This window comes from Acholeplasma oculi (assembly GCF_900166985.1).
Classification (GTDB): Bacteria; Bacillota_I; Bacilli_A; order Acholeplasmatales; family Acholeplasmataceae; genus Acholeplasma; species Acholeplasma oculi.
In genome coordinates this window covers 532,631-647,973 of sequence record NZ_FUZK01000001.1, presented here as the reverse complement: position 1 = coordinate 647,973, position 115,343 = coordinate 532,631, and the positions used below count along the sequence as shown (strand labels likewise).

102 protein-coding genes, 2 tRNA genes and 1 riboswitch (2 of these 105 running past the window's edge) are annotated in these 115,343 nt (G+C 31.5%); of the genes, 93 read left to right on the top strand and 11 right to left on the bottom strand.

The annotated features are described in order from the left end of the window. From B5X49_RS03080 to B5X49_RS02970, 23 genes are all read left to right on the top strand, one after another. Positions 1-2,693 carry the 3' portion of an extracellular solute-binding protein gene (locus B5X49_RS03080; protein ID WP_052670118.1) on the top strand. It extends 223 nt beyond the left edge of the window, so the window shows 2,693 of its 2,916 coding nt (coding positions 224-2,916); its start codon lies off the left edge, out of view; its stop codon occupies positions 2,691-2,693. 13 nt (positions 2,694-2,706) lie between these two features. Next, positions 2,707-3,636, top strand: coding sequence for a carbohydrate ABC transporter permease (locus B5X49_RS03075; RefSeq protein WP_045749699.1), 930 nt, complete (start codon positions 2,707-2,709; stop codon positions 3,634-3,636). Between the two features lies 1 nt (position 3,637). After that, entirely contained in the window at positions 3,638-4,522 is an 885-nt protein-coding gene (locus tag B5X49_RS03070; protein WP_045749698.1) for a carbohydrate ABC transporter permease, read from the top strand. 9 nt (positions 4,523-4,531) lie between these two features. Then, a complete protein-coding gene (locus tag B5X49_RS03065; RefSeq protein WP_045749697.1) occupies positions 4,532-6,007 on the top strand; it encodes an NHL repeat-containing protein in 1,476 nt (491 codons plus the stop codon). Continuing rightward, positions 6,004-6,645 carry a YIP1 family protein gene (locus B5X49_RS03060; protein ID WP_045749696.1) on the top strand — a complete coding sequence of 214 codons (642 nt, stop codon included), beginning with the start codon at positions 6,004-6,006 and terminating at the stop codon, positions 6,643-6,645. Before B5X49_RS03065 ends, B5X49_RS03060 begins: the two co-directional genes overlap by 4 nt. Beyond that, entirely contained in the window at positions 6,642-9,227 is a 2,586-nt protein-coding gene (locus B5X49_RS03055) for a DUF5696 domain-containing protein (RefSeq protein ID WP_045749695.1), read from the top strand. Before B5X49_RS03060 ends, B5X49_RS03055 begins: the two co-directional genes overlap by 4 nt. After that, entirely contained in the window at positions 9,227-10,174 is a 948-nt protein-coding gene (locus B5X49_RS03050) for a carbohydrate ABC transporter permease (protein ID WP_045749694.1), read from the top strand. The genes B5X49_RS03055 and B5X49_RS03050 overlap by 1 nt, the downstream gene beginning before the upstream one ends. Next, on the top strand, positions 10,164-11,162 hold the full coding sequence (locus tag B5X49_RS03045) for a carbohydrate ABC transporter permease (RefSeq protein WP_052670117.1): 999 nt from the start codon (positions 10,164-10,166) through the stop codon (positions 11,160-11,162). The genes B5X49_RS03050 and B5X49_RS03045 overlap by 11 nt, the downstream gene beginning before the upstream one ends. Then, the gene (locus B5X49_RS03040) at positions 11,162-11,809 is read left to right on the top strand and encodes a DUF624 domain-containing protein (RefSeq protein WP_045749693.1); all 648 of its coding nucleotides are present in this window, start codon (positions 11,162-11,164) and stop codon (positions 11,807-11,809) included. The genes B5X49_RS03045 and B5X49_RS03040 overlap by 1 nt, the downstream gene beginning before the upstream one ends. Next, a complete protein-coding gene (locus B5X49_RS03035; protein WP_045749692.1) occupies positions 11,802-12,935 on the top strand; it encodes an exo-beta-N-acetylmuramidase NamZ family protein in 1,134 nt (377 codons plus the stop codon). Before B5X49_RS03040 ends, B5X49_RS03035 begins: the two co-directional genes overlap by 8 nt. Next, a complete protein-coding gene (gene nagZ, locus B5X49_RS03030; RefSeq protein ID WP_045749691.1) occupies positions 12,928-14,502 on the top strand; it encodes a beta-N-acetylhexosaminidase in 1,575 nt (524 codons plus the stop codon). Before B5X49_RS03035 ends, nagZ begins: the two co-directional genes overlap by 8 nt. After that, positions 14,495-15,382, top strand: coding sequence for a BadF/BadG/BcrA/BcrD ATPase family protein (locus B5X49_RS03025; RefSeq protein WP_045749690.1), 888 nt, complete (start codon positions 14,495-14,497; stop codon positions 15,380-15,382). Before nagZ ends, B5X49_RS03025 begins: the two co-directional genes overlap by 8 nt. A gap of 2 nt (positions 15,383-15,384) precedes the next feature. Beyond that, positions 15,385-16,290, top strand: coding sequence for an N-acetylmuramic acid 6-phosphate etherase (gene murQ, locus B5X49_RS03020; protein WP_045749689.1), 906 nt, complete (start codon positions 15,385-15,387; stop codon positions 16,288-16,290). A 19-nt stretch (positions 16,291-16,309) separates the two neighbouring features. After that, complete coding sequence (locus B5X49_RS03015) at positions 16,310-16,774, top strand: GNAT family N-acetyltransferase (protein WP_045749688.1); 465 nt, start codon at positions 16,310-16,312, stop codon at positions 16,772-16,774. A gap of 8 nt (positions 16,775-16,782) precedes the next feature. Then, positions 16,783-17,505, top strand: a complete 723-nt coding sequence (gene nagB, locus B5X49_RS03010; RefSeq protein ID WP_052670115.1) for a glucosamine-6-phosphate deaminase — start codon at positions 16,783-16,785, stop codon at positions 17,503-17,505. 17 nt (positions 17,506-17,522) lie between these two features. Continuing rightward, positions 17,523-18,881, top strand: a complete 1,359-nt coding sequence (locus tag B5X49_RS03005; RefSeq protein WP_052670113.1) for an ROK family protein — start codon at positions 17,523-17,525, stop codon at positions 18,879-18,881. A 13-nt stretch (positions 18,882-18,894) separates the two neighbouring features. Next, entirely contained in the window at positions 18,895-19,743 is an 849-nt protein-coding gene (locus B5X49_RS03000) for a PIG-L deacetylase family protein (protein WP_045749687.1), read from the top strand. Positions 19,744-19,901: 158 nt separating this feature from the next. Next, a complete protein-coding gene (locus B5X49_RS02995) occupies positions 19,902-20,459 on the top strand; it encodes a helix-turn-helix domain-containing protein (protein WP_045749686.1) in 558 nt (185 codons plus the stop codon). A gap of 77 nt (positions 20,460-20,536) precedes the next feature. Then, positions 20,537-21,646 (top strand): ABC transporter ATP-binding protein, encoded by a 1,110-nt coding sequence (locus B5X49_RS02990; RefSeq protein WP_045749685.1) that lies wholly within the window; start codon positions 20,537-20,539, stop codon positions 21,644-21,646. Between the two features lie 36 nt (positions 21,647-21,682). Beyond that, on the top strand, positions 21,683-22,783 hold the full coding sequence (locus tag B5X49_RS02985) for a mandelate racemase/muconate lactonizing enzyme family protein (protein ID WP_079560641.1): 1,101 nt from the start codon (positions 21,683-21,685) through the stop codon (positions 22,781-22,783). A 24-nt stretch (positions 22,784-22,807) separates the two neighbouring features. Beyond that, on the top strand, positions 22,808-23,767 hold the full coding sequence (locus tag B5X49_RS02980; protein WP_045749683.1) for an aldose epimerase family protein: 960 nt from the start codon (positions 22,808-22,810) through the stop codon (positions 23,765-23,767). Positions 23,768-23,912: 145 nt separating this feature from the next. Beyond that, positions 23,913-27,740 carry an InlB B-repeat-containing protein gene (locus B5X49_RS07770; RefSeq protein WP_045749682.1) on the top strand — a complete coding sequence of 1,276 codons (3,828 nt, stop codon included), beginning with the start codon at positions 23,913-23,915 and terminating at the stop codon, positions 27,738-27,740. Between the two features lie 91 nt (positions 27,741-27,831). Next, positions 27,832-31,725 carry an InlB B-repeat-containing protein gene (locus tag B5X49_RS02970; RefSeq protein WP_052670110.1) on the top strand — a complete coding sequence of 1,298 codons (3,894 nt, stop codon included), beginning with the start codon at positions 27,832-27,834 and terminating at the stop codon, positions 31,723-31,725. Between the two features lie 169 nt (positions 31,726-31,894). Here the strand turns inward: B5X49_RS02970 and B5X49_RS02965 are convergent, their stop codons facing one another. Continuing rightward, entirely contained in the window at positions 31,895-33,040 is a 1,146-nt protein-coding gene (locus B5X49_RS02965) for a glycoside hydrolase family 88/105 protein (RefSeq protein WP_045750075.1), read from the bottom strand. A gap of 192 nt (positions 33,041-33,232) precedes the next feature. Here B5X49_RS02965 and B5X49_RS02960 point away from each other — a divergent pair, with 192 nt between their 5' ends. Together B5X49_RS02960 and B5X49_RS02955 are read left to right on the top strand one after the other, a co-directional pair. Then, the gene (locus B5X49_RS02960) at positions 33,233-36,625 is read left to right on the top strand and encodes an immunoglobulin-like domain-containing protein (RefSeq protein WP_045749681.1); all 3,393 of its coding nucleotides are present in this window, start codon (positions 33,233-33,235) and stop codon (positions 36,623-36,625) included. A 51-nt stretch (positions 36,626-36,676) separates the two neighbouring features. After that, positions 36,677-38,074, top strand: coding sequence for an MATE family efflux transporter (locus B5X49_RS02955; protein WP_079560640.1), 1,398 nt, complete (start codon positions 36,677-36,679; stop codon positions 38,072-38,074). A gap of 111 nt (positions 38,075-38,185) precedes the next feature. Here B5X49_RS02955 and B5X49_RS02950 read toward each other — a convergent pair whose 3' ends face one another. After that, positions 38,186-39,070: a pectinesterase family protein gene (locus B5X49_RS02950; protein ID WP_052670108.1), complete on the bottom strand. Its 885-nt coding sequence runs from the start codon at positions 39,068-39,070 to the stop codon at positions 38,186-38,188. Between the two features lie 48 nt (positions 39,071-39,118). On the opposite strand from B5X49_RS02950, the gene B5X49_RS02945 reads away from it, so the two are divergent. The 19 genes from B5X49_RS02945 to B5X49_RS02855 all read left to right on the top strand — a co-directional run bounded on the left by B5X49_RS02945 (position 39,119) and on the right by B5X49_RS02855 (position 57,596). Further along, complete coding sequence (locus tag B5X49_RS02945) at positions 39,119-39,706, top strand: hypothetical protein (protein WP_045749679.1); 588 nt, start codon at positions 39,119-39,121, stop codon at positions 39,704-39,706. Then, on the top strand, positions 39,703-40,791 hold the full coding sequence (locus tag B5X49_RS02940) for an ABC transporter permease (protein ID WP_052670106.1): 1,089 nt from the start codon (positions 39,703-39,705) through the stop codon (positions 40,789-40,791). Before B5X49_RS02945 ends, B5X49_RS02940 begins: the two co-directional genes overlap by 4 nt. A 9-nt stretch (positions 40,792-40,800) precedes the next feature. Continuing rightward, the gene (locus B5X49_RS02935) at positions 40,801-41,670 is read left to right on the top strand and encodes a carbohydrate ABC transporter permease (RefSeq protein WP_045749678.1); all 870 of its coding nucleotides are present in this window, start codon (positions 40,801-40,803) and stop codon (positions 41,668-41,670) included. Positions 41,671-41,699: 29 nt separating this feature from the next. Next, a complete protein-coding gene (locus B5X49_RS02930) occupies positions 41,700-43,832 on the top strand; it encodes a type 2 periplasmic-binding domain-containing protein (protein ID WP_045749677.1) in 2,133 nt (710 codons plus the stop codon). Positions 43,833-43,910: 78 nt separating this feature from the next. After that, the gene (locus B5X49_RS02925) at positions 43,911-45,470 is read left to right on the top strand and encodes a hypothetical protein (protein ID WP_045749676.1); all 1,560 of its coding nucleotides are present in this window, start codon (positions 43,911-43,913) and stop codon (positions 45,468-45,470) included. A gap of 2 nt (positions 45,471-45,472) precedes the next feature. Next, complete coding sequence (locus B5X49_RS02920) at positions 45,473-46,576, top strand: ABC transporter ATP-binding protein (protein ID WP_045749675.1); 1,104 nt, start codon at positions 45,473-45,475, stop codon at positions 46,574-46,576. Positions 46,577-46,579: 3 nt separating this feature from the next. After that, the gene (locus tag B5X49_RS02915; RefSeq protein WP_045749674.1) at positions 46,580-47,389 is read left to right on the top strand and encodes a hypothetical protein; all 810 of its coding nucleotides are present in this window, start codon (positions 46,580-46,582) and stop codon (positions 47,387-47,389) included. Then, a complete protein-coding gene (locus B5X49_RS02910; protein WP_045749673.1) occupies positions 47,379-47,906 on the top strand; it encodes a hypothetical protein in 528 nt (175 codons plus the stop codon). Before B5X49_RS02915 ends, B5X49_RS02910 begins: the two co-directional genes overlap by 11 nt. Positions 47,907-47,912: 6 nt before the next feature. Then, positions 47,913-49,448, top strand: a complete 1,536-nt coding sequence (locus B5X49_RS02905; RefSeq protein WP_045749672.1) for a glycoside hydrolase family 28 protein — start codon at positions 47,913-47,915, stop codon at positions 49,446-49,448. A gap of 88 nt (positions 49,449-49,536) precedes the next feature. Next, positions 49,537-50,178, top strand: coding sequence for a bifunctional 2-keto-4-hydroxyglutarate aldolase/2-keto-3-deoxy-6-phosphogluconate aldolase (locus tag B5X49_RS02900; RefSeq protein WP_045749671.1), 642 nt, complete (start codon positions 49,537-49,539; stop codon positions 50,176-50,178). Beyond that, entirely contained in the window at positions 50,179-51,189 is a 1,011-nt protein-coding gene (locus tag B5X49_RS02895; protein WP_045749670.1) for a sugar kinase, read from the top strand. It begins immediately after the preceding gene. Positions 51,190-51,206: 17 nt separating this feature from the next. After that, positions 51,207-52,229 carry a sugar kinase gene (locus tag B5X49_RS02890; RefSeq protein ID WP_045749669.1) on the top strand — a complete coding sequence of 341 codons (1,023 nt, stop codon included), beginning with the start codon at positions 51,207-51,209 and terminating at the stop codon, positions 52,227-52,229. Beyond that, the gene (locus B5X49_RS02885) at positions 52,226-52,921 is read left to right on the top strand and encodes a helix-turn-helix domain-containing protein (RefSeq protein ID WP_045749668.1); all 696 of its coding nucleotides are present in this window, start codon (positions 52,226-52,228) and stop codon (positions 52,919-52,921) included. The genes B5X49_RS02890 and B5X49_RS02885 overlap by 4 nt, the downstream gene beginning before the upstream one ends. Then, positions 52,914-53,738, top strand: coding sequence for a sugar phosphate isomerase/epimerase family protein (locus B5X49_RS02880; protein ID WP_045749667.1), 825 nt, complete (start codon positions 52,914-52,916; stop codon positions 53,736-53,738). The genes B5X49_RS02885 and B5X49_RS02880 overlap by 8 nt, the downstream gene beginning before the upstream one ends. Before the next feature lies 1 nt (position 53,739). Then, the gene (gene kduI, locus B5X49_RS02875) at positions 53,740-54,576 is read left to right on the top strand and encodes a 5-dehydro-4-deoxy-D-glucuronate isomerase (RefSeq protein ID WP_045749666.1); all 837 of its coding nucleotides are present in this window, start codon (positions 53,740-53,742) and stop codon (positions 54,574-54,576) included. A gap of 19 nt (positions 54,577-54,595) precedes the next feature. Further along, positions 54,596-55,369, top strand: a complete 774-nt coding sequence (gene kduD, locus B5X49_RS02870) for a 2-dehydro-3-deoxy-D-gluconate 5-dehydrogenase KduD (protein WP_045749665.1) — start codon at positions 54,596-54,598, stop codon at positions 55,367-55,369. A 66-nt stretch (positions 55,370-55,435) separates the two neighbouring features. Then, positions 55,436-56,002 carry a DUF402 domain-containing protein gene (locus B5X49_RS02865; protein WP_045749664.1) on the top strand — a complete coding sequence of 189 codons (567 nt, stop codon included), beginning with the start codon at positions 55,436-55,438 and terminating at the stop codon, positions 56,000-56,002. Positions 56,003-56,013: 11 nt separating this feature from the next. Further along, positions 56,014-56,544, top strand: coding sequence for a phosphatidylglycerophosphatase A family protein (locus B5X49_RS02860; protein WP_045749663.1), 531 nt, complete (start codon positions 56,014-56,016; stop codon positions 56,542-56,544). Between the two features lie 323 nt (positions 56,545-56,867). Further along, positions 56,868-57,596: a hypothetical protein gene (locus B5X49_RS02855; RefSeq protein ID WP_045749662.1), complete on the top strand. Its 729-nt coding sequence runs from the start codon at positions 56,868-56,870 to the stop codon at positions 57,594-57,596. 397 nt (positions 57,597-57,993) lie between these two features. On the opposite strand, the gene B5X49_RS02850 is transcribed toward B5X49_RS02855, so the two are convergent. Further along, positions 57,994-58,068 (bottom strand) — tRNA-Gly (locus tag B5X49_RS02850). Between the two features lie 108 nt (positions 58,069-58,176). Here B5X49_RS02850 and B5X49_RS02845 point away from each other — a divergent pair. After that, entirely contained in the window at positions 58,177-59,304 is a 1,128-nt protein-coding gene (locus B5X49_RS02845) for a M50 family metallopeptidase (RefSeq protein WP_045749661.1), read from the top strand. 35 nt (positions 59,305-59,339) lie between these two features. Here B5X49_RS02845 and B5X49_RS02840 read toward each other — a convergent pair. Continuing rightward, positions 59,340-59,413: transfer RNA gene (locus B5X49_RS02840), tRNA-Thr, on the bottom strand. Positions 59,414-59,671: 258 nt separating this feature from the next. Here B5X49_RS02840 and B5X49_RS02835 point away from each other — a divergent pair. From B5X49_RS02835 to B5X49_RS02810, 6 genes are all read left to right on the top strand, one after another. Continuing rightward, a complete protein-coding gene (locus B5X49_RS02835) occupies positions 59,672-59,869 on the top strand; it encodes a cold shock domain-containing protein (protein ID WP_045749660.1) in 198 nt (65 codons plus the stop codon). Positions 59,870-59,957: 88 nt separating this feature from the next. After that, a complete protein-coding gene (locus tag B5X49_RS02830; RefSeq protein WP_045749659.1) occupies positions 59,958-60,689 on the top strand; it encodes a Fic family protein in 732 nt (243 codons plus the stop codon). 53 nt (positions 60,690-60,742) lie between these two features. Then, entirely contained in the window at positions 60,743-61,594 is an 852-nt protein-coding gene (locus B5X49_RS02825; RefSeq protein ID WP_045749658.1) for a S1-like domain-containing RNA-binding protein, read from the top strand. Next, entirely contained in the window at positions 61,587-63,008 is a 1,422-nt protein-coding gene (gene proS / locus B5X49_RS02820) for a proline--tRNA ligase (protein WP_045749657.1), read from the top strand. The genes B5X49_RS02825 and proS overlap by 8 nt, the downstream gene beginning before the upstream one ends. A gap of 620 nt (positions 63,009-63,628) precedes the next feature. Beyond that, the gene (locus B5X49_RS02815; RefSeq protein ID WP_045749656.1) at positions 63,629-64,291 is read left to right on the top strand and encodes a DUF6088 family protein; all 663 of its coding nucleotides are present in this window, start codon (positions 63,629-63,631) and stop codon (positions 64,289-64,291) included. Beyond that, complete coding sequence (locus B5X49_RS02810) at positions 64,272-65,057, top strand: nucleotidyl transferase AbiEii/AbiGii toxin family protein (RefSeq protein ID WP_045749655.1); 786 nt, start codon at positions 64,272-64,274, stop codon at positions 65,055-65,057. Before B5X49_RS02815 ends, B5X49_RS02810 begins: the two co-directional genes overlap by 20 nt. Before the next feature lie 506 nt (positions 65,058-65,563). Here B5X49_RS02810 and B5X49_RS02805 read toward each other — a convergent pair. Next, positions 65,564-66,340, bottom strand: a complete 777-nt coding sequence (locus tag B5X49_RS02805) for an alpha/beta hydrolase (RefSeq protein ID WP_052670104.1) — start codon at positions 66,338-66,340, stop codon at positions 65,564-65,566. Beyond that, positions 66,324-66,566, bottom strand: a complete 243-nt coding sequence (gene yidD / locus B5X49_RS02800; RefSeq protein WP_045749654.1) for a membrane protein insertion efficiency factor YidD — start codon at positions 66,564-66,566, stop codon at positions 66,324-66,326. Before yidD ends, B5X49_RS02805 begins: the two co-directional genes overlap by 17 nt. A gap of 173 nt (positions 66,567-66,739) precedes the next feature. Here yidD and fusA point away from each other — a divergent pair, with 173 nt between their 5' ends. The 5 genes from fusA (at position 66,740) to B5X49_RS02775 (ending at position 71,557) form a co-directional block, all read left to right on the top strand. Further along, positions 66,740-68,797 carry an elongation factor G gene (gene fusA / locus B5X49_RS02795; RefSeq protein ID WP_045749653.1) on the top strand — a complete coding sequence of 686 codons (2,058 nt, stop codon included), beginning with the start codon at positions 66,740-66,742 and terminating at the stop codon, positions 68,795-68,797. A 147-nt stretch (positions 68,798-68,944) separates the two neighbouring features. Further along, the gene (locus B5X49_RS02790) at positions 68,945-69,214 is read left to right on the top strand and encodes a hypothetical protein (protein ID WP_079560635.1); all 270 of its coding nucleotides are present in this window, start codon (positions 68,945-68,947) and stop codon (positions 69,212-69,214) included. Then, positions 69,204-69,764, top strand: a complete 561-nt coding sequence (hpf, locus tag B5X49_RS02785) for a ribosome hibernation-promoting factor, HPF/YfiA family (RefSeq protein ID WP_045749651.1) — start codon at positions 69,204-69,206, stop codon at positions 69,762-69,764. The genes B5X49_RS02790 and hpf overlap by 11 nt, the downstream gene beginning before the upstream one ends. A gap of 152 nt (positions 69,765-69,916) precedes the next feature. Next, entirely contained in the window at positions 69,917-70,189 is a 273-nt protein-coding gene (locus B5X49_RS02780; RefSeq protein ID WP_045749650.1) for a hypothetical protein, read from the top strand. Positions 70,190-70,258: 69 nt separating this feature from the next. Beyond that, positions 70,259-71,557, top strand: coding sequence for an ArsB/NhaD family transporter (locus B5X49_RS02775; RefSeq protein WP_045749649.1), 1,299 nt, complete (start codon positions 70,259-70,261; stop codon positions 71,555-71,557). A 37-nt stretch (positions 71,558-71,594) separates the two neighbouring features. Here B5X49_RS02775 and B5X49_RS02770 read toward each other — a convergent pair whose 3' ends face one another. Next, entirely contained in the window at positions 71,595-72,206 is a 612-nt protein-coding gene (locus B5X49_RS02770; protein ID WP_045749648.1) for a superoxide dismutase, read from the bottom strand. Positions 72,207-72,273: 67 nt separating this feature from the next. Continuing rightward, complete coding sequence (locus tag B5X49_RS02765) at positions 72,274-73,821, bottom strand: Rqc2 family fibronectin-binding protein (protein ID WP_045749647.1); 1,548 nt, start codon at positions 73,819-73,821, stop codon at positions 72,274-72,276. A 103-nt stretch (positions 73,822-73,924) separates the two neighbouring features. Here B5X49_RS02765 and gmk point away from each other — a divergent pair, with 103 nt between their 5' ends. From gmk to B5X49_RS02745, 4 genes are all read left to right on the top strand, one after another. Next, on the top strand, positions 73,925-74,542 hold the full coding sequence (gene gmk, locus B5X49_RS02760) for a guanylate kinase (RefSeq protein ID WP_045749646.1): 618 nt from the start codon (positions 73,925-73,927) through the stop codon (positions 74,540-74,542). A gap of 4 nt (positions 74,543-74,546) precedes the next feature. Beyond that, positions 74,547-74,762: a DNA-directed RNA polymerase subunit omega gene (gene rpoZ, locus B5X49_RS02755; RefSeq protein ID WP_045749645.1), complete on the top strand. Its 216-nt coding sequence runs from the start codon at positions 74,547-74,549 to the stop codon at positions 74,760-74,762. 66 nt (positions 74,763-74,828) lie between these two features. Next, positions 74,829-76,562: an excinuclease ABC subunit UvrC gene (uvrC, locus tag B5X49_RS02750; RefSeq protein WP_045749644.1), complete on the top strand. Its 1,734-nt coding sequence runs from the start codon at positions 74,829-74,831 to the stop codon at positions 76,560-76,562. Then, positions 76,559-77,404, top strand: coding sequence for a 3'-5' exonuclease family protein (locus B5X49_RS02745; RefSeq protein ID WP_045749643.1), 846 nt, complete (start codon positions 76,559-76,561; stop codon positions 77,402-77,404). Before uvrC ends, B5X49_RS02745 begins: the two co-directional genes overlap by 4 nt. Before the next feature lie 85 nt (positions 77,405-77,489). On the opposite strand, the gene B5X49_RS02740 is transcribed toward B5X49_RS02745, so the two are convergent. After that, entirely contained in the window at positions 77,490-79,175 is a 1,686-nt protein-coding gene (locus tag B5X49_RS02740) for a ribonuclease J (RefSeq protein ID WP_045749642.1), read from the bottom strand. Positions 79,176-79,278: 103 nt separating this feature from the next. Between B5X49_RS02740 and B5X49_RS02735 the strand changes: the two genes are divergently transcribed. Then, positions 79,279-80,079: an HAD-IIB family hydrolase gene (locus B5X49_RS02735; RefSeq protein WP_045749641.1), complete on the top strand. Its 801-nt coding sequence runs from the start codon at positions 79,279-79,281 to the stop codon at positions 80,077-80,079. Further along, positions 80,076-80,981, top strand: a complete 906-nt coding sequence (locus B5X49_RS02730) for an aldose epimerase family protein (protein ID WP_045749640.1) — start codon at positions 80,076-80,078, stop codon at positions 80,979-80,981. The genes B5X49_RS02735 and B5X49_RS02730 overlap by 4 nt, the downstream gene beginning before the upstream one ends. Positions 80,982-81,022: 41 nt before the next feature. Here the strand turns inward: B5X49_RS02730 and coaD are convergent, their stop codons facing one another. Beyond that, positions 81,023-81,502 (bottom strand): pantetheine-phosphate adenylyltransferase, encoded by a 480-nt coding sequence (gene coaD, locus B5X49_RS02725; RefSeq protein WP_045749639.1) that lies wholly within the window; start codon positions 81,500-81,502, stop codon positions 81,023-81,025. Positions 81,503-81,639: 137 nt separating this feature from the next. Here coaD and B5X49_RS02720 point away from each other — a divergent pair, with 137 nt between their 5' ends. The 17 genes from B5X49_RS02720 (at position 81,640) to B5X49_RS02640 (ending at position 98,671) form a co-directional block, all read left to right on the top strand. Continuing rightward, a complete protein-coding gene (locus B5X49_RS02720; protein WP_045749638.1) occupies positions 81,640-82,074 on the top strand; it encodes a ribosome assembly cofactor RimP in 435 nt (144 codons plus the stop codon). A gap of 14 nt (positions 82,075-82,088) precedes the next feature. Continuing rightward, positions 82,089-83,165 carry a transcription termination factor NusA gene (gene nusA, locus B5X49_RS02715; RefSeq protein WP_045749637.1) on the top strand — a complete coding sequence of 359 codons (1,077 nt, stop codon included), beginning with the start codon at positions 82,089-82,091 and terminating at the stop codon, positions 83,163-83,165. Between the two features lie 12 nt (positions 83,166-83,177). Beyond that, positions 83,178-83,438 carry an RNase P modulator RnpM gene (gene rnpM / locus B5X49_RS02710; RefSeq protein ID WP_045749636.1) on the top strand — a complete coding sequence of 87 codons (261 nt, stop codon included), beginning with the start codon at positions 83,178-83,180 and terminating at the stop codon, positions 83,436-83,438. Further along, a complete protein-coding gene (locus B5X49_RS02705) occupies positions 83,435-83,713 on the top strand; it encodes a L7Ae/L30e/S12e/Gadd45 family ribosomal protein (RefSeq protein WP_045749635.1) in 279 nt (92 codons plus the stop codon). The genes rnpM and B5X49_RS02705 overlap by 4 nt, the downstream gene beginning before the upstream one ends. A gap of 16 nt (positions 83,714-83,729) precedes the next feature. Further along, a complete protein-coding gene (gene infB, locus B5X49_RS02700; protein WP_045749634.1) occupies positions 83,730-85,565 on the top strand; it encodes a translation initiation factor IF-2 in 1,836 nt (611 codons plus the stop codon). Between the two features lie 4 nt (positions 85,566-85,569). Next, entirely contained in the window at positions 85,570-85,917 is a 348-nt protein-coding gene (gene rbfA, locus B5X49_RS02695; protein WP_045749633.1) for a 30S ribosome-binding factor RbfA, read from the top strand. A 138-nt stretch (positions 85,918-86,055) separates the two neighbouring features. Beyond that, entirely contained in the window at positions 86,056-88,320 is a 2,265-nt protein-coding gene (gene priA, locus B5X49_RS02690) for a replication restart helicase PriA (protein ID WP_045749632.1), read from the top strand. Between the two features lie 12 nt (positions 88,321-88,332). Next, positions 88,333-89,247: a methionyl-tRNA formyltransferase gene (fmt, locus tag B5X49_RS02685; RefSeq protein ID WP_045749631.1), complete on the top strand. Its 915-nt coding sequence runs from the start codon at positions 88,333-88,335 to the stop codon at positions 89,245-89,247. After that, positions 89,240-89,824: a phosphatidylglycerophosphatase A gene (locus tag B5X49_RS02680; RefSeq protein WP_052670102.1), complete on the top strand. Its 585-nt coding sequence runs from the start codon at positions 89,240-89,242 to the stop codon at positions 89,822-89,824. The genes fmt and B5X49_RS02680 overlap by 8 nt, the downstream gene beginning before the upstream one ends. A 1-nt stretch (position 89,825) precedes the next feature. After that, complete coding sequence (locus tag B5X49_RS02675; RefSeq protein WP_045749630.1) at positions 89,826-91,145, top strand: HD-GYP domain-containing protein; 1,320 nt, start codon at positions 89,826-89,828, stop codon at positions 91,143-91,145. 65 nt (positions 91,146-91,210) lie between these two features. Beyond that, positions 91,211-91,307, top strand: a riboswitch (SAM riboswitch). A gap of 58 nt (positions 91,308-91,365) precedes the next feature. Continuing rightward, complete coding sequence (gene metK, locus B5X49_RS02670) at positions 91,366-92,526, top strand: methionine adenosyltransferase (protein ID WP_045749629.1); 1,161 nt, start codon at positions 91,366-91,368, stop codon at positions 92,524-92,526. 39 nt (positions 92,527-92,565) lie between these two features. After that, entirely contained in the window at positions 92,566-93,120 is a 555-nt protein-coding gene (locus B5X49_RS02665) for a LemA family protein (RefSeq protein ID WP_045749628.1), read from the top strand. A gap of 86 nt (positions 93,121-93,206) precedes the next feature. Further along, complete coding sequence (locus B5X49_RS02660; RefSeq protein WP_045749627.1) at positions 93,207-93,674, top strand: NUDIX hydrolase; 468 nt, start codon at positions 93,207-93,209, stop codon at positions 93,672-93,674. 3 nt (positions 93,675-93,677) lie between these two features. Next, positions 93,678-96,146, top strand: coding sequence for a preprotein translocase subunit SecA (secA, locus tag B5X49_RS02655; protein ID WP_045749626.1), 2,469 nt, complete (start codon positions 93,678-93,680; stop codon positions 96,144-96,146). A 2-nt stretch (positions 96,147-96,148) separates the two neighbouring features. Further along, positions 96,149-97,246: a peptide chain release factor 2 gene (gene prfB, locus B5X49_RS02650; protein WP_045749625.1), complete on the top strand. Its 1,098-nt coding sequence runs from the start codon at positions 96,149-96,151 to the stop codon at positions 97,244-97,246. Further along, a complete protein-coding gene (locus B5X49_RS02645; protein ID WP_045749624.1) occupies positions 97,239-98,108 on the top strand; it encodes a YitT family protein in 870 nt (289 codons plus the stop codon). Before prfB ends, B5X49_RS02645 begins: the two co-directional genes overlap by 8 nt. Then, the gene (locus B5X49_RS02640; protein WP_045749623.1) at positions 98,105-98,671 is read left to right on the top strand and encodes a regulatory protein RecX; all 567 of its coding nucleotides are present in this window, start codon (positions 98,105-98,107) and stop codon (positions 98,669-98,671) included. Before B5X49_RS02645 ends, B5X49_RS02640 begins: the two co-directional genes overlap by 4 nt. Before the next feature lie 63 nt (positions 98,672-98,734). Here the strand turns inward: B5X49_RS02640 and B5X49_RS02635 are convergent, their stop codons facing one another. Further along, entirely contained in the window at positions 98,735-99,550 is an 816-nt protein-coding gene (locus B5X49_RS02635; protein WP_045749622.1) for an HAD family hydrolase, read from the bottom strand. Positions 99,551-99,671: 121 nt separating this feature from the next. Between B5X49_RS02635 and B5X49_RS02630 the strand changes: the two genes are divergently transcribed. The 14 genes from B5X49_RS02630 to polA form a co-directional block, all read left to right on the top strand. Then, positions 99,672-100,454, top strand: a complete 783-nt coding sequence (locus tag B5X49_RS02630) for a hypothetical protein (RefSeq protein WP_045749621.1) — start codon at positions 99,672-99,674, stop codon at positions 100,452-100,454. Further along, on the top strand, positions 100,441-102,507 hold the full coding sequence (locus tag B5X49_RS02625; RefSeq protein WP_052670100.1) for a DNA translocase FtsK: 2,067 nt from the start codon (positions 100,441-100,443) through the stop codon (positions 102,505-102,507). The genes B5X49_RS02630 and B5X49_RS02625 overlap by 14 nt, the downstream gene beginning before the upstream one ends. After that, on the top strand, positions 102,504-103,364 hold the full coding sequence (ylqF, locus tag B5X49_RS02620) for a ribosome biogenesis GTPase YlqF (protein ID WP_045749620.1): 861 nt from the start codon (positions 102,504-102,506) through the stop codon (positions 103,362-103,364). The genes B5X49_RS02625 and ylqF overlap by 4 nt, the downstream gene beginning before the upstream one ends. Next, complete coding sequence (locus tag B5X49_RS02615) at positions 103,345-103,956, top strand: ribonuclease HII (RefSeq protein WP_045749619.1); 612 nt, start codon at positions 103,345-103,347, stop codon at positions 103,954-103,956. The genes ylqF and B5X49_RS02615 overlap by 20 nt, the downstream gene beginning before the upstream one ends. 148 nt (positions 103,957-104,104) lie before the next feature. Beyond that, a complete protein-coding gene (gene topA / locus B5X49_RS02610) occupies positions 104,105-105,892 on the top strand; it encodes a type I DNA topoisomerase (protein WP_045749618.1) in 1,788 nt (595 codons plus the stop codon). A gap of 309 nt (positions 105,893-106,201) precedes the next feature. Then, on the top strand, positions 106,202-106,912 hold the full coding sequence (locus B5X49_RS02605; RefSeq protein ID WP_052670098.1) for an ATP-binding cassette domain-containing protein: 711 nt from the start codon (positions 106,202-106,204) through the stop codon (positions 106,910-106,912). Beyond that, positions 106,893-107,663, top strand: coding sequence for a hypothetical protein (locus tag B5X49_RS02600; protein ID WP_045749616.1), 771 nt, complete (start codon positions 106,893-106,895; stop codon positions 107,661-107,663). The genes B5X49_RS02605 and B5X49_RS02600 overlap by 20 nt, the downstream gene beginning before the upstream one ends. Positions 107,664-107,816: 153 nt before the next feature. Next, positions 107,817-108,698: a U32 family peptidase gene (locus tag B5X49_RS02595; protein ID WP_045749615.1), complete on the top strand. Its 882-nt coding sequence runs from the start codon at positions 107,817-107,819 to the stop codon at positions 108,696-108,698. Beyond that, positions 108,691-109,872: a peptidase U32 family protein gene (locus tag B5X49_RS02590; RefSeq protein ID WP_045749614.1), complete on the top strand. Its 1,182-nt coding sequence runs from the start codon at positions 108,691-108,693 to the stop codon at positions 109,870-109,872. Before B5X49_RS02595 ends, B5X49_RS02590 begins: the two co-directional genes overlap by 8 nt. A gap of 49 nt (positions 109,873-109,921) precedes the next feature. Continuing rightward, on the top strand, positions 109,922-110,422 hold the full coding sequence (tpx, locus tag B5X49_RS02585) for a thiol peroxidase (protein ID WP_045749613.1): 501 nt from the start codon (positions 109,922-109,924) through the stop codon (positions 110,420-110,422). Between the two features lie 96 nt (positions 110,423-110,518). Then, on the top strand, positions 110,519-111,475 hold the full coding sequence (gene ftsY / locus B5X49_RS02580) for a signal recognition particle-docking protein FtsY (protein ID WP_045749612.1): 957 nt from the start codon (positions 110,519-110,521) through the stop codon (positions 111,473-111,475). Then, the gene (gene ylxM / locus B5X49_RS02575; protein ID WP_045749611.1) at positions 111,475-111,789 is read left to right on the top strand and encodes a YlxM family DNA-binding protein; all 315 of its coding nucleotides are present in this window, start codon (positions 111,475-111,477) and stop codon (positions 111,787-111,789) included. Before ftsY ends, ylxM begins: the two co-directional genes overlap by 1 nt. After that, a complete protein-coding gene (ffh, locus tag B5X49_RS02570) occupies positions 111,786-113,192 on the top strand; it encodes a signal recognition particle protein (RefSeq protein ID WP_373422623.1) in 1,407 nt (468 codons plus the stop codon). The genes ylxM and ffh overlap by 4 nt, the downstream gene beginning before the upstream one ends. Before the next feature lie 124 nt (positions 113,193-113,316). Next, positions 113,317-115,343 carry the 5' portion of a DNA polymerase I gene (gene polA, locus B5X49_RS02565; protein ID WP_045749609.1) on the top strand. The gene runs 619 nt beyond the window's last position, so only the first 2,027 of its 2,646 coding nucleotides appear in the window; its start codon is at positions 113,317-113,319; the stop codon falls past the right edge of the window.

The following is a 115,343-nucleotide window of genomic DNA, read 5'->3' as shown; positions in this document are numbered from 1 at the left end:
TTTATGCTACAGATTTTTCTCATATTGAAGGAGATTATGAAATCTTAAACGATTATCAAAATGTAGATCAATCACTTCTAACCTTTGAAACAGGTAAAGTGGTTTTACCTGTTGATATTGAATCTGAAGGATTTTATAGAGTTAAATTAAATTATTATGCTTATCCAGGTAAGAGTTCAGCAATTGAAAGACGTATATATATTAATGGAGAGGTACCTTTTGATGCTGCTGAGCGTGTAGTTTTACATAGATATTATGGAAGTGAAGAAGTCATTTATCAAGATTATTTAGGTAATGACATTCGTCCAAGCCAAATAGAAAAACCTATTTGGACAAATACCTATTTAAAAGATGCACTAGGATATATCAACGAGCCTTTTAATTTTTATTTAGAAGCGGGAGAAAATGAGATTACAATTGAATCATTAAGGGAACCTCTCTTAATTGAATCTATTGTTGTTGAATCTATTTCAACATTAAAGACTTACGAAGAAATGAAGTCTTTTTATCAATCTGAAAATTATCAATTAGCTAACCAACCGATTCAATTTATACAAGCTGAAGATGCTGTTCGTACAACTTCACCAACACTTTATCCATTAAACGATAGAACATCTGCTAAAACAATGCCATCAGACCCAACACTTATTAAACTTAATAGTATTGGTGGTACAAACTGGGGTATTGCAGGGGATAAAATTACTTGGGAGTTTGAAGTTCCAACATCCGGTTTATATGAAATTAGTATGCGCGTTAAACAAAGATTAGCAAATGGTATGGTTGTTTATCGTGATATTTATATTGATGGAGAAATGCCATTTAAAGAAATGCAAAACTACGCATTCACTTATGTTAATGACTGGAGAATGCAAACCTTAGGTACTAACGATGAGGCGTTCTTATTCTATTTAGAAGCAGGAACTCATGAATTATCTATGGAAGTATCCTTAGGTGTATATGGTCAATTAATTTCAGATTTACAAGATGTTATTAATAATTTAAATAAGATCTACCGTGAAATTTTAATTTATACAGGACCAAGCCCTGACCCATTTAGAGATTATGAATTGGTCAACAGAATTCCAAATCTTTTAGGTAGATTTACAGAAGAATTAGGATTATTAGAAGCAATTAGACAATCCTTAATTGATGTATCAGGAAGTAGAAGTGAAAAAACAGGTATCTTAGATACGGTTATTTTCCAATTAAATGACTTCTTAAGAACACCTAGAGAAATTCAAAATAATTTATCAACGTATGTTTCAAATATTTCATCACTTGGAACACTTGTGATTCTATTATCAAGTCAACCACTTGAAATTGACTACTTTATCTTACATAACCCAGATGCAACACTTCCTGAATATAAAGCACATTTCTTCGAAGGCTTATGGTATGGATTTAGAGCATTCTTAGCAACTTTCTACACAGACTATTCATCTGTGGGTCGTAGAGATACGGGTGAAGTGAATGAAACCATTGAAGTATGGTTATCTGTTGGTCAAGACCAAGTTAATATTCTAAGAAAATTAATCGATGAATCATTTGCTCCTCAAAGTAAGATTCAAGTAGACTTAAAACTTGTTTCTGCGGCATCCTTACTACCTGCAACACTATCAGGTAAAGGACCAGATGTTGCGCTTGGACAAGCCGATTCAACACCTGTTAATTATGCAATGAGAAATGCAACATATCCATTATCTTCATTTGATGATTTTGATGAAATTAAATCAAGATTTATGGACAGTGCTTTTGTACCTTATCAATATCAAGGTGAATATTATGGATTACCTGAACAACAAGTATTCTTAATGATGTTCTACCGAACAGATATTTTTGAAGAATTTGAATTAACTCCTCCAAATACTTGGAGAGAAGTGATTGAAATGATTCCATCACTACAAAAATATAATTTAGAGTTTTATTTACCGGTACCATTAACTCAAGGTGCAGCTGTTACATTACCTGCAAACCCGGTATTCTCAACAATGTTCTATCAAAATGATGGACAATTCTATATCAATGATGATAAAGAATCTGGATTTAATTCAGGATTAGGACCACAAGTCTTTGAACAGTGGAGTAGTTTCTATACAAATTACTCATTCCCAGTAGAAGCAAACTTCAACAACAGATTTAGAAGTGGACAAATGCCAATTGGTATTACCTATTACAATACGTATAATACATTAAGTGTATTCGCTCCTGAAATTAGGGGTAAATGGAATTTTATCGCTGTACCTGGAACAGAATATGAAGATGAATTTGGTGTTACACAAATTAGAAGAGAAACAGTATCCTCTGGTACTGGAGCGATTATTTTAAATCAATCCGATAAAAAAGAGGAATCATGGGAATTCTTAAAATGGTGGACATCCACTGAAACACAAGTACGTTTTGGTAGAGAAATGGAAGGTATTTTAGGTGCTGCTGCACGTTATCCAACCGCTAATATTGAAGCAATGGAACAATTACCTTGGACAATTGATGAATTATCTAAATTAAAAGAACAATGGGAATGGGTACGTGGTATTCCAGAAGTACCTGGTGGATATATGACGGGACGTCATTTAGACAATGCATTTAGACTTGTTTTAAATGAGGCTGCAAATCCAAGAGAAACTATCTATGACTATGTTCAAATGATCAATGAAGAAATTGCGAAGAAACGTCGCGAATTCGGATTAGACTGAGAAAGGGATCTATATGCAAGAAACCATTAAACTAGATTTTAAAACTAGATCCAAATTAATATGGAAAGAAATGAAAGAACATAAGCACCATTATATCTTAATGGCGCCATACCTCATTTTATTCCTGCTTTTCACAGTCATTCCTGTTGTGATGTCTTTGGGTATTAGTTTTACACAGTTTAATATGTTAGAAACTCCAAGATTTGTTGGATTAGACAACTATATTAAACTTTTACTGGATGATGAAGTTTTCATCATCGCTATAAGAAATACATTGATTTTAGCCGTTGTAACAGGACCAGTTTCTTATTTACTAGCCTTTGTGTTTGCATGGTTAATTAATGAATTGAAACCAAAATTACGTGCGTTTATGACGTTGATATTTTATGCACCATCCATTAGTGGTAATGCATTCTTAATTTGGTTATTAATATTTTCTGGTGATGCTCAAGGTTATGCCAATGGATTCTTAATGCAATTTGGATTTATCAATAATCCAATCCTTTGGTTAAGAGACCCAGATTATATGTTATTTGTTGTTATACTTGTTCAATTATGGTTAAGTTTAGGTGTATCTTTCCTTGCTTTTATCGCCGGTTTACAAGGTGTGGATAAAACACTTTATGAGGCTGGAAGTATTGATGGTATTAAAAACAGATGGCAAGAATTATGGTTTATTACCATACCAAGTATGAAACCACAATTATTATTCGGTGCTGTTATGCAGATTACAACCTCACTTGCGATTGCTGAAGTTTCGATGCAATTAGTCGGGTTCCCATCGGTTCAGTACGAAGGACATACTATTGTTACACATTTAATTGACTACGGTTCCATCCGATTTGATTTAGGTTATGCATCTGCAATTGCAACTGTATTATTTATTATCATGATCACTGCGAACTTAGTTGTTCAAAAATTCTTAAGAAGGATGGGTGAATAACATGCAAATGATCGAAAAATTCCTTTTTAATAGAAAAGTAAAGAAAAGAAAAAGATTAAATCGTTCTTTAGGTGGAGATATTGCACTATTTATACTGCTAGCATTATTTGGTATATTCTCAGCATATCCACTCATTATGACAGCATCCAATGCGTTTAAACCACTGGATGAACTCTTTGTTTTCCCACCAACTTTATTACCTAGAAATATCACATTTGATAACTTTAGAGATTTATCTGAATTAATTGGTAACTCATGGATTCCATTTTCTAGATATTTCTTTAATACGATTTTTGTAACTGTAGCAGGAACTGCAGGACACGTCTTAATTGCAAGTATGTGTGCTTACCCACTTGCCAAGTATAAATTCCCAGGTAGTAAAATCATTTTCATGCTTGTTGTGTACTCCTTAATGTTTGCACCTCAAGTAACTGCAACACCAAACTATATTATCGTTTCATGGATTGGATTAATTGATACACCATTTGCAATTATTTTACCAGCAATCGCGTCTTCACTTGGTCTTTATTTAATGAAGCAATTCATGGAACAAATTCCATTTGAGCTGATTGAATCAGCTAAAATAGATGGCGCATCCGAATACCGTATTTTCTTCCAAATTGTAATGCCATTAGTTAAACCAGCATGGTTAACTTTAATTATCTTATTATTCCAAAGACTTTGGACAACAGATGGTGGAGCATTTATATTTAGTGAAGAATTAAAACCTTTAAGCTTTGCTTTAAGACAAATTGCTCAAGGTTCTATTGAAAGAGCTGGTACGGTAGCGGCAGTTTCATTTATTATGATGATTGTACCAGTGACATTCTTTATATTCTCACAATCTAGAATTGTGGAAACATTTAGTCACTCTGGTCTGAAGTAGGAGGTCAATATGAAGATATTTACATTACTTACATTATTATTGACATTACCTATTAACTTTTCAATCGTTCGTTATAATTACTCATATTATGGTGATGTCATTCATTCTGCACCAGGTTTAAGTTTTGCTCAATATTTTAATGAGCAATCTTTAGGTGTGCCAATGAATTCACCAGAAGATATGGTTATTTATGATAATGAAATCTATATCATTGCAAGTGGTTCAAATGCCTTGATCATTACAAATGATCGATTCGAATTACAAGCTTCATTAACAGAATTTGCAGTAAGTGCAAGCTATCATGAAAAGCTTATGAATTCAGGTGTTGCTTTACCTGAAGGACAATTAGAATATGCACCACTTACATTAAATAAACCAATGGGTTTAGATGTTAAACCTACAGGTATTTATATTGCTGACTCAGGTAATAAACGTATCATTAAATTAAATCATCAAAAAGAAGTTGTAGATGTATTTAGTGAAATTGATGATATTACATTTAATGAATTAGATTTTGAACCTGTAAAGATTACGACGGATTCAACAGGTCGTATGTATGTGGTTGCCAAAGATATTATCGAAGGTATTATTGAACTTGATACAGATGGTTCATTTAATCGATACACAGGTGTAAACCCAATACAATTAACACCACTGGATATCTTTAACCGTTCTTTAATGACAGAAGAACAAATCGCTAAACTACCAAGATTCTTACCAACAAGTTTTACCAATGTTACGATGAATGATGAAAACTTCATTTATGCAACTGCATTACCATCCAGTAACAACTCAGAAAATATGATTCAATTGATTAACCCTAAAGGGGTAGACGTTTTAATTCGTAATGGATATCATACACCTAAAGGTGATATTCAATTTGTTGAAGGTATGAATAAATATGTTATTGATGGACCATCAACTCTTACAGATATTGCAATCTACAAAGATGGTATTTATACTGTTTTAGATCAAAAGAGATCTAGATTATTCACATATGATTCTGAAGGTAATTTACTTTATATTAATGGTGAGGCTGGACAACAATCTGATAAATTTTCAGAAGGTGTTGCACTTGGATATTTAAACGATAACTTATTAGTATTAGATAGAAGATTAAGAACAGTTATCGTCTATTCACACACAGAGTTTGGTGCGAAGGTTAATCAAGCTATTTATCATCATGAACGTGGTGAATTTGACTTAGCGGCAGAAAAATGGGCAGAAGTTTTAGTACTGAATACAAACTATGAAGTAGCTTATAACGGTATTGGTAAATTCTATTTAAGAAATGGACAATTTGAAGAAGCTATGGAATACTTTAACTTTGGTCATGACAAATACTACTATTCTAAAGCTTTTAAATCCTATAGAAACCAAATTATTAAAGATAATTTTGCATATATTTTCTTAGGTGTCATCTTAATTCCAATTGGGTTTATTGTTCTTAAAGAAGTTAGAAAGAAAAGAGGTAAGTTAAAATGAAAGATAAATTAAAACTTTTTGTTGAAAACTACCTAAGTTTCCCTAAATATCTTTTGTCACACCCATTTGATGGATTTGATGAATTTAAAGTTGAGAAGAAAGGCAAGATGCATGTTGCATTAGTTTTTATTGCACTCTTTGCACTGCTTAGAATATTAACATTTCAATTTGAAGGGGTTTTAATTAATAATAGAAACCCATTAGATTTAAATAACTTACAAGAAATTTTTGTTGTAGCGCTTCTGATCATGCTTTTTGTCACAGCCAACTGGTCTGTAACAACATTGATGGAAGGTAAGGGGAAGTTTAAAGAAATCTTAATGGTTACAGGATATGCATTGTTTCCAATCATTATCATTGGTTTTCCAGCATTACTGATTTCAAACTTTCTTACATTAGAAGAAATGCCTTTTTACACACTTGCAATTAGCATTTCATATGTTATGGCTGCATGGATGTTATTTATGGGTATTTTAAATATTCATCAATACGGATTATTTAAAACATTAGCAGCTTTCTTACTAACGATTGTATCAATGTTAGTGATGATGTTTTTAGGACTCTTATTCTTTGATTTAATACAACAATTTATTTCGTTTGTATCCGCTATTCTTGAAGAATTGGGGTTAAGACGATGATTAATTTTATGAAAAAACAATATAAAAAAGTGTTGATTGGTGTATTTGTTGTAGCAATATTAGCATTTGTTGCAATTGGTATACCGATGTCAAAAGTAAGCTATGCTTATTTAGAAACAAGAACTTTTTCTGAAGAAGGGTTTACAGAATCTACTGGTCCTCTAGACTCAGATAAATTAGTTACACAAAATGCATCTTTTGCACTCTATTTTGATGAAAATACATCTTATTTCAAATTATTGGATAAATCCAATGGATATGTATGGTTATCAAACCCAGATGTGGAAGATAATCGATTAGGAACTACTAATGCTGCTAAAAATCGTCAAAAATCAACACTTGAGTTAAATTACTTTAACCAAGCAGGATCTGTTACATCGATTAATAACTATTTATTATCTATTTCACATCCTGCAGGAGTATTAAATCCAGCAGGTGAACGTACGTTTAAATTTAAATATGTCGAAAATGGATTCCAAGTATTATATGATATTGTCAATTTAGAAATCGACCATTTGTATTTTCCTAAATATATCCCAGCTGAAGTGATGGAATCATTTGATGAAGCTACTAGAAATACACTTGAAACATTTGCTTATTCTGGTTTTAGTGAAGAATATAATGCATACATGATTGTGGATGCACAGTACACTTCAAACATGACAATTGGTGTAAAAAGAAGACTTTATCAAGTTTTCTATGAACAATTAGGTTATACATTAGAACGTACTCGAGAAGAAAATGCAAGCTATGGTATCTTTGATGAACCAAGTAAGATTCAATTCCAAATTGGTGTTGAAGTTACTTTAAATGATGAAGGTATTCAAGCAACAATTATCAAAGATTCAATTAAAGAATCTGGTGGTAAGATTTCTGAAATTTCATTATATCCACTATTTGGTACAGCACATATGGTTGTAGATAATAACCCATCTGAAGGATATTTATTTATTCCAGATGGAAGTGGTGCAATTATCGAGTTTAACAATGGAAAATTTGCACAAAACGCATATAGAAAACGTCTATATGGTATGGATTTAGCATTAATGCCAATGCAGATTGCTGAACAACAACAAAAAATCAATATACCAGTGTTTGGTATGTCTAAAGAAGATAATGGATTTGCTGCAATCATCACTGAAGGTGATGCAATGGCATATATTAATGCTGATATTTCTAACCGTATTGACTCCTATAATAAGATATATGCAAGTTTCCAATTAAGAGAAAATGAACAAGTGATTATGGGTTCAGGATTTAACACCTATGGTGTAAGTCTATGGACAAAGGATATTGTTGAAACAGACTTTACTGTACGTTATGAATTCTTAAGAGGTGCTAATAATAATTATGTAGGTATGGCTCAAACATATCAAAATTATTTAGTTGAGAATTTCAACTTAGAAGCAAAAGATACGACGGATAAGGTTAAAGTATTTACAGAATTTCTAGGTGCATTTGATAAGAAAGATTTCTTTGTAGGAATTCCTTATACAACACTCGATAGCTTAACAACATTTGATCAAGCATTAAGTATAGTAAATGAGTTAAAAGACTTAGGTATAAGTGACATTTCAGTTTCCTATTTAGGAGCTGCAAACGGCGGATTATCGAATCAATTATTTGATCGAAACGACTTCGTTACCGTTTTAGGTGGCAAAGAAGGATTTAGCCGTTTAAGTCAAGAACTCACTGCTCAAGACATTGACTTATATCAAAATATGAACTTTGTTACAACAAGTTCATATCGAGGTATTTTAGATGATTCATTCTATAGTACATTAAGAGTTCGTGGTTCTCGCTCACTCTACTATGGATATCACTATCCATCCAGATTACCTTATACAGAATTTGGTGAGGAAAAGGATTTAAATCAATTCTTACTCAATCCATTATTCTATGAAACACTTTATGGTAGAGTCCAAGGCCAAATCATATCTGAAGGTTTATCCTTAAGTTATATTGGTTCATCCTTAGTTTCAAACTTTGATTACCATGGAACATTATATAAACAAGATGCATTAAGAATTCAACAAAGTTTATTAGAAAAAGTTGAACAAAAAGTATTATTATCTAATCCACTTGGATTTGCATTTGCATATGCAAGTTTGATAGATAATTTACCAACAGAAACAACGCTTTACGGATTAATTGATTATCAAATTCCATTCATACAACTCGTATTAAGTGGATTTGTAGATTATTCAGCAGATTCTATGAACTTATCCAGTAACAGAAGCCCTGAATTCCAATTCTTAAAAGTCATCGAAACAGGTTCAAATTTAAAATATACATTATCCTTTGATAGTTCACAAAAATTACTGAATACCAACCATAACCAATATATGTCAACACATTATATTAACTGGTTAGATCAAATCAGTGATCAAGTGACAGAATTAAATGCATTAAAAATTGCAGAAGGTCGTTTGATCAATCATCAAAGAATTGCTAATAACGTCTATAGAGTTCAATACTCTAATGGATTAGATGTGGTACTGAACTATAATCTATTTAGCGTTCCTTATGAAACAAACACAGTTGAAGGTATGAGTTATTACATCATCCAAGGGGGTTCATGATGCAACATACACTAAATAATCAAGTGAATAACCCTAAAGGTAAAAAGAAGTATGAATTTACATACCAACGTCAAAAATTTATTTGGGCAATCATTTTCTTACTTCCATGGTTTATAGGATTACTCTTATTATTCTTATTACCATTTATGGAATCCTTAAGATATAGTTTTTATAAACTAACGCCTGCTGTTGGTGAGATTATTGCTGAATTTGTTGGATTTGATAACTATTTCTTTGCAATTAATGAACATGTCAGTGTTGCAACATCCACAAGTTTTAGAGTCGAACTGATTAATACAATGACCGATGTCATCTTTAACTTACCAGTATTATTAATCTTTAGTTTATTTATGGCTGTATTATTAAATATGAAGTTTAAAGGACGTGCATTAGTACGTGCGATATTCTTTGTTCCAGTTATTTTAAACTCAGTTGCAGTTACAACTGCTTTAGGCGGTGGTCAAGCGATTAATGACATCTTAGCACAACAAGGCGTGGGTCAAATCTTTGACTTACATTTCTTCTTACTCCAAACAGGATTCCCAGAATTCTTAGTTGCTTTTGTTGTCGGTTTAATTGATAGAATTTATGATATTTTAGCACTAAGCGGTGTACCGATTCTACTATTCTTAGCAAGTATTCAATCAATTCCAAATCATTTATATGAAGCGGCTAAGATTGAAGGAGCTACAAGTTATGAAATGTTTTGGTTAATTACATTACCAAATGTAAGCCCACATATTTTAACAGTTACTGTTTATGCTTTAGTGGATACATTCTTAACATCACCTGTTGCAACAATTATTTCAGATGAACTGAATAAACAAGCTTGGGGACTAAGTTCTGCTATGGCATGGATTTATGTTCTATGTATTATTGGTGTGTTATTAGTTGTCTTTGTGCTTGCAAAAATCTTTAAGATTGGAGGATCACATTATGAACATTAATATAGAAGCGGATTTAGCATTAGGAAAATTATCCTTTAATGAAGAAGCGAAACAACGTGGTAAAAGTATACGTCGTATTCGTAAATTTCAAAGTTTATCCTTATCCGTATTAAGAACACTTTTACTGGGTGGACTATGTTTTGTTATTCTATATCCTGTGATTCAACAACTCTTATTGGCATTTAGAGCACCGATGGATGCAAACGACCCATCTGTTGTATGGATTCCTAAAAACTGGAGTGTACAAAACTTTACAATTGCTGCACTCGTTCTAGATTACTGGAATGCATTACTCAATACATTAAAGTTAAGTGCAATCTCAATGATCTTGCAAATTGCATCCACAGCACTTGCTGGATATGCATTCTCAAGATTGAAATTTAAAGGTAGTGAAGTATTATTTATCTTCGTTATTATTACAATCGTTATACCACCACAAGCATTATCACTTGCTCAATATCTATATTTTAGAGATTTAAGTTTAATTGGTAAGGAATTATCCATTTATGTAATGAGTGGACTTGGTCAAGGTATACGTAGTGGTATCTTTATCTATATTTTTAGAAGTTTCTTTAAAGGATTACCAAAAGAATTAGAAGAGGCTGCACAAATAGATGGTGCATCCGTATTTAGAATCTTTTGGAACGTTATGTTACCGAATGCAAGAGGTGCGATTGTAACTGTAGGATTATTCGCATTCGTATGGCAATGGAATGATGTTTATTTTGCTAAAATATTTGAAATTTCAACTGCTACATTCCCAATTCTAACCATGCGTTTAGTCAATGCTGCAGAAAATATATATGCTGCATTATTCTATACAGGTGGATTAAGCTTAATTGGTCAAGACGTATGGTCAAACCCAATGTTCTTAGCAACAATCTCCAACGTATCTGCATTACTCATGATGTTACCACTCCTTATTATGTATCTATTCGTTCAAAAACAATTCGTTGAATCGATAGAAAGAACAGGTATAGTCGGCTAATGAAAAAACAATTTGAAAGTGGTTTTTACCAAAAATTAAATACATTTGCTGATTGGGTACTTCGTATTACAGTCATCAACATTATGATTATCCTAACAAGTTTACCGGTAGTTACGATATATCCAGCATTACTTGCTGGATATAAACTCTACCATAAATACTTAAATAAAGAAGAAGTTCCAATGATTAAGTCATATTTCAAGTTCTTCACAGAAAACTTTGGTAAGAAAATGCAAATCGGTTTAGTCTTAGCATTTGCACTTATTTTAGGATTTGTTAATGTAACAATTTATCAAGATTTTTTACAAACAAACCCAAATCCATTTAATGTGATTGGACAATATGTCATGATTATTATGGTATTAAGTGTGGTCTTTGTATCGATGTTTACATTACCACTCATGATCACTTATCCGAATACGGATACATGGTTATTGATAAAGTTTGCATTTTTCTTAAGTGGAAAATATGTGATTAAAACTGTCTTAGCAGTACTCATTATGCTCATTCCATTCTTAATGCTCTTGCATCCTATTACAATATTTATTTTCTTATTTGCAGGATTATCAACACCTGTTTGCTTATACGCATTATTATTTAAAAAAGTTGTAACATTTGTGGAAGGTCTGGATAAAGAAAATGTTTAAATTAGGCATCGAACGTATTGACTCATATATGCATCTTTTTGAAGGAAAACGTGTTGGTTTAATAACAAATCCAACAGGTGTTTCTAAAGATTTGAGATTAAGTGCAGATATATTAAATGAAAAAGTAAATCTAACAACACTTTTTGGTCCTGAGCATGGTATTCGCGGAAATGCTGAGGCTGGTGTGTATGTAGATAGCTATTTTGATGAAAAATTAAATAAAATAGTACACTCACTTTACGGTAAAAACCGTCGACCTAATGATGAAATGCTTAAAGATGTGGATGTATTATGTTATGATATGCAAGATGTAGGTGCTAGATTTTATACCTATATCTATACAATGAGTCATGCGATGACTGCTGCTAAAGAACGTGGACTTAAATTTGTTGTCTTTGATCGTCCAAACGTATTAGGACATGATATTGAAGGTAATATTCTAGACTTAACATATCGTTCATTTGTTGGGTATTATCCAATTACACAACGTTATGGATTAACTATTGGTGAGTTAGCAATGTATTTTAATGATGTTTTTGAAATTAATTGTGATTTAGAAGTTATTAAAATGGAAGGTTATCGTTATGACTTAGATTTTAGTGCATATGATATACCTTGGTTATCACCAAGTCCTAACCTACCAACCAGAGATAGTGCATTTGTTTATTTAGCAACATGTATTTTTGAAGGTACGAATGTGTCAGAAGGTAGAGGAACAACTAGACCTTTTACAATGATTGGTGCACCTTATATCGATGCAGATCAATTATGTGATGCAGTTTCTAAACTTCAAATTGAAGGTATTAAGGTACGCCCAATTCACTTTACACCAAACATGAGTAAACATGTTGGTGAGGCGTGTCATGGTATTGAGATTTTTGTAAGAGACCATCAAGCATTTAAACCTGTACGTGCAGGTTATAGAATTCTTAATGTCATTCGAAATCTATATCCAGATTTTAAATTCCTACCACCATGGAAGGAAGGTCAAAATCAAATGATTGATTTATTGACAGGTAGTCAAGATTTAAAATTAAACAAAGATGAAGCTTTAATATTTGAAGGCTTTAAAAAAGATGAAGAAGCATTCAAAGCTTCTGTGAAGGGGTACCGATTATATGAATAAATTTGACATTAAAAACTTAAGTACGCAAGAAAAAATTGGCCAATTGATTATGGCTGGATTTCACGGTACAACAGTTACAGAAGATATTAGAAATTTAATTAAAGACTATAAAGTCGGAAATATCTTATTATTCTCAAGAAATATTGAATCCGCACAACAACTTTACGAACTGAATAAAGGTTTACAGGAAGTTGCTATGAAAGAAATTGGATTACCTTTATATATTTCTATCGACCAAGAAGGTGGAATGGTAACAAGAATTTTTGATGATGCTACATTCTTCCCTGGTGCAATGACAATTGCTGCTACAAATAAAGTAGAAAATGCATATCAAATTGGTGATATGATGGGTAGAGAATTAATTAAGTTAGGTGTGAATATGGATTTAGCACCTGTACTTGATGTTAATAATAACCCTAAAAACCCAGTTATTGGTGTAAGAAGTTTCTCAGATGATCCAGAAAAAGTTGCATTATTTGCTAATGCTAATATTAAGGGTTTACAAAACCACGTGGTTGCAACAGCAAAACACTTCCCTGGTCACGGAGATACACATGTTGATTCTCATTTAGCATTACCAAAGGTTGAAAAATCTTATGAAGAACTAGAAAGGTTTGAATTTAAACCATTCGTAAAAGCGATTCATGAAGGAATTCATGCAATCATGAGTTCACATATTAACTTTACAAATTTAACTGAAAATGGATTACCTGTTACTTTATCTAAACGTGCATTAACAGATTTATTAAGAGGAGAAATGGGTTTTGAAGGTTTAATTGTTACAGATGGTATTGAAATGAAAGCAATTCATAACCATTATGGTGCAATTGAAGCAACTTTAATGACAGTGAATGCAGGTGCAAACCTTGTATGTATTTGTCATGATTTACCATATCAAATCGGTGCATCTGATCGTTTAAATCAAGCACTTTTAAATGGTGAATTAAGTATGGATACATTAAATGAACGTGTTGAAAGAATTCTTAAATATAAAGAAAAACTTGAACCGATCAATTTTAGTGAAACATATGAAGATGTTAAAACAATTGTTGAAAATGATGAAACAAAAGCATTTTCTAAACAAGTTGTATTTGATGCAGTAACTTTAATCAAAGGTCAACCAATCAAACTTGCTAAGAAAGCTTTAGTTATTGCAACACTTCCAACTGCAACATCGATTGCAGATGAAGATTCACATAACTCAAAATTAGGATTAAGACTTAAACAAGAATTTAGTCAACTTGATGTGGTTGAGACAAAAGTTCAACCAACAGAATCTGACATTGAAAAACTTGTTTTAAAAGCTAAAGATTATGATCAAATCATTTATACATCTTATAACGGAAATGTATATCAAACTCAAATTCATTTGATTGATGCACTTGCGAAATTAGATAAAGATTTACATGTTTTAGCACTTAGAAATCCATATGATTTATACTATACAAAACAAATTAAGAATTATGTAGCATTCTATGAATACACACCAAATTCTATAGAAGCAGTGATTCAATATCTTAAGGGTGAATTAACACCTAAAGGAGTTGCCCCAATACGTTATGAGTAATATTTTAAGTATCGACGGTGGTGGAACAAAAACACTAGGCGTCTTATATCATGAATCCGGAGTAGAAATCAATAGAGCATTAGCTGGTTCTAGTAATTTTGCTGTTGACTATGTTGAAGGTAAAAAAACAATTATAGAAGTAATTGATCGTTTGGTAACAAAGGATACTGCTTTAATTGTCATAGGTATTGCAGGTTATAGTATGGTGCCTAATATCGCTTTATTAACACTTGATATCAAGGAAAAATATCAGATACCTGTTGAAATTCATCCCGATGCTTACTTAGGACTTTATTCAGCATATGATAAGCTTCATCCACTTGTATACGTCGTAGGTGGTACAGGAAGTATTATTTACAGTTTAAATGATGGTTTAATCAAGAGATTTGGTGGATATGGTCATTTATTTGGAGATGAAGGCTCAGCATATGGATTTGTCATGAATTTTATGAAAGACATTTTGAATAGACTGGATGAGGATAAAAAATTAAATCGTGTACAACAGTCTATTCTCAATGCATTAAAACTCGAAACGAAAGAATCCATTATTGGATTTGTTCACAAAGAGAAGAAACAAGATATTGCAAGTATTGCAGCTTTGATTACAGCAAAAAATGATTCCTATGTTAAAAAATTATTAATCAAAGAAGCAAGTGTTATTGCAAAATCGATTGAAAAAGTTTCAAAAATCAACCAATTTAAACAGCCATTTAAATTAGCACTACGTGGTGGTTTTATCCAAAATGCTCCGATCGTTATTGAAGAGATAAAAACCCAACTACAGAAAAAAGAAATTCAATTTTTAATGGAAAAAGATATTAGGGAAGCCGTTTATGGTGGGTACAATCTATACTTAATATCCAAAGGAAAGGAAATCTAATCATGGTAGATATCAAATCAATAAGTACTGAACAAAGAAATAAATTAACAAAAAACCTAGACGTAAGTTCAACGGTAGAAATTTTAAAGATGTTTAATAACGAGGATAAAAATGTTCCTTTAGTTATCGAAAAAGTCATCGATAAAATAGCATTGGCTGTAGATTCTGTTACAAACTGTCTTGCAAATGGTGGAAGACTATTTTACATTGGTGCAGGTACATCAGGTCGTTTAGGTGTATTAGATGCATCTGAATGTGTTCCAACATTTGGAGTAAGTTCAGATATGGTTATTGGTATTATTGCAGGAGGAGATGTCGCTTTAAGACATCCTGTTGAAGGTGCTGAAGATGATGAATTAGCTGCTAAAAACGATCTGATGAAATATCAATTATCAGCAAATGATTTTGTTATTGGTATTGCTGCAAGTGGTCGTACACCTTATGTAGTTGCTGGTTTAAAATATGCAAAATCAATCGGTGCTAAAACTGCAAGTATTACAACTTCACACAATGCTCCAGTATCTAAAGTTGTAGATTTTCCAATTGAAGCTGTTACAGGTCCTGAACCATTAACAGGTTCAACACGTATGAAATCAGGTACTGCTCAAAAATTAATCTTAAATATGATTTCAACAACTGCTATGGTAAAACTTGGTAAAGTTTATGAAAATCTTATGATTGATATTCAAATGAGTAATAAAAAATTAGAAAGTCGTGCAGTTAGTATTGTTGTTGAGGTTACAGGCGTTGATGACAATGTTGCACAAGCTCATTTAGATAAATATAAATCCGTAAAACATGCAATATTTGCAATTATCTCAAAGATTGATGATGCAAAAGAAATTAAGCGTATATTAGATTTATATAACGGAAATATTAGAGAAGCATTACGTCATAATATATTATAAAAACAGGAGAAATAATCATATGAAAGACATGTTGGTTCATTTATATAATTTAGATTTTAGCGATAAAATGCCTTCAAAAGAAGTGCAAATTATCAGAGTTTTATCACCAAATAGTGATAAAGTGATTCAATTTGTAGAAACGCATTTTTCTAAAGGTTGGGCATCTGAGGTAAAAGCTGCTTTATATAAAGCACAACCCACTTGTTTTGTTGCATTAAAAGATAAGAAAATTGTCGGTTTTTCTGCTTATGATGCAACAGCTAAAGGTTATTTTGGACCGATTGGTGTGGATGAAACATTAAGAGGTCACAATATCGGTAAAGCATTGATTTTACATACACTTGAGGCAATGTATCATGATGGTTATGGGTATGCAATTATTGGTGGTGCTGGTGATTCTGTATTAAAATTCTACGAAAAAACCGTAGGAGCAAAAACAATAGAAGAAAGCGGTAATGTATACGACCGTTTAATTAGAGGTTGATAGCGAAAGTGAATATTCAAGTTTTTCAATCTAAGGAAGCATTATATGATGCCGTTGCTAAAGTATATATCGATCGATTGAATCAAAATCCAAACCTTACATTAGGTCTAGCAACAGGAACTACTCCAATTCCTTTATATAAAAAATTAATCAAAGCATATCAAGAAAAATTAATTTCATTTAAGGGTGTTAAAACATTTAATTTAGATGAATATATTGGATTAGATGAGTCACATCCAGAAACGTACTTTAATTTTATGAGACGTGAATTATTTAATCATGTAGATATTGATTTAAATCAAACACATATTCCCAATGGACGAATAGATTTTAATGAGGCAATGAAAGATTATCAATTATTACTTCAAGAAAATCCAATAGATATTCAACTATTAGGAATCGGATCGAATGGTCATATTGGATTTAATGAACCCAATACACCATTTGATTCTAAAACACATATCATTGAACTTGCATTAAAAACAAGAATAGATAACTCAAGATTATTTAATAGTTTAGATGAAGTTCCAACACATGCAATTACCATGGGGATATCTGAAATTTTAGAAGCTAAAGAAATTATCGTTATTGCTACAGGTAAAAATAAGAGTGATGCAGTTTATGAAATGATTAAAGGACCTGTTACTGAGTCTTTACCTGCATCTATTCTTCAACGTCACAAAAATGTTATGGTGTTTTTGGATACAGATGCAGCGCATAAATTAACATAAGAAAGAGGTATTTTGTTATGGAATTAAAGTATAAATTAAAATTAGATCCTAATTTTTCACCAGCAATTTTATATGTGAATCAGTTTAAAAAAGAAGTATTAGCTTCCAATAATTATGAACCACTCAGTATCGTTGTTGAAAGAAATGATGGATTTAGTGAAGTATATCATACACAAGTATTTAAAGATCATCAACGTATGAATGATAATCTATTCTTTGTAGAAAGATTAGTTAAATCCTTACTTTGGATATATGGTGGATATAAAGTTACCATCGTAGGCAATAAAAAGATTTACGAAGTAATCAAAGACATCTATGAAAATGGTTCTAGAGTATTTGATAAAGATTTTATGAGTCGTATTTATGGTCAAAAATTTGTTGTACTTCACAGTGATACACTACCTAAAATATATTCTGAAGACCAACCAATGGGCAAACACTTAGATGGTTATCGTATCGGTTTTGATGCGGGTGGATCGGATATGAAAGTATCTGCAGTGGTGGATGGTGTACCTATTTTTAGTGAAGAAATCGTATGGTTTCCAAAATTAAATAGTGATCCATTGTATCATAAAGAATATATACGTAAAGCGATTTATAAAGCTGTTGAAAAAATGCCTAGAGTGGATGCATTAGGCGTAAGTTCTGCTGGTGTATATGTACATAATGAAGCAAGAGTTGCTAGTTTATTTATACAAGTTCCAGACGATTTATTTGAACAACATGTTAAAAACATTTATATTGATGTGGCAAAAGAACTGAATGTGCCATTAGCCGTTGCTAATGACGGTGATGTTACTGCACTTGCAGGTTCCATGAGTTTAGGTAAGAATAAACTCTTAGGTATTGCTATGGGAACAAGTGAGGCAGCAGGATATATCAATGATTCAGGAAATATATCTGGTTGGTTAAACGAACTTGCTTTTGTTCCAGTTGATTTTCAAGAGAATGGTCCTGAAGATGAGTGGAGTGGTGATTTCGGTTGTGGATTGAAGTATTTCAGTCAAGATGCCGTGATTCGCTTAGCAGAAACATCAGGTATCAAGTTTGAAGAAGATATGCCACTTGCAGAACGTTTAAAGGTTGTTCAAGCACTTGATAACAATAGCGAAATTTACCAAGATATTTATCAAACGATTGGTACATATTTAGGATTTGGCTTAGCTTATTATAGTGAATTCTATGATATCGAACAAGTTTTATTACTTGGCCGTGTAACATCAGGACTTGGTGGTAAAATTATTGTAGATACTGCTAAAGAAGTTCTTCAAAAAGAGTTCCCAGTTCTAGGAAATAAGATTCAAATTGATTTACCAGATGAAAAATCAAGACGTGTAGGACAATCTGTTGCCGCTGCAAGTTTAGTAAAAATTTAAAGAGGTTAAAATAATGGAAAAATATTTAAGTCGTACAGAGTTTTATGTTCCCGATCAAGTTGATTTGGAAAAAGCAATAAAGCGTACCACACACATGGCAGTCTTAGCGCATCATGATGATATTGAAATTGGTGCAATAGATGGTGTATTACAAGCATTCCAAAAAGAAGATAAATGGTTTTTTGGTGTGGTTGTTACGGATGGTTCTGGTTCTTCACGTGGTGGAAATTATAAAAATTACACCAATGAAGATATGATGCGTGTACGTAATTTAGAACAAAAGAAGGCAGCATTTTTAGGAGAATATGGATTACAAGCATTTATTAATGCACCTTCAAGTGAAACAAAAGATGCTAAAAATGAAACTGTTGTTGAAGAAATCAGAAAAATGATTTTAGATGCAAAACCAGAGATTATTTATACACATAATTTAGCAGATAAACACGATACACATATCGGTGTTGTTACTAAAACGATTAAAGCGATTCGTTTAATTGATAAATCCCTTCGTCCAAAAAAACTATATGCAGTTGAGGTTTGGAGAGATTTAGACTGGTTAATGGATGATGAAAAAGTGGTCTTTAGTGTGGGACATCGTCCAAACCTAACAAGTGCTTTAGTTGAAATATTTGACTCTCAAATTGATGGTGCTAAACGATACGATTTAGCAACCATTGGAAGAAGACTTGCCAATGCAACCTTCTCAAATGCACATCAAGTAGACCAATCCGATCAAGTGGTTAATGGTATGGATTTAACACCGTTAATTGAAGATGATTCAATTGATATGGTTGAATTTATTCTAGCTGCAATTGATCGCTTCAAAAAAGATGTTGAAAACAAAATTAGAAAAATGATATAAGACAAAGACTTTCCTTAAAATAGGAAAGTTTTTTTTATGTTTGAAGTAATAAGTTTGAGAAAATTCTAAATTTTTACCATAGATTCTAAACTAGGAAAAATGACTTTTATTTTTAGTTTGAATGTTGTATAATGAATATAAGGAGTCTATATATACGTATGCCGTTTATAATCATAGAAACTAAAACAGAAATTAAACCTTACCGTTTTGTAATATTGGATATATTATCTAAGAACCTTAACATATTAAAGGTAGAGGATTATGAAACAAAAATGGTTTTATATATTGAAGAGATTTCAAAAGCATCAGAAGATCTCTTTTTAGGCTTAGCCTCCGAACTTTATGCAGATTTAAGAGTCTATCTAAGTGATCAAGAACCTAAATTCCCTATTGATAAAGTAGAAGTATGGTTTAAACTCATACCGTTTATGAATACCGTTGTTTATGATGATCAACTTATTTTGATGAAAAGACTCGATTTTCCAGTAAACAATGAACTTAAGAAAATTGTATTAAAAACGATTTATGAGGATACTGAATTACTTCACACGATTAAAGTCTATTTAGAATCTAATCAAAATACCTCTAAAGCAAGTATTAAATTGTATCTACATAGAAACACTTTAATTCAAAGATTGGATAAGTTTTATGCAAGAACTGGCTTTGATTGTAGAAACTTTAAAGATGCCTATATCATTTATTCATTAATAAAGTAATAAATGTGCATTTTGCATATATATTTGTCTGTAAAATAGGCATATAATTTACTTATAAGTTAGTTAGGAGATAACACATGGCAGTATTAGAACTTAGTAAAATCAACAAAATATATCCTAACGGTGTACAAGCCGTTCACGATTTTAATTTAAAAATTAATGATCGTGAATTTATTGTTTTAGTTGGACCGTCAGGTTGTGGAAAATCTACAACATTACGTATGATTGCAGGATTAGAAGAAATTACAGCAGGAGATTTCTTAATCGATGGTGTTAGAGTCAATGATAAGGCACCTAAAGAAAGAGATGTTGCAATGGTATTCCAATCGTATGCACTTTATCCACATATGACAGTTTACGATAATCTAGGTTATGGTTTAAAACTTAGAGGTATGGAACCTGAAGAGATTGAAGAGAAGGTTAAAGAAGTTGCAGATATTTTAGAACTTACACCTTATCTACATAGAAAACCTAAATCATTATCTGGTGGTCAAAGACAACGTGTTGCTTTAGGTCGTGCAATTGTACGTGAGGCAAAAGTGTTTTTACTGGATGAACCACTTTCAAACCTAGATGCTAAATTACGTGTACAAATGCGTACAGAGTTAATTAAGATTCATGAAAAGATTGCTGAAAAGTTTAATACATCAACAATTTATGTAACACATGATCAAATTGAGGCTATGACAATGGGCGATAAGATTGTTGTCATGCGTGATGGATATATACAACAAGTAGCTTCCCCAAAAGAAATATATAATGAACCGGTCAATATGTTCGTTGCAGGATTTATGGGAACACCGCCTATGAACTTTGCAAAAGGTATTGTTAAATCCGATGGATATTTCTATGCAGGTGATACAAAACTTGAAGTTCCTCTTGCTAAAGTCAATGTATTAAAAGAAAAAGGATACATCGATCAAGAAGTCGTATTTGGAATCAGGCCAGAAGATATTCATAATGATCCAGTAGTCTGTGAAACATATCCAAGTACATCCATGGAAATTCGAGTGGATTTAGTTGAATTGTTGGGTTCAGAAACAAATATATATTTTGCAATTAATAATCAAAATGCAGTTGCAAGTATACCAACAAAAGCAGTGAAAAGAGGAGATTTCTTAAAGGTTGCATTCGATATGAACCAATGTCATTTCTTCGATCCAAAAACAGAACTTGTAATAAAGTAAAAAGTAAAAGAGAAAATCATTAAGGAGAATTTTATCATGTCAAAAATCAAAGATGTTATTGTTGAGTATTACCGCATTCCACTTCCTGAATTGGTAAGTGATGCAAAACATGGAGTGCATACTCACTTTGAAGTGCCAATCGTTCGTGTTTTAACAGATGATGGTAGAGAAGGTGTTGGATACACTTATACAGGTGGATTTGGTGGAAGAAGTATTTCAAAACTTATCCAAGTGGAATTAAGAAACGTTTTATTAGGTAAAGATCCTTCATGTGTTGAAGACCTATGGGAACAAATGCAAACAGGTATTCACTATGTTGGTCATGGTGGATTAGCATCATTTGCAATTTCTGCAGTTGATATTGCATTATGGGACTTAAGAGCTAAGAAAGCTCAAGAACCATTATGGAAATTACTTGGTGGACATAATAAAGAAGTTAAAGCTTATGGTGGAGCAATCGATTTAGCATTCCCATTAGAAAAATTATTAAAGCATCACCAAAATTATTTAGACATGGGTTTAACTGCAATTAAGATTAAATTAGGACAACCTAAATTATCTGAAGACATTAAACGTGTTAAAGCATTAAGAGAAATGATTGGACCAGATGTTGAATTCATGGTAGATGCAAACATGGGTTGGACAATTGAACAATCTGTACGTGCTGCTAGAGAATTATTAAAATATAATATTATATTCTTAGAAGAACCAATTGACCCAAATAACTATGAAGGTCATAAGATTATTGCTGAACGTTCAGGTATGGCAATTGCAGCAGGTGAAAACCTAAGAACTCCAAAAGAATTCTTCCAAATGATGACTCAAGGTAAAATTGATTTCCCACAACCAGATGCATCAAACATCGGTGGTATTACAGGATTTATGAAAGTTGCTCATGTTGCGCAAATGTTAGACTTAAAAGTATCTACACACGGTATGCAAGAATTACATGTTTCATTACTTGCTGCACTTCCAAATGCAGGTTACTTAGAAGTTCACTCATTCCCAATTGACCAATATACAAAGAGACCTCTTGTCATCAATAAAGAAACACACCGTGCAGTCGCACCAGATACAATTGGTACAGGCGTAGAATTTGATTTTGCTAAATTAGCACCATATAAAACTGATTTTTAATCTATAAAAAAAGGGGTCGTAAGTATGCATGTATATGAAATTAAAAATGAATTTCAAATCTTGCGCTTATTAGATCACGGAGCTACTATTTATGAGTGGCTCTGTTTTTCCGATAAGACATCAATTATGTTGAACAATCAAGATTTAGAAATTTATAAGGATTCATCCAGGGGTTATTTTGGTTCAACTGTAGGAAGAGTTGCAAATCGTATTGCCAATGCAAGTTTTAAAATCAATGGTGAAACTTACAATATTCCAAAAAATAATTTAGATAAACATAATCTACATAGTGGTCCTAATGCGATCAATACAGTATATTTTGATGTTGTATCACATGAACCTACTAAGATTGTATTTAAAACCGTTTCACCGGATATGCATAATGGTTTTCCAGGTGAAGTGACTTTATATGTAACGTATGAATTAATTGGGAAACAAATGAAAATCTCATATGATGCAACCTCTACACGTGACACAATTTTGAATATCACAAATCATGGACATTTTAATTTAGGGGATCATACGATTTTAGAACATGAACTAGTTACTACAGCAAATAGAATTTTGGATGTGGACCATGAATTGATTCCAACAGGAAAACTCATTGAATTAACCAATCATCCATTAGATTTTAGAACGAAAAAACCACTTAAAGATGGCATATTACCATTAAAAGATACTTTTACAAAAGGAATTGATCATGCATTCTTATTTGAAGAAGGTAAAAAAAGAATCATTGAATTATCCTTTAAGCATAAGAAACTTACAATTGAGACATCTTATCCTGGATTTCAAGTCTATACAATGAATCGATTATTTTCACAAAAGACTAAAGATGGATTAGATATTCCAGTCTATGGTGGTGTTGCATTTGAATGTCAAATTGAACCAGATGCAATTAATCATCCAAATTTTAATTCATCCATATTAAGAAAAGGTGAAACGTATCAACATTTCATCTTATATACAGTCGAAGAGGTTTAATCAAATGATTAAAGCCAATAGCATTTAGCTGTTGGCTTTTTTACACATAAAAATATAGTTATTTTGCACATAGAGACTTATTCCACAATTTTATATAATAAGATTGTATAAAACGCTTACATGCGTAAAAATAACGGAGGGGAACATGAAAATTCGCACAAAACATATTTTAGTGTTTATTTTAGGTTTTTTAATGACCTTAATGATTGCTGCTTGTACTGTACCTACATCAACGATGTATACAGTGACTTTTAATAGCCATGGTGGGCCAAGTGTAGCAAGTAGAGAAGTTGAGGCAGGTTCTTTATTAACAGAACCAAGTATTACAAGAAGTGGATTTACACTCGATGGTTGGTATAAAGAATCTAGTTATACGACTAAATGGGTATTTGCATCGGATAAAGTAGAAGCAAATATCACACTTCATGCAAAATGGACAGAGGATGCTCCAACAGAGTATACTGTCACATTTAACTCAAATGGTGGAAGTACAGTAGCTAATATAACTAAAACAAGTGGACAAACACTTGGTACTTTACCAGTACCTACTAAGGCTGGTTCAACATTTATTGGTTGGTTTAGCGACAGTAATTTAACTCAAGCAGTAACAGCTTCTACAGCGGTTACATCCAATATGACACTTTATGCAAAATGGGAAGTGAATGCAGTTGAATTTACAGTCACATTTAATGCATTGCCTGGTGATGTATTCCCTGCAACAAGAACTGTTGCAGATGGCGCTTTGGTATTAGAACCAAGTGCTGAATATGAAGGCTATGAACTTGTTGGTTGGTATAAAGAAGCAAGTTTCATCACACTTTGGGACTTTGCAGTAGATACTGTGGAATCCAATATGACACTTTATGCACGTTGGGAATTAATTCCTGAGGGAACAGCAATTACATCTGAGGATCAATTCTATGAATTAATAAATGGAACAACTGTTTATGAAACAGGTGCGATATTCTATTTAAGAAACAATTTAGATTTTACTGATTTTGATTGGGATGGTAGTTTATTAACCGAAACACTTGTACAACCACATTCATTTGTACTTAATGGTAATGGGAAAACTATATCTAATTTAAGTTTTGAAACACCAAACCAAGCTGGTTTAGTACCAAGAATGTCTGGTGGTTCAATTTATGATTTAACACTTGAAAATGTACATGTTAAAGGTACATCACAAGGTGGTATCTTAGTTGGACGTATTATGAATGGTTCAACAGTATCGATTCATGATATTACAATCATTGATTCATCTGTTGAAACAACAGGCGTAGGATCTGGTGGTTTAATTGGTCATATCCAAGGAGCTGCTACACCTTCAACTGTTACAGTGGATGGTATCGTCTTAAAAGGTGTTAAAGTACTATCAAACTCCAATGCAGCTGGTGGATTGGTTGGGGATGTTGAATCATCCGTTATAACAATTACCAATGTATTATTAGATGTTGAAGTAACAACAACAGGAGAACGTGTGGGTGGTATCTTAGGTGAAGTTAGAAGAAACTCAAACGGTTTAAGACCAGAATTTAGTGTAGATAATGCAGTTGTTTATGCAAATCTACATGGTATGAGATATTTAGGTGGAGTTGTTGGTCGTGCAGATAATAATTTAACTCAAGACAATGAGTTTAAAGGTACAATTGGTACAATTACAGATGTGATCTTGGTTCTAAACTTTGATACAACTCATGAAACAGATAATAATAGTGGACATATTGCACGTAGTAATATTACATCATTTAGCCGTGTTTACGTCGTGGCATTTAACTATGATCGTCAACAACTTAATGGTGTGAATACAACTAATGAATTGGTATTTGCAAACATTTCATTATTACCTGAAACAAGTTTAGCAGAGTTTGCTGATGGTTGGGTATATGTAGAAGATGCACTTCCTACATTCAATGGATTATCTATTGATTTAGGATTTGAAGTTACACTTTCAGTCAATGATGTTAATTCATATCAATATGTTAGAGGAAATTCTAAATTAAGTCCAGTATTTGTTAATCCTGAGCTTGGTGCTTTCTTAGGATTCTATTTAAATGATGTATTATTTGAATCAGAAGTTACTGAAGATATTACATTAGTTGCTAAATTCGTAGAAGAATTTGCAGTTACATTTGATGTTGACGGTGGTTCATCTGTTACAGCACAAACAGTTTTAGATGGTGCTAAAGCATTATTACCAACAGCACCAACTAAAGATGGATATACATTTGATGGATGGTATACATCAGCTGAATTTACTACATTATTTGATTTTGATGCAGTCATTACAACAGATGTTATAGTATATGCAAAATGGGTAGATGATATTGCTCCAGTTGTTACAGTATTACCTGAAAGCGGATCTATATCACTTGGAGCAGAAGATACATTTGTATTAACTGTTCAAGTATCTGATGTTAATGCATATAGTTTAGAAGTTGATCATTCATTAGAAGCAAACTTACCAGAATTTACAGTTTATGCAGTTGAAGTATCTGAAACAAATCCTTATGGACCATATGGTTCATTAGAAGCTAAAAATCAATTTGATGCTTTAGGTGTTACAGTTACTTATACAGCTTTAACACAAACATTTACAATTGATTTTGGTGCAACAGTTACAGATATGTTCGTAGATAGTGGTATTACATTCTATCTTGTTGCAACAGATTCATTTGATAACGTATTTGGTTCAATGGACCCAACAACAGCACAAAACACATTCGCATATGACCTATCTGTAGTTACAGTATCTCATGTGGTTTCATTTGATGTGGATGGTGCAACAGCAATTGAAGATATTGAAGTTTTAGATGGAGAGGCTTTAGTATTACCTCCTGCTCCATTCAAACCAGGCTTTGAATTTAAGGGTTGGTTTACAGATTCAGAAAAGACAGTAGCATTTGTCTTAGAAACTCCAATTACAGCAGACTTAACTTTATATGCTAAGTTTGAGGAAATGAGTTATGTTCCAGAAGGAACTGCAATCTCAACTGTTGAAGAGTTTTATAATATGGTTAATGGTGTTGCTCCATTTAGTCTAAGCGAATCTTATTATTTAGCAAATGACCTAGATTTCACAGGTTACTCTTGGGTATGGCAAACAGGAAAAGTATTTACAGGTGTCTTAGATGGTAACTTTAAAACTATTTCTAACTTAACAATTCAAGGTACACAAGATAGAGTAGGTATTTGGTTTGGACTTAGAGGAACAGTTAAGAATATCGAATTTATCAATGCAGCTATCTCAAGTACAGTAGCAGCAAGAGCTGGTTTAATTGCAGGTGAAATTACAAACGTTGAAGCTGTCTTACAAAATATTCATGTAGACGGATTAACTGTAACAGGTGCAAGTTCTAATGGTGTAGGTGGTTTAATTGGTTATGTGAACCGTGGAACGACTGTTGAAGATATTTCCATTAAGAATGCAGTCATTACAGGAACTCAAGCAACTGGTGGATTATTCGGCCGTGTAGGTGATGGTTCAGCAGCTTGGAATATGAGTGTTACAAATATTTACTTAGAAAATGTATCAGTTTCTGGAACGAACAGAGTCGGTGGATTATTTGGTGAAAATAATGGTGCATCTGGATACATCGTCATTACATTATCTAAAGTAGTTATGGTTGATGTTGATGTCAATGCATCAGGTACAGGTGCTGGAGCTGTAAGTGGACGTCATAATCCAAATCCAACTGGTACAGGTACACTTCTTGATGTATATTTCAATGGTACAGTATCTGCAGCAGTAGATGCAGCACATATTACAACTACTAAAACATATGAAACCATTACAAACTTCTGGTTCTATGGTACATTAACAGGTCCAGTCAATGGAACAACAACAACAAATATCTTAGAGGTAGCTCCAACTCAAAGTTGGTGGGATCTAAACTTTGAAAATGCATTCGATGAACTTAAATGGGAATATGATGCAACACTCAATGTTTATCAACTAAGAGACTTAAACTAATATAATGGGTGGAGCCTATGCGGATACATAGGCTCCATTTATTAAACTAAAGTTGTAGAATGATAAATTTTTAAGGAGCTTTTATAGAAAGATGAAGAAAATTTTAGGCATATTTATATTTATATTATTTTCAATGATTTTAATAGGTTGTGAGCAAATCAATACAGAAAAATCAGAACTACTTAAAGCTTATGCCGATTCATACACATTTAACACCTCGATTGAAGGGGATATTTTTACTCTAGATTCATCGGTTGAGGTGAGTGAACTAGGAACAGTAAATATTTCATTTAGATCATCTAATTTAGAGGTTTTATCTTTAGATGGTGTTATTAACCGCTCTAGTACCGATATCGATATTACGATAACAATAATTTTTGAATTTGAATCACTCCAAGAAGAAAGAAGTTATTTGGTAACCATTAAAAAAGCTGTAGTCGATTCTAGTTATCAAGTCATATTTGATCCAAATAATGGGAGTCAAACATTCACTATCCTCGTATTAGAGGGAAATCAAGTATTAGAACCAAGTGAACCTACAAAATCAGGTTTTAGATTTATAGGATGGTATTTGGGTGATACGTTATTTGATTTTGATCAAACCATCGAAGGAAATATCACATTAATCGCTCGTTACGATGAAATCATTGCTGAGGATTTCATTACGATTTCATTTGATTCAGATGGTGGATCAGAAATAGATGATGTCATCATTGAAAAAAATACGACACTTGAAAATATTTTAGTACCTACAAAAGAAGGGTATATGTTTAAGGGTTGGTATAAGGATGATGTTTTAGTTGATTTATCCTACGTATTTCAAACAAACACAACACTTTTAGCACATTGGGAATTAATTATCCAAACTTATCGAATCACACTTGAAACAAATGGTGGAAATCATTTAGATGATATTATTTTAGAAAGTGGTCAAAAACTAGAGATTAGTGTACCTGTTAAGGAAGGTCACATCTTTATCGGATGGTTCTTAAATGATGTTAAGTTTGATATGAATCAAGTCATAACATCAGATATAACATTACATGCAAAATGGATCATATCTGATGGTGAAGTAGATAGTTTTGAGTCTGGTGCATATTTAGAAGCAATCTATGCAATCTTTGAAGATACTTCAAGTCAAAATGCAACCGTTCGATATAAAAAATCGAGTATGGTAGACTGGATTTATGTAGATCAAGAACTCATACGTCAACAATCTTTAACACATGCAAGAGTAGATATTGTTGGTCTTGAAAGTGATTATTATGATATTGAAATTGTTACATCAAATTTAGAAGTTTTAAGAAAACAATCGATTTTTACGGAATCACACGATCGATCTGGTTATGCACATTTCAATTATACAGAAGGAATTGGTGCATATTTAGATAATGGAACATTAAAACCTGATGCGAAAGTTGTCTATGTAACAGAAGAAAATAAAAATGATGTTGAAATAGAAGGCATTATGCAAAAAGGACTGGGATGGATATTAAACAATAACCAATACCAAAGTTCAAGTTCAAATACTTATAGTACAGAACAATCCTTAAATTCTCTTTCAACATATAATACACCGATTGTCTTTAGAATCATTGGTAAAGTCACTGCACCTGAAGGCTTAACAGTTTATAACTCAACTCAACAAGGAGGGTCTGTTGGCGATAATGGTAACATGGCACGTATACGTAATGGTAAAAATATAACTATTGAAGGTATTGGTGAAGATGCTGAGATTTATGGTTGGGGTATTCATTTGATTGCCTCCACAGCAGGTAGAGGAACAAGCTTTGAGGTTAGAAATTTAACATTCAGACATTATCCTGAGGATGCTATTGGTTTAGAAGGTATTCAAACAGGTTCACAACTTACAGCTCCTGTCAGTCGTGGTTGGATGCATCATTTAACATTCTTTGAAGGATATCATCCAAATCCGGCTGAATCTGACAAGAGTCATGGTGATGGTTCATTAGACATTAAACGTGGTGAATATTTTACGATAAGTTATAATCAATTCTTAGGTGCACATAAAACAAATCTCGTGGGTTCTAGTGATACATCACTTCAGTATCATATAACATATCACCATAACCACTGGAAAAATAATGCATCAAGAATTCCACTAGCTAGAAATTCTAATATCCATATGTATAATAACGTTTTTGAAACAACGGATGATAATCAAAATGAAAGCTCTTATGCTCAAAATACAAGAGTCAATGCCTATATACTAAGTGAGGCAAATTACTTTTATGCAACAAAGAATCCTTCAAGAGTGGATTCAGGGGCAATTAAATCTTATAAAGATGTGAAATATTCAACCTATGATACAGATCAAGCAACCGTTGTAGAAAACCGTGAGGACTTGGTAAATTCTGGTAATAAGTTTGAACATTTTGATACGAATAAAGATGTGTTTTATTATGACCCTATACTTAAACGATCTGATGTCAAACATTTAACGGATGCTGTAACTGCTAGAGCAGAAGTTGAAGCATATGCAGGTGTGTTTAAACCATATCAAGAAGCAACATTAATACCTATAACAAATGTATCACCAACTGTGATACATGAGAATGTAACTCAAGCACCAGTCAAAATTAATAAAGGTGTTCCTCTATTGGTTTTTGAAATTTATGTGAGAGCAGAAATTACATTAACTCAAGGGTCTACATCCGTTCCACCGGTATTAGTTACTATTTATGGTGAGAAAATATTAGTAGGTTCAGGAACCGCGCAATTAGAGCCTGGTCAATATGTGATTGAATCCAATCAAGCACATGGTGCTTCCAAAGGTACATCACAAGCTAAAGAATCAAATGCTGGATATCAAATTACGCTAGATACTGAGGCTGCGAGTCAAGCAAGAATCGATGCGTATAATTTAGCTATAGATAACCTATCTGGGAATACAGTTTATACAGCAGATTATTTAGAAAAAATTACTTATGCTAGAACATTATTCGATAGTTTATTACCAAACGAAAAAGAAAGCGTTAGTGATGCGTTATTATTAACTAAAGAAACGGAATATATGAGTTTAGGTAAAGCATTTGTTGAATCCAAGATTATGGATATTGGTGAGGTTACTAAAGATTCATTGATTAAGATCAAAGATGCTAGAAATGCTTATCAAGAAGCAACTTTAGAAATCAAGCAAAGTATTACTAATTATCAAACACTTATAAATGCTGAAATTTTATTTGAGTCCTTTAAAATAAGTGCATTAAATGATGCGATCTTAGACCTTTTAGATGTTTCAGAGATTAATATTACAAGTGAATCTGAAGTTAATGACTTATACACTATGTATCAAGCAATTTATGAAGAATACATTTTATTAGATGAAGCAGAAAAGTCAAATATTATAGATGCTACAAAACTTACTGAAGGTGTAAAATATTTAGAGGATATATTAGCAGTTTATGAGTTAATCGAATATATAGATTCCTTAGTTATAGAGGAAATCAATCGATATAATTCAACAGAATTGCTTAATTATTATGAGTTATTTGGAACACTTGATATAAGCCTTATAGATTTAATACCTTCAGAAATCCAAGATAAATTGGAAGCTGCATATGAAAAGTATTTAAGCATTGAAGGTATTAGATATCAATATATTCCAGAGTTTTCTACAAATACATCCAATTATTTCACGTATCAAGGGGATAATCCAGTAACAGATGCAGGTACATTTAATATATTGGGTAATGATTTAAATAAAGCACTCAAACTCAATTCGAGTGCAACCCTTACCTTTACAACACAAAGTAGTGGTGCAACACTATATCTTGCAGTAAAAACACGCAGTATCCAAACAGGTGGAAGATTAGATATTAATGGTCAAATATTTGATTTGGATACACTCTATAATGCATTAGGGATTGCTATTATAGAAATCACACTGGATGAATCAGGTACATATATTATTAAAAGAGACAACCGAGAACTTGCATTATTTTATGTAGAAGTTATTGAATAACAACGAAAGAGTGTATAAAAAAACACTCTTTTTTATGAGTGGAAGTTAATACTTGAATCATGAGATTAATCTAACAACTAAAATATAAAACCCCAATCCAGTATCAAACTGCTGAATTGGGGTTTTGAATTTAAAAATCTATAAAGTATGGATGACTTCAAAGTAGTTTTTATTTGGAATGTTTCTCTTTTGTAATGATTTCTGTATATGCCATAATCAGTGGTCCTACACCTTTAGCATCATTATCAACAATCGGTTCAGATAGATAGTATTCAATACTACCATCTCTTCTAGGATTGGATTCAGGTCCTAATCCGGAGACTAATACAATACCTTTTAAGGTTACTTGATCGTTTTCTACAACTAATCGGTTAGAAACGATAGAATCAAATATTTCTTTTCCTTTTTCATAGTAAGAGATATCCAAAAGATTTTGATTATAAGCCTTCATCATGGCATAAGCAACCAAGAGTGAGCCAGAAGTTTCTGTGTAATTACCTTCTAAATCTTTAAGTTTAACAAGATTATAGAATAATTTGGATTCTTTGTCTTGGTAGGTCAATAAACCATCGATACATTCTTTTAAATAAGATGCAAGTTCTAACTTATAATTTTCATCTTCCATTAATGCAGCACAATCTGCAAAAGCAGCAGTTAACCAACCAATAGCTCTTAACCAGTAGTGTTTAGAAAGACCAGTTTTTTTATCTGCCCAAAATAATGTTTTTGAATGGTCATAACAATGATAATATAATTTATCTTGTTCATTGAACATTATTTTTCTAACATTTCTAAATTGATTGATAATATCTGTATAGTTTTTCTTGAAATTAAACTCATTTTCAAAATTCAAATAAAACACCTGCATCATATATAATCCATCTAACCAAACCTGATCATGATAGATAGCTTTATGCCAGAAGTTACCGATATCAATTCTTGGATGTCCTTCAATTTGAGTATATGTATGATGAATTGCATATAAATACTTTTCTTTTTGGGTGTACTTGTAGAGATTAAAAAGAATTCTGGATTGACTTAAATCATCTGTTGAATAATGCAGTGGGTCATAACCCTTAATTGTTCCATCATCCTGTACATAATAATCTGCAAAACTATCCACAAAATCTAAATATTTTTTATCTTGTGTTGCCTCATATAAAGATAATAAAGACGATGTAAAACAACCATCTATATAATTCCAACGATTATCCTTACCTTGTTTTTGGAGTTCTATATTCCATAAAGGTTGGTTTGGGTTGGAACCCTTAATTAAATAGTCAATATATTTTTCAATTACTTTATACAAATCCATATTCCATATCCATTGATGTTTGGATATACCTTTCATAATCTATAACTTATTTTTATTATACTAAATATATAAACACATGTTTATATGCAATCTATACATATCACATAATTATATGTGCAATTGTAACATTTACATAAAAATTATTATCTTATAAAATATAACTACTAAATTGCTCATATGGGAGGATTTTTCATGTTCAAGAAATTCATAATAATATTATCCGTCGTACTGATGTCTGTAATCATGGTTGCATGTCAAGAAACATTAGAACCTGTAAATTACGATAGCATCTTCGAAGAGATATTTGAGGAGATTCAATTACCAACTGAAACAAGTCAAAATATAGATTTAAAGTATGAGTCTTTATTATACCCTGAAGCTAAAATCTCTTGGCGTAGTAACAAAGCATCCATTATTACAAATCAAGGAGAAGTCAGAAGACCTGACGTTGAAACTGAAGTGGATATGGTTGCTGCAATTACATATCAAGGCATTGTAAAAACGAATCGCTTCAAGATCAATGTTTTACCTGTTGAAACAAGAGTGTTTGATTTAAACGCATATCGTTCAGATTATGGATTTGCATCCTTAGTGATTACCAACCGTATGAATCAAAGAGAAAGTGTCGTTGAAGTTGCAACACCGGTAGAATTTTTAGATGCATTAAAAAATAAGAATAACAAAATTATTAAAATTACAGCAGATTTAAATATGGGGTTTTACCATGTCGAAAGAGAATTAAAGGCATTAGGTAAAACTGATGAAGAAATTAATGCATATACAGATGGTTCATTTTATAGAATGAATGCCAATGTACCTGTATTACATCCAACACTTTTAGAAGAAGGTGTGGGTCAAATGATCATCCAAGATAGAAATGAAGGATTAATGATTTATTCAGAATATGGGGCTAAAATTTCTCATTTGACAACGATCATTAAAACAAGTAAAGATATCGTGATTAGAAATTTACATTTGACAGGCATTTGGGAATGGGATGATGATTTAGCTGCAAACTATGATGAGTTAGATTGGGACTATTTCACAATTGAAACCACACAAGGTGTATGGTTAGATCATTTAAAATTTGATCAATCATATGATGGGTTAGTGGATGTCAAAGGTGGAACCTCAAACATGACGTTTTCTTATCTAGATTTAAATTTCCAAGCAAATGATTTCATTATAGATCAAATCAATCATTTAGAAGCAACACTCATGACAGATCCGACTAAAAATCCTGCTAATTCAAGATATGTAAGAATTAGAGAATTTTTATCTGTTGAGCAAATTATTGAATATACTTCCATGCAGAAAAAAGGATTTAATTTAGGAAATACAACAATGGGATTGGGCTTTGATACAATCACAGTAACCATACATCATTCTAGATTTATTAATTTAGCTGATAGATTACCAAGACTTCGTCAAGGGGATGCGCATGTGTATAATGTATTACTAGATAATACAGGTTTACAACGTGTAAGAGATATGATTGGTGGAACTGGACAAAGCTTACCATCACAAGCAATGGTTCCAACAGAAGAAGGTGCTGTATTATTTGAAAACAGTAAAGTAGTTAATACTGCAGAACCTATTAAAACACATCAAGATAGCATTTTAGATCCAGAATACACTGGACGTTATCAAGTTTTAAACTCTGTATTAGTTACTGGTGTTGACTTCTATTATGGAAGTTCATATGAAGGACAAGAAGGTGGAGATTTCTTTACTAAATGGAAACAAGCCAATACCAATGTAGGTCGCTTACCATTCTTTATGAGAAACTATCAAGAAATACCTTATCAATATAAGACAAATCCAGATTTAAATTACTTAGTAGATGCCCAAAGTATTGGAAGAGTATTAGAAGATAACTATGTAGGACCTGGAATTATTCCTGATTTTGATTGGTTAGAAATAAGAAGAGTCTTATCAAACCCAATTTCACCAACTGCAGTTAGAGGTCATATGATTGATCCAGATTCTATTCAAATTGAGGATGATTTAGTGGAACTAAATGCAACATTTGAACCTGCTAATCCATCTGTTCGTAATTTCTACTTAGGGGGGCCAAGTTATAGAAGAGATGTAGATTATCGTTTAGATGTAGATACATCGAACTTAAATACTGCATCTGTTGGTACATATGAAGTGTATTATACATTTACAAATTTAAATAATGATTGGGATACATACACATATACACAAAATGTTTTAGTATATAACCCTAATTTAGCAAATGAAATTTATAGATACAGTGCAACAGGTGAATTTAATGGAACAATTTCTGTCGATTATAGTGTCTATAGAAATTCAGGTACGCTATATTATTTATTAAGTGAACAAGATGATTTAACGTTAGAAGATATAAAAAATTCAAATGATCTATTGAGTATTGAAATATCTCGAGTGAATGGTCGTATCTTGGATATTGAGACAAACCGTTTACCATACCTTTACATGTATACACTGAGAGAAGCATTATATTCAGAAGTTGTAAGACTCGATATACTACAAGAACAAATTGTTGAAATTAGAACCATTCAAGATTTAAATAGTATGATAACCTCCTTTAGTTCTACAGGTAAGTATTATGTACTTATGAATGATATTGATATGTCTACAGGTAGAATTGATCAATTATCAACAAGTAATGTATTTAGAGGTGTCTTTGATGGTAATGGTTATACATTAAGAAATTATGGAGCAAATATGTTAAGAGGTGGATTATTTATGACCATCAATGGTGGTATGATTAAAAACCTCACACTCGATAATTTTAACTTTAATGTAGATTCTATATTTGCACCATCCTCAGATGATCCAAATGTATTGGTTGAAACTAGACCAAGTGATGATGCAGGTATACTCGCAACTTATGTATACGGAAGTGCAGTGTTTACCAATATTACAATTCAAAACTCTAGTTTAAAAACTGTTAGAAATTATGGTGCTGCACTGATTGGACGTTTAAGAACAGGTGAGGCAACATTTAATCAAATTAGAATTATTAATGTCAAAGTGGATGCTATGGTCACAGCTGCAAAATATACAGGTGGATTAATTGGTGGTATTGAGACCAATACGAAACTTTATATGAATGACATATTTGTTGATGGGTTAACCATCACACATCAGCAATCCGATATGATTGGAGCTGTGATTGGACGTGTTCGTTCACATGCAGAATTAAATCGTATTGTCTTACTCAATGTAAAGATTAATGGAAGACATAATTTAGGTATTCTTGCAGGTAAAGAAGATAATACAACAACATTTGTTCATGCAAATCATGTTTTTGCAGATGTGGACTTCACATTCCAACCTGATGTGAGTGGTGTATATTCTGAGTATCATGGATATGTTGTTGGTAATCCAGATGCAGGAAAGATTACAGTGGAAAATTATTATGTTGTAAGTGATCCTGACTTTATGTCCAATTCAAAGGGTCAAAATACACAAACAGGATTCATTGATTTAGAAACAGTTGATGAAACTTGGTGGCAAACAAACTTGAATGCATTTACTCAAAGTGAACTTTGGGAATATGATGCAACAGGTGTCATGAAATTAAAAGATTAATGAAAGAGAAAGAAAGTTGCGGTTATTAGCTGCAACTTTCAATATGATAAAGTGATAACCCTCAACCAGAAAGACGAACGTAAACGTCATCAAATCATACATGGTAGTTTATGGAAAACTATCCTTATTTTATCGCTACCTTTAGCAATATATGAAACATTTAATTATCTATACTCATTTATCGACTTATGGTTGGTAACAGGTATGGATACAAGTTTTGTAACATCCGTCATCTTTGTCGATGAGATTAGGTTAGCTGTTGCAGCATTTGGAGGATCCATTGCAGCAGCAGGTTCTGTTGTTGTTGCAAGATTTTATGGGTCCAACGAATTAGAAAATGCTAAAAAAAGTGCATTTCAAGCACTTATTTTAGCTATTATTGTGTCATTTACGATTGTTATACTTATGGTAACATTTGGTGAAATCATTTTAAGGTTTTTTGGAGCGACTGAAACCATTATTGATCAAAGTCTAAGTTATTATAATGTACAAATGATTACAACTGCACTTGTGGCATTTAACTCTGTATTTATTGGTCTTGAAAAAGCAAAAGGAAATACAAAAGTTATTTTGATAGTTAATATAGCTGTCATGTTAGTTAAACTTGGTGTATCCGTTGTCTGGGTAAGATACTTTAATGGTGGTTTATTAGAACTATCCTTATCAAGTTTACTTGCTCAACTCATTCTTAGTTTTGTTGGAATTTATGTGCTGATGTTTTATAAACATAATTCACTACGTTTAAGTATTCGTGATATTAAAATTGATAAAGTACTTATTAAAGAAATATTTTTACTAGCGATTCCGGTCTTCTTAGGTAAATTCTTATTTAATATGGGTAAAGTCATTATCAATGGTATTGCATTACTTTACCATGAGTTTGTGGTTGCAGCATTAGGTATTTGTGGTAAGATATTTGGATTCTTTGCAAACGTTGCAAATGTGTTCCATGAAGCTGAAATGTCGATAGTTTCACAAAATTTAGGTAATAAAAAACTGGACCGTGCGATTCAAACATTTTATATATCTTTAATTTATGCAGCGTCCATTTCAATCATAGGTTTAATTGTAAGTCATTTTATTAAAGAATACATGATTCATATATTAGGCAACTTTAGTTCTGAGGAGTTCTTTGTAATCTTAGAAATCTATAAATATGAACAATTTTCACTTGTCTTTTCTGCACTGATTTCAGTCGTTTCAGGCTTCTTTATTGGCTTTAAAAGAACTAAAATCGTATTTTGGATCAATATAACAAGAGTCGTCATATTAAGGCTTCCTGTACTCTACATAATGTATCAGTTAACAGGTGGGAAAAATTTTAGAGATGTAGGCTTTGTTATGTTTTTCTCCAACAGTTTAACAACACTCTTATGTTTTTTCTTAGTATTTAAATTCATACAAGAATTGAAAACATTTGGATATGATCAAATACCTTATAAAATCTAAATAAAAATAGAAAAATATCTGTCAACAATTTTATATGAAAGCGTTGACATTTATTTTTCTCTGTGATAAAATACTCTTGTATTATGAACGCCGTTTATAATGATAGACGATTCAGGATAAACCAACCTCATTCAGCCAAGATAAAACTTGATTCTTATCTTCTAAAGATAAAGGTTTACTCAAATGAGAAGACACATAAGGTTCTTCAATAAAATCAAATGATGGTTTGTCCCAATCTTCAAAACGATTTGTCAAAGCAATACCTTCAAATTGATTGTTATAAAAAATTGTGCGACCATGGGTTCTCCAAGGTCTTGCAAGAACAATCTTTAAATGAGGTTCTCTGGATTGAATAGAAGATTTATAGAATACAATACCCAGTTCGCCTAGGTATGTGGATGGTGCACTTAAGTACCCATCTGCATTGAACATACAGGTTGTTTGATAGATTAAAGCATTTCCACTTCCGAATATGAAATCAATGTTGCCTTCAATATATGAATTTACAATGACCGTATGCGTCATACGAGGAAGTAAGAAGTCAGGTCTTAGAATGTGCTGGTAACGTTCAATTAAATCTGTAGGTAATGGACCTAAGAATAATGTGTCTTGATTTCCAATCAATCGACAATCATCAATCCAAAGATGATCACCATAAACGGATAAGGCAATCGCTTGACCAATGGTTTGATGGTGACCTGCATCATTCTTGATGGTTAAAGACTTGAGTTTACAGTTGTTGGAAGTAATGGTAACTGTTGATGTTCTAAAGGTATTATAAAGTAAACCGTCCTCATGTAATTTATAGCTATAATCACGGTACATTAGAATGGTTTGATGAGAAGATTCACTCAGTAGTGTGATATTGGGACGATCTATGATAAGTTTTTCATAATAGACGCCGTTTGATAAATGAATGGTATGATCCATGCCATCTGTCAACTGATTAATTAAGTTTTGAATCGAATCCTTAGGGGTTAAGTAGTGATGTTTCATATGTAGCTCCTTAAAAGTATATATTCATTATAAGTGGAGAAATGAAAATTGACAATCAAGAAATTTATGTGGCTAGACATTTTAATACTTATGGTACTTGCAATCATTATGGATTCAGTTGCATACATCATTACCGATTGGATACGAAGTAGTTCACTAGAATTACCGATTGTTGAATCTGTATTTATTGCACCTTCATTTACTATCATCTATTTGATTTATCATCGATGGAAAAAGTTTGGACTTATTCCTAATGTGATCATTATCATACTACATTTCATACTGTATGGTAAACAGATATTTATAAGTTATGAATATCCACTGATGATTATTGCTTCTTATATGATATTTAGTTTAACGCTTCTATCCTATAAGTGGTTAAAAGTAACAAAGATTCCTGATTGGTTATTTCATCTCATGAACTTCATGGTCATATATATACTGATGTTCTTAGTGGAATATGCAATAGGTGTTATATTAGGTATTCAATTAAGTTTATTAGGTATTACCCTAAGACATACAATGAATGTCATACTAAGTAGTATCATCATCATTGTAATGTCTGTACAAAAAAAGTTATTGATTGACATGGAAACACATTTAATAAAACAAAGCAAAGAAGAGGATTACGCATGAATATGAACAATCAACCAGAAATCATTTCTTATAGAGATTTAGAATTACTGAGAGAAGAAGCAATCTATAAAGAAATGGAAGAATCAAAACTTCATAGATATTGGTTAACCATTAAACGACAATGGCCAATCTTTGTTATGTTAATTCCAGTCTTAGTATTCTTCCTATTATTTAGATATAGACCCATCCTAGAACTTATCGTAGGATTTAAGTCTTATGATGCGAATGTTACAAATAATGCATTTGAATCGCCTTGGATTGGATTTTATGCACTTAAGGAATTAATGTTTGGTACAAGAGAATATACCGTATTATTCTGGAGAGCATTTAGAAATACATTTACAATTTCAATGTATGGGTTACTCTTTGGTTTCCCAATTCCAATCATTCTAGCACTTTTATTCAGTGAGATTAAGAGTGATGGATTTAGATCTATTACACAAATTCTAACGTATTTACCTAAGTTTATATCAACTGTTGTCATCACGTCATTATTATTCTTAATGTTAAGACCAGGACAAGCGGATGCAAACATTCAACCAGGTATCATTAATGGTATGTTGGTATGGTTAGGTGTCGTACAGCCAGAGGTTAATATGTTAGGAAATCCAGCATACTTTAGAACCATCTTCATCCTATCGGATATTTGGGAGGGTGCTGGTTATGGCTCTATTGTATATTTTGCAGCAATTATGGCGATTTCACCAACTTCTTATGAAGCAGCGAAAATTGATGGTGCAAATAAATTAGATCAAATTCGTTATGTTACATTCCCTGGAATGGCACCAACACTTACAATTATGTTGATTCTAAGAATTGGTAACATTCTATCCGTAGGTTATGAAAAGATCATTTTAATGACTGAAAATGAAGTACACTGGGTATTAGACACAGCCGATGTACTCTCAACATTTATTCTTCGTTTAGGTAATGTGTATGGTTCGAATGCTGGTTTATCTGTTCCGCCTGACTTAATCCGTGCATTCTCAACTTCCGCAGACTTATTTAATTCATTTATTGCAATGTTCTTGGTACTTGGTGCGAATTTCATCTCTCGCCGTGTCTCAGATACATCACTATTTTAGGAGTACAACATGAAAAGACTAGATACCAGTGAAATTATATTTAAAATACTTGCATATGTACTTGTAACATTATTTGCAATAGCAACCTTATATCCATTCTTGTATACCATATTTGCAGCAATTTCATCCAAAGCTGCTATGGATTCAGGTTCTGTTGTGTTTTGGCCGGTGGACCCAGATTTTCTAGCGGTTAAAGCATTCTTCGAAGATCCTACACAAGGTGTTCGATTATGGAGAAGTTATACCAATACATTATTCTATACATTCTATGGAACATTATTCTCAATGGGTGTTTCCATATTTGCAGGTTATGCACTTTCCAAAAGTAATTTATTATTTAAGAGACAAATTGCATTCTTCATTATCTTCACGATGTGGTTCTCTGCAGGATTAATGCCAACTTATTATAACTACCAATCATTATTAGTTTCTAATCGATGGGGTATTATATATGGATTTGGTGTACAAGCATTTAACATTATCTTATTAAGAAATTATTTCCAAGGAATTTCTAAGGAAATTGAAGAAGCAGCGATTGTAGATGGTGCCAATGAGTTACAACTCTTAACATCCATCTATATACCGATGAGTAAGTCAGCAATTGCTACCGTCACATTATTCTATGCATTATCCAGATGGAATGGTTACTTCTGGAATAGAATCTTAGTTTCTAACGTGAACGAACATCCACTACAAGTAATTCTTCGTTCAATCGTACAAGAAGCAGGTGACTCAGAAACAGGGTTTGACTATCCGTACTCATTAAGATCACTTGCTTATGCAGCTATTGTATTGTCTGTAATTCCGATCATCATTATCTATCCTTACTTGCAAAAATACTTTGCAAGAGGTGTTAATGTTGGTGGGGTAAAAGAGTAAGAAAAAGGAAAAGGAAAAGGAGATTAAAAATGAAAAAAATATTTTCATTGATCGCTTTAGCGTTAGCATCAGTAGCTTTAGTTGCTTGTCAGCCACCAGCTGAATACAAGCCAGACTTTAGCCAAGAAGTTGACCTAAACGTAGCTATAAACTATACAACTTCAGGACAGTTGTTTAGTATTTCATACCAAAGAGAGAATTCATATTCTCCACTCATGAAACCTGGTAAGACATATGTCAAAGGGGATTTATTACCGGTATGGGAAAAAATTGGTGAATTAACCAATACAAATTTCCATGATAGAGCAGTTGTATCCGATGAAAATACAAATGCACAATTTACACGTTTACTAGACGATGGTTTTGAAGACATTGATTTGGTAAATGGTACTGGAGCATTAATCGGTGATGCAGGTGTCAGCGGATCATTTGTTGATTTAAATGATCATTTAGATAAAATGCCAAATATTTCAGCATTCTTTGAAGCAAATCCATCTGTTAAACAATCTTTAACATCTGGTGATGGTGGTGTGTACTTTACACCTTACTTCGACGGTATTAATGAGTTAGAACATATGTTTTTGGCTCGTTTAGACTGGGTTAAAGATATTTTAGATGCTGCAAATACAGATGCATTTGATTCCAATGTATATGCACTTGGAACAAATTACCAAAAAGAAACACCTGCTGGTAGTTTAAGTTATTCAGTTAAAGTTGCAAATGCAGATGGAACAACAAGAACAGTTCAAAAATCTAGAACATCTAACGTTATTGATGTTTTACGTGGAGTATCTGTAAAGAGTGGTAAAAACTTAGCAGATGCATTCCGTGGATATATTACACAAACTTATGGTTCTAACCATGGTTATGCTAAATTATCTGATATCTTTGTTGGAGCAGATGCTTCTTACGATGTGGATGAATTAGTAGCATTAATGTATGTAATTGATGCAAACCCTCAATACATCTTACGCCAAGTACCTCAAGGTACAATCGGTTCTATCGAAATGTATTTCCCTCGTGAAAAATCAGGTTCTCGTGTTCGTCAAATGTTTAGAGGTTTAGAAATGTTTGGTTTACGTGGTGCATCATCTAGAAACGAATGGTTATACATCGATGAAGATGGTGAAATCAATGATTCACGTGCTGGGGATTCAGTTGATAAATTTATTAGCTCAGTAAATAACTTATCTAATTTAGTTAAAGATGGTTTAATTCCAAACGTTAGTGGATTCACAACAACAAACCTACGTCAAGAATTATTATCTGGTGCTGCTCCTAAAGCTGATGAAAATAATCCAAACCCAACAGGTCGTTTCGGATTCTTAACTTATGATTATAATGCATCATCAACTACAACTGGTTTAATTGAAAACGGTGGTAAATTATTAGACTCTGATATGGAATTCCAAGCAATCTTACCTCCAGTGGTTGATTGGATGGGTAATGGTGAATACTTCCACTTCTCTGAATCTAACCGTTCTGTTAAAAACGAAGCTTGGGGAATTCCTTCTTCAATCTTAGAAAAAGGACCAGAAGTATTAGACCGTGCACTTGCAATTGTTGATGGACTTTACGATTACTCTACAGCAGATTCATTAGGTAATATTCACCTTTATGGACCTTCTGAGTGGAGAAGTGGTGATGTTCTTGACTATAATGGTGAAGCAGTATATGAATTACACAAAACACAAGTATTAGGACCTAATGGTGAAATTAATACTTTAGCAAACGGTAACCATATTAACTATTTACGTTGGTACATTGGTGCTACAATGCCAATCGGTCACGTACGTTCACTTGGTTTAGAGTATCAAACATTAACTAAAGACGGTATTGATGGTATTGAAAGAATTAATACAGCAGTTCAAGCTGGTGTATTAAAGATTGCAGGACATCAAAACGCAGCAGATTTAGGTAACTTCGGTAAATTAGTACCAACATTCTTACCTTATAATGCATTAGAAATCGATGCACGTGCGAACTCAACATTCAGAAATCATACAGCTGATGGAGTGTTACTTGCATTAATGAATAATGGATTCTCAGGAACAAATGATGTTATCTCTGCAACAGCTTACAAACAACTATTAGTAACAGAACAATATCAAACTTCATACCTTGCAGCAGTACAAGCAGCATACGCTCGTTCTCAAGGTTAATCAATCAATATGTTGTTGGTGGTGGGATTTTCCCACCACCTCCACAACATAAAAACATTTACATTAAGGAAGAATAATATGACAGCTACGAATCTTTCATTTAAAAATAAATTAGTGGATCATCTAACGAAAAATTGGAAAGCCTATGTTTTCTATTTAGTCGTATTGTTTTCTACTGTGTTATTTATATACGCACTAGGGTTTTCAACTGCTTGGGCAAGAACTGAGGTTTTAGGTAAAACCTATAAAGAAACTCAACCTATTTTTGATTTGACCAAACAAATCAATGATGCCATTGCATCACTTGCAGCAATTGGATTAATCTCTGCAGTACTGAATATAATGGTCGGTACTCATAGTAGAAAAAAATATTTTTGGACAAATTATGTATTACTTGGCATATTGATTGTATCTACACTTGCAACAGGTATTTACATATTTGTAGGATCTGAGATTTTAAAAAGTGAATTTACAAACTCATTTGATGTGTTTGAATCACGCTGGGCATATTTAATTCAATTATCATTCCAAGGAAGAGATATTAGACCTGGAATTATTGAATCCTTAAGCAATTCATTGCCTTATATGTTAGTAGGACTTATTGCATCTGGTTTATCCGTTTGGTTACTGATAGACGAAAGACTAAAAAGACCGATGCATTTAGCACGTGAAGCAGAAGTTCAATCTATTTTAGAAAAAGTTGAAAAAGGTGAAATTAAAGTTTCAGAAAAAGTGATGAATCAAGTGCCATCTGTTGATGATGAAATTATTGATTTCACAGAAAAAGAAGTACTTGAATATGAAACGCTTGAATTTGGAGTATTCCATAAGAAACATCAAACCTCTATCATGATTGCTCATGTTTGGGCAGTTATAGTAACAAGTTTAATCTTTATATCCTTTATTGGGTCTATTGTGATTGATTTCTTAAACAGATATCAAATCATCGACTTCAATACGGAATCTATCGTTTCATTACACCCAAGTCTAATTAGTTTCTTATCAATTTTATTACTACTTGCAGGATTCTTTAATTTATCAGCAATTAAAGCTATAGAGAAAATTAAAACGGATTCTATTCCGAGAAATACATTGCTTGGTTATGCAATTTACTTAATTCCAACAACGCTTATTTCAGGTATCTTACTATTACCTGTTGCATTAAAACTTCCAAGAAGTAAAGTTGAATTAGCAAAAATGCGTTATCAAAACAATCAGTTCGGTTTCACTATGACATTTGGTTCCATGTTATTCTTCATTTGGAGTTTATTTACATCTATTAACTATTCCTTATTTACAGGTTTAGCAGAAGAAGTACGTGTGAAACCAGATCATAATATAGCACTTGATATAACGATTTCTATTGTCTTGATTCTTGTTATGTTCTTAAGTGCTGAGAAAGTTAAAGCATATTCTAAACAATGGTCTTATGGTTTATTTGTCATATCCGTTGTAAACTTATTAAGATTATTCTATGTACCACTTATTAGTTTAAATACCAATCAAATACCAATGGATATATTTATCCAAATTGCAATTTGTCATATCATTTCTGCAGCACTCACAACAATTGCAGGTATTGTTTCACTTAAAAAAGCAACCAAAATACAACAAGCACTTAAACAAGGAGGAAAATAAACATGGCAACAATGAAATTACAAAACATCAATAAAGTTTATCCTTCTGGTGTTCAAGCTGTGTTTGATTTTAATATCGATATTAAAGACGGAGAGTTCATTGTTTTAGTTGGTCCTTCTGGATGTGGTAAATCAACAACACTACGTATGATTGCTGGCCTTGAAGAAATTTCTTCTGGTGATCTTATATTAGATGATAAACGTGTCAATGATTTAGCACCTAAAGATAGAGATATTTCAATGGTTTTCCAAAACTATGCATTATATGCACATATGACGGTTTATCATAACATGGCATTCTCACTTGTCTTAAGAAAAGAACATTCAGATGTTATTCATGAACGTGTCATGTGGGCTGCTGATATTTTAGGATTAACACCATATTTAAACAGAAAACCTGCAAATTTATCAGGTGGACAACGTCAAAGAGTTGCTGTTGGACGTTCAATTGTAAGAAATCCTAAAGTATTCTTATTTGATGAACCATTATCAAATTTAGATGCAAAACTTCGTGGTGTGATGCGTAAAGAATTAAAATTACTTCATACACGTTTAGGTTCAACAATGATTTATGTTACCCATGACCAAATAGAAGCATTGACACTTGCAGACCGTATTGTTGTCATGTCTCAAGGTTATGTTCAACAAATCGGAACACCTACAGAAATTTATACGAATCCTGCGAACTTATTTGTTGCAAATTTCATAGGAACACCTCCTATGAACATTTTTGAAACAAAATTAAGTGAAGCGTTTGAATTAACCATCGGTGATACACTTGTTGAAATCAAAGACAAAAATATCCAAAGTAAACTCAAATCATACTTAGGTAAAGAAATTGTAATCGGAATTCGTCCAGAACATGTACTCATTGATAATGATGATCAAAAACGCATAGGCGTTCGATCTATCGTTACAAATTATGAGTTATTGGGTGCATCTGCACTTGTTCACTTCATGATAGCAAAACAACGTGTTATTGCAAAAGTGGATGAACGTGTCCTATTTGAAAAAAATGATCCAATTGTCTTTAACTTAAATTTAGAGCATACATATTTCTTTGATAAAGAAACTGGAAAACGAATCTATATCGAAGGGGAGGTATAAGACATGGAATCTAAACAACAAAAAGAAAAACTTCCTTTAGCAACATATTCTGCAATCGGATCAACAATTTTATGGACGCTCATTGCATTCTTTTCACCAAATATTGCTGCAATCGGAACATTTGTAGGGATATTTGCAATCATCTTGATGTTATCATCAGGTATGGGTGTGATTGAATTATTTTCAGAGCATAAAAATGGGTACAAAAAAGAAGTATTAAAAAATTGGGGTATATTTTACTTGTTTGCAGGTTTTGTTGCAACAGGCGTTCTATTATTGATTCAGTCTAATAAAATGCCTCATACAGATACATCTTTTAAAAAACCATTTTCATGGAAAAGATGGTATAAATTTAACAAACAACGTATTCCATTATATTTAAGTATTATTGCCGTATTACTGATTACAGGATTGGTAGACTTTAAAGTTCAAGAAGTACGTTTTGAACTTAAATCGCACTTTGATGCGATTAATAATTTATACTCAAACGATCTTAAATCCATGGCAACCTTTATGGTATTTGCACTAAACTTATTATCAATTATTCAAATCTTTAATACTGTCTCATACAGTAAGACAAAAGCACCAGTGAATACATTTATCGCAACATTCTTAACGACTTTAGAAGTTGCTGCTTATGGAACTTATATGTATGTATTTATTATTGAACCAACAGTTTCTTCTAACTATACATATACAGGTTCAGTATACTTCTCATTAACTGTATTTGGTTTAGGTATTTTATTCACCGTATTATCCACTGTATTTGCATGGAAATATATAGATTGGAAGTATGTTAAAATTGAAGAATAATCAAGAAAATAGAGTAGGTAAACCCTACTTTATCGATAAATTTTCAACAATTAAACCAAGCACTAAAATAGGATTTTTAAAATTTTGGGTCGCTGGAGCAAGTTATTTTCTGGCATTTATGACCATTGAGAGTGCGCTTCGTTCAGATATATTAGACCAACTATTTATATTATTTCTATTAATGGGTTTATTAACAGAGTATGTAACGAATAAAATTATTTATCACATGAATCGAAGTGATCAAGATACGTTAATATACTTACCATTTAAAGCAAACAAAGATAGAAGTAAATTAGCTTCATTAGGTCTATCTTTTGCTTACGCCTTTATCATGATAGGTGAGGCATTAATACTTCATACGATTGTGGTTGAACTCTTTAACTTTTTAAATCTACCAACCATTGGTGGATTGTTACTAGGCACACAAAATAGTATGGATCCAATTAGTTTTGGACTCTACATCTTTATACTGGATATGATTTGGTATAAAGGAAGAAAAATAATGAAAAAGGAGTAATCTAACATGCAAGTCGTATTTTTATCAGCAACCTCTGTTTCCATTGAACTTACAAATAATGATGTTTATTTTACAAAAGAAGCATATGATGTATTTTTAAATGATGAATTAGTCATTAAAAATCATAAAACAAATGTCTTTTCAATATATAAATTGGAACCTAATAAACCTTATGTGATTAAGGTTGAGGATCAAACTGTATCTTTTGTTACACCGGGGTATTCAGAATATCTAGATGTTTCAAAACTAGGTGTTATTGCAGATGGTGTTACCGACAATACAAAAATAATTCAAAAGATTATCCAACAAGCTAAAAAAGATGCATACATTTATTTTGGCCCAGGAGAATATTGGACAGGTCCAATATTCTTAAAAAGTAATATAACAATTGAACTGGATAAAGGCGCAACACTCTTTGGAGAAACAGATCGCTATAAATATCCAATTCTTAAAGCTCAAATAACTAAACCAGATGGTACCATCTTCGAACAATCAAGTTGGGAAGGTGTTCCAGCAGACACATATGCATCTTTAATCACTGGGATTGAAGTTGAGAATGTAAAGATTATTGGTGAAGGCATCATTGATGAAAATGCTCAAAAATCTGATTGGTGGGTGAACCACAAAATCATGCGTGGTGCATGGCGACCAAAAGGAATGTTCTTAAGTCATTGTAAATTCATTGGACTTCAAGGTATAACTATCAAAAATACACCATCATGGAATTTACACCCATACTTTAGTAGTTATTTAGATTTTATTGATATTAAATTAGAATCACCTCACGACTCACCTAATACAGATGGTTGTGATCCTGAAAGTTGTAGCAACCTAAATTTAATCGGTGTCAGATTCTCGGTTGGTGATGACTGTATTGCAATCAAGTCCGGAAAATTTGAAATGGGTATGAAATATCGTAAACCAACCGAAAAAATGGTTGTTAGAAATTGTTATATGGAACATGGACATGGAGCTGTTGTATTAGGAAGTGAATGTTCAGGTGGTATTAAAGATTTAACTGTTGAGAAGTGTTACTTCTACAAAACAGACCGCGGTTTACGTATTAAAACACGTAGAGGTCGTGGTGAATCGATGGTTATTGATGGAATCACTTTCAATCATATTGTTATGGATGAAGTAAGAGCGCCACTTGTTATGAATATGTTTTATTTTTGTGATGATGATGGTAAAACACCATATGTTTGGGAAAAAGAAGCATTGCCTGTGGATGAAAGAACGCCATACTTAGGACAATTTACTTTTAAAAACATTGTTGCAACCAATACACATTCATCTGCTGGATTCTTCTATGGCTTAAAAGAAATGCCAATTGAATCCATCACACTTGAAAATATTAAGTTTACATATAGTAATGAAGCTGTTCCATTTATTCCAGCAATGATGAGTTTCTTAGAGCCTCAAGTTAAAACTGGACTTCAATTCAGAAATGTCAATCAAGTGAATATTTCAAATGTATCATTAGATGGCGTTTTAGGTGAAGAAGTTATATTAGAAAACGTTAAAGATTATAAAAGAGATTAACATAACTAGAGATTATATCAATCACTTGGTATAATCTTAGTGTATATCCAAAATAATAAACGCCGTATGAAAAAGGAGATAATCGTATATGAACAAACAAGAAATTCTTAAAAGAATTACAGATGTTGGTGTAGTTGCAGTGATCCGTGCAACATCAGCAGATGAAGCTTATCAAGTATCTAAGGCTTGTATGGAAGGTGGAATTCCAGCAATTGAATTAACCTTTACTGTACCGAATGCGCTTGATGTATTAAAAGAACTATCAAAAAACTTCACAAAAGATGAATTAATTTTAGGTGCGGGTACGGTTTTAGATGCTGCAACAGCAAGACTTGCTATATTAAATGGTGCAACATACATAGTATCTCCAGGATTTGATTTAGAAACAGCACAAATTTGTAATCTTTATCAAGTACCTTATATGCCAGGTTGTTTAACAATTACTGAAATGTTAACTGCACTAAAAGCTGGATGTGACATTATTAAATTATTCCCAGGTTCTGCTTTTGGACCGTCTTATGTCAAAGCAGTTAAAGGTCCATTACCTGATATTAATATTATGCCTACCGGTGGTGTGTCACTATCAAACATCGCTGAATGGGTTGGTAATGGCGTTGTTGCTGTAGGTGTAGGTGGAGAATTAACAGCACCTGCTAAGAAAAAAGATTATGACGGCGTAAGACAAAATGCCAAAATGTTTGTTGAAGCTGTTAAAAATGCTAGAAAATAAATGAAATCCATCGCGACTTTTGGTGAGATCATGCTTAGACTCACTCCGCCAAACTATGGAATCATTGAAGATACTTATGATTATTTAGCAACATTTGGTGGAACAGAAGCTAACGTTGCAATCTCTCTTGCTCAATTTGGGCATTCGACAAAATTTATCTCTAAGTTACCTGATAATCAATTAGGTGAAGCAGCAATTAAATATTTAAATGCAAACAAAGTGAATACTGAAGAAGTCATTATGAATGGTGAAAATATAGGAATTTATTTTCTAGAAACAGGGTTTGGAATTCGACCTTCTAAGGTTTTATATAATAGAAAAAATTCTTCTATGACGACGATTCAAATTAGTCAACTACAATTAGATAAAGCATTTAAAGATGTATCATGGTTTCATTTCAGTGGCATTACACTGGCATTATCAGAAAGCGTTCGAAATACGGTTTATGATATATTAAAATACTGTAAGGCACATCAAATTTATGTTTCATTTGATTGTAATTACAGAAAAACTTTATGGACGATTGAAGAGGCAAGATATGCATATAAGTGTATCGAACCTTATGTTGATTTATTTTTTGCAACAGCATTTGATGCAATGCATTTCTTTGACGTACAACCCGATAACTCCTTATCCGGTATCGAAAAAGATTTTGACGTATTAAAAAGATTTATATGTACGAACAACTCCTCCTTTGTATTTGGTTATCAAAGGAATGTATTTGCAGCAAATGAAAATAGCATACAAGCCTACGCATTTACTAAAGATGAGCTTAAAGAAACCAAACCAATGCGTTTTCAAATATATGATCGAATTGGTTCAGGGGATGCATTTGCAGCAGGCGTCATCCATGGTTTAATGAAAACCAATCTCAAAGATATTGGTTTTGCATTAGAGTTTGGATTAAAAGCATCGATTCTTAAACATACACTTTGGGGAGATGCATTCAAATTGAGTGAAAAAGATGTATTAAAATTTATGGAAAATGAAAGTTTTGAAGTATCAAGATAATAAAGGAGAATATATAGATGGCAAAAGTAGTTACTTTAGGAGAAATCATGTTACGCTTATCCACACCAGGCGTAAAAAGATTCGTCCAATCAGAAAGTTTTGATGTAGTATATGGTGGTGGAGAAGCAAACGTTGCAGTATCACTTGCAAATTATGGTCACGAAGCTTATTTTGTGACAAAGCTACCTAAACATGAAATCGGTCAAAGTGCTGTAAATGCTTTAAGCAGATATGGTGTAAAAACTGATTTTATTGCAAGAGGTGGAGACAGAGTTGGTATCTATTATTTAGAAACCGGTGCATCTATGCGTCCTTCTAAAGTGATATATGACAGAGCAAACTCAAGCATCGCATTAGCAAAAGCTAACGAATTTGACTGGGCACAAATTTTTAAAGATGCAAAATGGTTCCACTTCAGTGGAATTACTCCAGCATTATCCGCTGATGCAGCAGAACTAACAAAAATGGCTTTAATTAAAGCTAAAGAATTTGGTGTAACAGTTTCTGTTGACTTAAATTACCGTAAAAAATTATGGACTCCAGCAAAAGCTCAAGAGATTATGAGACCTTTAATGCAATATGTCGATGTATGTATTGGTAATGAAGAAGATGCAGAACTTGTTTTAGGATTTAAACCTAAAGGTGTAGATGTGCATTCTGGTAAATTAGATATCAAAGCATACCATCAAATTTTTGAAGAAATGAAAGAAGCATTTGGATTTAAAATGGTTGCTACTTCATTAAGAGAATCTTATTCAGCTAATCATAATGGATGGAAAATTCTTTTATACAACGGAAAAGAATTCTTTGAATCTAGACGTTATGACATCAATCCTATTGTTGACCGTGTAGGTGGAGGAGATTCATTCTCAGGTGGACTCATCCATGGTTTACTCACACGAAATGAACAAGAGGCTTGTGAATTTGCAGCAGCAGCAAGTGCTTTAAAACATACCATACCTGGAGATTTTAACTTAGTAAGTGAAGAAGAAGTGTTAGTGCTTGTTAAAGGAGATCAATCAGGTAGGGTACAACGATGAAAGAAAACAGAAGTGTCAATAGAATATTATCGATTCTAGAATTGGTTGCAGCACATCCTGAAGGATTAACACTCGGTCAAATTTATAGAGAACTCGATATGCCTAAAGCAACTGCATATGACTTTCTTCAAACACTCTATAAGGCTGATGCCATTTATTATAAAGACCCACGCTTAAAAAATTACGTGATTGGTTCAAAAATGTTTGCAATTGGTTCTGTTTATACGAAGAATTCGAGCTTAATTGAAGCATCTGTGTATGACTTAAGAAATTTTGCTAATGAACATGGTAAAACTATTTTAATTACAAAACAGACAGATGATCACTATGTACACATATTTAAATATCAACCACCAAACTCATTAATATTTATTAACGAAGAAATCGGATATATTTCATATGATTTTGATATATCACCGATTGGTAGAGCATTTAGAATATTTACCTCAAAACGTACGAGTTTAACACCTGAAGAACAAGTAGAATTTGATCATAGATACGTATTAAGTAATTCACAACAAGGACACATTTCTCAAGTGTGTGTTCCAGTTAAAAACTTTGAAAAAAGAATTGTTGGTATGATTACAGTATGTGACTTATGGCAAGATAAACCTGAAAAACCAGAAGTTATTGAAGAATTAATAAAAATTAGTAAAGCAATTTCAAAAAGGTTAGGATATTTAGGTGAGTAACATCAGAATAGGTGTTCGTGCACATGATATGGGACAAATGGATATAGAATCCCTAAAGAATGCAATGGACGCATATGGTTTTGATGGTATCCAGTTAGTCTTAAAAAAAGCTTTAGATGAAACATTAGAAACAGTCGATAGAGAACGCTTAAAATCTGCATTTGATGGAAAGGTGATGTTGTTAGGTGCATACTTCAACATGATTCATCCAGACACAAATGAAGTATTAAAAGGTGTGGAAAATTTTAAAAAACATTTAGAACTTGCAAGAGAACTAAATATTTCATACGTTGGAACTGAAACAGGCTCTCTTATGGGTAGTCCTTGGGGATATGACCCACTCAATCATTCCGATGAGTCCTTTGAAAAAGTTGTTTTAGTTACAGAAGAATTAATTCAAAAAGCAAAAGATGAAAATGTTTTTGTTGCAATAGAAGGTGCTTGGAATCATACGATATATAGTCCAAAAAGACTTAAAGAACTTACGGATCGTATTCAATCACCCAATTTAAAGGTTATTGTTGATTTATATAACTTCTTAAATATCGATAATCACCAAAATCATTTAGAAATCTTAAGAAGTTCCATTGACTTATTGAAAAATAAAATTGTTATCTTTCATTTAAAGGATTATATTGTAGAATCTCAAAAGCTTAAACAAGTAGGTTTAGGAAAAGGTTTAATGCAGTATAAAAAAATTATACCGATGATATTAAAAGAATTTACGCATGTAGATTTAATATTTGAAGGTGTTGAACAACAAGATTTAAAAAGTAGTTTAGAGTTTATAAAATCAATCATAGAAGGAGAAAAGTAAAATGAAATTAGATATCCGATATAATAATCATCCGGAAGATTCAAAAAAATATGACACGAAAACCCTTAGAGAACGTTATTTAATCGAAGAGGTTTTTACAAAAGACACATTAAACTTTACCTATTCACACCATGACAGAATTATTGCTGGTGGTATTATGCCAGTTGAGAAGACAGTAGCACTTGGTTCTACAAAAGAACTAGGTACGGAATACTTCTTAGAACGTCGTGAAATGGGAATTATCAATGTGGGTGGTGAAGGTTTAATTATCATCGATGGTGTATCCTATAGTATGGTACATAAAGATGGAATATACATTCCAAAAGGAACCAAAGAGGTCTTATTTAAATCAGTAGATGCTAACAATCCGGCTAAATTTTATATGAACTCATCTCCAGCACATAAAGTACTTCCTATTGTACATATTCCATTTAGTAAAGCAAATCCTAGAAAAATAGGAGATCCAAAGAATTTAAATAAGCGTACGATTTATCAGTATTTAAATCCAGCTGTTTTAGAAACTTGTGCACTTCAAATGGGATTAACTGAACTTGAAGAGGGTAATGCATGGAATACAATGCCTGCTCATACACATGATCGTCGCATGGAAGTATATTTCTACTTCAACTTATCGAAAGATGATGTTGTCTTCCACTTAATGGGTGAACCAACAGAGACAAGACATATCATTTTAAAAAATGAACAAGCAGTGATTTCTCCTTCATGGAGTATTCACGCAGGGTTTGCAACATCTGCATATACATTTATTTGGGGTATGACAGGTGAAAATCAAACATATGATGACATGGATTTTGTAAAATCCACAGATTTAAAATAATAGAAGGAGCGTAATTAAAATGGCATACATCGATAAATTTTCATTAAAAGGTAAAGTAGCACTTGTTACTGGAACATCCACTGGTCTTGGACAAGGTATTACACTGGCTTATGTTCAAGCAGGTGCTAAGGTTGTAGGTGTGGATTACATGGCTACACAAGAAGATACTCAAACAAAAGTAAAAGCATTAGGTGGAGAATTTTATCCACTTCAAGCAGACTTAATTAAAGCAACACCAAGTGACTTAGTTAAACTTGTTGAAAAAGTTGTTGAAGTCTATGGTAAACTTGATATTTTAGTCAATAACGCAGGTATTATCAAACGTCAAGATTTATTAGAGTTTTCAAAAGATAATTGGGATTCTGTCATGGCGATTAACTTAGATACAGTATTTTTCTTAAGTCAAGCAGCAGCAAACCAATTTGTTAAACAAGGACAAGGTGGTAAAATCATTTCTATTGCCTCTATGTTATCTTATCAAGGTGGAATTAGAGTACCTTCATACACTGCTTCTAAATCAGCAGTTAAGGGTATTACAATGGCATTTGCTAACGAATTAGCAAAATACAATATCAACGTAAATGCAATTGCACCTGGTTATATGGCAACAAACAATACACAAGCATTAAGAGATGATGAATCACGTGCAGGTCAAATCTTAGAAAGAATTCCTGCAGGTCGTTGGGGAACACCTGATGATGTTGCTGGTCCAGCAGTCTTTTTAGCAAGTGAAGCAGCATCCTACATCAATGGATTTACATTAGCTGTTGATGGTGGTTGGTTATCACGTTAATAAATTAAATCTAATGAAAATACACTCTCTTTCATGTATAATGACATGTAAAGAGGGTGTTTTTTGATGATAAAGTTAAAGACGGGAAAGAAAGTACAAATACATGGTTATAAACATGATGGTAGTTTACATCGTGTTTGGACAAACTCCATAGTCATAGAAGATTGTAAAGATTATTTAGTAACAGGTAATTTAAAGACGAAAGTGATTGAATCTGATGGAAGAAGTTGGTATACTAAAGAACCAGCACTTTGTTACTTCTTTGAACGAGAATGGTTCAACATTATTGCAATGTTCAAAAAAGATGGCATTCATTACTACTGCAATATTTCAAGTCCATATACTTATGATGGGGAAGCTATTAAGTATATTGATTATGATTTAGATTTAAAAGTATTTCCAAATGGCCGTATGATTGTACTTGATCAAAAAGAGTTTGAACAAACATCACAATTGATGTCTTATTCAGATGAGATTAAAAAAATCGCTTTAAATGGCGTATTAGAGCTTAAAAGATGGATAAAGGACAAACATCATCCTTTCGATAATGTGTGCCTAAATAAGCATTTTGACAGTTTTAAGAAGATGTTAGGGGAATTAGAAAGTGTTGAGTACACAAAAAATAAAAAATAAGGGGTATAGTTATGAGTTTAGAACGTTTTGAAGAAATGAAATATGACTTAATTGTCAAAAGATTAAAGGACCGTGGTGTGGAATTAATGGATATTGCACTGATCACACTTGAGTTACAAAAACCTTATGTTCCAGGAATTACGATAGAAATTTGTATGGATCATGTTAAAAGAGTATTGGTTAAAAGAGAAATTCAAAATGCAGTACTTACAGGTATTGAACTAGATGTATTAGCAGAACAAAAGAAATTATCAGAACCACTTTCAACTTTATTATTAACTGATTTTGGATTATATGGAATCGATGAAATACTAGCACTTTCAATTGTTAATGTGTATGGTTCTATTGGATTGACTAATTTTGGTTATGTGGATAAAGTTAAACTAGGAATTATAAAAAAATTAGATACTAAAGTAGAAGGTGAAACGCGTTGTAATACATTCTTAGATGATTTAGTTGGTGCGATTGCTGCAGCAGCTGCAAGTAGTGTTGCTCATAAGTATGTTGATTTAAGTAAAGTGATAGATGCTTATAGAGAATAATCTATAAATTCAAAGATTTAAATTTGAACTAAAGAACCATTTAAAATAAAAAATAAGGACCCATACATACTGTATGGGTCCATTTTTAAATTCATATGGAGCCGGTGAGGCGGATTGTATGAAATCCATCTGTTTTTCAATGCCTTTGTGAACATGAAAGTGCAAAAATTCAGAAAAATTTCATATATTACAATATTTATGAACTTAAAAAAATAGCATTGCATTGTATCATTTTGAATTTCAGGGCACAATTTTTCTAAAACGAATATGTTATAATAAAAATGAATCGATTGAGTTAAAGAATTTTTGGGGGTAAAAAGTATATGAATGAGATTCAAATTAAAAAAAGTAACGTTATTTTTCTTTATGTCAAAATCCTAATGATTATTGGTTTAGCCTCTGGTTTCTTCCCGGGTATTATTTATTTAATCGCGTATTTTAATTTCAAGAAGAATAAAGAAATGAATGAAATACCAGTAAAAACAGTTGTCGTATTGATTATTTATAATTCTATTATTACAATGGTATTTGTTGCAATTATTCTTATTAATTCAGTACAAGCACCATTCGAATTTATTCCATATACTGTAGTTTTTGGTGTGATTTCACTGTTTGTATTTGGGTTACCACTTATACCTTTGCTTCAACTATATCAATCTACGCAATCTGTGTATGAAAAACTAATCTACAGCATCATTTTATTAATAGGGAGTATATTATTATTTGGAACAAGCACTGCTAATTTTACATATATTTATATGCGTTCAAATTATGGGCATGATTCACTTATTGATGATTTATTTGGATTGCTACAATTTACTGCTATTGTTGGTATTATTTATTCAGTAACCATTATTGTAATGGAAAGTATAAAAAACCATAGATATAAAGTATTTGATAATAGAGAAGAAGCGGATAAATACTTTAAAGAATTAAAGGAACAAAAAAAAATATCTAAACAGTTAATGAAAGAACAAAAAGTTCAAGCGAAAAAGAATAGATACATAGCAAAATTGAAAAAGTTGAAACAACAAAATAACAATATAGAATAAATTAATATATATTGAAATTCAAATTTTGAAACAGATTCAACTTAGAAATTTTGGGTTTAATAGGATGTCACAATAAAATCAATTGAACAAGATTTCTTGAATTTAGGGTGAAAAAATGCTGTTTAATAATGATTTCATGCTGAACAATAGATTCAAATAACAGAAATACAAATCTTTACCACCTAGAAAAACTATTCTTTGATATAGGAACACTTATTTACTTTATTGATACATAAGTTGAATAGATTTATCTGAGTAAACAGAAGGTTATTACATAAAAATCTAGATAATATGAGATAATAAAATGATTTTGTATAAATAAAAAAGTTTCCATTATCTTAATCTAAGGCGATATAAACCGCTTTTTTAAGTATTTGGAAACTATTTCAAAATTTCATGGAGCCGGTGAAGGGAATCGGACCCTCGTTTCATCCTTGGCAAGGACGTGTAATAACCATTATACTACACCGACATCGTGCTTTATTATGATATCAAACTTCATACATACTGTCAAGACAGATTTTAACAAAAAAATAAAAATGTGTTTTTTTTGATGATATAATAGAGAAAGAAGGAATGGATGATTATGAAGAAGCGATTTATAGGTATTTTTATTTATGTACTTTGTGTCATAATAATTGGATTTTTAGTAACGATGGGAATCTATGAAGGGTTTTTTGAATTTGTATTTCAAGGGATATCTTATTTTCCATGGTATATACATTTTTTATTCATTCTTGTTGCATTAAGTTTAGTGATTACTGTTCATGAACTTGGACATTTTTTCACATTTTATAAATATGGAATTCATGTAAAAGCAATCTACATTCTATTTATCGCATTTGTAAAAGAGAACCGATGGAAAATAAAGTTTATTCCAAAATTCTTATTATTATTTGGAGGAATTGTTATTCCTGATCATGTAGTTATTGACTCAGATGAGAGAAAAGAACAGGTTATCCAAATATTTAAAAAGGTTTTAATTGCAGGACCGAATACATCACTTGTTTATGGTGTATCCTTAGTGATGATATGGTTTATAAGCTTATGGTTTAATGTAAATCATTTAAGTGGTATCTTATTTACATTTATGATGACTACAGCTTTGATGACTGTATTGGTGGTCCTATCGTCTAGAATATCTAGAGGTTCATTGTATGGAGATTATGCAGCAAAAAATGCACTAAGTCAAAATGAATCCTTTACATTATCTTATTTACTTCAAATTGCCTCATTTATCAAATATGATGAAGCAAGTTCAAAATATTTATTTAAACTATGTGCTACCTACTTAGAAAACACGCCATATAGACAAGATCAAACCTATCAAGCTATATTATCATTCTACTTAGAACAAATGACTTTCTATAGAGAAATTGGTTCAACAGCAATCGATCAAAAAATTCAACAAATGATTTCAAGACTGCCAAGAAATGAAGATGGACTTAATTTATATACTCAAATCATATTTTATAAAAAGTATTTAAAAGATAATGAAAAGGTGAATCAGTTATTAAATATCCAATTTAACAAACGATTTAAAGTCAAAGAAGATGTTATGGAATTTTATTTAAAAATGATTAACCATGTATTGAAATTTAACGATGAGGCACTTTACTTTTCAAAAGTTTCTGCACATGAGCTTAAAGATTTATCCTTTATCTATGAACCACTGCATTTAGATTTTAAGATTATGGAAATAAAATAACCACCAATTCTGGTGGTTTTAAATTATTCTTATAATGGTGCCCAATGCAAGAATCGGACTTGCGATTCATCCTTACCATGGATGCGTGATACCACTTCACCAATTGGGCATAATTTAACATGCAAAAAGATTATAACAAACTAAAAACATAAAATAAAGACCTAAAGCAGAAGAAAATGACAATTTCTTTGAAATATCCCACTTTTTTGACAAATTAAGTTATTCCATGTCATCGTAAATAAATTAAACGATGGCTTTACATGGCTCTTGATACGATTTATATTATTTTAGTTGTTATTTTTAAAAATAAAGTGTATAATGATTTCAGACGTAAAAGTCTAGATCTAAAGAAGGAGTATTGCATTTAATGAAAGGTACTGTTAAATGGTTCGATGCAGGTAAAGGCTATGGCTTTATCACTGCAGACAACGGAAAAGATGTATTTGTTCACTATTCAGCTATTCAAACTGATGGTTACAAATCACTAGCTGAAGGCGACCAAGTAGAATTCGAAATTAAGACAGGCGATCGTGGCGACCAAGCTGCGAACGTTTCAAAAGTTTAATTCGCTTAGGTAAAATACAAGAGGTTTAGTAATAAACCTCTTTTTTTTGTGCAAAATTTGGTATAATTTAATAAAAGGGGCGATAGACATGAATCAAGATTTATTAGAAGTTGATAAATTACATTTCAATGAATTAAGAGAACAGGTTAGTGTCGAAAAATTTCAGTTATTGTTGAAAGAGTTTATCAACAAATTTACATATGAGTCCATCACGATAGAAGGTAAGAATGCATTATCGTTTGAAGATGTATGTCATTTACTTGAAAAAGAGATCATAACTACCAAACTACCTGAACGTGAACAAAAGGAAGCACTTAATTATTTTAAAACATTTCATTACGTATTTAAACTCGTTACTTCGAGAAGAAAAATTAATGAAGAGATTTTAAAAGATCTTCATGAGATGTTAGTCGATGGGATTTTTGTAGGTGGTCAGTATAGAAAAGTGAACATTCAAATTAAAGAAAGTATGCACCAACCACCTGACTATGTTAAAGTATATGACAGAATGGCAAAGTTTTTCTATGATCTAGATAACTTTAAAGGTAGTGCAGTTTCAAAAGCAGCATTTGCGCATGCACAAATATTTAAAATCTATCCATTCCTAGAAGGTAATGGTAGATTGGCTCGAATGGTACTTAATTACATCCTTATGTATGATGGATATATGCCAATATCCATACCTATTGATGAAAAGGAAGTCTATCTTCAACATATCGATACATTCAAGGTTGAAAAGGATTTATCACCTTTTGAAGAATACATTCGAAAAATACTCTTAGAGTCTTATGAACATTACATTCAAATGTTAGAAAACTAAAATCCTGATTCAGGATTTTTGTTTATTATGATATAATTTTAGTAGGTGAAAATATGGCATTAAAAGTTGGAAGAATAAATGAATTACAAGTTGTTAGAAAAACAGATATTGCTTATTTATTAAAAAATAAGGATAATGAAGAAGTTTTTCTACACGTCAATGAATCAAACCACCGCATCCTAACTCCGGGGAGTTATGTTGATGCATTTTTATATTATGATGCTAAAGGACGTTTAGCAGCAACACTTCAAGAACCTATCATTACAGAAGGTAATCCAGGTATATTAGAAGTTGTATCTGTTAAACCAGGACTTGGTGTGTTTTTAAATTTAGGAATATCTAAAGACGTTTTACTTTCTAAAGACGATTTAGGTGAAGATGAATCTTTATGGCCCTTAGTGGGTGCTAAATTGTTTGTTGAACTCAGAGTGAAAACAAAAATAACAGCAAGATTAATCCCTTATCATGAATTAAGAGTCATCGTTGGAAACTTAAATATCGGTGATGAAGTTGAAGGGTTTATCCAAGAAATTGGGAAAATTGGTTATTTTGTTATGACGGATGAAGGTAATGTTATTTTAGTTAAACGCTCTAATTTAAGAGGAACTCATCGTTTTGGAGATCGTATTACAGTTAAAATTACTTATGAAACACCTAATGGTTATGAAGGTAACTTAAGTGGATTTAAAGAAGTTTTAAGAGTGGATGATTCTAAAATGATTATGGATTACTTAATTCAAAATGGCGGTGAAATGCCTTTGACAGCAGATACAGGTAGTGAAGAAGTTACTCGTGTATTTGGATTGAGTCGAAAAGCATTTAAACGTGCATTAGGATTATTATATAAAGAAAGAAAAATAGAATTTAAGGATAATAAAACATATTTGGTGAAAAATCATGAGTAATAAAAAATTAGTTGAACAAATCACATCAAGAGATGTTGATTTTAGTCAGTGGTATACGGATCTTTGTTTAAAAGCTGAATTGATGGACTATAGTGATGCGAAAGGATTTATTATTTATCGTCCTTTAGGTTATGCAATTTGGGAAAATATTCAAAAGTATTTAGATGCTGAGTTTAAGAAAACAAAGCATGAAAATGTTTATATGCCAATGCTTATACCAGAATCATTATTCCAAAAGGAAAAAGACCATGTTTCAGGATTTGCTCCTGAAACGGCAATGGTTACGACCACAGGTGTTGAAGATCTATCAGAAAGATTGATTATCAGACCTACATCTGAGGTTTTATTCGGTACACATTATAGTAAAATTGTTAAATCATATAGAGATTTACCAAAGTTATATAATCAGTGGTGTTCTGTGGTACGCTGGGAGAAGACTACCCGTCCATTTTTACGTGGAAAAGAGTTTTTATGGCAAGAAGGTCACACAGTTCATGCAACCGCTAAAGAGGCTAAAAAAGAAACTTTAGATATGCTAAAGATTTACAAAAAATTAGGTAAAGATTTATTAGCAATTCCGTTTGTTACTGGTAGAAAAACAAATAAAGAAAAATTTGCAGGTGCTTTAGAGACTTATGCGATTGAAGCATTAATGCATGATGGACAAGCACTACAATCAGGAACTTCTCATTATTTTGGTAATGAATTTGCTCATGCATTTGATATTAAGTTTACGGATGAATCCAATCAACTTAAGTATGCTTATCAAACATCTTGGGGTGTATCCACACGTTTGATTGGTGCTGTGATTATGGTACATGGTGATGACAATGGACTTGTCTTACCTCCATATGTTGCACCAACACAAATTGTTATAGTGCCTATTAAACCAAATGATGAAGTGCAAGCTGCAGTTAAAAAATTAAGTAAACAACTCAGTAAAAAGTACAGAGTATTTGTGGATGATAGTTCAAAATCACCTGGATGGAAATTCAGTGAACATGAGATGAAGGGTGTACCTCTTCGTATTGAGGTGGGTCCAAGAGACTTAGAACAAGGTTTAGTGGTTGTAGCATTCCGTCATACACATGAAAAAGTTACAGTTCGTTTAGAAGATGTTTCAAGTTTCGTTAAAAATGGATTAAAGAAGATGCATGATGATATGTATCAAAAAGCACTTGATCATGCACAATCTAGAACCTATACAACAACGAATTATGATGAGTTTAAGTCTTATCTGAAACAAGGTGGATATATTAAAATGTCAGTTTCTGGTGAGGATGCTGAAATTAAAATTAAAGAAGAAACAGGAGCAACTGCTCGTGTCATCTTAAAAGAACCATTATTATCAGAAATATGTCCTGTTACAGGTAAAAAGGCAAAACAAACCATATTGTTTGCTAGAGCATATTGATCATCTAATTTTAAAATCCTCTTTAAAAATCAGTGTGATAAATGCAAATAGTGCTTTCTAAAATCATGTGGTAAACTACCCCTTTCAATTATTTTGTGGTAGTCAAAAGGGCACTTTGAAGTGCCCTTTTTATTTTCTGATAATCTATAATTACAATTAATTTTGAATGTGTATATCTTTGTTGATTGAATATAAAACCCTATTTCTAAATCTTGTAAATTTTCTAATTAAGAACATGATATGACAATTTAAAAAGCAAGCATAAAGAACACATCAATAAAAGAGTGAAAAAAATTTGTATCTATATCAAGAATGAATTTCTAAATAACATAAAGTAAACATTAATAGAAGATATATTGTAATTTACTAAGGAGAAAAACCATGAATACCCAGATACCAAAATGATCCATTTTTCTTTAAGTTGAGAATGGGTCATTTTTTACATACGTAGCTGCTCACAATCTATTGAGTAATATTTCAATTTTTTCATTGAAGGTTTTACCTTGGCTAGCATTTAATTAATGAAATATGTGACAATATTTCATACAACACATGAAAAAAAGTCACAAATTTCAAAACTTGTGATATAATGAGTTTGAGATTATGTTTCGGAGGTATGTATGGGAAATTTAAGTCTTATCGATAGAATATACGATTTCATTAAAAGTAGTTATAAGAGTGGACAGCCATTTTTTTTAAAAGATTTATACAAGCATTTCCCCGAAATAAACGATGGAACGATTAGAGAGTCCATTCGAAGACTCATCGATAAAGAAAAAATACTGAAGGCAAAAAATGGGGTTTATGAGTTACCAAATCCTAATAGAGTTCTAAAATCACATGTAGTTAATATATCCAACGTGGTAGAACAAACATATCTAAAAGACAAAGAGAATAACATAATTGGGTATAGGAGCGGTATAAACTTTGCGAATCAATTAGGATTGACTTCACAAACAGCAAGTGTTGAGGTTGTATACTCGAATAATGTATCAAATAGGAAAAGAGAAATAAAATTAAACAAGAGTAGATTGATTATAAATGCACCAAGAATTAAAGTCACAAATAAAAACTACAAACTACTTCAAATATTAGATCTTTTAACAGAGTTTGAAAAATATAGTGAATATGATTTAAAACAAGTAGAGTCAAAAATCTTGTCGTACCTATCCGGTATTAAACTATCACCTGATCAACTTGAACGAATCGTAGAAGCTTATCCACTAGCAGCACAAGTGAAATTCTACAAAATCGGAGGCGCCAATGTTATTACACAAAGATAAAGATGTTTTTAGGGAATTAGTCATTGCAACAGCAAGTGATTTGGGACTTGAAAACTTCCAAGTTGAAAAAGATTATTATGTATCACTTTTCCTAAAAGAATTAGCGAAACGTGAATCCAATATCACTATCGTGTTTAAAGGGGGAACATCTCTATCAAAATGCTATTCCATCATTGATCGCTTTTCTGAAGATATCGATTTAACGGTGCAGTTCAAAAATGCAAAAGTCACGCCAAGTGAAAGAAAACAACTGAAGAACTCAATATTAGAAGTCATTAAAGTGCTCAATATGTCTTTACATAACGAAGAAGAGGTTCGTTCAGGAAGAGATCACAATGAATACCATATTGGATTTGACAATATTTTTGATGGAGATGGGGCAATGGTTCCACACATCATTGTGGAAACAATTGTTGTTTATCGACCATATCCTTGTGTAAGTCTAGATGTCAGCAATTATGTAACCAAATATTTGACTAAAGCAAATGAGAATCAGTTAATTATAAAATATGAATTAGAACCATTTAAAATGTTGATTCAATCTGTAGAAAGAACATTCATTGATAAACTTTTTGCTATATGTGACTACCACTTAGAGGGTAAATACAATCGGTATTCAAGACATATTTATGACATTCATATGATTTGGTCCAGTGGGAAATTGAACATGGAACTCATGGCGGCTATCGTTACTGATGTAACCAAAGACAGACAACGCTATGGTAATCGAAATTTATCTTGTCAACCAGGAGCAGAACCTCATTAAATTCTAAAAGAGATTGTCGAACGCAACGTATATGAAAATGATTACAGGGAAGTAACCTCTAAATTCATTTATAAAATGGTTGATTACGGTGATGCAATCAAGAGTTTGACTGAAATAATCGATTTAAACATTATCCCTAATCACATTGAAACATTCTAATTTAAGTTATAAAATCAATATCTAGATCGGGTTTTGTGTTTTATATTATTTGGTGTTTTCTTAGTCTATATATGTCAATTAATACACTCTCTCTAGAAAATCTCCTTTGATAAGCCGCTTTTAAAGAGGTGCTAAATCGTATTAAGGTCCTTTAACTTAACCGAAACACATATAAATCAGTCAAAACATGTATTAAAAAAATGACAAAACAAACCATATTGTTTGCTAGAGCATATTGATCATCTAATTTAAAATGGATTTTAGTTAACGTGGCTATTCATATAGTCACGTTTTTATTTATATTTGGATTTATAAAAAAAACACTGGATAAATTCATATCCAATGCATTATTTTCTATTGATAAATTGTAGAAATTCACTCATTTGACTTGCCCAGAAGGGTTCGTTGTGTCTACCACCATCATATACTTTATAAAAGATATGTTTTGAGGAAGATCTCAATGATTTTTGAATTTTCTTTGTTGTTTGAATGTAGCGTCTGTTCTGTTTAGCATCAAGTGTTCCAGATTCGTTAGAACCACACGTGATATAAAAAGATTGTTCAGGAGATGCTCTTTTAATATTTAATAATGCATCGAGTCCTGTTTCATTCCACCAAGCAGAAGTTGAAAAGAGTCCGATATGTCCAAATACATGAGGGTAGAATAAACCACCATATAAGCTGATGAGTCCACCCAGAGAAGATCCTGCGAGTGTCGTATATTTTGATTCTTGTTTGGTTGGATATTTTGAATCAATCCAAGGTTTCAATTCTTTTACGATAAAATCAATATAGCTATCACCATAGTAAGGTACTCTTAAGTCATCTGGATAGGATTCATATATTTTGGAATTATCAAATGGTGCATATTCATCCATTCTAAATTTTGTATGATCAATACCTACGATCAGTGTAGGTTCCATAAGACCTGCCTTCATTAATCGAAGTGCTTGTGTATGAATATCCCATATCTCACCAACGTAAGAAGATTCTTTAAAAAATAGGTTTTGTCCATCATGCATATAAATGACTTGGTAAGGACCATTAAAATTTTCAGGTATAAATACACTAAAAGTTCTTTTTTGTTTGAGTATCTTAGAAGTAATCTTATGTACTTTGATCATGTTTCTTACCTTTCTTTTTAGGAACTGGGTCATACTTTGGTTTAAATAATGGATTACATGTAAGAATCCTTTTTGAAGTCAGTAAAGTTGCATACAAAAAGTTATGAGTCTCGTAAGCCTCAACTGCATAATGACTACATGTTGGACTATGTCTACATTTATGACTTTTTATAGGTGATAAAGTTTTTTGATACCATTTAATGGCTTTAATTGCTAATTTTTTCATACCATAAATATTATACTATGATTTGTGTAATTAAAGACAATCACATGATTAACATTATAAATAACAAAAAATAAAGATTGGATAAAAAAATAAATACCATATTAATTGATTAAAAATAGATGTATGTTATAATAAAAGTACAATGTAAACGCATACAAATCAAGGAGGCATTTATGAAAGATTATGGAACAAGGGACCTTCGAAACATCGCACTTCTCGGTCATTTAGGTAGTGGTAAAACATCACTAACTGAAAGTCTATTATTTGTTTCGAAGGTTACAAATAAAAAAGGAGAAGTGGAAAAAAAGACAACAAAGTCTGATTTTATGGTGGAGGAACACCAAAGAGGCTCCTCTATGCAAACATCTTTAATACCGATTGAATGGAATGACTGCAAACTTAACTTTCTCGACGTACCTGGTAATGATGAACTCATCAGTGAGTTATACCATGCGCTCGAAGTTGTTAAGGGAGCAGTCATTTTAATTGATGCGACTAAAGGTGTAGAGGTAGGAACTGAGCGTGTTTGGACAGAAATCAGAAAACGACATATACCTGCAGTGTTATTCATTAATAAGATGGATAAAGAAAATATTGATTATGAAAAACTTCTAGAAGATATTCGTACTAAACTAGGTAAACGTGCAGTTCCATTTACTTATCCAATTGGTCGAAAAGAAGATTTTGAAGGATTTGTAAATGTTGTTGAGATGAAAGCCAGAATCTATAATGGAACAACGTGTGAAGATGCTGATATTTGGGAAGAAAAACTTCCTAAAGTTGAACAATTACGTGAGATGATTATGGAATCTGTTGCAGAAACTAGTGAAGACCTATTAGAAAAGTATTTAGGTGGAGAAGCTATTTCTGAGGAAGAAATCAAAAAAGCTTTACATGAGTCTATTTTAAATGGTGAAATCACACCGGTTTTAGTCGGTTCTGTAACAAAAAATATAGGTGTTCAAACATTACTTAAAATGTTGATTGATTTTTCACCATCACCGAATGAATTAAAAGAATTAGAAGCTAAGAAACTGGATAATAATCAAATAGTTAAAGTAAAAACTGTTGATACAGAGCCATTTAGTGCATATGTCTTTAAAACAATGGTTGACCCGTTTATTGGTACAATCTCATTCTTAAAGATAAACTCAGGAACGATCAATGTAGGCGATGAAGTTTATCATCCTCAAAGTGATTCGTTAATTAAAATAAATCAATTATTAACTTTAATTGGTAAAGAACAAATTCCATTAACTAAAGCAATTGCTGGTGATATTGTAGTTACTACTAAACTGGATAGTTTAAGAACTGACGATACATTAAGTGATCCAAAATTCAAGATTATGTTTGATAAGATTAAACTACCTACAGTCGTTATCTATAAAGCCATACATCCAACAGATAAAAACGATGAAGATAAAATATCGATGGCTTTAGGAAAAATTAATATAGAGGATCCGTCTTTTGATATACAACGAAACAAAGAAACTGGACAACTTTTAATAGGTGGTTATGGATTATCACATATTTCATATATTACAGATAGAATGAAAAATATGTATAAAGTTTCTGTGGTATTTGATGATCAAAAAATTGTTTACAGAGAAACCATTAAGAAAAAAGGTGAAGGTGAAGGTAAACATAAGAAACAATCCGGTGGTGCAGGTCAATTTGGTCATGTACGTATTCGATTTGAACCAAGTGAAAAGGATTTTGAATTTAGTGAAGAAGTATTTGGTGGAGCTGTTCCAAGAACGTATTTCCCAGCTGTTGAAAAAGGATTGATTAAATCATTTGAAAAAGGACCATTGGCAGGATTCCCTGTAATCCATGTAAAAGCAACACTCTTTGATGGATCTTATCACTCTGTGGATAGTAATGAAATTTCATTCGTATTAGCTGCAGACTTAGCGTTTAAAGCAGCATTACAATCGATTGAACCAACAATTCTAGAACCTATTTTAAAACTTACAATTACTGTAAAAGAAGCATATGTGGGTGATGTTATGGGTGATATGAATAAGCGACGTGGTCGTATCCTAGGTATGGATCAAAAAGATGGTTATACAGTGATTGAAGCAACTGCTCCTGAAGCTGAAGTTGTATCCTATGCTATTGATTTAAAAGCAATGACTCAAGGTAGTGGTCGATTTGAAAGAAATTTTGATCGATATGAAGAAGTTCCAACACATTTAATACCTAAAATTATTGAGCAATATAAAAAGTAAATGATTTAAATTCATACTACTATAAGTAGGGTGAATGATATGTATACGTGTAGTTTATGTAAGAAAAATACAAAACCTGTGATTGATTTTAGAAAATTCTTCTCTACAACCTATCCAGAGACTTGTAGGATGTGCTTCAAATTACATATGAATCTCTATCCTTACTTTGTTATTCCGATTCAAGGTGGATTGCTTCATGTTTTTGAAATACTTATTCCAGAATCATTAGAGGTTATGGATATAACAGACTATCTCAGACCTTATTATAAAGCGTATTTAAAAACAAATAAACAAATAGATGCAATCTATATAGAATATCTAGATCAACACATGATAGATTTATTAGACTTATTGGCATTAGGACATCTCATTGTATTTACAAATAATTATAAGGAGGCTAAATCATATGAGATATGAAATCATTGGTAAAAACGGATTTACTCCAACAGATGCAATTAAAGCATATGTTGAGAAGAAGTTAAACAAAGTAGTACAAATCTTTGATGCAAAATTAATCGAGCAAGTCAGAGTTGTATTAAGAGTGTATAAAGAGTATTCAAAGGTAGAGGTAACAATACCTGCTCCGTATATTATTTTGCGTAGTGAAGTTAGAGACGCTGATATGTATGCTGCAATCGATAAATCTGTAGATAAATTATCTCAACAAATAAGAAAACATAAATCTAAAATTAGACATCATTTTGAAAATCGTGGTCAATCTCCAGTGTTTACACCTGAATTTGATTTAGAAGCTATGGATAAAGAAGTACGTGCAAGACAATTAGTTAAATCTAAGAAGTTTGCGATTCAACCGATGAGTGTGGATAATGCAATTGCACAAATGGAATTAAGTGGACATGATTTCTTCATTTTCTTAGATGAAAAAAACCATCACCCACAAATTGTTTACCGAAGAGAAGACGGCGATTATGCTGTCATTGAAACAACACCTGAATTATATAAGTAATAGAAATTTTTTAAATGAATCCCCTATGTGTAGAATTTATTAGACATCTTACGTCTAAATTGCTACATAGAGGGGATTTTTCATTTGTTAAAATCATTCATATGAAGAAATTATGACCTTGTGATACAATGTAAATATATGAAAGGATTTACATGCAAAGATTAGATTTCGGGATAAAAAACTCAAGAATTTGGCATATTTGTATACAAGATTTAGAAATAAATAAATCGATTACATTAGATAACTGGACAAGATATCGAGGCCAATACCGTGAAATATTTTATTTGAATGATACGATTAAGTTTTTAGAAGTCGATCATTTCAATCATAAATTTAAGTTTTTTAAGTCTGCTGTTAGAAAACAAAATATAGAGGACTTTAGAAAATTTTTCAAACTGTTTTTAAATTACTCTGAATATGTATAACAGGGGATATGAACTTCATTATTTCGTGATAAAATATCATTAATCTATTTGATGTGAAAGAAGTATACGATGGCACTTATTATTTTTATTCTAACCCTTACCTTAATGATGGTATCTTTAATATATATACCTAAAATCTACATATTTAAACGATATGTTCAAACGCATTGGTTAATTGTATTAACTGGTGCACTTTTTATGATAATCTTTGGATTCATACCCATTGATCATTTAATTGCTTTAATGACGGACCCTCTTGGGATGAATCCGATTAAACTAATTACTCTGTTTATTTTTCTAACCATCATCTCATTATTTTTAGATGAAGTAGGTTTTTTTAAATGGTTAGCATATGTATTTATAAATAGGGTTAAGGGTAAACAGTGGATGCTATTTCTATCACTTTACGTTTTAACCTCAATTCTTACCATATTTACCTCCAATGATATTATTATATTAACCTTAACACCCTTGATTATATATTTTTCTATCAATGTTAAGATTAATCCATTACCTTATCTGTTTGGTATTTTAACGGCTTCAAATACTTGGAGCTTAATGCTTATGATTGGAAACCCGACCAATATTTATCTTGCAAGTAAGGTAGGGATTGACTTTATGGAGTATTTTAAAGTGATGTGGTTACCAGCTTTAACAACAGGTACATTAGGATTTATACTGATTTCAGTGATATTTAGAAAAGATTTGAATCAAACCTTAAATCCAATTGAAGGTTCAGTTCAATTAAAAGAACCTGTTCTAGTTGGTATTGGTTTAATACATTTACTCTCAACAATTGTTTTAATGGCTTTAAGTAATTATATTCAAATTGAAATGTGGGTCATAACAGTATTATTTGGTATGAGTATCATTGGTATAGGATTGATATATCTTAAGGTTAAAAAATTACCACTGACACCAATTATAAAAACCGTTCAAAGGGCACCATGGGATTTTATTCCTATGATACTGGGTATGTTTATTTTGATATCAGCGATTAGTTATAGTGGTTATGTAGATGATTTTGCGAATTATCTTAATATGTTGGATCCGGTTTATGGCTATGGAATATCTAGTCATATCGTTAGTAACCTTACAAACAATCAACCAATGAGTATGTTATATGCTGAGATATTAATCAGTAATTTAAATGATCCTAATATCTATGTTCGTACATATGCATCCATTATTGGATCCAATACGGGTGTACTTTTAACACCTTTTGGAGCGCTTGCTGGATTGATGTGGCACCAATTACTTAGAAAATATGATATTTCACTTAGTGTATTAAAATATATACAAACGATAGCTGTTACAGGATTCATCATATTAATAGGTAGCTTGTTTGTACTGAGTTTTGTGGTATAAAAAAAGTTCAACGTGACGTTGAACTTTTTTAATATCATTAAGCGTTTAAGAATAGTTCTGAAACTTTGTCCCAGTTCACAACATTGAAGAATGCTGCAACATAATCTGGACGTCTGTTTTGATAATTTAAGTAATATGCATGTTCCCAAACATCTAATCCTAAAATAGGTGTTCCTAATGCAAGTGGTGTATCTTGATTCGGTGTTGAGGTAACTACTAATTGATTACCTTGTTTAACAAGCCATGCCCAACCAGAACCGAAACGAGTTTTAGCTGCATTTGAAAATTCTTCTTGGAATTTTTCAAATGAACCAAATGATGCTTGAATTGCATCCATTAATTTACCTGATGGTCTAGCGCCGTCATTTTTCTTTAATAATGGCCAGAAGAAGTCATGATTAAAATGTCCGCCTCCATTGTTTCTAACAGCACCTTCAATGTCTTTAGGTACTTTAGTTAAATCCTTTAATAATGCTTTTAAATCATCCATTGTTTCTACTTTTAATTCTGGATGTTTATCTAGCGCTGCATTCAGATTTGTAATATATGCTTGATGATGTTTCCCATGATGGATTTCCATCGTTTGTTTATCAATAAATGGTTCTAATGCATCAGATGCATAAGGTAATTGTGGTAATGTAAATGCCATAATTTTGATTCCTCCTCGAATATTTTTATACATCTATCTTACTTCAAAAGACAATTTTATTCAAATGTTAAGCATTCTTAAGAATTGAATTGATGAAGGATTCATCAATGTCGATAAAAATGGTTTTTTCGTTTTTGATCTTTACAAAAGATGCAGGCATACCAGATATCTTAGATACATATTTAAATTCAGTATAGTTAATAGGTATAGAAGATGAGTTTTTAAAAGTTGAAAAATATGCTGCAAGCATAGATGCACGTCTAATGTTTTTTTCAGTTAATCTTTCTGTTCTTAATAAAACATGTGATCCCGGTGCATCTTTTAGATGAAACCAGTAGTCTGTTCTTTTACCAATTTCATTCATCAGTAATGCATTTTGAAGTGCATTCTTACCAATGATATATGTTGAATCCTCATCATTTAAAGTGAGTAATTTAATTTTGTGTTTTTGATTTTTCTTAGAAGATATGCGTCTTTTCTTTAGGAATCCAAAGGGTTCTAGTAGTTCGTCAAACTGATTGATTTCTTCGTCGATAGATAAATCAAGTTCATTTAAGTAATTTTTTAATGTTTCTATCATGGAACTAAATTTATGAATTTCTGCCTCAATATAATCTATGGAACGTTTAGATTTATGATAGAGTTTATAAAACTCTTGTGCATTTTGTGAAAGTGTTTTTGTTTCATCCAGTGCTATTTTATCGATCCAACCGATTTTTAAGTTTAAATTCATACCAGATGCATAAATCATATCACCTTGATCTTTGTAGGATAGATTTAAGTGTGCCTGCTCAAGTTGATGATTTAAAAGATGTACTTTCTTTTCAAATTTCTTGATTTCTTTTTCAATAAAGTTGATGTAAGGTGTTTTTAAATCTTTAATGTCCATAATCCTTTGATCTAAAGCTTCACTCAGTGTATTAAAGTATTGAACTTCATCATCAAATAAATTGAAAAAATAAGTTTTATTTTGATTTAAGGATAGTGTGGGTTGAACTTGAATTTGGAATGGATTGATTCTATGTTCTGTTAAATATTGAGCAAGTCTTAACGAGATACCTAAATACTTTTGAGTGATTTCTTTAGGCGTTTGTAATGCATCATATTGGTAGAGTGTAGCATCTAATTTATCACTTTTGAAATAATCAAATTGTGCATGTGTAACTAAGTGTCTACCATCTAAAACAAACATTTTTTTATAAGCATCAATAATAATTTGCTTATCAAGTAAATATAAATTAGCATGTCGACCCATTGCTTCAAAAATGAGTTGTTTATGTGTAGGGCCTTCTATGTAATCATATACCGTAAAGTTAAAAATAAAAACTCTATCGGTTCTATATTGTTCAATAGATTCTAAAATACCACCTTGTAAATATTTTTTTAATTGATTAGAAAAGTTGGTTGTATCACCTTTTTTAATAGGGTTATTGGTTAAATAAGCACTTGTGAAACTTGCATTTAGATTAATGATCAAAAAGTGTCTTTGTTTCTCTTTATATAAGGATAAACAAAATCTAAGACCACTTTGTGTAATAGACTCTAATCTAGATTTTTCTAGTGTCTCATGAAGTTCTTTGATGAGATAATGTGTGTAAATACCATCTAAAGCCATAATCTCGCCTCCTATATTTACTATAACATGAAAATTACTGAAACTATTTACATAAAAAAAACTTTCGTATATAATGAATTAAACGAAGAGTTAGGAGAGACACATGAAATTAAATGAACGTGGGTTACTCATCGTCATTTCTGGGCCATCCGGAGTTGGTAAAGGTACAGTCAGAAGAGCACTATTTGAAATGAAAAATCATAACTTAGTTTATTCTGTGTCTGTTACAACCAGACCTCCAAGAGCAGGTGAAGTTGATGGTAAGGACTATTATTTTGTGGATAGGAATACCTTTTTACAAGAAATCAAGGAAGATAAGTTTTTAGAGTATGCAGAATTTGTAGGTAACTTCTATGGAACACCAAAAGATAAAGTGGATGAAGCACTGGACTCTGGTAAGGAAGTCGTTCTAGAAATTGAAGTAGAAGGTGCACTTCAGGTAAGAGAAAAAATGAAGGAAGCTGTCTTTATATTCTTAGTACCACCAAGCAAAAAAGCACTATATGAAAGACTTAGAGCAAGAGGTACTGAAGATCCTGAAATTGTTGAAAAGAGATTTAAGAAGGCAGAAAAAGAGTTTTCACTTGCCTATAAATATGATTATATTGTTGTGAATGATGATGTAAATAATGCTGCAGATAAGATAATGGCAATCATTAGAGCAGAACATGCAAGAACACAACGCACGATACACAAATATACAAAGATGTTGGAGGAATAAATATATGAAGAAAAATAAGCAAGGATTAAGTTATCCATCGATCGATATGCTTCTTGAAAAGATTGATTCAAAATATAAACTCGTATATGCTGCAAGTAAAGTTGCACATATTATCGAAAGTGAAAAATTAGATGTTAAAGATGCAAAATCTGTAACAACTGTTGGAAAAGCATTAGAAGAAATTGTAAATGGTAAAGTAAGTATTACGTTCGATGAATGAACGTAATACTTTTTTTCTATACCTTATGTTCTATTCATTTTAGTATATAATAGTATTGGTGAGGCTATGAAAGAAAAATTAAAGTTATTACCAGAGGGTCCAGGATGTTATTTAATGCTCAATGCATTAGGTGATGTTATTTATGTTGGTAAAGCTAAAAACCTTAAGAATCGTGTGAAATCATATTTTAATGGTGCGCATAATGCAAAAACAGAGAAGTTAGTTTCTGAGATTAGAGATTTTAATTATGTAGTAACAAACTCCGAACAAGAATCTTTAATTTTAGAATTTAATTTGATTAAAAAATATGCACCACTATATAATATCCGATTAATTGATGATAAAAGTTATCCATATATTGAAATTACTGATGAGTCTGACCCGATGCTCATTGTTTCAAGATATACCGAAGTGGATAAAAATAAAACTTTATTTGGTCCATATCCAAACTCAAGTGCAGCTAAAGAAACACTTAAATTACTTCAACGTTTATATCCATTAAGAAGATGTCAACCTGTTGGTAAGAAACCTTGTATGTATTATCATTTAGGTTTATGTTTAGGACCTTGTACAGGTCATAAAGTAGACTATTCAACAAATATTAAGAAAATCACTCAGTTTTTAAAAGGGGATACAAAATCTGTATTAAATGAATTAGAAAAAAGGATGCAAAATGCTTCAGAGGTATTAGAGTTTGAAAAAGCTTTAGAATATAGAGATATGATTAAGGCTGTTCAAGAGACAACTGAAAAACAAATAATGAGTTTAAATGATTATAAAGATAGAGACTTTATTGGATTTCATTCCAATGATGATGATGTATCCATTCATATTTTAATGATGCGTCAAGGACGTATTTTAGATACGCATCAAACGGTTTTATCTTTTATGGATGATCCGATTGAAACGTTACTTTCATACTTAAAAAATTATTATGATAAATATTTATTACCAGATGAACTCGTTTTTGATCAAAGAATCGATATGAATTTACTTTCGCTTTATTTTAATCAAAAAATATTGATTCCAAAAATTGGTGATAAAAAGAAATTACTAGATTTAGCCAATAAGAACGCTTTTGAAGATTTGAATCATTATTTTAAACTGTACCGTTTAAAAGAAGAAAAAGTAAATGAGCAATTAGAGTCACTTGGTGCAATATTTAATCAAAAAATAGAGTATATTGAAGTATTTGATAATGCGCATTTATTTGGTAGTGCACTAGTTTCTGGAATGGTTGTTTGGAAGGATAATCATTTTGAAAGAAAGATGTATAGAAAATACCATCTGAAGTCAACAACCAATGATGATTATCAATCTATGAAAGAAGTTATTTATAGAAGATATCAAAAATTATTGATTGAAAAACAGAAATTACCGGATTTAATATGTGTAGACGGTGGAAAAGGTCAAGTGAGTGCTGCACATGAAGTATTAAATATGTTACAATTAGAAATACCTATTTTAGGTCTAAAAAAAGATAAATATCATACACTTGAAGGTTATGTGGTTTTAGATCAAGTTACAATACTGGATAAAAAAGCACCACTCTATCAATTTTTAGGTAAACTTTCTGAGGAAGTTCACCGATTTACAATTTCATTCCATCAGGCAACTAAAAACAGGAAAGATTATGGTTCTGTATTAGATAATATTAGCGGATTAGGTTTAAAAAGAAAAAAACTATTACTTTTAAACTATCAATCGATTGATGATATTAAAAATGCCAACAATGAAGATTTAAGAAAACTTGGTATACCAGATAAAGTGATTAAAGCGATTAAGGAAGGTCTAGCATGAAAGCATTTATACATTCGATAGATACTAAAAATAAACTCTTTTACTGTGTCATCAATCATAAGTTAGAAGCATTTTATCTATCTAACCGATTAGCCAAAATATTTCTAACCATCATTAAAGAAGGATTAATGATTGATTTTGAAGTAACTGAACCTGTTAAAAGAAGAGTTAATAGAAATTTATATACAGTGTATCCAGTGAGTCATTTTAATCAGATTATTCAGTTAAAACCAAGACTTTTATTATATGATCTAAAAACACTTCGACAAGAAATGAAAAAAGTATTAAAAAAATACCAATATTATTTATTCTTAGATTTAGAAATGAGTATGCCAGGTTATACAAAAGGACCTCATACGCCTGAAATATTACAAGTAGGATATATTCTACAGTCTAAATCAGGTGAGGTTATACTGGATAATGGTTACTATGTTGTACCCAAAAATGAGGAAGCACTGAATAAACGTACACGTAAATTTCTAAACATTGATGATATTTCTTTTTTCAGTAAAGCTAGAGAATATGAGTATTTCTACGAGGATTTAGATAAAATTTTAAAGACATATAAACCACAGATTGTAACATGGGGTAAAAATGATATTCAAGCTTTAAATATTAGTTATCAATTACATGAATTAAAACCCTTAACGCATGATAAACAGTTTATCGATTTATTAAAACTTCATAAAGATTACTTTAATCTTCCCAATGATTTAGGTTTATTTGATGCATATAAGAAGTACTATGCGATAGATGAAATGCCTAATCAAGATCATGATGCAAGAACAGATGCAATTATTACAAAAGATGTTTTTGATGCCTTTATGAACCAAATGAAGTAACTTTAAATAGATAATAAAAACCATTCAATATACCTTAAATGAAGGCATATTTGAATGGTTTTTTACTGTATATAATGAATGATTATTACCCTAGGTTCATAATGATTGGAATAATCATTGGTTTTCTAAGCGTAATATCATAAATTTTATCGGATAATTGTGAAATGATTTCTTGTTTCATGTTCAGTTCATTATACCCTTTTTTAGGCAGTTCTTTTAACACGATTTTTTTAACTTGCATCGCTAGAGTTGAAGTTAATTCTTCATTACCCTTCATATAGATAAATCCACGAGAGATAACGGTAGGTTCACTCACTAATGTTTTTGTTTGTTGGTTAATACTTAATACAATAGAGAATAATCCCTCTTCAGAAAGTATTTTACGTTCTCTTAAAACATTAGATCCAATGGTTCCAATACCCGTGCCATCAATATAAATATCACCTGCTTGAACTTTTCCAGCAAGGCGGATACTTTCTTTTGTAATACCAGCAACATCGCCATTATCCATAATTAAGATATTGGATGGTTCTACACCACACTCAATAGCTAGTTTTCTGTGATGTTTGAGCATTCTATGCTCACCGTGCATCGGTATAAAGTATTTAGGTTTGATTAATGTCAACATCAGTTTTAAATCTGGAACAGAACCGTGCCCGGATGTATGTGTATCAGTAATCGGTCCGTGCGTAATAACATTTACATCTTTTCTAAATAGTAAATTAATTGTTTTATTGATGGGGTCTTGGTTACCTGGAATAGGAGATGATGAGAAAATTACGGTATCACCTTTAACTGTTTTAATTTGACGATGAGATCCATTAGCAATTCTTGATAATGCTGCAAGTGGTTCACCTTGGGAACCAGTAACCAAAATACAAGTTTCTTCAAGTTTATATTTGTGTAGTTCTTCAGGTGCAGTGAGTGTACCTTTTCTAGGTTTAATATATCCTGATTGTTGTCCAGCCTCAATAGCACGTTCCATAGAACGTCCAAAAACAGCAACTTTTCTACCTGTTAATTCAGATGCTTCAATGATTTGTTGAATTCGATACAAGTTGGATGCAAAGGTTGCAATAATAATACGTCCTGGAATTCTTGTGAAGAGTTCGTTAATGGATTTACCAACTTTAGATTCAGATTGAATCAAACCTTCTTGTTCAGCATTGGTAGAGTCAGATACTAACAATAAAGTACCTTCTTGCCCAAGATTTGCGAGTTTATCATACTCAGCATGAGGTCCAACTGGGGTGTAATCGATTTTAAAATCTCCTGTATGAAAAAGAGGTCCCTCATTGGTTCTAAAAACAATACCAAACATATCAGGAATAGAATGATTTAATCGTACAAATGATATTTCAACACCATCAAATTTATAAGAGTAGTATGATTTGTACTCCTCAATTTTTGGTGGTTTGATATCTTTATGTTCACCTAATTTATATTCGATTAAGTCAACAGCGATACCGGAAGCATAGATTCTAGGAATTTTCACTTGTCTTAATAAATAAGGAATTCCACCTATATGGTCTTCGTGACCATGGGTAATAAATAATCCTACAATACGCTCTTCATTTTCTTTTAGATACGTATAATCAGGAATCACATAATCGATTCCAAGAAGATCATCATCAGGAAAAAGGATTCCAGCATCCACTATAAATATTTGATTATTAATTTCGTAAACATAAGTATTTTTACCGACTTCTCCGAGCCCACCTAAGGCAAAAACTCCGATTTCTTCGGTTTTTAACAACGTGTTCTTTGGCATAATTTTCCTCGTAACGTGATAATTTATACTTTTATTATACTATATTATTTTTAAAAAATATATTATTTTGTTTCATGTTAAAATAGTTTATGTGAGGTGCAAGATGAAAAGGGTTTATGTTTTTGACTTAGATAACACAATAAGATCATCTAAATTAGGTAAAATACTACCAGGTACTAAAAAACTCATTCAGGAATTATCTGCTCATAAAGATAATGTTTTAGTACTAGCAACAGGTAGAGGTTTTTCTAAGATTGATGTATTAGAAGGCTTAGATATATATTTTAAATATAAAATTTTAGTAAATGGTGCATTGGTTTTAGAAGATGATCAAATCATGAGTGAAATTACAATCCATAATGATGATATTGATCAAGTTATTTTAGATATGCAAAAGAATGATATCGCAATTGGAATGGTCGGGTATCATGAAGAGGTTGTTACACGCTACGATGAGCATGTTAAAATGGCTGTTGGCTCTTTTCATAGAAAATATCCTGAGGTGGATCCAAACTATCATTTGAGTCATCATGTTTATCAATTGTGGGTATTTCATCCGGATCAAAATCTCATTGATCAATTAGTATCCAAATATCACCAATTTGTTCCATTTCACTGGCATTATGGTGGTATAGATTTGGTTTATCCGCATGTATCTAAAGATCAAGCATTAAAAGAAGTACTTAAAAAATATCCTGGGTATCAAGTGATTGCTGTAGGGGATGGTCATAATGACTTAGGAATGATTAAGCTTGCAGATATTGGTATCTTACTTGAGAATTCCAGATGGTTTGATGAGGCAGAAGGTTTATATGATTTAAGAGGACCTCATGTGGATTTGGACCAACTCTATAATTTTTTCAAAGAAAATAATTTATTAATACATGAAGAGGAAGACAAATGAATTATAACGTAACAAGATTAGAAAATGAACACTTAATTGTAGAAACTATTGATTTTGCTGCTGGTGTTTATCAAGTATATTTAAAAAAAGATGGTGTTCAAATACCTATATTATCAACTCCTAAAACCTATGATTTATATATAGAAAATACATTAAGTTATGGAAGAACAATGGGAAGAACAGCTGGTAAACTCCATAAACTCGAGAGAAATTTACCCTTTGTAGATTTTAATGAGGATTCATTTTTAATGCATGGTGGTCCATCTAAGTTTTCGTTAAAAAAATTTGAAACTAAGGAAGTTGCCAATGACCTTGTAATCTATGCCTTAGAAGTTAAAGATAGAGAAGACAGATACCAAGGTCATATGAAAGTTATGGTTACATATCAGTTAATTGGCAATACACTTAGAGTTAGACATCAAGCTCGATCAGACAAAGATACCTTATGCAATATGACATTTCATCCATACTTTAATTTAAATGGTGATAAAGACTTATCAAACCATCAACTTAAAATATATTCAGATACATATCTTTCACAAGATGCATCAGGTATTTTTAAGGATCGAGTTCATGTTGAAAATACAAAAAGAGATTACAGAGTACTTAAAACATTAAATATTCAAAAAGATAATGAACTCGATGATATTTTTATATTGAAACAAAAACACGCATTAGATTTAATAAATGGTCATTTAAAACTCAGTGTTTTTACAAATTATGATGCTTTAGTGGTCTATACACAAAATAAACCAACAACTACAGATTTGAATCATGCACAAAAGTTAAGTGTATATAGTGGGGTTGCAATTGAATGTCAAAAACCACAAAGTGATTTTGTTTTATTAAAAGCAAATGAACCTTATGATTTTTATATTGATTATCAAATAAGCACGATATAATGAAAAGAGAAATTCACTTAGAATTTCTCTTTTTTTAATTTTTATTTGGATAGTTTTTCTTTGACCATGGATACAAGTTCCTCTGGAATATAAGGACTGATATCTGCATCATGGTAAACAAGTTCTTTGATACTAGAAGAAGAAACAAAATGGTTTCTAGAAGATGGAAATAATACAACAGTTTCAACATGTGGATTGATATTACGGTTAAACTGATAGAGCATATACTCATTTTCATAATCAGCAATATTTCTTAAACCTCTGAATAAAACCTTTATTTGATGAAGTTCTGCATATCGAACAACTAAATCTGAAGTATAAGATACAACAATATTTGGCATATCTTGTGTCACTTTTTTGATCATTTCGATACGTTCATCAGTTGAAAAAGCATATTTCTTCTTTGGGTTATCAGCAACAACGACGTGTAACTCATCGACAAGTTCGGATGCTCTTGTTATAACATCTAAATGTCCTAGTGTGAGTGGATCAAAAGATCCAGGGTATAAACCTTTTTTCATAAAATAAACCTCTCTTTAGATAGAAATATTGTAACACAATTTACTTACTTCTTGTCATTTATATAAATAAATGGTATAATTTTAGCTGAAGATGAGTGGGGCTGGTTGGTTCTCACTTATTTTTTGGAGGATATGAAATGAATATAAAATTAATTGAAGATAAAGTCATTGAAATACTTAAACAACATGATTTGACACTTTATGAAATTGTTACAGAGAAAATGGGTAAAGAAAAAATCTTATCGATCGTTATTGATGCAGTGATGGAACATAAGGAGTTAGAACAACTTCATATGGAAGTCTTGGATTCTATTAATGACGATATGGATGATGATTATTTTCTACAACTTTCTACTGTTGGAATTGAAAGGCCTCTTAAAACATTAGATGAGGTAAGAAATCAAATAGGTTCATATGTTTATATCGAATCCGATATATTCATTGGCGATGCAACATTGAATGATGTTGTTGATGATCTACTGACCATTAGTTTCTTCATCAAAGGTAGACCTAAGAAAATCGAAATTAAGTACCAAAATATTAAATTTATTAGACAAGCAGTCAAATTTTAAGGAGAGAAAGAAAAATGATTAATAAAGCATTTTTTCAAAACATCGAAGAAGTAGCAAATGACAACGATTTAACAAAGGAACAAGTGTATCTCGCTTTTGAACAAGGGTTAATCGCTGCATGTAAAAAACAACTTGGTGTTCAAACGTGTCGAGTAGAATTCAAAGAAGAGAAAAATGAACTTTTAATCTTTGGACAATACTTTGTGTTACCAGAAGGTGAATTGAGTTTAGATTTAGATAAAAAGTATACATTTATTAAGTTAGATGATGCTAAAGCACTGAATCCAAAAGCAAAAGAAAATCAATTATTAGAAGTAAAAATCGAACCAGGTGATTTCAGTTATAATGCATCACGTGATTTAAAACATCGTTTTAATGAAGTTTTAAATCAAATCAAGAAAGAAAATATCTATCAAGGTTTAAAACAATTGCAATATGAAATGGTTAATGCAAAAGTTTTAGAGGTTGAACAAGATTTTTATCGTATTGAAATTAATAAAGATGTAATTACAATGTTACCTAAAAAGGAATCATTACCTACAGATAAATTCCATGTTGGAGACAGAATTAAAGTTTATGTTACCGATGTAGAAATGAAAACTAAAGGACCTAAAATCTATGTTTCTAGAACACATGTTGCTTTAGTTACAAGACTATTAGAAGAATATGTTCCTGAAATCAAAGATGGTACCATTGAAGTCTTAGGAATTTCTAGAGATCCAGGTGATCGTTCTAAAGTGGGATTACGTTCAAACAACGAGAATGTCGATGTCATTGGAGCAACCGTTGGTGAAGGTGGTTCACGTATTAAAGAAATTTCTAAATTCTTATCCGGTGAAAAAATTGATTTATTCAGATGGAGCGATAACGAAAAAGAATTAATCGCTCAATCCTTACAACCTGCACCGGTAGTAGCTGTAACAAAGGTTAATCCTAAAGAGAAAACAGCACTTGCAATTGTTCCAGATGCGCAATTATCATTAGCTATCGGAAAACTTGGACAAAACGTTAAACTTGCAGTTCAAGCAAGTGGATGGTCTATTGATATTAAATCTGAAACCGATGCTGCAAAAGAAGGAATTATTTATTAAGGAGGTTTTTATATGAAGCCTGTAAAAAAAGTTCCATTAAGAACTTGTGTTGTGACTAAGAATGTATTACCTAAAAAAGATTTGATTCGTGTGGTTGCTGACAAAGAAGGCAATGTCATGGTTGACCTTAAAGGTAAAGCAAACGGTCGAGGTGCATATCTTACACTTTCAAAAGAAGTGATTGAACTCGCTAAAAAATCTAAAGCCCTAGATAGAAAACTGGAAGTTGATGTTCCGAGTACTATTTATGATGAATTGATGAATTTACTATGAATAAAGGCGCTTTAGGACTTGCATATGTTGCAAAAAAACTTGTTTTAGGTGCGGACGAAGTCGTTATAGCACTTAGAAAAAAAGAAGTGTTTCTAGTTTTACTAGCAAATGATGCAAGCGAAAATACAAAAAAAAGAATCAGTGATAAAACCCAAACTTATCAAGTGGAATTAATGGATAGATATACAACAGAGGAATTATCAAGTGCTGTTGGAAAGAAAAATATTAAAGTCATAGGAATAAAGGATAAAGGATTTAGTATGTTGCTGAAATAGAAAGGATTGATGAAATATGGCAAAACAACCAATCAAAAAGCCAATTAAAAAGAGTTTTCATAAACCAGTAAGTCAACAAAGCAGACCAAAAGAGGTTAAATCAATGCCTAAGGAGCTGATTTACCGTCCAGAAATGACGGTATCAGACATTGCATCTGAATTATACCTAGCAAATGCAGTATTGATTAAAAAGTTAATGGGATTAGGTATCATGACATCTGTTAACCAAATTTTAGACCGTGAAACGGTTGAATTAATTGCACTTGATTTAGGTATTGAATTAAAAGATGAGGTTATTACAGATTTAACAAGATATGATGAAATGGAAATCATTGATGATCCAAAAGATTTAGTAAAAAGAAGTCCAATCATCACAATCATGGGTCACGTTGACCACGGAAAGACTACACTTTTAGACTCAATCAGAAAATCTCGTGTCGCACCAGGCGAAGCGGGAGGTATTACACAGCATATTGGGGCATATCAAGTAGAGCATCAAGGTGAAAAGATTACATTTATTGATACACCAGGTCACGCCGCATTTACTGAAATGCGTGCAAGAGGTGCGAAGGTAACGGATATTGTTATTTTAGTTGTCGCAGCGGATGATGGTGTTAAACCACAAACAATTGAGGCTTTACAACATGCAAAAGCATCAGGTGTTCCAATTATTGTTGCTATCAACAAAATTGATAAACCTCAAGCAAACCCAGATAATGTCATGTCTGAATTATCAGCACATGATTTATCTCCAGAAAAATGGGGAGGAAAAACTCCTTATGTTGAGGTCTCAGCATTAAAGAAAATAGGTATTGATGATTTATTAGATGTTATTTTATTACTTGCTGAAATGGAAGATTTAAAAGCAAATCCAAAACGACCTGCAAGAGGAACTGTTATTGAGGCATCTCTTGATAAAGGAAGAGGTCCAGTAGCAACAGTTATTGTTGAAAATGGTACGTTAAAAATTGGAGATATTATTGTTATTGGTAATACATTTGGTCGTATTCGTACGATGAATGATGATTTAAAGAGACGCTTCACTGAAGCATTACCAGGTACACCAGTAGAAATCACTGGTTTAGATGAAGTTCCTCATGCAGGGGATATCTTCATGGTATTTACTGATGAGAAAGTTGCAAGACAAACATCTCAAGCACGTTCAGCTAAAGAACGTGAAAATATTAGTAAACAACAAAAAGCAACATCATTAGAATCTATGTTTGGTGCTCAAGATGATGGTCAAAAAGTATTAAATATTGTATTAAAAGGTGACGTTCAAGGTTCTATTGAAGCTTTAAAAGGAATGCTTGATAAGATTGATATTGAAGGATTCCATGTCAATATTGTTCGTTCTGGTGTTGGAGCAATATCCGAAACAGATGTTCAATTAGCATCTGCAAGTAAAGCAATTGTTATGGGCTTTAATGTAAGACCAACTGCTGCAGTTAAATCTCTTGCTGATTCTGTAGGCGTTGAAATTCGTTTATATAATGTGGTATACCGTATCACAGAAGATATTGAAAAAGCGCTTAAAGGTATGTTAGAACCTGTGTTTGAAGAAATTGTAACAGGACAAGCAGAAGTTAGACAACTATTTACATTCTCAAAGATTGGTACAATTGCAGGTAGTTATGTTACAGATGGTTCAATCAAACGTGATGCAAAAGTTACAGTTATTAGAGAAGGTGTTGTAGTTTACAAAGGTAAATTATCAAGCTTAAAACGTGGTAAAGATGATGTTAAAGAAGTACGCCAAGGATTTGAATTTGGCTTAAGTATTGAAAACTACAATGACTTAAAAGTAGGAGATATCATCGAAGCATCTATCGAAAGAGAAGTTGAGGTATAAAACAATGAGTATTACAACAGATCGATTAGCCTCTAGAATTTTAAGAGAAATTGTTCATATTATTAATGATGTTGTTAGAAACACGCAAGTAGGTTATATTACAATAACAGAAACAAAAGTTACGAGAGATTTAAGTTTTGCAACCATATACTATACAATCATACACGATGATGAGGCATTAAGAGTACGTTGTCAAGAACTACTAGAATCTAGTAAAAAAGAAATCCGTATGAGATTAGCAGAACGCATTGATAACATCAGAAAAATACCTGATTTAATTTTTAAATTTGATGAAGCATTAGCATATGGAAATCATATTCACAAACTTCTATCAGAAATCAATAAAAAATAAATATCAACGTGTTAAAAAGAATAACTAAGCAATTAGTTATTTTTTTATGAAATAATGGGTAAATACCCCATCAAATTTAGCACGCTCACATCAAAAATAAGATCAATCAATGATATAATATTTAAGGAAGGTGTTTGGATGATTGCACAAGTAATTTTGGATATTGCTCATGAACAAATAAATACGGTATATGATTACTTTATCAAACCAGTTGACATTCAACATATCAAAAAAGGTATGCGAGTGATGGTGCCTTTTGGTACTTCAGATACATTACGTATGGCATTTGTATACAATATCATAGAAACATCAGATTCAGCAAAAAAATATGTGGAAGAAGTCATAGATATTAAACCCATCGTTGATGATGAGTTTTTTATACTTTTTGATGCATTAACTCAAGATCCTAATGTCTTAATTTCTGATGTGATGCAGACATTACTTCCAAAAATATTTTGGATGTCTTATCAACATGTTGTTCAAGCAAGTGATTTAAGTCAAATACCGGATGAATTTGTTCATAAATTTAATAAGCGTTTAGAGTGGGTTATTAAAGATAAGGATAAATCACATTTATACAAACTAAAAAAATTAGAACAACAAGGTATCGTAACCATAAAAAGACATGTATCTAAAAGAAATATTCAAACATATGAAACTTGGATAGAACTTAAAGAACCAGAGATTAGAAAAAACGATAGTCAATTAAAAATTATTCAACATCTTTTAACATATGGAAATACCTCTAAAAAAGAATTGCTCGCACAATATTCTAAGTCCAGTATTCAATGGTTGATAGATCATGAGGCTATTAAAGAATTTTTGGTAGAAAAAAGAATCGATCATCATAAATTTAATAGAAATCAACAAATTAAAACCGGTTCAAACATATCTTTAGATAATCAACCCATAGATTTATCTAAACATCAAATTTATGCACTTAAGGGATATCGAAACGAATCCATTGAACTTAGAAATCAAATATTTAATCAAGTTTTAAGTCAAGGTAAAAAGATATTTATCATGGTGCCAGAAAGATTTATGATTGAAACCACTAAAGATGCACTGATCAAAAACTTTCCAAACGAGTTATGGATTGAACTACCTAGCGAATTAAGTGATAAAGAACTGTATTTAAGATATAACCAAATCGAAGAAAGTCAAGAAAAAATCATTATTGGTAATAAAAAAGCGTTGTTTACTCAAATGCATCATTTAGGACTGATTTATATTGTGGATGCAAATGATTCAACACATCAAACATTTGAAGGCTTATATTATGATGCCGTTGAACTTGCAAAGCTAAAGGGAAGACATCTTAATATACCTATATGTTTAGAAGCTGATACATATAGTGTTTCAGTATATCAAGATATTCTAAATGGAAATGTAGTGGATTTATCCGAAGATTTAATAGATGATGAAAAACATATAACTATCGTTGATATGAAAAAAGAATTAATGGAAGGTCACACAAAAATGATTTCTAGATATTTAGAAGAAGAAATCAAGATAAGTCTTCTAAATCATCAAAAAGTACTCCTTATCTTAAATCATAAATCATACGCACCTTTTGTGATGTGTAGAACCTGTTCTTATGTACCTAAAGACCCTGAAACTGGGATTGCACTCAATTATAGTGAAAAGAATCATATGCTTTATTCTCATATGACAAAACACCAAGAACCTTTTCAAAAAACTTGTCCGGTTTGTGGAAAACCTACGATTAAATCTGTTGGTAGTGGACTGGAACAATTAGAAAAATATATTAAAGAATTATTTCCATTAGAATCAATTCTTAGAGTCGATCAAGATTCACTATCTAATAGAAAACTATATCAATATATTATGAATGATTCTAAAGAACGTATAGTCATTGGTACACAAATGGCACTGAAGACTTCATGGGTGAACACATTTAATTTAGTAGGAATTCTCATGGCAGATCAATGGTTAAAAGTACCTAGATACCAAGCGTATGAAGATAGCTATTTAATGCTTAAAAAGTCAAAACAATTAGCATTAAATCATTTAGTTATTCAAACCTATGACCCGCTACACTTTGTTATAAAAGATTTGAATAAAGAAGTTGATTTCTATCAAGAGGAACTATCTAATCGAAAAATTTCTAAATTACCACCTTTTAGAAATCTCTTGCAGATTAAACTATTAGGAATGAGTTATTTGAAAACATATCAACATGCATTCGTGATTAAAGAAAAATTAACTGAAATGGGTTTACAAGTACTTGGACCTGCTCAAAGTGTTAAACTAAAAGAGAATCAGCATTATCAAGTGCTATTAACGGTTAAGTATCAACACTTAGAGCCTAGAATGTATTCCTTATTAAAATCCAATGAACAAATAAAAATAAAAATAGTACCTGATATCATTTGGTACTAAAAAGGAGCTAAAATGATCGTATTTATGGGAACACCGGAATTCTCAGTACCAATACTAAAGATGTTGATTGAGAAAAAGTATGATGTTTCTCTGGTTGTTACGCAACCAGATAGTTATGTAGGAAGAAAAAAAGTTTTAACAGAGTCCCCGGTTAAAAAATTAGCAAAATCCTATGGGATTGAAGTATTTCAACCAGAAAAACTTAAAGAAAATTATCAATACATTATAGATAAAAAACCTAAATTAATTATTACTGCAAGTTATGGTCAAATATTACCTAAGGCTTTATTAGATAAAGTAAAAGCTGTCAATATTCATGGTTCATTACTTCCTAGTTTAAGAGGTGGTGCACCGATTCAATATGCATTATTTAATGGACTTAAAGAAACGGGTATTACTTTAATGGAAATGGCTTTTAAAATGGACTCAGGTGATATGATTGAACACGTTAAAGTTACTATTGAAGATCAAGATAATTATTTAACATTAAGTCAAAAACTATCTATTGCTGGAAGAGATCTTTTAGAAAAAAGAATGGATGATCTTTTACTTGGAACGTATCATAAAGAAAAACAAGATGAAAGCTTAGTTACGTTTGCTTATACATTAAAATATAGTGATGAATCACTAGATTTTAATCAAAATGCAATCTATAACCACAACCGTGTAAGAGGGTTAAGTCCTGATATTGGAGCACATTTTGAGTATAAAGGTACAACGATCAAGGTATTTCAATCATTAGTTAGTGATATAATAGACTTAAGCCCAGGAAAGATACTCATATCTCAAAAGAGACTTTTCATCGGTTGTAACGGTCAAGCACTTGAAATACTTGAGTTACAACAAGCTGGAAAGAAACGTATGATGGTAAGAGATTTTCTGAATGGACAAACATTATTTTCACAAGGGGAGAATATATATGAGTAAACCTAAACTGCTTTACAATCGAGAAGAGATGCTAAAACTGAATATCGAAGTTTTACAAAACCGTTGTAATGTAACAGTCATGGATATTGCAACGATTGCACATCAACAACAAAGTAAATACTATAAAGGTGTTGATATTAAGCTTTGTATCGAATCCGTTGAAAAAATTCTTACATTTAGAGATGTGTTTCACCACATCCAATTTGCAGCTGAAGTTGACCGTTTAGCAGAAGAAAAAATGTTTAAAGGACCTATTCAAGATATTTTATATTATGATCTTGGACTTTTCGGACTGGATGAAACACTTGGACTTGATGTTGCAAGAAATTATGGTGCTATTGGTCAAACAAACTTCGGTGACATCGATGTGAATAAACGTGGTGTAGTTGCAAGACTGAATGAAGACGGTAAAAAAGATGGTGTCGTTCATACACTCATGGATGATATTGTAGGTGCAATTGCAGCTGCAGCATCTACTCGTGTTGCACAAGTAATGAATGAAGATTTAGCACTAGAAAATCCAAGTTACCAAAAGATTAGTTTATTTGATTTAAAGAACAGTAAAAAGGGTAAATAAAATGAATTTTAATAACCAAAAAAAGAAGTTAAAAGGCCTTGGTAAAAGACTTTTTTCGAAATATTTTGGTTTTGAAACTGGTATAGATATTGCCAATGATGTTGCGGTACTTTATAGAAGAAACGTCGTTATTAAAAATATCGTTTTCGTTTCAAACTTACTATATTCACTAGTATTTTTTGTACTAGGTTTTAGTGTGTCTAACCCAACAACTGACTGGTTATTTGCAATTGCAGCACTACCTATTACATATGCTGTTGGTAGACTTCAAACAAAACTTATTGATTTAGATCATCATGATTTAACCAAACAGCAAATAGCAATGTATATATCCAGTTTTTGGATCTTTATATCGGCTATATTAGTATATATCCGTATTTATGCCATTGGACAAAATTCACCATTTGAAACAGCAAGTTATGTATTAATTTATTATGCACTCGTTCAAATTTCTCTATATCAAGATAAGAGATTATTATCAAATTCTTTCGCATCCTTAATTGGATTTGTATCACTCATTCATATTGGTGTTACATATAACTTTTTCAATCTAGGATTGACATGGCAAGAATTTTTATCAAATCTTTTTATAGACCCTTCATTAGCAAGACAAATGGCTGATTTAGCCTTAAGAACAATCATTTTTATACTCTTTTATTTAATTAATTTTATTATTGTATCCATTGGACAATCGATTCAAGAAGAACGTAAAAAAGAACTTTCTAAAAGACGAGAAGTTCAAGCGGATTTTACACATATCGTCAGAAGTTTATTTAATGTCGTTTTTCAATCAGCAAGTGGATTATTAGAAAAGAACCATGCACATCGTGTAGCAACGCTTGCATCTAAGATTGCAACATTTTATAATCTAGATGAAGATCTTAAAATGGAAATGGAAAAGTATGCACTGATTCATCTTAGATTTGATGAAATCAAAGATCTTATGATGAATACCGATGTATATGATGAGCATACATATGAAATTATTAAAGAGAAAACAGAGTTAGGTTCTAGAATTGGTAAAAGAATCCAGTTAGCACAAAAGAGTAATGACATCATTAGAGCGCATTATGAAGGTAATGCAGATGAAGTATTTATAGAACAAATGAAGTTAATACAACATGAAATTACAAATCAAATTATATTACTTGCGGATTGTTATGTATCCTTAAGAAGTTTATCAACATACCATCACCCGAATAATCATCTACAAACAGTTAATATATTTAAACAAGAATTAACACCATACTTTGACTATAATTTAAAAGAGACTTTCTTAAAATATCAAAAAGAAATTGATGTTATTTATCACGATTTATAACATAATCTAGCGTATAAGTTTACAATTCATAAAAAATAGTATATGATAAATTGATAATTAAATCATACTTATTCAGAGCAGGCGAAGTGATCAGTCTTATGACCCTGCAGCAACCTATTTGATTTAGGTGCTTACTGACAGGGGGAGACCCACCAATAAGGAAAATTTCAAATACACTTCCTTATGGGAAGTGTTTTTTATGAGAAAGAAGGCAAACAATATGAGTTATTTATTTTCAAGTGAAAGTGTATCTAAAGGACATCCAGATAAGGTATCTGATTTTATATCCGATAGTCTTTTAGATTTATGTTTATCTAAAGACCCGAATGCAAGATGTGCAATTGAAGTTGCACTTGCACATACATCAGTTTATATATTCGGTGAAGTCACAACAAATTTTGAACTTACAAAAGAACTTGTCATAGAGACTGCTAGGAAAGCTATTGATTATTGTGGTTATAATAATCCAAGATTTATTTTTGATGCAAACACTGCAATTTATCATGTAAACTTAAATCGTCAAAGTCATGATATTGCATTAGGTGTTGATGAGGTTAATGGTAAAGAACAAGGTGCTGGTGACCAAGGTATTATGTTTGGATATGCTAAAAATGATACACCTAATTTAATGCCATTACCGATACATTTAGCACATGAACTAACTAAACGTTTAGCATTTGTAAGAGAAACTGGTTTAGTTCAAGGCTTAGGACCTGATGGAAAGAGTCAAGTTACTGTTTTATATGATGAATTCAACCATCCAGTATCTGTTGAAGCAATCGTTCTTTCAACTCAACATTTTGAAGAAAAAACATTAGAAGAAGTTAAAAAAGATGTATTAGAACATGTTATTAAACCTGTCATTCCATCTCATCTATTAAAAAATGATACTAAATATTTTATTAACCCTACAGGTCGATTTGTGATTGGTGGACCAGTTGGTGATAGTGGATTAACTGGTAGAAAAATTATTGTAGATACATATGGTGGATATTCCAGACATGGCGGTGGTGCATTTAGTGGTAAAGACCCATCGAAGGTAGACCGCTCAGCATCTTATATGGCACGTTACTTAGCAAAACAAGTTGTTGGAAGTGGTATTGCAGAAACTTGTGAAATTCAACTTGCTTATGCAATTGGTGTTGCAGAACCTGTATCATTATATGTCAATACATTTAATACAGGTAAAGTGAGTGATGATGTTATTAGAAATCAAATCTTAAAATATTTCAAACTTACTCCAAAAGCAATTATTGAAAAACTAGGCTTAAAAAATCCTATTTATAAAGAAACCGTTCATCATGGACATTTAGGTAAAGAAAACCAAGGTTTTAAGTGGGAAATGCTGGATTCAATTGATATTTTTAAGCAATTGTTATAAAATAATTGAGGAAGTAATTACGTTTAGGGAGTGAATCTAATGCTTGAATATTTATGGTTATGGATTACCATTGCAATTTTATTACTTTTCATATTGATAGCCATAATTAGTATGGTGATATCTTCACATATATTAAAGAAAAATTTAACTCAAATCAAAGAATCTAATGACAAAATTGATGTCATATTAGCTAGACAATTTGATAACTATTCAAAAATTTTAGATCATCTTAAAAAAGCTAAATTAAATCCGATGGATTTAGAACCATTCTTAGTTAATGACTTACTACCTAAAAAAGAAGACCCTATGTCTTATAAACAGCAGTTTTCTTATGACTTACATGATCGTTTAGTTCTCTTATTAAAATTAAGTACTACTATCGATAAAAAAGTAGAATTAACTCAGTTGGAAAATCAAGCAAAAGAAATTTATGAAAACCTTCTTTCAGCACGTAGAGTTTATAATTCAATGGTTTCTATATTCAATAAAAATTTAATTTCATTCCCATTGAATATAGCAAATAGTTTTTTGAAACTTTCTAAAGAACAATTCTTTGAAATTGATATTTATAAGTTTGATCATACCGATAATTGAATTTCTTATTAAGCTATATAAAAACAGTAACCTTTTTGGGGTTCTGTTTTTTTCATAAATATTTTATAGAAATGTAGGTAAAAATCATGGGATATATCATGAATTTAAGAGAAAAGGTTGGTCATGATCCGATAATTATGGTATCATGTGGTGCAATCATCTTAAAAGATGATTCTATTTTGTTACAATATAGGAGAGACTTTAAACTATGGGCTATCCATGGTGGAGCACTTGAAATTGGTGAAACCTTAGAAGAAACACTTATAAGAGAAGTTTTTGAGGAAACCGGTCTTAAAATTACGGATTATACGTATTATAAAGTATTTACTGGTAAAGAATTTCATTTAACATATCCAAATCAAGATCAAGTCTATTTAGTCGATCATATCTTCAAAATTAATGCATTTACTGGTAAAATAGATGAAGAAAATGATGAAGTCTTAAATTTAAAATGGTTTAACATCCATGAGATACCTTATGAACACATGCTACCTCATAACCAAATCATTTTAAAAGAATTTTTTAAAAATATAAATACATCAAAGGGAGAATAACGTATGTTTGGACTATTTGATTCAACTAAAAAAGCACTTAAAAGATACCGAAAGATTGCACTTCAAATAGAGGCTTTAAAAGAATCTATGAAACAACTTTCGAATGAAGAAATACAATTGAAAACTGCAAGTTATAAAGAACGCATTAAAAATGGTGAAACACTCGATGATTTACTTGTTGAAGCATTCGCTTTAGTTAGAGAAGCATCAACTCGAGTCACAGGTCTTACACCGTATTTTGTACAGTTAATGGGTGGTATTGCAATACACGAAGGTAATATTGCAGAAATGAGAACGGGAGAAGGTAAAACTTTAACCGCTGTTTTACCTGCGTATTTAAACGCTTTACAAGGTGAGGGTGTGCATATTGTCACAGTCAATGAATACCTTGCAAAACGTGAAGCAGAAGGTGAAATTGGAGAGCTCTTTAAATTCTTAGGATTAACAGTTGGACTCAATCTAAGAGATAATGACCGTGAACAAAAGAAAGCTGCTTATGCTTGTGATATTATGTATTCCACAAACGCAGAACTTGGATTTGACTATTTAAGAGATCACATGGTTTTATATCATAAGGATATGGTTGCTCAAAGAGGATATCCATATGCAATTATCGATGAAGTGGACTCTATTTTAATTGATGAAGCTAGAACACCATTAATTATTTCTGGACCTGCTAAAAATACACAAAATTTATATATGCAATCTGATAGATTTGTAAAATCATTAAATGATGAAGATTATGAACTCGATGTAGAATCAAATACTGTTGAATTATCAGAATCTGGTATTACTAAAGCAGAACAAATGTTCGGAATTGATAATTTATATGATTTAAAACACGTATCTTTATTACACCACATTAATAATGCACTTAAAGCAAATTTTACAATGACCAATGATAAAGAATATATGGTTGTTGAAGGTGAAGTACTTATTATTGACCAGTTTACAGGTCGTATTTTAAAGGGTCGTCAATTTAGTGAAGGACTCCATCAAGCAATTGAAGCTAAAGAAGGCGTTGAAGTTAAAAAAGAAACAGTTACTGTTGCAACAATTACATATCAAAACTTCTTTAGAATGTATAAAAAACTATCTGGTATGACAGGTACTGCTAAAACTGAAGAAGAAGAATTTGTTGATATTTATAACATGAATGTTATTGAAATACCAACCAATAAACCAGTCATTAGAGAAGATGCAAAAGATTTCTTCTTTGTAACTGCAGAAGAAAAATATAATGCATTAATTGAAGAAGTGAAGATTCGTCACGAAAAAGGTCAGCCAATCTTAATTGGTACGATTGCAGTTGAAACATCCGAATTATTATCTACAATGTTAAGAAAAAACAGAATTCCTCATGAAGTACTAAATGCGAAGAATCATGAACGTGAAGCTGAAATTATTGCAAAAGCAGGTTTAAAAGGATCTGTTACAATTGCAACCAACATGGCAGGTCGTGGTACGGATATTAAATTAGGTGAAGGTGTTGTTGAATTAGGTGGTTTAGCTGTTATTGGTTCTGAAAAACATGATGCAAGACGTATCGATAATCAGTTAAGAGGTCGTTCAGGTCGTCAAGGTGACCCAGGATTTTCAAGATTCTATTTATCCGCTGAAGATGAACTTATGGTTCGTCGTGGTGGAGATAGATTTAAGACAATTATAGGTACACTTCAAAGGGCACAAGAAACAGGCACGCCTGTTACATCTAGAATGATTACAAACCTGATTACAGGCGCTCAAAAACGTTCTGAAGGTGTAAACTCAGAGATTCGTAAGAATGTATTAAAATACGATGATGTTTTAAGGCTGCAAAGAGAAATTATTTATGCTGAAAGAACATCTGTTCTAACAAATCAATCTGTTGAGAGTCAAGTCATTCGATTTATCGAAGATGTGGTCGAAGCTGAAATTGATGAATTTATTGTTCCGGTTGGAAGAAATAAATTTGATATTAAAGATGAGGCAATTATTCATCACTTTGAAAGTTTTATGATTCCAAGAGATTTAGTAAAAATTGAACAAATTAATCAACTTGATGAAGTTGAAATAGTTAAATTCTACAAAGATTTAGCGATTAAATTGTTAACAGAAAAGAAAGAATTAGTACCAATTGAAGTTTATAATGAATTTTTAAAAGTTATTATGTTAAGAGTTATTGATACATATTGGATGCGTCATATTGATACCATGCAAGAATTAAGACAAGGTGTCAGATTGCAATCCTATGGTCAACAAAATCCATTAATCACTTACCAAAGAGAAGGTAAACGATTATTTGATGAAATGACTTATAGTATTTCAAAAGATGTAGCAAGATATGCTACACTTGGTAAGATACAACTTAATGTTTCTAGAGAAGCTGTTGTTAAAAACACAAACACCAATCAAGGAACAGAAGTTAAAAAAGATAACAAACCTAAAAAACAAAAAGTTCGTCATAGCCAATTGCCGTGGAATAGAAGGTAATTATGGAAAAGTATGAAGTTAATAAAACATTAGAAAGTTTTGGAGTTACCATTCAAGATTTAGAAAAAGCCTTGAATATTGAGGAATTATCTAAACGTCTTTTAGAAATCGAAAAGATTATGGAAAACCCAAATTTTTGGAATGACACAAATCAAGCTAAAAAACTAAGTTTAGAATCCAATCAATTAAGAGAAAAAAAGCATACCATTGAAAAAATTAGAAGTCAATATGAAGACACACTTATTTGGTTAGAAGATGCTAAAGAAGGTACGGATACTTGGGAGATTTTAGAAGAAGAAATTAAAGATCTTGATAAAAAGATATCTGAATTCGAAATTGAAGTCTTACTTAATGAACCATATGATCATCATAATGTTATTTTGGAATTACATCCAGGAGCAGGTGGAACTGAATCCATGGATTGGTGTGGCATATTAATGAGAATGTATCAAAGGTTTGCACAATTAAGAGGGTTTAAAGTAGAAATACTTAACTACTTAGCAGGTGAAGAAGCAGGTGTTAAATCTGTAACCATGCGCATTAGTGGAGACTATGCGTACGGTTATTTAAAATCAGAGCGTGGCGTACATCGTTTAGTTCGTATCTCACCTTTTGATTCTAACAAGAGAAGACATACATCTTTTGTAAGTTGTGATGTAGCACCAGAGTTTTCTGATGATATTGATATAGTGATTAAGGATGAAGATATCCGTTTAGATACGTTTCAATCCAGTGGTGCGGGTGGTCAATCCGTTAATACCACATATAGTGCAGTAAGAATTACTCATATTCCTACAAATATTGTTATTAGTATGCAAAACGAACGTAGTCAAATTAAAAATAAAGAAGCTGCAATGAATATTCTTAAGTCCAAACTTATACAAAGAGAACTTGAAGAAAAACAAGCTCAAATGGCTCAGTTAAAAGGTGAAAAAGCAGACATTGGTTGGGGAAGTCAAATTCGATCTTATGTGTTTCAACCTTACCAAATGGTAAAAGATCACCGTACAAACTATGAAGTTGGTAATATCCAATCGGTCATGGATGGTGATTTAGATGGTTTCATTAATGCTTATTTAAAGAGTAAAAAGCATGATTAAAGATAAAATCATTTCTTATGTATTTATTACAATAGGCGTACTTGTACTACATATAGGTTTCTACTTTTTCTTACAACCACTGGGTTTAATTATTGGTGGTATGATGGGGTTAAGTTTATTGATAGAACCATATATTCCTTTATCCTTAGGGTTAATTTATTTAATTGCTAATATTATTTCATTAATTATTGGTGGTGTATTTTTTGGGAAGGATTTTTTCCTCAAAACCATTTATGCAACGATATTGGCACCATTATTAGTTACACTATTTGAGGTATTAAATATCAATGACACATTACTCATGTCAAAAATAGATTCAAATTACCAATTATTGGTTGCATCTATTGCAGGTGGTGTATTGGTTGGACTTGGTATAGGAATCGTCTTACGTTATAATGCAACCACAGGTGGCATGGATATTTATCAAAAAATGATTAATAAATACTTAAAAGTACCATTTTCAGTTGCAGTATATGTAACAGATGGATTAATTATTTTATTTGGTATGTTTATAAGTTTTCAAAATGGATTGTTTGCTGTCTTGTCGATGTTACTTACCGCATATATGATTGAAAAAACAGCTGTATTTGGTAGAAGTTCTTTTGCATTACTAATTATTACAGAAAAACATGAAGAAATTCAAAAAGCTATATTTGAACAAATTGACCGTGGTGTAACACGTTTAAAGGCCATCGGTGGATATTCAGGTAATCCAAAAGAATTAGTTATTACAACAGTTACAAGACAAGAACTATATCATGCTAAAGATTTTGTGACATTAATTGATCCGAATGCATTTACATTAATCATTTCTACTAAAGAAGTATTAGGTGCCGGTTTTCACCGTGATGATATCTCATGAAAATCGTTGAAATTAGAAAACTCAAAAATAAATATCAAATAACGCTTGATAACGGTGAAAAACACCTTGTTTTAGAAGATACAATTGTTAAATACCGATTACTACCAGGACAGGAATTTAATCAAGATATTGATTTAGAGAAAGAAAATTTCAAAGAAAAAATGTATCAAAAAGCTCTAAGATTTGCAAGTTATGGTAAATCTGAAAATCAAATGATTGAGTATTTGAATGCTCAAGGTATGGAAAATACTTATGATTTGATTATGCGTTTAAAAAAAGAACGTTGGATTGATGATAAAAAAATGATTTTAGCACTTGCAAGAAAAGATTTTTCTTATTTGATGCTTGAGTCTAAATTAAGATTTTACAAATTTGAAGAAAAAGACATTGAATGGATACTTTCTTCATATGATGAACTTATACCTTTAAAAAAACAATTATCAATTGCATATAAAAAATATGAAAAAGAAGTATATCCTAAAAAACAGGAAAAAATATACCGATATTTAGTATCCAAAGGATTTAATGAATCCAGTATTCAAAGTCTCATGCATTTATCATAAATAAAAAAAAGTAACCCACCTTTTCCACCTGAGGAACTAATGGGTTACTTTTTATTTAACGATTTATTTTAAATTAAAGAATTTCTCTAAATATAAACCTACACCACATTGATCATTATCCAGTGGTAAAATTTCTTTAGCCACAGCTTTTAATTCAGCAATACCATTAGGCATAGCAATACCTCTTGCAACACCTTGAATCATTTCGATATCATTTAAACCATCTCCGAAAGCAATCGTATGCTCATGCTTTATATTATAATGGTAGCGCACCCACTCTATTGCAGATAATTTTGATGAGTTGTATTTATATAATTCATAAATACTATGTTTAGAATCACTACCCCATAATCTAAATGAAACTTCCTCTTTATATTTTGTCTTTAAGAAGTCTTCAAAAGAATTTGTGAACTCATTTGAAACTAAATAAATCATTCCAGTAGGTTCGTGGTGATATTGGTCAAATTCAGTATGAATGATTTTAGCTTTTTGACTACCCATAAAGATTTTATGGAGACGGTCTAAATATTGATATGCATAAACATGATCACCAAAAGAATAAAACGCAGATACTAAATGTGGTTTAGTATAATTAAATATATCATGTGAAACTAACACAGGAATACCATCTGTGACAATTTGAAAATTAGGATTCTTAGGTTCTCTAATATTTCCACCGTTATCTGTGATTAAAGGTGTATTGAGTCCAATATAATTATAGATATCAATCGTTGCGTGATAGGGTCTTCCTGTTGCTAATACAACCATATGCCCTAAATCTACTAACTTATTAAGAACTTCTTTGTTTTTATCTGGTACTTCAGAATTTGAATTTAAAAGTGTGCCATCTAGATCGATAGCGATTAAATATTTTTCCATCTTGTCACTCCTTATACTTTGTTCTATCCATTATCGCATAATGTAGGAGTGTAAACAAGTTTATAAGTTAAATAATGATGAAAATATAGTATAATTTATGTAAAAGGAAGTGAACTTATTCATGATTTTTGATTTAGGATTTATAAAAATTGATATTGGTTGGTTGATTACCTTTTTTTCAGGAGCTTTATTTACTTTAATTCTTGTTACACTTTGGTATTTAGTGGCAGTCTTAAAATCACTGAATAAAGATATGAAACGTAATAAAGTACAAGAAGAAGATATTGATGAATTAGAGATCAAATGGTTGATTAATGATGCACATAAATTATTTAAGCAAAAAGATGTTAGAGACTCTGTGGGATATGGCCAACATTTACTGAATGTAAGTCTTGAACTGGGAAATGATATTGCAACTAAGTTTTATCCTAGAAGTAAGTATCCATATCTAGAATTATCTTTGGATGAATCACTTGTCTTATTAAGATATGTGTCCAATCGATTTGATGAATTATTAAATAAACCAATCTTAAAAATGTTTAAAGGTTTAACATTAAGAAGATTGATTACATTAAATGATGCTAAAGTTAAACTTGATAACAATTTATTGGTTAAAGCAACTAATAAATTCAAAGTTAATGAAATTTTTAAACAGACGATGTTGGTATTAAATGTTGTCAATCCAATCTATTGGTTTAGGAGATTAGTCTTAGATAATGTGACTCAAGTCATAATGATAAAACTAGGATTAGTAGTCATATCATTAACTGGTGAAGAAACATATAAGATTTATTCTAAGAAAGTATTTAATCAAGATAAAGAATTAAATTCAGGTATTGAAGAAATTTACAAAGATATAGAAAATAGTTTAAAGGAGGATAAGGATCAACATGAAGAAACGTAAAAAATCCGTAGAAATTGAAGAAGCCTTTCATATTCCTCAAATACCTAAAATAGAAGGTATTAGGTCAGAACATAAATATGTCAAGGAAAAGTTTATTTCTCCTTTATTTGGTAGTGATGTTAAAGATGAAATTCATGTGCCATTTGTCGTTCATGTTATAGGCGATAAGGTTAAGAAATATGATGCATTTAGAACAAAACCTAAAATGACAGATGTGGATGCGACAAGTAAAAATGGTAGTAAATACTATGAGTTTGATGATGCACTTATTTCAAGTAAAACGAGGAAAGAAATTTTTGGTGTAGATTCTTATCAAAAAGATAAACAAACTAAAGAGATTAAAGAAGTTGAAAAACCAGTCGAAAAAGAAATATCTAAACCTATGGATAGATTTTTCATGGAAGAAGAGAAGCAAAAAGAACTACCTCCTTGGATGCAAACCAGACAAGTTTATAATGACTTAGATTTTAATGATATTAAAGTAGAAACACATGATAGAAGAGAAAAAGATATTAAAGTTAAAACTAATTTTGGAGAAGTGGAAGAAGCTCTAACCATTAAGAGCCCTACAGAAAAAGTGGACCCACAAATTAGAAAACAAGTTGTTTATGAACAAAAGCATAAAAACTATGTATTACCTCCGATTACATTATTAAAAAAGGGTGAACGACAAAAGGATGAAAAACCAGCTTGGTTATTAGAACAAGTTGAAGTGATTAATCAAACCTTTATGGACCACTCTGTAGAAGGTGAAGTTGCACAGTCTAAAAAAGGTCCAACGGTTACACGTCATGAGATTTCATTAGAACCGGGTGTTCCTGTAAAAAGAGTTACAAATATTCAAGATAATTTAATGATGAGTTTAGCTGCTAAAACACTTCGTATTGAAGCGCCAATTCCAGGTAAACCTTATGTGGGTATTGAAGTACCGAATAAAGTTGCTGAAATTGTCTCATTTGGTAATGTTGTGGATACAAAAGAGTTCTTAGAAGACCATGACCATCCATTAAAAGTTGCATTAGGTGAAGATATTGATGGAACAAATATTTTTGTTGATATCGCTAAAATGCCACATGGACTGATAGCAGGTGGTACAGGTTCTGGTAAATCAGTATGTGTGAACACGATACTTATTTCCTTATTGTTAAAGAATAAACCTGAAGATTTAAAACTTATTTTAATCGATCCAAAAATGGTTGAGTTAACACCTTATAATGATTTACCACATTTGATTACACCTGTTATTACAGACCCCAAAATGGCAGCTACAGCTTTAAATTGGGTTGTTAATGAAATGGAAAGTCGTTATCAAAAATTTGCTCAAACAAGATCTAGAGATCTTAAGAGTTTTAATGATAATGTTAGAAAAGGTTTTGTTGATGAAGCTAAAATGCCATTAATTGTTGTTGTAATTGATGAATTGGCTGATTTAATGATGGCTGCAGCACATGATGTTGAGGATGCGATACAACGTATCACTCAAAAAGCTAGAGCAGCAGGTATTCATCTATTGGTTGCTACACAAAGACCAACTGTCGATGTTATAAGAGGTACAATTAAGTCCAATATTCCAACAAGAATTGCATTTAAAGTTTCTAGTTTTACGGATTCAACGACTATTCTTGATGGTGCGGGTGCTGAACAGTTATTAGGACGTGGTGACATGTTGTTAAAAGAAACAGAAAGACCAATTCGTTTACAAGGTGCTTTTATTTCAGATAAAGAAATTGATTCTGTTATTGATTTTATACGATCACAGTCTGAACCAAATTATATATTAAAACATGAAGATTTAAAGATAATTAATCAAAGCAGAGAAACTATTGATGATGACTTATTTGCTTTAGTTGCTGAGTATGTTGTTATGGAAAACAACTGTTCAATTAATGGTATTCAAAAAGAGTATAATATTGGGTTTAACCGTGCTCAAAAGTTAGTAACTCTTTTAGAACAATATGGAATAGTATCCAGTACACAAGGTACTAAAGCAAGAGAAGTTTTAGTAACAATTCAAGAACTAAGTGAAATATTAGATAAAGCAGGTATTAAATGAAACAAGTCCAATGGTTCCCAGGACATATGTTTAAGTCCTTAAGGGAAATCAAAGAAAAAATTAAACTGATGGATATCGTCTATTTACTGGTGGATGCAAGATTACCATTTAGTAGTATGAATCCAGAAATCTTAAAAATTGTTGGTGACAAACCAACACTTTTACTTTTTAATAAAATCGATCTATCAGATAGAAAAACACTTGATTATTGGATTAAGTATTATGAAGATATGGGTTTTTATACATTACTCATTAATAGTAATAATGGATTTAATGTCGATAAGATATATTCAAGAAGTAAAGAAATACTAAAAGATAAGATTGAAAGAGCTCAAGCCAAAGGTATGACTTTTAAAGTCATAAGAGGTATGATTTTAGGTATACCTAACGTAGGAAAATCTACACTGATTAATAAGATGGTTTCCAAAAAAGTTGCAAATACAGCAAATAAACCAGGTGTTACCAAATCACAACAATGGATTAAAATTAATCCACATTTTGAGTTACTGGATACACCAGGTGTATTATGGCCTAAATTTGATGATGAAAAAGTAGGATTTGCACTTGCTTGTACAGGTGCTATTAAGGATGATACATTACCAATTAATGAGGTTGTTTTATATTTGATTAATTATTTAAAAAAGTTTTATCCAAAACGTTTGATGGAAAGATATCAACTTGAGAATATTGATGCATTAACTGAAGTGGAAATTATGGATCTTATTGCAGAAAAACAAGGAGCCCTTTTAAAGGGTGGCTTTACCGATTATGATAGAGTTTATCAAACACTCTTAAAAGATACTAGAAATCGTATGTTAGGACCTCTTAGTTTTGATCATGACCAGACAACTTTATGAGCGTAAGTATCATGATTTAGGTTATCAGTTTATTTGTGGAGTTGATGAAGCAGGACGTGGTCCATTGGCGGGACCGGTGGTTGCTGCTGCTGTCATTTTACCCATTGATTTTTATGATGAATCGATTAATGATTCTAAAAAATTAAGCAAAAAAGAACGAGACCGTTTAAGACTTTTGATTGAACAACATGCATTATCCATTTCTATTTCGGTCATAGATTCTAATCGAATTGATGAAATTAATATTCTAGAAGCATCTAGAGAAGCAATGATTCTTGCTGTTAAGAATCTAAAAATTCAACCTGATTTTATTTTAACGGATTATATGTATATAGGAGACTTACCACATCTTTCTTTAAAACATGGTGACAGTTTATCCATTTCGATTGCAGCTGCAAGTATTATAGCTAAAACAAAACGTGATGAATTGATGATGATGTATGATCAAATTTATCCGGAATATGGATTTATTAAACATCAAGGATATGGAACAAAGATGCATCTAGAAGCATTAAAAAAGTATGGTATAACACCAATACATAGAAAAAGTTATAAACCAGTTTATCAAATTATGAACGATAAAACCGTGTGAAATCATGGTTTTATCTTTTAAAAAAGCGATAATTTTCTTCTATATAAATATATTATATAGAATGCTTTTATTTTAAAATGATATACTTGACATCAAAAATTAAACATATATAATTGATGAAGTATCAAAAAATAAAAGAGGAAAACACATGAAAGACTTAGTCATAATTGTAGAATCTCCAGCTAAATCTAAAACCATTTCAAGTTACTTTGACAATAAAGTAACTGTTTTGTCGTCTGTTGGACATATTAGAGATTTAGCAACCTCTGGTGTGGACGGACTAGGCGTTAATGTTTTAGATACGTTTGAGCCTACCTATAAAGTCATTAAAGGAAAAGCTACACTCATCAAAGATTTAATTAAAAAAACTAAAGGTAAAGAAGTTTTACTAGCTACCGACCCCGATAGAGAGGGAGAAGCGATTGCTTGGCATTTAGCTCAAGTTCTTGATTTAGATATTGAGGAAAAAAATCGTATTATATTTAAAGAAATTACAAAACCTGCTGTATTAGAAGCAATCAATCAAAAAAGAACAATTGATAAAGGATTGGTAAATTCTCAAGAATCTAGACGTATACTAGATAGAATCATTGGGTTTAAATTATCTAAATTCTTACGAAACAAGATTAAATCTCAATCTGCTGGTCGTGTACAAAGTGTTGCATTAAAACTCATTGTAGAACTTGAAAAAGAAATTTTAGCATTTGTTCCAGAAACATATTATACAATTCATGCTCATTTTGGTGATTTAAGAGCAGAATATATCATTCCTAAAGATTATAAGATTAAGTTAGAAGAAGCTAATCAAATCTTAGAAACTTCTAAAAATCCATTTACAATCATTAGTATTGATGAAAAAGAGAGTAAGAGAAATGCAAAACCTCCATTTATTACATCAACCTTACTTCAAGATGCAGTGAATTCACTTTCAATGAGTTCTGCTAGAACGATGCAAATTGCATCTGAACTTTATCAAGGTATAGATATAGAAGGAGAACTCATTGGGTTAATCACTTATATGAGAACGGATTCTGATCGTTTAAGTAAAGAGTTTGTAGATCCTGCTAATAAATATATTGAAGAACATTTCGGTAAAAAATATTTAGGTCATTATAAAACGAATAAAAAAGACTCTCAACAAGATGCCCATGAAGCAATCAGACCAACAGACCTACATTTAACGCCACAAAGAGTTGAACAATATTTAAGCAAAGATCAGTTTAAACTATACAAAAGGATTTATGAACGTGCATTAGGGTCCTTAATGGCACCTGCTATCTTCAACTTGAAGAAAGTTAAACTGGATGCTGGTGGAAACATCTATGAACTTGATGGTAGTCAACAAATCTTTGATGGGTACTTGAAAGTCGTAACAGATAAGAGTAAAGATAAAATCTTACCTCCATATCAAGTTGGTGACAGATTAGAATCTGACTTAGTTGAATCTATTGAAAAAGTAACGATGCCACCTGCTAGATATAATGAAGCATCTTTAATTAAGGATTTAGAATCTAAAGGTATTGGAAGACCATCCACCTATGCAACAATTATTAAGACATTAAAGTCAAGAGATTATGTTACGGTTGAAGAAAAGAGATTTAAACCGACAGAACAAGGTATTCTAACTGTTGATACATTAAATACTTATTTCAGCGATATCATGAATACTGATTATACATCTCGTATGGAAAATGAACTGGATATGATTGCTGAAGGTTCTGTTAATGGTGTTGAACTGTTAAAAGATTTCTATCAACGATTTGTCCCGTTATTAGAAAAAGCGGATCAACAATTAGAAAGAATCAAACCAGTGATTTCAGATAAAATATGTCCACTTTGTGGAAAGCCACTCGCAATTAGAAAGTCTAAATATGGACAGTTCTATGGCTGTACTGGATTTCCTAAATGTAAGCATATTGAACCCTTCGAAAATTAATTATGGTATTCTAAACATACTTACGCAAATAACTTTACACCTAAAATCAATTAGAATATAATGAACATGCATCCAGCGATGGGTGCTACTTATCCCCTATTAGTGTACTTAGTACACAAATCCCCTTTAATGACCTTCTGGCCTTTAGTCAGGAGGTCGCTTTTTTATTTGTTAGTAAAATTAACCAAAAAACCCCCTAAATGCAGACACATATTCGTAATTTAAGCACCTATTTGGATTCTAAAATAATTATATCAACCTAAAAGAGATAACATTTTTGATATAATTACATTCAGGAGGATAACAAAAATGAGCTTACTTGAAATTAAAAACTTAACGAAGATATATCAAAACCAAGCTGTATTAAAAGATGTTTCACTCGAAGTCTTAAGTAATCAAATGATTGGTTTATTAGGACCTAATGGTAGTGGTAAAACAACACTCATTAAATTAATTAATGGACTCATTCAACCAACAACGGGGAAAATCTATATTCATGGAAAATTAATGGAGCCTTATCTTAAGAAACATATTAGTTTTTTACCAGAAAGATCCTATTTGGATATGAATCAAACTGTGAACTCTGCACTAAAAATGTTTGATGATATTTTTGATGATTTCATCATCGAAGATGCAAAACATATTATTGAATTATTTAAAATTCCATTAAATAAACGCTTATCTCAATTATCTAAAGGACAAAAGGGAAAAGTTCAACTCGGACTTGTTTTTGGAAGAAAAACGGATTTATACATCTTGGACGAACCACTCGATGGAGTAGATCCTGCAAGTAGAGATTTTATTATGAAAATTATAAAAAAATACAAAAAAGATCAATCTACTGTAATTTTATCAACCCACCAAGTTGCAGATATTGAAGACCAAATTGATGGTGTCATTCTTTTGAAAGAAGGTGCACTAATTGAAGCAGGTCCTATATCCATTCTTGAGAAAAAATACCAAATGACACTAGGGAAATACTTCAAGGAGGTCTACCGCTATGATGAAAAAACTATTTAAATGGGAATTTATCTTTTACATTAAAGAACTTAAGTTTTTACTCATTGGAAGTATTTTACTTAGTTTAGTATATATTGGTTTAAATGAACTTAGTTTAAGTTATGCTGTATTATCATTTTTTAGTGGTACAGCTTATGTCATTAGTATTATTGGTGTACTGAGTTTAATATTATTTACTTATTTTTTAATACTTCAACGATACTATAAAACGATGCTAAAAGATGAAGGTTACTTCACTCATTCACTACCTTTAAAGAAGTATCAGATTTTAATCTATAAAATGGTTACAGCATTTACAGTTTGGTTAGTTGTACTTTCAGTAGGTGTTTTATTACTTATTTGGATTAAACTTATTCCAATGGACATGATTAAGCAGATGATTGAAGCAGATGCTACCATGCTTCCTATGTTAAGTATAACTGTTGCTTCATTTGTTTTAACAAGTCTAGTTATGATTTTGGTATTTTATAGTGCATTATCATTTGGGTTTAGTTTTAACAAAAGTGAATGGTTATATGTGTTTTTATATTTTATTGGATACTATGTTTTAAACCAAATTCTAAGTGTAATTAATTTAGGGATTAATCTTATCATCAATCCAGGGTTCTTTGAATTAGATGAATCCAATATATTTCAATCGATCACACCACTTTTAGTCATTCAACTTATATTTATACTCGCTATTGGTGTTGCAAGTTTTATCATCACCAATAAAATTATGACAAATAAACTTAATTTAAAAAACGGTTAATTCAAATGGGTTTAGCTGCAATTTGCAGCTAGACCTTTTTTTAAATACGGTAAAAATTACAATATTTATCGTATGAGAGTCTCCATTTTATAACTTCCTTTGACTTTTATAGAATCAAGATATAAAATCATTTAGGTAAGAAATGAGGTATATATGAAAATACTTACAACACTCCATGATATCCATAATTTAGAAGAAGTTATGGTTCATGCAGATGGATTATTAATATCATTTAAACAATACTCTAAAACATATACAATGGATTCTGAATCTCAATTGGATTTTATACTTAAAAAATTAAAGGATTTAAATAAAGAATCCTTTTTACAGTTTAATCGTCTCTATACGGATAAAGAACTTAATCAGATTAAGACTTTTTTACAAACTATAGATATGTCATTGGTTACAGGTTATATTATTTCTGATTTAGGGTTATTATCGGTATTTAAAACCTTATATCAAATCGATAAGGTCGTTTATAATCCTGAAACATTACTGACAAATGAAGTTGATTTTAATTATTTATTTCATGATGGTATCATGGGTGCATTTTTATCCAAAGAAATTACGTTAGAAGACATACTTTCTATTACTAAAAATAAGAAATATAAGGCATTTATGTTTGGTCATGGACACATGACAATGTTTTACTCTAAACGTCAAATCGTTAAAACATATCATGACTATATGCAAGTAGAAAATCAAGATCATTTAAATTATGATATTACATTAAAAGAAGCAAAACGTTTAGATGAAAACTATCCTTTATTAGAAGATGATGCTGGAACTCATGTATTTAGAGGTCATGTTTTTGAAACTATTGAAGAACTTGATATGTTAAGACAACATATTGATTATTTAGTGGTTGATACGATATTTAAGGATGATTTATATGCTACATGGATTCTTCCATATTATCAAGAGAATGGAAAACCAACAGTTGATCTAAAAACAATTAATGAAACCTATCAGGATACGTTTCATAAAGCATTTTTACATAAAGAATCCACAATAAAAGGTGAAATCGATGATTGAACTACTCGCTCCAGCAGGAGACTTAGATAAATTAAAAATTGCAATTCTTTACGGAGCTGATGCCGTATTTGTTGGTGGTAAACAGTTTAGTTTACGTGCAAATGCATCTAATTTTACGTATGATGATTTGGTTGAAGGTTGTAAGTTTGCTCATGATCGACAAAAAAAAGTATACGTCACAACAAATGTTATTCCACATGAAGCAGATAAAGAAGGTCTAATTGAATATTTAAAATCTTTAGAAGCTGCGAAGGTGGACGCAATTATTGCTGCAAGCCCATTTATTATTGAAACAGCATTAAACAATACATCTTTAGAAGTACATATTTCAACGCAGCAATCCATTATGAATGTTCCAACTGTTAATTATTGGAAAGAAAAAGGCGCAAGTCGAGTTGTTTTAGCAAGAGACATGGACTTAGAAGAAATCGCTTATATTACAAAACATACAGATACTGAAATAGAAGTATTCATTCATGGTGGTATGTGTGCAGGTTATAGTGGAAGGTGCGCACTTTCTAATCACTTGACCAATAGAGATGCCAACAGAGGTGGTTGTGCGCATACATGTAGATGGTTCTTTGATTATCAAAAATCCCTTCAAAAAGAACATGAAGTGCCTTTTAGCATGGGATCTAAAGATTTAAGTGCTGTTAGAGAAATCACACGTTTAATCGATATGGGTGTTGCATCACTTAAAATAGAAGGCCGTATGAAGTCTCTACATTATATTGCAACTGTTGTTCAAACGTATCGAAGAATAATCGATGAATATACGAAAACAAAAACGATTCAAAATTATGAAATGTATGAAGATATGTTAAAACATGCAGAAAATAGAGAAACGTCTCATGGATTCTTTCATGGATTACCAGAAGTTAGTGAGCAGCTCTTTGAAAAAAGAAGTGAGCGAGTCATGCAAAACTTTGTAGGATTAGTCCTTGATTATAATGAAGAAACAAAAATGGCAACAGTAGAAACTAAAAATGTATTCTTAATGGAAGAACTTGAAGTTTTTTCACCAGTTCACGAAAGCAAAGTTTTTAATAACACTAAAATGTTTAATAAAGACGGTGAAGAAATTACGAGAGCAGCTAGAGCCCGTGAACACGTTTTAGTCCATATTCCGTTTAAAGTACATCCATTTGACATGATTCGTGCGAAAAGATTTTAAAAATGAACCTCTTAACATATAATACATATGTATAGGAGGTTTTTATATAATGAAAACTATGAAACAAAAACCAATCACTCTTATCGGTGAACCATTAAAAATTGGAGATAAAGTCCTTGACTTTATTACTGTCAATAATAGTTTGGAGGATGTATCTTTTTTTAGTCAATTTAAGAAACCCAGTGTGTTAATCAGTGTGGTACCAAGTTTAGATACATCGGTTTGTGATTTACAAACCAGACGCATCAATGAAAAACTGGCATCTTACCCGGATATTGATTTTATAACGATTTCAAATGATTTACCATTTGCACAAAAAAGATGGTGCGGTGCAGCGGGTTTAAATATCACTACTTTAAGTGACCATAAATATTTAGATTTTGCTGAAAAATTTAGTGTACTAATATCTGAAATGAGATTACTTGCAAGAGCAGTATTTCTTTTAGATTCAAAAAGACAAGTTGTTTATGTAGAATATTTAGATGAAATGAGCAATCATCCGAATTATGATAAACTATTTGAAATACTAGATCAAAAAGAATCTGCTTAACCAATCAATTTAAATATTTAGGTTAAAAGCATGAATGGGTTTTATTTAAAGCCCATTTTATGTTAAAATAGTAAGGATTATAAAGGATGTGAACATATGGGTTTTTTTGCAAGATTATTCAAAAAGAAACCAAAAAATGATAAGTATCAAATGGGTTTACATAAAAGTAAACAGTCATTTGATAATTTAAAGAAATTGTTAGATGAATCTCATGATATTAATGATGATTTGTTTGACGCAATTGAAGATTTATTGATATCTGCAGATATTGGAGTAGAAACTGTTCTACATTTCACAAATGAACTTAGAAAAGAAGTCGAACATCAAAAATTTAGTCAGCCTTCTGAGATTAGTTCAATCATTGTTGATAAACTATTTGAAATATATTTAAAAGACGAATTTGTAGATACAACACTGAAATATGTTGAAGGCGATGTGAACGTTTATTTATTTGTTGGAGTCAATGGAGTAGGAAAAACAACAACGATTGGTAAACTAGCTAAACAGTATAAAGACCAAGGTAAAAAGGTCTTAATGGTTGCAGGAGATACATTCCGTGCAGGTGCTATTGAACAGTTAAGAGAGTGGAGCCTTAGAGCTAAAGTTGATTTTTTTTCAAAAGAAGCTCAAACCGATCCTTCAAGTGTCATTTTTGAAGCTTTAAACAAAGCTAAAAATGAAAATTATGATTTGGTATTGATTGACACAGCAGGTAGATTACAAAACAAGATAAATTTAATGAATGAATTATCAAAAATGAAACGTGTGATTGAAAAAGTAATTCCAGAAGGTGCGAATGAAACCTTATTGGTTATTGATGCAACAACCGGTCAAAATGGAATGAATCAAGCACAAGTATTTAATGAAGCAACCGATCTTTCAGGTATTGTCTTAACTAAATTAGATGGTACAGCTAAAGGTGGTATTGTTTTAGCAATTAGACATCTATATAACTTACCAATTAAATATGTTGGATTAGGTGAAAAGATTGATGATTTGGTACCATTTGATATTGAGGATTACATTTATAATCTATTTAAAGGATTCTTCTAATGGAACAAATAGAAAAAATTGAGTATTTGAATCATCTTTTTAGTTATTATGGTGTATTATTAACCGATAAACAAAGAGAATATTTTACCAATTACTATCACTTAGATCTTTCTTTATTTGAGATTGCTGAAAGTTTTGGTGTGTCTAGAAATGCAGTATTCGATCAACTCAAAAAAACTGAACAACATTTATTGGATTTCGAACAAAAATTAGGATTATTCAAGTTAAGTCAAAAAAGAATTGATTTGATTGAAAAATATGTTAAAACTCAAGATATGAAATATATTGAAGAACTTAGAAAGTTGGATGAATAATGGCAAATTCATTATCAGATCGTTTACAAATGTTTGTCAGACGTGCAACAGGTAGAGGACGTCTGACAGAAAAAGATATCGAAGAAATGATGAGAGAAGTACGTCTTTCACTTTTAGAAGCCGATGTTAATTTTAAAATTGTAAAAGAATTTACGAATAACGTTAAAGAACAAGCTTTAGGAGAAAAAATCCTAAGTGGTTTAAATCCAGGTCAACAAGTTGTAAAAATTGTTCATGATGAATTAAAACGTGTCATGGGTGATGAATCGGTTGGACTTATTTATGCAAATACAGGTATGTCAACAATTATGACCATTGGTTTACAAGGGTCAGGTAAAACAACCGCTATTGGTAAATTAGGATTATGGATTCGAAAAAAAGATAAGAAAAATGTGATGTTTATTGCTGCAGACGTTTATAGACCTGCTGCAATCGACCAACTTAAAACATTAGGTAAAGGTTTAGGAATTCATGTTTATGATGAGGGCATTAAAGATGCTAGAGTCATTGTTAAAAATGGTTTAAAATATGCAAAAGACAATCAATATGATGTTGTCATTGTCGATACTGCAGGTCGTTTAACGATTGATTCTGACATGATGCAAGAACTTAAAGATGTTAAAGACATTTTAAAACCTAATGAAGTATTACTAACTGTGGATGCGATGATGGGACAAGAAGCTGCAAATGTAGCTAAATCATTCCATGATCAAATTGGTGCTACAGGTGTCATTTTAACTAAGATGGATGGTGATACCCGAGGGGGTGCTGCATTATCCATTCGAGAAATTTCAAATATTCCAATTAAATTCGCAAGTAGCGGAGAAAAAATGGATAGTTTAGAAGCGTTTCATCCAGAACGTATGGCATCTAGAATATTAGGTATGGGTGACATGCTTACTTTAATTGAAGAAGTAACATCCAATATTGATGAAGATGAAGCAAAATCAATGATGGAAAAAATGATGAGCGATAGTTATAACTACTTAGACCTTCAAAAACAATTTAAAATGATTAAAAGAATGGGATCTATTTCTAAGATACTAGGATTTATTCCAGGTCTTGGTAAAATGAAAGAAGCCATTTCACAAGTCGATGATAAGCAATTTGACCGTGTGAATGTTATTATTCAAAGTATGACTGAAGAAGAAAGAAAATATCCAGAACTCATTGATAAATCATCCAGACGACGTGAAAGAGTTGCAAAAGGTGCCGGTGTATCAGTTTCTGATGTGAATCGTTTAAGAGAATCACTTGTTCAACAAAAGCAAATGATGAAACAAATGTCACAAATGGATGAAAAACAAATTGAGCGTTTACAAAAAAACCCTCAAGGTTTCCAACCACCTCAAGCCAAGGTTAAAAAAGGTAAAGGTAAAGGAAAAGGCGGGTTCCGATTTTAAAATCTAAAAGGTAGATTCTTTTGAGAACTACCTTTCATTCTATTTAGAAAAGTTTTCCACAAATATTGTGGGAAATTATTCTAAATATGTATGTTAAAATAACAATTAAGAAGAGGGGAAAGACATGAAACATATTACTTTAGTGGATGGAAATTCCATATTATTTAGAGCATATTACGCCACTGCATATCCCGGAGCTAAGGTTTTACAAACATCAAGCGGTATTTATACAAATGCTGTTTTTGCATTTAGCGGGATGATTGATAAAATTATTGAACTCTCCAATAGTCACATGTTGATTGCATTTGATACTGGAGAACCAACACATAGACATTTATCCTATGAAGGATATAAAGCGGGTCGTAAGGAAATGCCTGAGGAATTAGGTAGTCAAATTCCCTTAATTCATGAATTAATTAAGCATTTAGGTATTAAAGAATTTTCGCTTCCAGGATATGAAGCAGATGATATAATTGGAACACTAGCAAGATTAGCAGATGAATCAGGTTATAAAGTGGATGTATATTCATCGGATAGAGATTTACTACAACTTGTTAATTCAAATATTACAGTACATTTACTTAAAAAAGGAATGCAAGTTGTTGAAAGTTATACGCCTGAATCACTTCTTGAAAGATATGGTTTATCACATGAACAGTTTATTGATTTGAAAGCGCTCATGGGCGATGCATCTGATAATATTCCAGGTGTTCCTGGAGTCGGTGAAAAAACTGCTGTAAAACTCTTACAAGAATATCAAACATTAGAAAATATTTTAGAAAATGCAACTCAAGTTAAGGGTAAACTTGGAGAAAAGTTAGTAGAATTCAAAGAACAAGCACTTTTTTCTAAAGTATTATCAACTATTGATACAAACACACCACTCCCATTTGGTTTAGAAGCAACCCAAAGAATGGATGTTTTAGAAGATGACTTGCTTAATTTTTATAAACGTTTAGAGTTAAAACAACTTGTTATTACATATAATAAGAAAAATCCTACAACAAACGAAGATAAACCAATTAAAATAGAAGATTTTAAAGTCGATTTGATTGAGGATGAAAAAACACTTGAAAGTATTTTAAAATCAGATTTATCTTTATATTTTGAATTATCAACTTTCAATTATCATAAAGCGGATTTATGGGGTATTGGATTATCGACTGGATCAAAACATTACTTTGTTTCAAGTGAATTGGCTTTAGGAAGTCCTTCATTTAAAGATTATTTATCCAACCCATCCTATAAAAAATCAGTTTATGATTATAAAGCGATGAAAGTATTTTTAAAGTGGAAAGATTTAACTTTAGAAGGTGTAGATTTTGACTTATTACTTGCAGCATATATTGTAAAATCTAGTATTGGTAAAGAAGATTTTACAGCGGTTGCACAGCTATTTGACATCAACGATTTGGCATATGATGAAGAGATTTACGGTAAAGGTGCTAAAAAAGGGTTACCACTGATTTCTGATTTATATGAATCTCATATAGCTAAAAAAGCATTTATTATTCATAAATTAAAAGCAGTTACTTTAAACATACTTAAAGAACGTGAACAAACAAGTTTATTAAATGATGTAGAACTTCCTTTAAGTGATGTCATTGCAGATATGGAATATCAAGGTTTATTGGTGGACCCATTAGAACTAGAAGAACAAACTCAAGCAATCAGTCAAAGAATTTCTGTATTAAAAGAGAAAATATTGGAATTAGCAGGTGTTGATTTTAATATCGATTCGCCTAAACAATTAGGAGACGTTTTATTCGAACATCTAGGGCTACCCAACGGTAAAAAAACAAAAACAGGATATTCAACAGATATTGAAGTATTAAATTATTTGATGGATCGACATCCAATCATTGAACATATTGTGAATTACCGCCAATTAACAAAACTATATTCAACATATCTTATAGGAATTAAAGATTCTATATTTAAAGATCAAAAAGTACATACCATATTTAATCAAGCATTAACACTTACTGGTAGATTATCAAGTTTAGAACCTAATCTACAAAATATCCCAATTCGAACAGAAGAAGGACGATTAATTCGTAAAGTGTTTGTTCCTGGTGAAGGAAATTACTTATTAGGTGCGGACTATTCACAAATTGAACTGAGAGTATTAGCAGATATGGCTAATGTTAA

What these genes read in the sequence shown, in the direction of transcription:
- B5X49_RS02705 (WP_045749635.1), top strand. Translation starts at nt 83,435, where the DNA reads ATGAATAAAGGCGCTTTAGGACTTGCATATGTTGCAAAAAAACTTGTT.
- B5X49_RS02920 (WP_045749675.1), top strand. Translation starts at nt 45,473, where the DNA reads ATGGCAACAATGAAATTACAAAACATCAATAAAGTTTATCCTTCTGGT.
- B5X49_RS02960 (WP_045749681.1), top strand. Translation starts at nt 33,233, where the DNA reads ATGTTCAAGAAATTCATAATAATATTATCCGTCGTACTGATGTCTGTA.
- B5X49_RS03025 (WP_045749690.1), top strand. Translation starts at nt 14,495, where the DNA reads ATGAGTAATATTTTAAGTATCGACGGTGGTGGAACAAAAACACTAGGC.
- B5X49_RS02645 (WP_045749624.1), top strand. Translation starts at nt 97,239, where the DNA reads ATGATTAAAGATAAAATCATTTCTTATGTATTTATTACAATAGGCGTA.
- nagZ (WP_045749691.1), top strand. Translation starts at nt 12,928, where the DNA reads ATGAATAAATTTGACATTAAAAACTTAAGTACGCAAGAAAAAATTGGC.
- B5X49_RS02845 (WP_045749661.1), top strand. Translation starts at nt 58,177, where the DNA reads ATGATTATGAAGAAGCGATTTATAGGTATTTTTATTTATGTACTTTGT.
- B5X49_RS02790 (WP_079560635.1), top strand. Translation starts at nt 68,945, where the DNA reads ATGAATCTCTATCCTTACTTTGTTATTCCGATTCAAGGTGGATTGCTT.
- B5X49_RS03070 (WP_045749698.1), top strand. Translation starts at nt 3,638, where the DNA reads ATGCAAATGATCGAAAAATTCCTTTTTAATAGAAAAGTAAAGAAAAGA.
- B5X49_RS02590 (WP_045749614.1), top strand. Translation starts at nt 108,691, where the DNA reads ATGATTGAACTACTCGCTCCAGCAGGAGACTTAGATAAATTAAAAATT.
- B5X49_RS02810 (WP_045749655.1), top strand. Translation starts at nt 64,272, where the DNA reads ATGTTATTACACAAAGATAAAGATGTTTTTAGGGAATTAGTCATTGCA.
- infB (WP_045749634.1), top strand. Translation starts at nt 83,730, where the DNA reads ATGGCAAAACAACCAATCAAAAAGCCAATTAAAAAGAGTTTTCATAAA.
- B5X49_RS02815 (WP_045749656.1), top strand. Translation starts at nt 63,629, where the DNA reads ATGGGAAATTTAAGTCTTATCGATAGAATATACGATTTCATTAAAAGT.
- kduD (WP_045749665.1), top strand. Translation starts at nt 54,596, where the DNA reads ATGGCATACATCGATAAATTTTCATTAAAAGGTAAAGTAGCACTTGTT.
- topA (WP_045749618.1), top strand. Translation starts at nt 104,105, where the DNA reads ATGAAAGACTTAGTCATAATTGTAGAATCTCCAGCTAAATCTAAAACC.
- kduI (WP_045749666.1), top strand. Translation starts at nt 53,740, where the DNA reads ATGAAATTAGATATCCGATATAATAATCATCCGGAAGATTCAAAAAAA.
- B5X49_RS02980 (WP_045749683.1), top strand. Translation starts at nt 22,808, where the DNA reads ATGCATGTATATGAAATTAAAAATGAATTTCAAATCTTGCGCTTATTA.
- B5X49_RS02605 (WP_052670098.1), top strand. Translation starts at nt 106,202, where the DNA reads ATGAGCTTACTTGAAATTAAAAACTTAACGAAGATATATCAAAACCAA.
- secA (WP_045749626.1), top strand. Translation starts at nt 93,678, where the DNA reads ATGTTTGGACTATTTGATTCAACTAAAAAAGCACTTAAAAGATACCGA.
- hpf (WP_045749651.1), top strand. Translation starts at nt 69,204, where the DNA reads ATGAGATATGAAATCATTGGTAAAAACGGATTTACTCCAACAGATGCA.
- B5X49_RS02860 (WP_045749663.1), top strand. Translation starts at nt 56,014, where the DNA reads ATGAGTTTAGAACGTTTTGAAGAAATGAAATATGACTTAATTGTCAAA.
- B5X49_RS02895 (WP_045749670.1), top strand. Translation starts at nt 50,179, where the DNA reads ATGAAATCCATCGCGACTTTTGGTGAGATCATGCTTAGACTCACTCCG.
- B5X49_RS07770 (WP_045749682.1), top strand. Translation starts at nt 23,913, where the DNA reads ATGAAAATTCGCACAAAACATATTTTAGTGTTTATTTTAGGTTTTTTA.
- B5X49_RS02900 (WP_045749671.1), top strand. Translation starts at nt 49,537, where the DNA reads ATGAACAAACAAGAAATTCTTAAAAGAATTACAGATGTTGGTGTAGTT.
- B5X49_RS02740 (WP_045749642.1), bottom strand. Translation starts at nt 79,175, where the DNA reads ATGCCAAAGAACACGTTGTTAAAAACCGAAGAAATCGGAGTTTTTGCC.
- B5X49_RS03075 (WP_045749699.1), top strand. Translation starts at nt 2,707, where the DNA reads ATGCAAGAAACCATTAAACTAGATTTTAAAACTAGATCCAAATTAATA.
- B5X49_RS03065 (WP_045749697.1), top strand. Translation starts at nt 4,532, where the DNA reads ATGAAGATATTTACATTACTTACATTATTATTGACATTACCTATTAAC.
- rnpM (WP_045749636.1), top strand. Translation starts at nt 83,178, where the DNA reads ATGAAGCCTGTAAAAAAAGTTCCATTAAGAACTTGTGTTGTGACTAAG.
- B5X49_RS02830 (WP_045749659.1), top strand. Translation starts at nt 59,958, where the DNA reads ATGAATCAAGATTTATTAGAAGTTGATAAATTACATTTCAATGAATTA.
- B5X49_RS02865 (WP_045749664.1), top strand. Translation starts at nt 55,436, where the DNA reads ATGATAAAGTTAAAGACGGGAAAGAAAGTACAAATACATGGTTATAAA.
- B5X49_RS02615 (WP_045749619.1), top strand. Translation starts at nt 103,345, where the DNA reads ATGACCAGACAACTTTATGAGCGTAAGTATCATGATTTAGGTTATCAG.
- B5X49_RS02940 (WP_052670106.1), top strand. Translation starts at nt 39,703, where the DNA reads ATGAATATGAACAATCAACCAGAAATCATTTCTTATAGAGATTTAGAA.
- B5X49_RS02665 (WP_045749628.1), top strand. Translation starts at nt 92,566, where the DNA reads ATGCTTGAATATTTATGGTTATGGATTACCATTGCAATTTTATTACTT.
- B5X49_RS02995 (WP_045749686.1), top strand. Translation starts at nt 19,902, where the DNA reads ATGCCGTTTATAATCATAGAAACTAAAACAGAAATTAAACCTTACCGT.
- B5X49_RS03040 (WP_045749693.1), top strand. Translation starts at nt 11,162, where the DNA reads ATGAAAAAACAATTTGAAAGTGGTTTTTACCAAAAATTAAATACATTT.
- yidD (WP_045749654.1), bottom strand. Translation starts at nt 66,566, where the DNA reads ATGAAAAAATTAGCAATTAAAGCCATTAAATGGTATCAAAAAACTTTA.
- B5X49_RS02680 (WP_052670102.1), top strand. Translation starts at nt 89,240, where the DNA reads ATGAGTAAACCTAAACTGCTTTACAATCGAGAAGAGATGCTAAAACTG.
- B5X49_RS02625 (WP_052670100.1), top strand. Translation starts at nt 100,441, where the DNA reads ATGAAGAAACGTAAAAAATCCGTAGAAATTGAAGAAGCCTTTCATATT.
- B5X49_RS02745 (WP_045749643.1), top strand. Translation starts at nt 76,559, where the DNA reads ATGAAAGCATTTATACATTCGATAGATACTAAAAATAAACTCTTTTAC.
- ylqF (WP_045749620.1), top strand. Translation starts at nt 102,504, where the DNA reads ATGAAACAAGTCCAATGGTTCCCAGGACATATGTTTAAGTCCTTAAGG.
- B5X49_RS02635 (WP_045749622.1), bottom strand. Translation starts at nt 99,550, where the DNA reads ATGGAAAAATATTTAATCGCTATCGATCTAGATGGCACACTTTTAAAT.
- B5X49_RS02825 (WP_045749658.1), top strand. Translation starts at nt 60,743, where the DNA reads ATGGCATTAAAAGTTGGAAGAATAAATGAATTACAAGTTGTTAGAAAA.
- B5X49_RS03055 (WP_045749695.1), top strand. Translation starts at nt 6,642, where the DNA reads ATGATTAATTTTATGAAAAAACAATATAAAAAAGTGTTGATTGGTGTA.
- B5X49_RS02660 (WP_045749627.1), top strand. Translation starts at nt 93,207, where the DNA reads ATGGGATATATCATGAATTTAAGAGAAAAGGTTGGTCATGATCCGATA.
- B5X49_RS02730 (WP_045749640.1), top strand. Translation starts at nt 80,076, where the DNA reads ATGAATTATAACGTAACAAGATTAGAAAATGAACACTTAATTGTAGAA.
- B5X49_RS03005 (WP_052670113.1), top strand. Translation starts at nt 17,523, where the DNA reads ATGGAATTAAAGTATAAATTAAAATTAGATCCTAATTTTTCACCAGCA.
- B5X49_RS02805 (WP_052670104.1), bottom strand. Translation starts at nt 66,340, where the DNA reads ATGATCAAAGTACATAAGATTACTTCTAAGATACTCAAACAAAAAAGA.
- murQ (WP_045749689.1), top strand. Translation starts at nt 15,385, where the DNA reads ATGGTAGATATCAAATCAATAAGTACTGAACAAAGAAATAAATTAACA.
- rpoZ (WP_045749645.1), top strand. Translation starts at nt 74,547, where the DNA reads ATGAAGAAAAATAAGCAAGGATTAAGTTATCCATCGATCGATATGCTT.
- B5X49_RS02935 (WP_045749678.1), top strand. Translation starts at nt 40,801, where the DNA reads ATGAAAAGACTAGATACCAGTGAAATTATATTTAAAATACTTGCATAT.
- gmk (WP_045749646.1), top strand. Translation starts at nt 73,925, where the DNA reads ATGAAATTAAATGAACGTGGGTTACTCATCGTCATTTCTGGGCCATCC.
- ylxM (WP_045749611.1), top strand. Translation starts at nt 111,475, where the DNA reads ATGGAACAAATAGAAAAAATTGAGTATTTGAATCATCTTTTTAGTTAT.
- B5X49_RS02600 (WP_045749616.1), top strand. Translation starts at nt 106,893, where the DNA reads ATGATGAAAAAACTATTTAAATGGGAATTTATCTTTTACATTAAAGAA.
- B5X49_RS03015 (WP_045749688.1), top strand. Translation starts at nt 16,310, where the DNA reads ATGAAAGACATGTTGGTTCATTTATATAATTTAGATTTTAGCGATAAA.
- B5X49_RS02990 (WP_045749685.1), top strand. Translation starts at nt 20,537, where the DNA reads ATGGCAGTATTAGAACTTAGTAAAATCAACAAAATATATCCTAACGGT.
- B5X49_RS02640 (WP_045749623.1), top strand. Translation starts at nt 98,105, where the DNA reads ATGAAAATCGTTGAAATTAGAAAACTCAAAAATAAATATCAAATAACG.
- B5X49_RS02765 (WP_045749647.1), bottom strand. Translation starts at nt 73,821, where the DNA reads ATGGCTTTAGATGGTATTTACACACATTATCTCATCAAAGAACTTCAT.
- nusA (WP_045749637.1), top strand. Translation starts at nt 82,089, where the DNA reads ATGATTAATAAAGCATTTTTTCAAAACATCGAAGAAGTAGCAAATGAC.
- B5X49_RS02720 (WP_045749638.1), top strand. Translation starts at nt 81,640, where the DNA reads ATGAATATAAAATTAATTGAAGATAAAGTCATTGAAATACTTAAACAA.
- metK (WP_045749629.1), top strand. Translation starts at nt 91,366, where the DNA reads ATGAGTTATTTATTTTCAAGTGAAAGTGTATCTAAAGGACATCCAGAT.
- coaD (WP_045749639.1), bottom strand. Translation starts at nt 81,502, where the DNA reads ATGAAAAAAGGTTTATACCCTGGATCTTTTGATCCACTCACACTAGGA.
- uvrC (WP_045749644.1), top strand. Translation starts at nt 74,829, where the DNA reads ATGAAAGAAAAATTAAAGTTATTACCAGAGGGTCCAGGATGTTATTTA.
- B5X49_RS02950 (WP_052670108.1), bottom strand. Translation starts at nt 39,070, where the DNA reads ATGAAACATCACTACTTAACCCCTAAGGATTCGATTCAAAACTTAATT.
- priA (WP_045749632.1), top strand. Translation starts at nt 86,056, where the DNA reads ATGATTGCACAAGTAATTTTGGATATTGCTCATGAACAAATAAATACG.
- B5X49_RS02675 (WP_045749630.1), top strand. Translation starts at nt 89,826, where the DNA reads ATGAATTTTAATAACCAAAAAAAGAAGTTAAAAGGCCTTGGTAAAAGA.
- tpx (WP_045749613.1), top strand. Translation starts at nt 109,922, where the DNA reads ATGAAAACTATGAAACAAAAACCAATCACTCTTATCGGTGAACCATTA.
- B5X49_RS03000 (WP_045749687.1), top strand. Translation starts at nt 18,895, where the DNA reads ATGGAAAAATATTTAAGTCGTACAGAGTTTTATGTTCCCGATCAAGTT.
- B5X49_RS02630 (WP_045749621.1), top strand. Translation starts at nt 99,672, where the DNA reads ATGATTTTTGATTTAGGATTTATAAAAATTGATATTGGTTGGTTGATT.
- B5X49_RS02930 (WP_045749677.1), top strand. Translation starts at nt 41,700, where the DNA reads ATGAAAAAAATATTTTCATTGATCGCTTTAGCGTTAGCATCAGTAGCT.
- B5X49_RS02595 (WP_045749615.1), top strand. Translation starts at nt 107,817, where the DNA reads ATGAAAATACTTACAACACTCCATGATATCCATAATTTAGAAGAAGTT.
- proS (WP_045749657.1), top strand. Translation starts at nt 61,587, where the DNA reads ATGAGTAATAAAAAATTAGTTGAACAAATCACATCAAGAGATGTTGAT.
- B5X49_RS02855 (WP_045749662.1), top strand. Translation starts at nt 56,868, where the DNA reads ATGAATGAGATTCAAATTAAAAAAAGTAACGTTATTTTTCTTTATGTC.
- B5X49_RS02775 (WP_045749649.1), top strand. Translation starts at nt 70,259, where the DNA reads ATGGCACTTATTATTTTTATTCTAACCCTTACCTTAATGATGGTATCT.
- rbfA (WP_045749633.1), top strand. Translation starts at nt 85,570, where the DNA reads ATGAGTATTACAACAGATCGATTAGCCTCTAGAATTTTAAGAGAAATT.
- B5X49_RS02885 (WP_045749668.1), top strand. Translation starts at nt 52,226, where the DNA reads ATGAAAGAAAACAGAAGTGTCAATAGAATATTATCGATTCTAGAATTG.
- B5X49_RS03035 (WP_045749692.1), top strand. Translation starts at nt 11,802, where the DNA reads ATGTTTAAATTAGGCATCGAACGTATTGACTCATATATGCATCTTTTT.
- B5X49_RS03050 (WP_045749694.1), top strand. Translation starts at nt 9,227, where the DNA reads ATGCAACATACACTAAATAATCAAGTGAATAACCCTAAAGGTAAAAAG.
- B5X49_RS02985 (WP_079560641.1), top strand. Translation starts at nt 21,683, where the DNA reads ATGTCAAAAATCAAAGATGTTATTGTTGAGTATTACCGCATTCCACTT.
- fmt (WP_045749631.1), top strand. Translation starts at nt 88,333, where the DNA reads ATGATCGTATTTATGGGAACACCGGAATTCTCAGTACCAATACTAAAG.
- B5X49_RS02965 (WP_045750075.1), bottom strand. Translation starts at nt 33,040, where the DNA reads ATGGATTTGTATAAAGTAATTGAAAAATATATTGACTATTTAATTAAG.
- ftsY (WP_045749612.1), top strand. Translation starts at nt 110,519, where the DNA reads ATGGGTTTTTTTGCAAGATTATTCAAAAAGAAACCAAAAAATGATAAG.
- B5X49_RS03060 (WP_045749696.1), top strand. Translation starts at nt 6,004, where the DNA reads ATGAAAGATAAATTAAAACTTTTTGTTGAAAACTACCTAAGTTTCCCT.
- B5X49_RS02780 (WP_045749650.1), top strand. Translation starts at nt 69,917, where the DNA reads ATGCAAAGATTAGATTTCGGGATAAAAAACTCAAGAATTTGGCATATT.
- B5X49_RS02770 (WP_045749648.1), bottom strand. Translation starts at nt 72,206, where the DNA reads ATGGCATTTACATTACCACAATTACCTTATGCATCTGATGCATTAGAA.
- B5X49_RS02905 (WP_045749672.1), top strand. Translation starts at nt 47,913, where the DNA reads ATGCAAGTCGTATTTTTATCAGCAACCTCTGTTTCCATTGAACTTACA.
- fusA (WP_045749653.1), top strand. Translation starts at nt 66,740, where the DNA reads ATGAAAGATTATGGAACAAGGGACCTTCGAAACATCGCACTTCTCGGT.
- B5X49_RS02835 (WP_045749660.1), top strand. Translation starts at nt 59,672, where the DNA reads ATGAAAGGTACTGTTAAATGGTTCGATGCAGGTAAAGGCTATGGCTTT.
- prfB (WP_045749625.1), top strand. Translation starts at nt 96,149, where the DNA reads ATGGAAAAGTATGAAGTTAATAAAACATTAGAAAGTTTTGGAGTTACC.
- B5X49_RS02735 (WP_045749641.1), top strand. Translation starts at nt 79,279, where the DNA reads ATGAAAAGGGTTTATGTTTTTGACTTAGATAACACAATAAGATCATCT.
- B5X49_RS03045 (WP_052670117.1), top strand. Translation starts at nt 10,164, where the DNA reads ATGAACATTAATATAGAAGCGGATTTAGCATTAGGAAAATTATCCTTT.
- B5X49_RS02915 (WP_045749674.1), top strand. Translation starts at nt 46,580, where the DNA reads ATGGAATCTAAACAACAAAAAGAAAAACTTCCTTTAGCAACATATTCT.
- B5X49_RS02925 (WP_045749676.1), top strand. Translation starts at nt 43,911, where the DNA reads ATGACAGCTACGAATCTTTCATTTAAAAATAAATTAGTGGATCATCTA.
- B5X49_RS02890 (WP_045749669.1), top strand. Translation starts at nt 51,207, where the DNA reads ATGGCAAAAGTAGTTACTTTAGGAGAAATCATGTTACGCTTATCCACA.
- B5X49_RS02970 (WP_052670110.1), top strand. Translation starts at nt 27,832, where the DNA reads ATGAAGAAAATTTTAGGCATATTTATATTTATATTATTTTCAATGATT.